Here is a 115,343-nt window from a genome sequence, read left to right on the forward strand (position 1 = left end):
CCACCGCTCCTAATACCTCCAAAACCCTCAAACAACAGCCCACATCTCCTTCGTTGCGGGTTGCAAAGGTATACATTTCAACCTTACTACACAATACTTAAGACGAATTAAATCGTAGAACGTAGGTAAGTCGCTGGTAACTAAAGACAAAATTATTTAAAGCTGATTCAATACGATCCAATATCAAGTATTCCCGTATTTTTGGATCAATTATGAGCAGCAAACTTCCACCGGCATTTATCCGGTCTTTAATAGAACACTATAATATAGAAGAGGAAGAGTTTATCTCATCTCATGAAAGCGGTGAACAGCTAACTTCGGTCAGAATAAACCCCTTTAAACCTTCCAATCTGTTTAAATCAGAAGAACAGGTGCTCTGGTGCGAAAATGGAAGGTATTTGAAAGAAAGACCTTCGTTTACCGCTGATCCGCTGTTTCATGCAGGCTGCTATTATGTGCAGGAAGCCTCTTCCATGTTTCTGGAACAGGTACTGAAGCATACTGCAGATCTTTCTGAAAACCTCAGAGTGCTCGATCTATGTGCTGCTCCGGGTGGAAAAAGCACACTGATCAGTTCGCTTCTGAATAAAAACAGTTTACTGCTTGCCAATGAGATCATCAAAACACGGGTACCTGTACTTTGTGATAACCTGAGCAAATGGGGCCCTGAGAATACTTATGTCAGTAATAATGACCCTAAGGACTTTAAACGACTGGAGGGTTATTTCGATGTAATCGTAGCTGATGCACCCTGCTCAGGCTCCGGAATGTTCAGAAAAGATCCGGCAGCAATTAATGAATGGTCGGAAAGTGCTGTAGACTTATGCAGTCAGCGGCAGCAGCGGATACTGGCTGATGTTTATCCAGCATTAAAACAAAACGGAACGCTGATCTATTCCACCTGCTCCTATTCAAAACAGGAAAACGAAGAAATATCTGATTGGCTTTGCGAAGAATTTGATCTTTCGCCGATTCAAATCCCAATAAAACCTGAGTGGGGCATTATTGAAACCCTCTCAGATAAACATAAATGCTTTGGCTACCGTTTTTATCCTCATAAAGTTAAAGGAGAGGGTTTCTTCATTGCTGCCTTCCGTAAAAACCAGCTAACCGCATCCCCTCATATCAAAAGAGCTAAGGAAAACTCCATCAACCAAAAGAGTGAAGACCTGATCAGAAGATGGCTTAAACACACTGAGGATATCAGAATAATTAACCTGAATGATGAATATTTTGCAATCCCGGCTCGTCATGAGGCAGATTTGCAATATTTACAATCCAATCTCTATTTGAAAAAGTCAGGGGTCAGAATCGGAAAGATAATGGGCAAAGACCTGGTCCCGAATCATGAGCTTGCAATAAGCCTCTTAGCCGGTTCTGTAATTCCAGAACTGAATCTGACCCGGGAACAATCAATTGCTTACCTAAAACGAGATGAACTCCGGATTGAGTCAGACATCCGGGGCTGGGCATTGATGTGCTTTCAAGGCCATCCCATGGGATGGGCAAAGATTCTGGATAATAGATTGAATAATTACTTCCCCAAAGAAATCCGGATTACTAATCCAAATGTGGTTTAGTTTATAGAAATTAAATCCCTTATTAGTATTGCCCCGTAGAAAGCAGCACCAAAGTACAAGCCTCTGTACATTCTATCCCATTAGCCTCAGCCAATTCCTCCAGTTCAGGGTTTTCTGTTCCTGGATTGAAAATAATACGTTTGGGTTTAGACTTTAATATATAATCGTAATACTCAGGCTGGTTCTGCGGACCCAGGTATAATGTTATTGTATCCAGATCGGCATGAATAAGTTCAGGTTTTTCAATTGCCACGCCGGCAACCTCACCAGCTTTTAAACCTACATTGATAATCGGGTGTCCATTAGCAACCAGCCGCTGTGCAGCAAGATTTGAATAACGCGAAGGATTGGTGCTTGCTCCAAGTATAAGGGTCTTTTTCATTTTAAGGTTGACAAATTATAAGATATAATGCATTCAGCTTTATTTCATACAATTGAGTTTATTTTGCTCCTTTGTAGAATATTTGGGGTTTAACAGCACAGTCTTGACGGTCTTAAACCCGGCTATAGCGGATACCGGCCAGTGCTTAAGGCCTGTGGGGTATAAGCGGAAGACGGGACTACCATTTGAAATTGCACATCAGCACATTTCCAAACATAAAAATCTAATAACACCCAAAAAAACATCATAAGCCTTATTTATAAACAATAATTCAGCTTAATTAATAGCTCGAAACGCTGCATCTGCACAATTCATGCCATCAATTGCAGCCGACACAATCCCACCTGCATAACCTGCACCCTCACCACAAGGATATAAACCTGCCAATTGGGGGTGCTGCAATGATTCTTTATTACGGGGTATTCTTACAGGCGATGAAGTCCTTGATTCAACCCCAACCAGAATTGCCTCATTAGTATAATATCCATTCATTTTCTTCCCAAATAAAGGAAGAGCCTTCTGAAGCCGTTTAAAAATGAATTCAGGAAGCACAGATCTCATATCAGCACTTTTTGTGCCGGGAATATATGAATTGGAAGGAAGATCAGTTGAGAGTCTGTTATTCACAAAATCAATCATCCTTTGCGCCGGAGCTACCAGATTCCCACCACCGGCCTGAAATGCCAGTTTCTCTATTCCTGCCTGAAACTTTAACATACTCAGGGCATCTCCTGAGCTACCCGGAACATCTTCCAGATTGATCTGGACAACGGTGCCGGAATTTGCGTATGGATTATTACGCTTGGAAGGTGACCAACCATTTACCACAATCTCATTGTTATCAGTAGAACAAGGAGCTATTATTCCCCCGGGACACATACAAAAGGAAAATACCCCGCGACCCTCTACCTGTTCAACCAAACTGTAATAGGATGGTGGCAGATACGGCCCACGATCGCTGCAATGATACTGGGCCTGATCAATGACCTCTTGTGGGTGCTCTATCCTGACTCCCAGGGCAAAGGCTTTCGCTTCCATTAGTACCTGATGCTTGTCAAGGAGGCAATATATATCTCTTGCTGAGTGACCGGTAGCTAATATTACATGATTTGATTCAAACTTATTATCACCTACCAAAACTCCCTTCAATTTCCTGGCCCTTAGAATAAGATCAGTAATCCGGCATTCAAAATGAATCTCCCCGCCGGCATTTAATATGCTGTCGCGCATGGATGTAATTATTCCGGGTAATTTATTGGTACCGATATGCGGACGGGCATCAATTAAAATATCTTCTGTTGCGCCATGAGCAACAAATGTCTTTAAAACATAGTTTACATCTCCGCGCTTATTGGATCGGGTATAGAGTTTACCGTCAGAATAGGTTCCTGCGCCACCTTCCCCAAAACAATAATTGGAATCCGGATCAATACGACCCTCCCTGTTGATTAAAGCCAGATCCCTTCTCCTTAATTTCACATCCTTACCACGCTCCAAAATAATCGGTTTAAGTCCGAGTTCAATGCAACGTATTGCAGCAAATAAGCCAGCCGGACCGGCCCCAATGATTAAAACCGGCCTTTTGTCGCTGACATTTTGATATTTAACGGTAAAAATTTCAGGTTCAGGCAACTCGTCGATAAAAACATTAACCTTGAGCCTGAAAACAACTTTCCGGCTTCGGGCATCAATTGAACGTTTTAAAATTTGGACTGTAACACTACTTTTATAGTTGATATTCAACAACTTACGAGCCAAGTCTCTGATAAAGTCTTCATCATTTGAATGTTCCGGAGGAAGAACTAATTCAATCTCTTTGATCATAATTTTTGCCGGGTATTATCCCGGATGTGTAACAAAGGTATGAAATTTGATTCCTATACTGTAAATTTATAGATTACAGTAAAAGCAAAAATCAATTATGAAAAGAATAGTATTGAATATCGTTGCATTTTTCGCAGTGCTTTCATTAAGTTCATGCGGATACAATAGTATGGTGAAGCTCGATGAGCAGGTAACCTCCCAATGGGCTCAGGTTGAAAATGTGTATCAACGTAGGGTAGATCTTATTCCTAATCTGGTGGCTTCTGTTAAAGGGGCAGCAAATTTTGAGAAAGAGACCTTAACTCAGGTTATTGAGGCGCGCGCCAAAGCAACTTCGATAAATGTTGATCCGACAAAATTAACCCCTGAATCAATTGCACAATTTCAGGCAGCTCAGGGACAATTAAGTCAATCGCTGGGAAGATTACTCGCGACAGTAGAAGCCTATCCTGAATTGAAAGCAAACCAGAATTTCCTGGAACTTCAGGCACAACTTGAAGGAACAGAAAACCGTATCACTGTTGAACGCCAAAAGTTTAATACAGTGACACAGGAGTACAATTCTACAATCAGAACTTTCCCGAATAACCTGACAGCAGGTATGTTTGGTTTCAAGGCTAAAGGATACTTCCAGGCAGAAGCCGGTGCAAATAAAGCACCAAAGGTTGAATTCTAAAATGCCTTTTGCATTTATATTTTTAACTGATCGCCGGAATTTATTTCCGGCGATTTAAATTAAGGCCATGTCTATTTTTAGTGAAAAAGAACAACAGCTTATCAGCGAAGCAGTTGAATCAGCAGAGCGCTATACATCAGGTGAAATCCGCATTTGTGTTGAAAAAACCTGTAGTGAACCGGTTTTGGATCGTGCTGCAAACTATTTCCATAAACTTGGAATGGATAAGACGGCTCAAAGAAATGGTGTGCTGATTTATATTGCCACCAATGACCATCAATTCGCAATTATTGGGGATGCCGGAATAAACAAGCAGGTACCTCATGATTTCTGGGACAGTACGAAAGAAGCTATGTTGAGCCATTTTAAGAATGGAGAGCTCGCTTCAGGTATTATTACAGGAGTAAGGCTGGCCGGCAAACAACTTCAAACCTATTTCCCATACGTAGATGGCGATGTTAATGAATTACCAAATGAGATCTCCTACGGGGATGGTAAATAATGGTATTGAAAAAATATAAGCAAGCTTCAGATGAAATTTAAATATATATTCCCAACAATTGTCCTGGTTTTACTAAGCCTGGTACTTCCGGCACAAACTTTTCCGGAAAAACCTAATCGGCTGGTAAACGACTATACTCAAACTCTCTCCGCTGATCAGATCAATCAGCTTGAGCAAAAACTGGTCGCATTCGACGATTCAACCTCAACACAGGTCTCTGTTGTTCTGATTAAATCGCTTGAAGGGTATGATGTAGCAGACTATGGAGTACGGCTTGCAGAAAGCTGGGGAATAGGTGGGGCAAAAAATAATAATGGAGTTTTGCTATTGGTATCACTTGGCGACAGGAAGGTAACCATACAAACCGGTTATGGTGTTGAAGGAGCTTTACCTGATGCAATTACCAAAAGGATTATCACTAGAGAAATTACTCCTAATTTTAAAGCGGGAGATTACTTTGCTGGTCTGGATCAGGGTACAAACGCTATCATTTCTTACACTAAAGGTGAATATAAAAACGATGCCCCGAAAGATCGTGTAAAAAAGAAAAGTTCCGGGATTGTTTTTGTGATCATCATAGTCATTATTATTCTCATCGCTATTAAGAAAGGTGGCGGTGGCGGAAGTGAAGTTATTGGTGGCCGCGGAAGCGCAAGTCCGTTCTGGTGGCTATTGATGGGCTCACAATTAGGCAGAGGAAGCGGTGGAGGTGGTTTTGGAGGATTCTCAGGCGGTGGTGGCGGATTTGGTGGGGGCGGTGGAGGAGGCTTTGGCGGATTCGGTGGGGGAAGCTTCGGTGGGGGCGGATCAAGTGGAAGCTGGTAACGGAGAGCATAAAGCTAAGAGCTAAATCAATAAAATTTGAAAATTGTTTAAACATGAGTCATCTTAATTGGGAGAAGATCTCAACTAAATATATCATCCAAAAAAATTGGGCAACCCTGCGGGTAGATACCTGCAGGATGCCTGATGGTACTATTATCCCTGATTACTACGTACTAGAGTATCCCAATTGGGTCAATGCAGTTGCCCTGACAGAAGACAATCAGGTTATTCTGTTGCGGCAATACCGACATGCAGCCGAAGAGGTGGTCCTTGAACTTCCGGGTGGTTGCATGGAGGAAAATGAAAGCCCTGAACATGCTCTGAGAAGAGAGTTGCTTGAAGAAACGGGTTATGAATTTGATGAAGTCGAATTCCTTTCTGAACTCTACGCTAATCCGGCAACAGCAAAAAATAAAACCTTTTGTTTTATTGCCAGAGGAGGCAAACGGATTGCTGAACAAAAACTGGACAAAGGAGAAGAAATTGATATTGAGCTAGTAAGCCCTGAGAAATTAAAAGAACTGGTTTTAAACAATGTCTTTGGACAGGCATTGCATACCAGCGGAATTTTCTATGCCCTTTTTAAACTCGGATTAATATCCTAATCAGGTAAGGCAAAGGCCACGTAGCTATCACCCGATTTTACCCCGAGTTTTCCTCCACCACAGGCAATCACCAGAAATTGTTTTCCATTGATCATATAAGTCGCGGGGCTTGCAAAGCTGGCTGCAGGCAGTTTCGACTCCCAAACCATTTTTCCTGAATTCTTATCAAATGCCCTGATCTTTTCATCAGGAGTTGCTGCAATAAATACAAGACCTCCCCTGGTAACTACCGGTCCGCCATAATTTCGTGAACCAGTTATACCTAATCCTCTTTTGATCAATTCTGCATATTCACCCAATGGCACTTTCCAGAGCAGTTTTCCGCTGTTCAGGTCCACAGCATTCAGTGTGCCCCAGGGTGGTTTGATGCCGGGATAGTCATCCTTATCTACAAATCGGTCGTAGCCTTTCATGATGTAAGGAATCTGACTCTTCCTGTTTATCTTAGTCACTGCGACGGCATTTTTTTGTTTGGAAATATCTTCAGTCCCACTTAAGTATGCAGCCAGATTTTTCCGATCCGATTCAGGTATATGCTTAAATGAAGGCATTCTATTCCGGCCCTGCTGAATTATCTGACTAATCTGCAGCACATTATACTTCTTATTTAGATTCTCTAAGGTAGGATATTCAATACCACTACCCTTCAGTTCAACACCGTGGCAGTTGATGCAATATTTATTATAAACTGCTCTGCCGGGAGTAATTCCAGTTCCTTCAGTTTGAGGAGCGTCAAGCATTACCTGTGTTGAAGGAACTTCATTGCTATTGACATATAGAATCTTCGTTTCCATGTCAACGGCAGCGCCTCCCCATTCACCACCCCCACCAAAATCAGGAAACATCCAGTTACCCTCCTTGCTTGGCGGACTAAACTGGGTTCTGTTTTTGATCTGAACATATCTTTCAATTAATTCCTTATGTGTTTCAGGGCTGAGATCACTCACATCTTCAGGTCCGAATTTCTGTCTTGAAAAAGACTCCGGCAGGCTTGGAATTGGCTGAGTCGGCCATGGTTTTTCTCCGGGCAGTGCTTCCTGGGGTACAGGGACTTCAGGTATCGGAAAAAGAGGCTTACCGTTAGTTCGGTCAAGCAAATAGACATAACCTTGTTTGGTAATCTGCGCAAGGGCATCAATTTTCTTGCCTTTATGATCCACAGTAACTAAATTGGGAGCCGCGGGAAGATCACGATCCCAAAGATCATGATGTACAACCTGATAATGCCAGATGTACTTTCCTGTAGCAGCGTCCAGCGCAATGATGCTATTGGCAAAAAGATTGGAGCCTTTACGGGTTCCCCCGTAAAAGTCGGGAGAGGCTGTACCGGTTGGGACATAAACCACTCCACGTTCTTCATCAAGTGACATACCGGTCCAGTTATTGGCACCTCCTATATTTTTCCAGGCATCCTTATCTTCCCAGCTATCATATCCAAATTCACCGGGTTGGGGAATGGTATGAAAAATCCATTTACGTTTTCCTGTTCTAACATCAAAGGCTCTGACATGTCCTGGCAAAGCGTCTGCATCTTCCGAAAGACTCATTCCCACAATGACCAGATCCTTAAAAATTACTCCCGGAGTTTTTAGAATCAGAGAGCCATCCTGTGATTCGGGAATATCAAGCCCCTCTTTCAATTCAATCGATCCATTCGTACCAAACTCTTTAACAGGACTTCCATCGGCAGCATTCACCGCATAGAGTCTTGAGGCAGCACCATAAAAAATCCGTTTATCTTTGCCTTTTTCATCTTCCCAATACATCAGTCCGCGGTTTATTCCAAATCCAATTTTCTCAGATAAGTTTGTATTGGGGTCAAAAACCCATTTTTGTTTGCCTGTAGCCGGATCCAGAGCAAAAAGCTTCAACTTTGAACTTGTAACATATAAAGTCCCATCGATTACAATTGGATTGCACTGCATCTCACTTCGGTTAGCCGTGTCTTTATCACCTGTATTAAAAACCCAGGCTTCTTTTAACTGTGCAACATTCTCCAAATTGATCTGATCAATGGAGGAATAGCGGTTGGCATCTTTGGTCCCGCCGTAACTGGCCCAGGTGGAATAGTCATTATAACCTGAATCAGTGCAGGAATTTAATGCCAGACCAGTGAGAATTAATAGAACAAAGGATTTTGATTGGATTGCTTTCACCGGACTATGCTACAGATTAATACTTAAGCAATTAAAGGATTTAAGTGAACAAAAGCAAGGACTTGAGAAGATTGTATAAATAGTGAATATGCGATATTTTTGAGGGATAGAATTAAGGCTCATAAGCAGAAAGTGAATACTAAATTCGATCTGGGAATCGATTTGTAAGACCCTAAAAACCTCAGTTTGAATAAAGAATTTAATACGATCATTTTAATTAGTCAGAGATGACTATGGTGTCAAAACATTAATTTTTTGGAAAGCAGTGTCCGTGTGTTATAGGATGATTCAGCCCTTTCCTCCAGGTTAGTTCCGGCAAGAAATCGCGTTCTAATTCAAATAACCAACAGCCGGAAGCTACTTCCTCCGGCAAGGTTTAATTTACCCTATGCTGCATTTCATAGGGATGGGCAGCCCGGCAGTATGATAATCTGTTGTTTGAAATTAACCCGGGTGGCAGTTGTCGCTTAATTTATCAAAATGAATGAGTTTAAATAAATTACAGAAGAATCGTTAAACCAAAACCGCTTAGCTCATTTTCAATTTCTTCTGAATATCAGCTACATAACCTTTGAATTTTTTATCTGTATCGATCAGATCATCTACTGTCTGACAGGCATAAATCACAGTTGAGTGATCGCGGCCGCCAAAGAAGGCCCCAATTGATTTAAGGGATGTTTTGGTATGCAATTTGGCAAGGTACATCGATATCTGACGGGCCTGAACAATCTCACGCTTCCTTGTTTTGGATTTAACCATTTCGATAGGCACTTCAAAATACTCACAAACGAGTTTCTGAATATATTCCATCGAGATCTCCTTGCTTGAATTCTTGATGAAATTCTTGAGCATGGATTTGGCGAGGTTCAGGTCAATCTCCTTTTTATTTAAGGTTGACTGTGCCAGCAGGGATACCATTGCTCCTTCAAGCTCACGAACATTATTGTCAATATTATGGGCAACATATTCAATTACTTCTGAAGGAAGTTCAATTCCGTCAGAGTACATCTTTTTGTTTAGGATTGCCATACGCGTTTCCAGATCAGGGATCTGGAGATCGGCAGACAAGCCCCACTTGAAACGGGATAACAATCTTTCTTCTAATCCGGACAGATCTTTTGGTGCTTTGTCTGAAGTAATAATCAATTGCTTGCCTGATTGATGCAAATGGTTGAAAATATGGAAGAAAATATCCTGTGTCTTCTCCTTACCGGCGAAATTATGTACATCATCCATGATGAGTACATCCATTGCCTGATAGAAATTCACAAAATCATTGATATTATTATTCTTTAACGCATCAACAAATTGCTGGGTAAACTTTTCGCATGAAACATAAAGTACCAGCTTATCTGTCAGAGTACGCTTGATCTCATTACCAATAGCCTGGGCAAGGTGGGTTTTTCCAAGACCAACTCCGCCATAAATCATGAGCGGATTAAAAGATGTACCACCCGGCTTTCCGGCAACTGCATAACCAGCAGAACGGGCAAGCCTGTTACAGTCTCCTTCTATAAAATTTTCAAAAGTATAATTCTGATTTAACTGAGGATCTACCTGCAATTTTTTTAATCCCGGAATTACAAAAGGATTTTTGATGTCCTTATTCAGGGAAATAGGCATTGGCATCGACTGGTTTTTCCCTTCTGCGCCGTTACCATTTGAAGGCATGTTGGTTGTGTATGGAATACTGGTTGAAGACTTTTCCACAACGATGTTGTATTCCAGTCTACCCTCTTCTCCCAACTGCTTCTTTACAGTCTTTCTCAACAAGCCAACATAGTGCTCTTCGAGCCACTCATAAAAGAACAAACTCGGAACCTGTATAGTTAATACATTACCATCCAGACGTAAGGCTTTAATCGGCTCGAACCAGGTCTTAAAACTCTGAGCCGGGATGTTGTCCTTAATTATCAGGAGGCAATTATTCCATACATGTGTACAAGTTTTTTCCATATAATTTTACTAATAATCTGATTTCCAATTGATGCCGAAAGAAATGTTGGTAACTCTTTGGAGTATCGAATATTCGGAAAAAAATCGGATTAAAAAACTAATTTTTGAAATAAGTTTTAACTTTCTGTTAAACAGAAGTATACATTAATTTAACAAGGTTTTTCTAACTAAAAAAAAATCAATTCTTAGCTGAAAATATATTTCAACATTCTGATTGAACAGGCCTCATCAATACTATTGAATATCGGGATTAATATGAAAGATATCTAAGGTTATAGCAGAAAAAAAAATACAATAACTTCTTTTGGAACCACTACTAAGGGCTATTACCCATCAGAAATTAATATTCCCCAAATTCCTTTCTAAAGGCGTCTGCGATTTCGCCAAGCGTAGCATAAACTTCCACAGCCGAGATGATATAAGGCATAGTATTTAATCCTTGCTTCACGGCATCAGTCAATCCAAGCAGAGCCTTTTCAACAGCCAAAGCGTCGCGCTCTGCCCTAAGACTGATCAGTTTATCAATTTGAACTTTTCGAATGGAGTCATCAACCCTGAAACCTTCAGGCTTAATTCCTTCTGCATCTACGTATTTATTCACACCTACCAGAATACTTTCACCATTTTCAATCTCAGTCTGGTATTGATAGGCTGATGCCGCAATTTCATTCTGGATATATCCTTCCTCTATAGCTGCAACCGATCCTCCTTTGGCATCGATAATATCAATATATTTCCATGCTGCTGCTTCAACCTCATCAGTAAGTGCTTCTACAAAGTAAGAGCCTGCCAGAGGGTCGACAGTATCAGTAACACCACTTTCAAACGCAATAATCTGCTGGGTACGGAGCGCAACCTTAGCTGCCGATTCTGTTGGCAATGAAAGAGCCTCATCAAAACCATTGGTATGAAGCGACTGGGTTCCACCCAGTACTGCTGCCATAGCCTGATTGCTTACCCTGATAACATTATTCAAAGGCTGCTGGGCAGTCAAAGTTGAACCACCGGTCTGGGTGTGAAAGCGGAGTTTTTGGGCAGCCGGATCCGTTGCACCAAGACTTTGAGTCAGTTTAGCCCACATTCTGCGTGCTGCCCTGAATTTTGCAATCTCCTCAAAGAAATTATTATGGCAATTAAAAAAGAAAGATAGCCGTTTCGCAAAAACATTAATATCTAAACCCTTCTGCATTGCTGCCTGAAGATAGGCCTTACCATTGGCCAATGTAAATGCTAATTCCTGCACTGCAGTAGAACCTGCCTCCCTGATGTGATATCCTGAAATGGAAATGGTATTCCATTTTGGAAGTTCTATACTGCAATATTCGAAAACATCAGTAATCAATCGCATGGAAGCTTTCGGGGGATATATATAGGTACCCCTTGCTGCATATTCTTTTAAAATGTCATTCTGTATAGTTCCGGATATTTGCTTCAAATCAGCACCCTGCTTCTTTGCAAGGCATATATACATAGCCAGCAGAATTGGTGCGGTTGCATTTATAGTCATTGAACTGGTAACTTTTTGAAGGTCGATTCCATCAAAAAGTATCTCCATATCCTTTAAAGAGTCTATTGCAACCCCAACCTTACCAACTTCTCCTTCCGACATCATGTGATCTGAGTCGTAACCGATTTGGGTAGGAAGATCAAAAGCTACAGAAAGACCGGTAGTTCCTTGTGAAAGTAGGTAATGGTAACGTTTGTTTGATTCAGAAGCAGTAGAAAATCCTGCATATTGCCGCATTGTCCACATTCTGCCGCGGTACATATCCTTCTGTATCCCCCGGGTAAAAGGGAATTCCCCGGGCAGTTCAATACTTTTTTCTTCAGTATAGACTTCCTTTATTTCAATACCAGAACTTGTTTTAATTTTCTTTTCGCTCATTCCATTAAAATAAAGACTGCATATCCCCCTTCACAATGCTTAATGCCAGATCATAGGGGTTTTCAGTTTCCAGATTCGCCAAATGACTAAGGACTGCCCTGCTTAAATCGATTGAAGAAGCATTTTCAGGTAATGCACTCACTGCGCTGTTAATCATACTGATTGTATCTTCCTTTACCTGTTTGACTGTTACCCATGCCCGGTCGCTGACATAGATCTGCTGCGAAATATTGTGCTGATATTCAGCCCGAATATCTGAAATGATTAAACCCTGCATTTCGCGGGCACTCATACCTGGTGTATGCAGCCGAATCAACATATTAGAAGGATTTACTCTTTCAAGAAATAAAACGGTCCTCTCATAAGCCTGAAGTCTGAGTGGCAGGGTGTGTTTAAGTCCGGCCCTTTTAAGTTCCATTCGCTGAAAATTAAGTTTTTCACTCAGGTAGTTCTTTATAATGAACCATCCAGTGAAGAACACGATCAGTCCGGCAAGGGCATATTTCAGTATATCAAGTATAAATTCAGTTTCATTCATGTTTATGCAATTGTTAACAGATAGTCAAAATGCCTGCAGTTAAAACAAAAGTGAGCAATTTCACGTATATTTGTGATAAGATTTTAAAAGAATTATGAGTACAGAAACTGCAAATCTTATTGCGCCGGTCACTTTGACGGATGGTGCTAAAAAAGAAATTATAAAACTCATTCAACAACAGGAATTAGGTGAAGAATACGGATTACGCTTAGGTGTTGAAGGTGGTGGATGTGCCGGAATGAACTATGTACTCGGATTTGATCAGCAGAAAGATGGTGATCAGGAGTATTTTATTGATGGAATCAGGGTTTTTATGCATAAAGCTCACGGATTATACCTGGCGGGTATGGAAGTAGATTTCAAAGATGGATTAAATGCCCGTGGCTTCACTTTTAGTAATCCAAATGCCAGCAGTACCTGTGGTTGCGGCACATCATTCTCAGTTTAACAAAAATTTTGTAACATTTTATGAAGTCCTGCTATCAAACCAGCAGGACTTTTTATATTTATACTATGGCAACAAAAATGAGTTATTCGGAAAATGTCAAAGTGGCGATGCAATCCGTTAAGGGAAACAAGCTACGGACGTTTTTAACCGCTATTATCATTGCCATAGGTTTAACCGCTTTGGTTGGCATTTTAACTTCCATTGATGCCATTGAAGGTTCCCTGAATAATACATTCTCAAGCATGGGAGCCAATTCATTTACAATCAGAAACCGGGGTATCGGGATTCGTATTGGAGGTGGCGGACAAAGACCAAAACGTTACAAATCAATAGATTACAGACAGGCGACAGAATTCAAAAGCAGCTTTGCTTTTCCTGCAATGATTTCTGTAAATGTATTTGCCTCATTCGGAGGTACTGTGAAATATGGTAATGAAAAGACCAATCCAAATATCTCAGTACTTGGAGCGGATGAAAATTATATTCAATCTGCAGGCTATAAACTGGCTGCAGGACGAAATTTCTCACAGTCGGAGCTAGAATTCGGCACCAGTGTGGTGATTATTGGGGATGAAATCAAAACACGCCTCTTCCCAAACGTCGACCCCATCAATAGAACAATCAGTATTGGAAATAACAAATTCCGAATCATAGGCATTTTTGCAGCCAAAGGGTCAAGCGTCGGTTTTGGGGGTGATAAAATCTGCGTAATTCCGCTTTATAGAGCCAAGCAGGTAATGACTATTCAGAACCCATCTTATACTATTTCGGTCATGAGCGATGATCCGGCTCAAATGGATGCGGCGATCGGTGAAGCCACCTCCCTCTTCAGAAACATCCGCAATCTTAAAATTGCCGATGACAACAACTTTGAGATCACAAAAAGTGATGCCATTGCTCAAACACTGGTCGACAATTTAAAATTTGTAAGAATTGGTGGTATCGTGATCGGGGCAATTACTTTAATTGGTGCAGCTATTGCCCTGATGAATATCATGATTGTTTCTGTAACTGAGCGCACACGTGAAATCGGTATACGCAAGGCAATTGGAGCTACTCCTATCGTGATAAGGCGTCAATTTCTTATTGAAGCAATCGTTATTTGTCTCATGGGAGGAATAACCGGTGTTTTTCTTGGCATTCTGATCGGCAACCTGCTCTCCATGGTTATGGGCGGGTCATTTATTATGCCATGGGGCTGGACGATTCTGGGCTTAACCTTATGTATCGGGGTTGGACTCATCTCCGGACTTTATCCTGCAATTAAGGCAAGTAAAATGGATCCGGTGGAGTCATTGAGATACGAATAGTTTAAAAGAGAATCAGGAGCCAGGAAAATGGGGTGTTATCTGAGAATCATGAACCAAGAGCCAGGAACCAGGACAATAGGAAACTATCTCTTCCCGTATTGGTCTTCATAATAAGACTGGTAGCTTCCTGATGTTACGCTCTGTAGCCATTCCTCATTTTGCAAATACCAATCTACCGTTTTCTCCAATCCTTCTTCAAACTGTAAACTAGGTTTCCAATCGAGATCCTTCTGGAGTTTTGATGAGTCGATTGCATACCGCAGATCATGCCCTGCACGATCGGTAACATAAGTAATTAGTTTTGCGGATGTGCCGGCCTCTCTTCCCAATTTTTCATCCATAATCTTACAAAGCAACCGAATAAGGTCAATATTCTTCCATTCGTTATGCCCGCCTACATTATATGTACTTCTGCTGGATGCCTCATGAAAGATCACATCAATTGCCCGGGCATGGTCTTCGACCCACAGCCAGTCACGTATATTTTCCCCTTTCCCATAAACCGGGATAGGTTTGTTATTTTTAATATTATTAATTGAAAGCGGAATCAGTTTCTCAGGGAAGTGGAATGATCCATAATTATTGGAGCAATTTGAAATCACTACGTCAATCCCGTAAGTATCATGATATGACCTAACAAAATGATCAGAACTAGCTTTAGATGCAGAATATGGGCTGTGTGGATCGTAGGCAGTCGTCTCGGTAAAAAGGCCATCTTCACCCAGACTGCCATAAACTTCGTCCGTTGAAACATGGTAAAACCGATGTGATTTATAATCATCTTTCCATTGATGACGGGCAGAATTTAAAAGGGTTACGGTTCCAACTACATTGGTCATTACAAATTCAATCGGACTGCTGATAGATCGGTCCACATGCGACTCAGCAGCGAGATGAATTACTGCGTCAATTTGCTCTTCTGAAAATACTTTATCAATAAATCCGGCATCAACAATATCCCCTTTGATAAATTTATAATTGGGTCTATCCTCAATATCTTTCAGGTTAAGGAGATTACCAGCATAAGTAAGTTTATCTAAATTAACAATCTGATATTCAGGATAATTGATTACAAATCGCCTCACTACATGGGATCCAATGAACCCTGCTCCCCCGGTAATCAATATTTTTTTCATCCCCTGATAATTATTTTTGTTCAGATTATAAAAACCTATGCTTATTTCTTAGGATAGTATCCAGTTTACAATGGATTTTGCTTGATATACTTTTCCCACTCCCAGGCAGAATTCATCATCTCATGAATACCTAATTCAGCCTTCCATGACAGTTCATTTTCAGCCTTGCTCACATCGCCATAGATCTGTTCAATATCCCCGGCCCTACGCTTCCCAATGATATAATTCAATTTCTGACCGCTTGCAGATTCAAATGCATGAATTACTTCCAGAACAGAATTTCCTTTGCCGGTACCAATGTTATATATATCAAATTTCTTCTTATTCTGTACGTTTTCCATCTGCTTAATAGCGGCAACATGTGCTTTTGCAAGATCAACTACGTGTATGTAATCCCTTACACAGGTTCCATCGGAAGTATTATAATCATCCCCAAAAACAATGATATTACCACGCTTTCCTATCGCTGCCTGGGTAATAAATGGAACCAGGTTTTGAGGTACACCGATAGGCAGTTCACCAATCAGGGAAGATGCATGCGCCCCAACCGGATTGAAATAACGCAAGGCGATTACTTTAAGACTTTCACTGACACCCGATACCTCCTCTAAAATTTCTTCGGCGATTTGTTTTGTATTCCCATAAGTGGATTCCGCCTTTTTTACCGGAGCAAGTTCGTTGACAGGTAATATATCAGGCTCTCCGTAAACTGTACAACTGGATGAAAATACCATATCCATTTTACGATCAGAGAAGGCATCAAGAAGGTTTATAAGAGGATAGAAATTATTTTTATAATATTTGAGTGGTTCCCTTTCGGACTCGCCAACACTTTTAAACGCGGCGAAATGTATTAATCCGCTTATATCGCGATGTTCATCTAAAAATTCACGGGTTAATTTTTCATCACAAAGATCGAAATTGTAAAATTCAGGCCTTGTACCGGTAATCTTCTCAATCTGATCAATAATCTTCGGACTTGAATTCGAAAGATTATCAATAATTACAGGATCATAACCGGCATTAATCAATTCCACAACAGTGTGCGAGCCAATATATCCGGTTCCACCGGTTACTAAAATTTTCCTGCCTGACATTATTTGTTGTTGTAGTAGGTGAAATCCTTATGTTTTATCTCTTGCTCCGGCAATGATTTAAAGTAATCGTAGGTGATTTTCAAACCCTTAGCACGATTGACCTTTGGCTCCCAGCCCAAAATTGTCCTGGCTTTTGTAATATCTGGTCTTCGTTGCCTAGGATCATCGGTAGGTAAATCTTTAAATACCATTTTTTGCCTGGTTCCGGTCAGTTTGATAATCTCCTCTCCGAACTCACGTATGGTGATCTCATCAGGATTACCAATATTTACAGGCAATGAGTAGTCAGAGAATAATAATCGGTATATACCCTCAACGAGGTCATCTACATAACAAAAGGAACGTGTCTGCGAGCCATCACCAAATACGGTAAGATCTTCTCCGCGCAAAGCCTGCCCGATAAATGCCGGCAATACTCTTCCGTCATTTAATCTCATCCTTGGCCCGTAGGTATTAAATATTCTTACAATACGTGTTTCTAAACCATGAAATGTATGATAAGCCATTGTCATAGCTTCCTGAAAACGCTTGGCTTCATCGTAAACACCTCTGGGACCTACAGGATTGACATTCCCCCAATATTCTTCTGGTTGCGGATTTACGGCAGGATCGCCATAAACCTCTGATGTTGAAGCAATTAAAATTCTTGATTTCTTGGATCGTGCTAATCCAAGTAAGTTATGAATTCCCAGAGATCCAACCTTCAATGTTTGTATAGGAATTCTTAAATAATCAATCGGGCTTGCAGGAGAGGCAAAATGCAGGATATAATCCAATTCTCCGGCCACGTATACAAATTTTGAAACATCGTGGTTATAAAACTCGAAGTTTTCCAGAGGAAAAAGATGTTCTATATTGCGCAGATCTCCGGTGATGAGATTATCCATCGCAATCACATGAAAACCCTCCTTAATAAACCGGTCGCAGAGATGGGAGCCAAGAAAACCTGCTGCACCTGTTATTAAAATACGTTTACGCTGATTCATTATTCGACAGTTTTTCGGCCAATACTATTATAATAGAAACCGCAATCGATCATCTTTTGCAGATCATACAGGTTGCGACCGTCAAAAATAATTTTAGTCTTCATTAATTCGGCGATCCTGTCAAAATCAGGGGTCCTGAAAACAGACCACTCTGTGATGATCAATAAAGCATCTGCATCTTTCAAAGCATCATATTGGTTATCAGCATAAGAAATTTTATTCTCAAGCTGTTTTTTCACATTGCCCATTGCTTCAGGGTCAAAAGCAGTAATTAAAGCGCCGTCCTTCAGTAGTTCTTCAATAATATATAGGGCAGGAGCCTCACGGATATCATCAGTTTCAGGTTTAAAGGCCAGACCCCAAATAGCAATTTTCTTTCCTTTGATATCCCCATTATAGTATCTCCTGACTTTTTCGACCAGCTTTACCCTTTGGGAATCATTTACTTCCATCACAGATGCGAGGATCTTAAAGTCATAGTTATTTTCAGTGGCAGATCTGCCCAAAGCCTGAACATCTTTAGGAAAACAACTTCCACCATACCCAACACCTGGAAATAAAAAGCGCTTACCTATGCGATCATCTGAACCTATCCCCTTTCTGACTGCATCAACATCTGCCCCGACAAGCTCACATAAATTAGCAATCTCGTTCATGAAGGTTATTTTTGTAGCCAGAAATGAATTTGCAGCGTATTTTGTCAGTTCTGAAGAGCGGGTATCCATAAAAATAATTGGATTTCCCTGTCTTACATAAGGTCCGTATAACTCTGCCATCAGCTTCTGTGCTCTCAGACTTTGGGTACCGACTACCACCCTGTCGGGCTTCATGAAGTCATCAACAGCAACTCCTTCTCGTAAGAATTCGGGGTTTGAGACCACATCTACCTCAACAGATGTATTTTCATTGAATACCTTAATCACCATATCTGCAGTGCCAACCGGCACCGTTGATTTTGTCACAATGACCTTATATCCGGTAATGATTTTAGCGATATCTTTAGCAGCACCGAGTACAAAACTCAGATCTGCTGCACCATCACCCGCCGGAGGAGTAGGTAAGGCAAGAAATATTATTTGAGCATCCTGAATTGCTTCAGAAAGAATGGTCGTAAATTTCAACCTGCCCTGTTCTATGTTTCTGTGAAAAAGTACATCCAAACCAGGCTCATAAATCGGCAATTTATATGCCTGCATCATTTTAACCTTTTCCTCATTTATATCCACACAGGTAACTGTATTTCCTGTTTCGGCAAGACAAGTACCAGTTACTAAGCCTACATATCCTGTACCAACTACTGCTATTTTCATCTATTGACGAAGACTATTTAAAAGATTTAACATTAACTTCGACGAAGATAAGAATTATATTCAAAATGCTTTTTTTGTACGATACAGGTATTTATTTATATACACTTTTCATCCGGATTGCTTCGATTGGGAATAAAAAAGCAGCAGCCTGGATCAAAGGAAGAAAAGGGCTCCTGCAATTTATTGAAAATAGTCTCGACAAAAAGATAAGCTACACCTGGTTTCATTTTGCCTCCCTTGGTGAGTTTGAGCAGGGAAGACCGGTAATTGAACTATTAAAATCCGAGAATCCGGAATTGCCTATTGTAATCACTTTTTTCTCTCCCTCGGGATATGAAGTTAGGAAGAATTATGCCCTTGCTGATTATGTTTTTTACCTTCCGACCGATACCAGTACCAATGCCAAAGAGTTTATCCGCCTCTTGAATCCGCGAATGGTCATCTTTACAAAATATGAATACTGGTATCATTACTTTGAAGAATTACATAAAAATAATATTCCACTCTATGTGATCTCCGGAATATTCAGGAAAGAACAGGTGTTTTTTAAATGGTATGGAAGTTTGCACAGGCAAATGTTAAAATGGATCAGCCATATTTTTGTGCAGGATGAAAGTAGCCGTGAGCTTTTGGAGAACATACAGATTAGAAATGTTTCGGTAAGCGGAGATACCCGCTTCGACAGAGTGGCTGAAAATATCCTCACTGTAAAAAAAATCCCCTTAATCGAAGAATTTTGCAATGTTAAAAGCATTTTTATAGCAGGGAGTACCTGGCCTGAAGATGAAAAGATATTGCATTACCTGGTAAAAAAATATCCTGACTGGAAGTTTATAATTGCCCCACATGAGGTTAGTGACAACCGGATAAATGAGGTTAAAGACTTATTCAATGATAATATTACTTATTCAGAAGCGGAAGCCGGATCTTCGGAAATCAGAAATCGCCAAACACTCATCATTGATAATATAGGAATACTATCCTCAGTATATCAGTATGGTAAGATGGCATATATCGGTGGCGGATTTGGTAAAGGAATCCACAACACGCAGGAGGCTCTGGCCTTCGGGTTACCGGTGATCTTTGGGCCTGAATATCTGAAATTTAAAGAGGCTGTGGAACTGGTAGCTTTAGAAGGGGCCAAAAGTATTTCTAATGCCGGAGAATTGGAAAATGCATTTCTGTATTTTATAGCCAATAAGCAATCGGGGGATATTGCAAGAAACTATATTCAGGAGCATACAGGTGCTAGCCGGAAGATAATTGAACAAATTAAACTCAACGTTTAATCCGTTCATCGAATATGAAAGGCTCATCATTTAAGAGCTTGTTAAGCCTAAAATCGGCATGACGGGGATTTAATAAATAATTAAATTCTGACTGAATAATTGAGGATGGAACCTTCAGCACAGCACTATTCGCATCATTTAGCCATTGATCACCAAGGCCTTGTGTAATATGCATATTTTCAAAAGCATGCCATTGGTAAGGTAATTGTTCAATATTCAATGAAACAATTTCAATACTTTCGGGAATTTCGATACTTAATACCCGAAAATGATCAGAGAGTCCTAACTGGCTCCGGTGAACAATATTTTCAAGACAGGCCAATGACCGCGACGAAGATGTGTAAATCATTTCCCTATCGTTGGAGTTCCACCTTGCCGCTCTGCCCGATGCTAATAAACTGTGAGCATACCTTGCCAGTGTTATCCTGTACACCAGCATTTAGGCCAGGTCACCGTATTCTATACGGATAAGTTCTTCTTCAATTAAGGAGATACCAGTAATGGTATCCAGAAAATTATATGGTATTTCATTTCCAAGCCCATAAGCTGATGTGTTCAGCCAATTATGAAAAGCTTTGGGAGAACCAAACAGTGCAAAGCCTTTGTTAAACAATGCAAAAGACTTAAGCAGTTTCTCACTTAGGGCTGCATCCAGTTTCATATTTTGTATGGAATAATTCTGAATAGTTTTTACAGTTGTTTTAAAAATTTCCTGGAACTCCTGATATGAAAAACCGGAAACCGCAATAAAATCGAGGGCTGCTTTAGCACTTAATCCATTTTTTGAATGTGTAAGAAGGGCAATGTCATTAGCATACATTGACTGGTAATGAAGCATTGTTTCAGAAACTGCAGAATCATGACTATCAGTAGCTGTATAAGGTTTGGCTGCTGTATTTTTGATGTTCTTTTCTTTCATATAAACAATTTAAGAATTATTTCTTAATACTCAAGAATTATTTCCACATTTTTAAGACTTTGCCATTCCTTCCATTGCCTCAATCCAAAGCGGATGGTCGTTCAAACTTTCAACCAGTTGAACATGTTCACCACCCAGAGTCTTAAATTCATCACCATATTCAACTGTGACTTCATAAACTGTTTCAAGGCAATCTGCAACAAAAGCGGGACAAAATACAAGCAGTCTTTTAACTCCCTTTTCTGCCAATTGCTCTATAACAACACTTGTATAGGGCTGAACCCATGGATCTTTACCTAAACGCGATTGAAAACAAACCGAATATTTATCTTCAGTAAGGCCAAGTTTTTTAGCGATCAGACGGGCAGTGTCATGACATTGTGCTGAATAGCAAAATTTATTATTCTCGGTCAATGTGGAACAGCAATTCTCAACCTTGAGGCAATGTTTTTGTGAATGATCTGATTTAATAAGTTGTCTTTGGGGTAATCCATGAAAACTGAATAAAATATGATCGTATGTTTCAGGTTTATGCTTCCTACCATTCTCGGCAAAAGCTTCGATCATCAGTTCATTATCATGAAAGGAATTAATGAAAGAGATATTGGGTATTGTTTGCCATTTTCTGACCAGTTCCATTACTTTTTCAAGAACAGAGCCGGTACTTGCAGAAGCATAATGAGGAAACATTGGTATCACTTTGATGCTTCTGACCTGGGCATCCTTTAATTTATTTAATGCACTATCGATAGAAGGACTTTGGTAGCGCATAGCGAGTTCGACCTGATAATCAGCGCCTAAACGTTGCTGCAAAAGATCCCTTTGAAGCAGACTGTAATGCATTAATGGCGATCCGGTAGCATCTGACCATATCTCCCTGTATAATTTAGCAGATTTAGGGCCACGAAAAGGAACAATAATACCTTTAACAAGCAATGCTCTTGAAACGGGATTTATATCAATTACCCGCTCATCCATCAGAAATTCATCCAGATATTTGCGAACATTCGCATTTGAGGGACTATCAGGTGTACCCAAATTAACCAATAAAATACCCTGCTTGCTCATATATCTTCTAAAGAGCGGCAAAGATAGTCTTAGGAATCATTTATAAAAAATGCTTCTTTGTATTTGACTTAAGAAAAACATTTTGGGATCAGTGCTTCAGTTTCCAGAGCTTCCACCAGGGAGTTCCGGGCGAATCATGGTGTTCGTAATGATAGCCAAAAAAATAACAGGCAAAGAATGCTAGAATGTGATTTTTCTTTTGGGTACCCGACTGATGTTTGTTCGAATGTTCCCCATGGTGAGGAAGCCAGGTACCAAAATAAAACAGTTGAAGTGTACTAAGCAAGGATGGCAGGACCCAGAATAAAATTAGGTTTATCTCAGCAATCCATAGCTTCAGCACATTATAAATCAAAGCCATAAGCAACAGCTGCCACCAGGATAAATATTCTTTGATAAAACTAATATACCAGGTTACAAAGTTCCCTGTGTGATAATCAGGGTCAAGCTCGGTATGTACATGTTTATGATGCTTATGATGTTTATCGTACAGTTTGCTGAATGGAAAGCCAGCGTATAATGTTGTACAAACCTGGCCAATAAAATTATTAAGTGTGGGATTAAAGCTTACTGTACCATGCATTGCATCATGAGCTGTGATAAAGAGCCCTGTGTATAAATGCATCTGAACCAGAATCATTAAATAAAGGACCGGATTCTGCAGATTTACCTGCCAAGTCATTAGATTTATAATACTCAAAACCCATAATCCGATTACAATCAGTGCAATAATTAAACCTGTTTTTGACTGATATTTGGGCATAGTATTTTAATTTCTCAATATTCTTCCAGAACAGCCTTAATCTGCTGCATCAGCCATAATGGAGTTGAAGTTGCACCACAAATTCCAACCTTATCTCCAGGCTTGAACATTTCTCTGGACAACTCTTCCTCACTCGAGATAAAATAAGTATTTGGGTTAACACTCTTACAAACGTCAAATAAAACCTTACCATTTGAAGACTTCTTGCCAGACACAAAAACGATATGGTCATAGTTTACAACAAACTTTCTCAGATCTTCATCCCTGCTTGAAACCTGTCTGCAAATGGTATCGTTCGCTTTAATATCGTATCCTCGTCTGATCAGTTCATCCTTAATCTCGTAAAACTTCGCAGTACTTTTGGTTGTCTGGCTATAGAGCGTGAATTTATGTGGGAGATCCGCATTATCAAGTTCCGATATATCCTGAAATACAAGTGCATCATTATTCGTCTGGCCTTGCAATCCTATAACTTCAGCATGCCCATGCTTACCAAACAGAAGTACTTTTTCATTATTATCATAGGAATTCTTAACCCGGTTCTGAAGCTTTAGTACAACGGGACAGGATGCATCAATCAGCGTGATATTATTCTCAAGGGCCAAACGGTATGTTTCTGGAGCTTCACCATGTGCCCGGATCAACACCTTCTCATTCTTAATATTAAGCATGTCTTCATGAGAAATAATCTTAAGTCCCATCGCCTTTAAACGATTTACTTCTTCATCATTATGCACGATATCGCCCAAACAATACAGATAACCATCTTCGGCCAGAATATCTTCAGCCATGTCAATGGCATAAACCACTCCAAAACAGAATCCTGAATCCTGATCAATCGTTACCTTCAGATTATAGTCCATTGCTTTTACTCAATTGCTGAAACTCAGCGGATTTATTACAAAAATACGAAAATGTTCATCACAAAGCCCACATATTAAGGGCGAGGAAAAACCCGAACTGTGCAAAAAGAAGCACAATTGCTGCATTATTCTCCTTTCTGAAATTCAAACCTGAAAAAAACAGAAATAGAAAAAAAGAAAAAATATACCATCCCAGGTAGTTTTGAATCGGAATAATGCCTCCGTACCAGGACCAGTAATCAAACCTTATGGCCACAGGCTCAATCAGGAAATCAATTCCCAGCAATATACCTGCACCCAATGCAGAAAACAACAATCTGCTTTTAAGATTGAACTGCTGTAGAAATACTCCGGTGCAATAGACAAGAATCAACCAGTTTACACCAATGAGCAGCGGGGTGGCCCATAATTTTACTCCTAAAGCGGACCCATAGGTATAATTCCCAAAGATCCTCCCGGTATTGACGCCGATCACTTCAATAAAAAAACCTGCCAGATAGATCCCAATAACAAATTTTATAAGGTCAGCAGATCTTTCATTTACAGTTAGAACCATCAGCAATAGCATCAGCAATAAATGGAAGGGAACCAGTTTTATGAAAAGATCCTCAAGCGCCGGACTCAGAAAACCATACAGACCAACGAGGTGAAATAATACGATTATCAAACTGCAAAGTAATATCCGGTTCATCTTCAGCTCTTTATTATCCTTCCCTTCCAGAGGATGGTTTTAGTAAAATGTTTTTTCGCAGATTGTACGGAAATAAACACCATACAAAGTAGTTGAAATGGATGTAATAATAGATTTCGCCAAACACTCTGGCCTGAAAGTAAAGAAATCATTACTCTGCTTAAAACGATCAGAGATAATGCAAACATGACCAGTTCGATACCTAAAAAATAAGTTATGGCTAGCGGTCCTAGAACGACAAGAAAAAGGTAAAGAAAAAGGCCAAACACGTTATAGTTAAATCCTGCAAAAAAGTTTTTACTAAAACCTTCAACTGCCTCTGTGAATGAACGGTACATTCGGCAATGAATGTATCCGTTTGCAAGTAGTGCCTCTGCTTTGTAGCCATTGACTTTGATCAGCCTCATTATCTCAATATCCTCCACCACTTTTTCTTTGACCTGTTCATGCCAGAGATTGGTTTTGTAATTATCCGCATCAAACATCATAAACTGCCCACTCGCAGCAGAAAAAGAAGGATTCCCCGATAACCTGACCAGCCGGAGTGGAAGCAAATTGAGCAAGAGGAAATGCATAAGCGGAACCACCAATCGCTCACCCCATGTAACTGTCACCTGGTCTGTAAAGATACTGAGCAGGCCGAGCTGATTTAGTTTCATTCTGTGAATGGAATTATTGATTAGCCCATCAGCGATCGTTTCATCTGCATCAAGAAAAATCAGGTATTCACCTTTTGCCATAGCTGCAAGCTGGAAACAAGCATAATTCTTTCCGAGCCAGTCTTTGGGGAGATCTTTACCCTTAACTACTTTAAAGCGTTTGTGAATTTCACAGAAATCCGAGCAGAGCTTAAAGGTTTGATCAGAAGAATGATCATCAAGCACAATGACTTCAAAATTTTGATAATCCTGATTCCGGATAGACTCAAGCAGATCAATAATATTTCGTTCTTCATCTCTTGCCGGGATCAAAATTGAAACCAGGGCATTGTACTTTTTTCCGGTCTTGGTCAGTTTCGGATTAGAAATGAAGTTAAACAGAGTTACTGTAAACCTAAGAATAAGAAAAAAATAGATGAGGTAAATCAGTATCATGCCTATACTTGAATCGCGGTTTGTTTCTTCCGCGATGTTTCATAATGTTTATTATATGCACTTTTAATTAGCTGCAGACTGGTAAACTCCGCACCCTCCCAATCCTGAAGATAACAGGTCATTACCGCCTTGCGATGCTCAAAATAATCGACAAAACTGGCAGCAAAAATATACTTGAATTTACGGCTTGAGCTATTGATCAGATTGATTAAACCCTTTTGAAACTGAATTTCATCCACATGGCCTGAATAAAGTTTCCCCTGAGGAAAGATAAGTACCAGATTTTCAGGATTATTTAGCAGTTTTCCGGCATATTCCAGTGTTTCGATTGCACTCCGGGAATTCTTTTTTACTGAAAAACTACCCAGATACTTTAAAAACCAAACCTTTCTATAGTTTTCTTCTGTAATCATTACATGGAAATTTTTCTTAAAATAAAGCCGGTTGATCTGAAACATCAAAAAGCCATCCCACCAAGAACAATGGTTAGCAAGCAATAAAATTGACTGGTCTTTATCAAACTCTGTCTGATTAAATTTCAACTCTTCAAAGTCGGATTTAATAATTCTATTGATATACCAGGAGAAGAATTGAAAAATAATTTTGTTCCGGCGTGGCTCAAGCATAATTAAAGATAAAATTTTTTATAAACCCTGAAATATTTAAAGACAGAACATCTAAATTATTACTTAATCAGTCCGTCAACTATTTTCGCCGAGAGCAGCGCGAGTGGTATCCCGCCTCCGGGATGTACGCTGCCTCCTGCAAAATATAAATTCTTAACACCGGATGAAAAATTAGCATGCCTTAAAAAAGCAGAAAACTGACTGTTAGAACTGCTTCCATACAATGAGCCCTGGTATGAAAAGGTCTTCGAATCAATCCCCCTTGGATCAAGAACAGATTCACAATTAATCAGTTGACTAATATCTCTTCCCAGATTTCTGGAAAGCTTTTCTATAATATTTTTTCTTGATACCCGAATCAGTTCATCCCAGTCCTGCCCTGTATCCGATGGCACATTGATCATTGTAAACCAGTTTTCGGAACCTTCGGGAGCATCCTTCGGATTGCTTTTAGAACTGATATGGACATATACTGTTGGATCAGAACCTATACTTTTCCCCTTCCATATCTGTCTGAATTCTTCCTGATAATCTTCAGTAAAAAATATATTATGCAGGCCTAATTCAGCGAAGGCAGCATTTATACCCCAGTAAAAGATCAGGGCTGAACTGCTGCGTTCCTGATTTTTTAAGCGTTCAGGAACCTTGATATCCTTTAATAAACGAGTGTAGGTATACCAAACATCCATATTGGAAATGATCAGATCAGCGGGATGGCTCTGCCCCCCACAAATAAGACCAATAACCTTATTATTTCTTATTTCTATCTCATCTACATAGGAATTGAAATGAAATTTGACCCCCAGGTCAATCGCCAGTTTTGTAAGTGAACTGACAATGGCATACATTCCCCCAAGCGGGAAATAAGCGCCAAAATGCTGTTCAAAATGTGGAATTATATTAAGTGTAGCAGGGGCTTGATAGGGATTGGAACCATTATAAGTTGCATAGCGGTTAAACAGTCGGACGGTTCGGCTATCCCTAAACCTGGCCTCATTGGCTTGATTCATTGAACGGAAAGCATCTATCTGAGGAAAACGCAAAAGAGACTTAAGAGTCCCTATGTTCAGGTAACTTTGCAGCTTATGCAGGGATCTTTGCAGGAATACAGGATTAGTAATTTCATAAATATCTCTGCTTTTACTCAAAAAATCTAAAACAGAATCAGCTGAATCATTGGTTTTTTCTGCTATTTCATTCGAAAATTTTTCAGGATCAGCAAATGCATGAATCCTTGTACCATCTTCATAAAAATAATTACAAATGGTATCCAGTTTCTCGTAAGCAAAATAATCTTGTGGATCTTTACCAGCCAAACGAAAAAGCTCATCCACATACTGTGGCATCGTAAATAAACTCGGTCCTGCATCGAAACGAAAAGCCTCAAGCCTGATCTCTGAAAGCTTTCCGCCCGTCTGAGCCGAGGCTTCAAAAACCTCAACCTGATGACCTTTTATAGCAAGTCGAATAGCAGCAGCAATACCGGCAATACCTGCACCAATAATAATGGCTTTAGACATGAAACGAAAATACGCTATTTCATCCCTAAATGGGATTTGGATGAAAATATGACAGGAATATTATTCAATAATATCAGTAAATCCTCCGTAAATAAACTATCTGCCCTTCGAACCTTTTAACCACTGATCGACTGAATATGGACCGGAACCTACAATCCAGAAAAGAATAAGCAGCATCAAGACCAGCACCGATAACCAAAGTTCTGAATTAAGTTGAGAAAAGCCTTTCGTCAGATTCACGAAAAATACCGCTCCTAAAAGAATAGGAATCTGAATTACCGCGGCAAACCTGGTAACAAGTCCCAGTGTAATTAAAACCCCTCCTACAAGGTGGGCAAAAGCAACCGTATGGACTACCGCAAGTGCCATCAGACCCGAAAATCCAAAAACACTGTTCTGAATAATCCAGTCCTTCTGAGCTTCAGTATCGCTGATAAAAGCTAGCCCTTTACTTAAAATTAAAAGTCCAAGAACTATCCGGATTGAGTCGAGCCACTTAGCGTGATGTACATCGCCCCAGTGCTCTATTTTTTGAACTAAGTTCATAAAAACCTCCTTTTTAACGAGTTGATTATATTAATTTACAAAAAATTGGGGCCTAAAGCAAATTAAACTTAGGTAATGCGACTTACTTAAGGGTATTGAGTACTCTGAACATCTTCTGCCTGATGCCAGAACTGCTTCCATTATAATTATTGATCATAAATGAAAATACCATAGGGGTTCCGGAAGCTGAAGTATGGTATCCGGTATAAGCGATTACATCACTGATTGTCCCGCTTTTCATTTTCATATTGTTATACTGCGGAAGACTATTGAAATAGCTATCAAACCAAATTTCCTTCTTCAGGGATTGAAGTATCCGTGCCATTGCCATAGTTGAAACACGGTTGGCAGGGGACAGACCACTTCCATCATAGATATTCATTGATGCTGGATCTATTCCGATCCTTTTACTCCAAAAGTCCTTCACAAGTTCAGTACCCTTACTTATGGTTACATCTTTCCCTTCTTTCCAGGCTATTGTTTTTATCAGGTGTTCACCAAAAAGATTGATACTCTTCTGATTAAACCAGTAAACAATTTCATGAAGTGGGGGAGATGTATGAACTGAAATAATTTTTGTTTGAGGAAGTAATGGTTTCCTGTTTGCTGCTAATACTCTTGCAGTGATTACACCATTTTCAACCTGAATATCCGATTGCCTTAATTTATTCTGCAAACGATAAGCCAGATCATAAGCCGGATCAGGAACTGAAGCTGAAATTGCTTTCTTAAGATCGACTCCATAAGTTCCCCTCAGGTAAATAACAGTTGAAAATGGGGCAGAATAAGCATAAACATTATCTCCTGTGCCCGGGGCGCCGATTTTTACTTCATTAACAATCTTAAGGTATGACATTTCGGGATCGGTTCTCAATAGCTCCGCAGGTTCCCCGACTCTGCCGGGTTTAAAATGCATATCAAATTGATTCTCGCGCCAGGTTAAGGAAGATAGTCCGGCACCATAATAATTCCCCATATCCTGCCAGGTCCAGCCCCCAGGCATGGTTTCAGTTCCAAATAAGCTATCATCAGCAATAATTTGTCCTGCAATATTTTTAATCCCGGTTCTTGTCAGGGCATCTACCCATTTCATGAGTATCAGATCAGACCGGCTCTGGTCGTAGCGATCACTTCCCAACGCAGGATCTCCTCCACCAGTAATGATGATATCCCCATTCAGTGTTCCGTTCGCAGAAATTGAACCAGAATAGCCTAGTGTTGTTTCCCAGGTAAAATCCTTACCCAAAATATGGTAGGCACTTGCTGAGGTAATTGTTTTGAGTGTAGAAGCACTCGACAGACCTGTATTCCCATTTGCTGAATAAATCACATCTCCCGTTTCGGCATTCAATACGCTCAATGAGCCACTGGCATACCTCATCTGCGGATCAGATTCGAACGTTTTGTAAGCGTTTTCGATCTTTTGTTTCAGACCTTGTGCATGAGCAGATGGAATAGAAAATACAAGAATAAGAAACAGGAAATTTTTCATGTTTATTTTTTAGACTTTATTCAGAATCGATAATTTAACCTGAACAAAAAAAAATTAAATACCTTTTGATAAAGAAAGGAATCTTCCTACTGCTAAAGAAGTACGGACCAGGTTAGAAGCGGTGTATTTCATTGCAGTCTCCAAATCAGTTGGCTGGTTACCAATAGCAAATAGCAGATCAAAATATTTATTCATCTCAGGATGATCATGCAGGGGTACTTTTCCGGCAAGTCCTATAACCGGGATGCCTTTCTCCTTTGCATATTTAGCCACTGCAAAGGGACCCTTACCCTGCAAAGTCTGCTCATCCAGACTGCCTTCTCCGGTTATCAGCAGATCGGCATTTTTCAAACTTTCTTTAAAACCGGTGATCTGTAAAAAATGTTCCCCTCCATTTACTAATTCTGCATTTAAGAACGTTCGCAAAGTCGCGGAGATACCACCTGCAGCTCCTCCATGAACAATCTCATCCATTTTGATTCCTGTCGACTTAAATGCAAGATCTGACAAATTTGTCAAAGCAAGATCCAGAAATTTTACATCTTCAGGGCTTGCTCCTTTTTGGGGACCAAAAACTGCTGCAGATCCTTGCTCACCCAAAAGTAAATTATCAACGTCACAAAGTACTGTGATATTACATTTCAAGACCCGTTTATCAAATGCTGTGCTATCAATTTGCCGGAAGCGGGGCATATTGAGGGGCAAAGCCGCCAATTCATGACCATCAGCATCCTTGAATTTCATACCCAGCGCACTTAGAATTCCAATTCCACCATCGACAGTTGCTGAACCTCCAAGACCAATGATAATCTTTTCGACCTGCCTGTCCAGTGCAAAACGAATTAATTGCCCGGTCCCGAAAGAGGAAGCCATTAGCGGTGATCTTTCTTCCGGATTTAACAAGCGGATACCTGAGGCATCCGCCATTTCAATTACTGCGGTTTTACCCTGATCTATTATACCAAACGAAGCTTTAATCAATCTCCCTAAAGGATCGTGAACATCATATTCATGCCAGACACCTCCGCATTTCTCCACAATCAAATGTCCGGTACCATCCCCCCCATCTGCAATAGGGAAGCATTCAGAAGTAAAATTTAACCCGCTGCGTTTTAAACCCTCCTGAATAGCGTCAGCAGTCTCATTTGCCGTAAGACTATGTTTAAAGGCATTTGGAGCAATCAGAATATGCATGATGCTGAAATCAGATCAATTTTAATCTTCAACCTCAACAACCATTTCGATCTCAATAGCCCAATTAGCCGGAAGAGCTGACATCCCCACTGCTGAGCGGGCATGTTTACCTTTCTCTCCAAATACTTGTACCATCAGATCCGAAAATGCATTCATCACCTTAGGCTGATCTTTGAAATCGGGAGTAGATTGCACCATACCTAAAACCTTAACAATTCGCTTTACTTTATTCAGGTCCCCAAGTTCTGCCTTTAAGCTCGAAAGCAATGAAATTGCGGTTAATCGTGCTGCTTCCTGACCTTGCTCAAGCGTCAGATCATCTCCAACCCTCCCGGTAACCCTGGTACCATCCGGTTTATCAGGGCCATGTCCGGCCGTATATACAAGATTACCTACACGAACAGTTTTTACATAGCTTGCTAATGGGGCACTTGGTTTTGCTAAAACAATGTTCAGGTCCTTCAATCGCTTATCGAAATCAATAACTTCAGCTTTTGAATCCCCTTTTACCTGCGCTTTGGATACAGAAATACAGCCCATTAAAGCAACAGCTAACATGGATATTAAGAAATACTTTTTCATTATTTTAATTCTGGCAAAAATTTAAATTAAATCAATTTCTGTAAAAAATTAATGCTGACCTACTAAACCTTTAAGAAAAGTAAATCAGCATTAAGATTAGAAATGTTTGTGTTTAGGGAATTACTAATCCTCTACTTCAACGATCATTTCAATTTCTATGGCAATGTTTCCAGGCAATGCACTCATACCAACTGCAGAACGGGCATGCTTTCCTTTATCTCCGAAAATAGCAACCATCATATCAGAAAATGCATTCATCACCTTTGGCTGATCTTTAAATTCAGGAGTGGACTGAACCATTCCTAAAACTTTAACCACACGCTTAATCTTACTCAGGTCGCCGATTTCTGCTTTTAAGCTTGAAAGCAATGAGATACCTGTTAAACGGGCAGCTTCCTGACCTTGCTCTAATGTTAGATCATCACCAACTCTGCCTGTTAAAGGACCGCCTTCTGCACGGTCTGGACCGTGACCTGAAGTATATACCAGGTTACCTACGCGAACAGTTTTTACGAAATTTGCTGTCGGCGGCTTCGGAGTTGTAAGCTCTATATTCAATTCTTTTAAACGAGCTTCGATATTCACTGTATCAGCAGCAGCAGCCGTTTCCTGTTTTGCAGCATCTTCCTGCTTTGGGTTACAACTTAATAAGGCTGCCGAGATAAGAAATAATAGGGAGTACTTTTTCATAATAATTTAATTTTTAGTTTTATTTATTTACAATGTTAATAGGTTTTTGATTCAGGAATGAAGATAAATTATTTTCTGCAATTCCCATCAATCTGGAACGGGCTTCTTTTGTTGCCCATGCAATATGAGGGGTAATTAAACAGTTTTTTGCCTTAAAAAGGGGATTGTCTGCTGATGGAGGCTCTACCGACAATACGTCGATCCCTGCTCCGGCTATGATTCCCTCGTTTAAAGCATCCGCCAGATCCCGATCAACCATCAGCGGGCCCCTGGAAGTATTCAGAAAGAACGCAGAACGCTTCATCATTCTTAAGCTGTTCTTATTAATGATACCCTGTGTTTCAGGGAAGAGCGGACAGTGAACACTAACCACATCCGATTCCTTCAAGAGCTCATTCAGTTCTGCCCATTTAAAGTTTTTACGATGTGATTGATCTGATCTGGTCCTTGAAAATCCAATAATATTCATTCCAAAAGCCGTTGCAATATCCGCTACCTTCTGACCGATGCTGCCGAAACCAATAATCCCAATTGTTTTACCTTCCAGCTCAATCAAAGGGTAATTCCAGTAACAAAAATCGGGTGAGGCTGCCCAGTCGCCCTGACGCACCGAATCACTATGGCTTTGTACGTGCTGACATAATTCAAGCATTAAGGCAAAGGTCATTTGAACCACTGATGCCGTACCATAACCTGGTACATTCGCTACTGCAATGCCCCTGGTTTTAGCATAATCAACATCCACTACATTATATCCTGTTGCCAGAACCCCGATATATTTCAGATCAGGAAGCTGAGAAAGTACCGGCTCCCTGAGCGGGGTTTTGTTCGTAAAAATGATCTCTGCCCCCCGGCAGCGTTCCACAATCTGGCTTTCTGGTGTGCGGTCATGCACCTCCAGATCACCAAACTTTTTTATTCCCTCCCAGTTTAAATCCCCGGGATTAAGGGTGTATCCATCTAATACAACTAACTTCATGCTTATTTTTATTCTAATAATCTAATTTATTTTCTGCTTCTTGCTTTTGGCTTTTAGCCTTCTGCTTTTAGCTTTATGCTTTCTACTTTTAGCTTTCTAAACTCTTGCCCATGCAAGATTCAACACCCGTTTGGCATTGGCAATCACCACATCAGCATCCTCATCTCCAAAAGGTTTGATCTCAAAACTCACTACTGGTGGGGTTTGCGTATTAAGAAAACCTATGTCCAGCAAGACCTTAAGATAATCAACCACTTCATCCACATCATTCTCCCCGTTAGGAAAGCCAAACCTTGGGTGTACATCTCCGTATGCAGCCATATCCGGACTTTTTACCACGCAGTTACCGATATGAGCATGCACAATATAATCCTTTACAGGAAGTATTGATTCTTCAATTGTTTCATGGATCAATGGAATATGGCTCAGGTCTACCATCAATCCGAAATGATCGTGTGCTTTGCGAATCTCTTTAGCATATCGCAAGGCCAGATCTGCAGGACCGATCAGGCTCCTTTTATCTACATCATAATCAAAAACCTCCAGGGCGATTTTCATATCACCCTTACTCTTCGCATAGGCACAAATCTCATTGGTTGATTTTAATAATGCCTGAAAGGCTTCTTCTTTTCTGCTTTCTTCATAGTTTCCACTCAGAAAAGCAAAACTTGCTGCCCCAATTTCATAGGCCTCATCAATTCCCTGTTTCAAATTATCCAGTGCTTTCTGACGTTCCTCCTCCACCAAACTATTGATGTTCATTCCTGTGGTTAGAAGTCTTGGCTGAGCTCCGTAAGCTACCGTCATATGAGAAGTTTCCAGCATCTTCTTTACGGCCAGACGGGTTTCAGGATCCTTGATCGTGGTAATTTCAATTGCGCTGAAATAATCATCCACTGCAATTTTTCGGATCGTTTCAAGTACCGGTCCTTCACCTTTTATCGTTGCCGGAAAGGCCATAAAGTGGACCAGACCCACACGCATGTATTTGTATAATGATTCGTTCATTTTGGTATTTTGTATTAATAATTCGTATTCTATCAGTCTTAATTTCCCCGTTCTACAAACTCTCCCGAATCGTTTTTATCAGGTTCAGTGCACGCTGGCATTCCTTTGTCAAGTCATCATACAGCTGATTCTCTATCACAGTTTTAGTAATCATCTTACTTCCCCCAACAGCACTAACTCCAACTTTAAACCAGCCCCTAAGGTTGTCTTCATTCAGTTCAATCCCACCCGTAGGCAAAAAGGTCATATCCGTAAACAATGCCTGAACTGCCTCAATATAAGAAGGGCCCAGGGTATTTGCCGGAAAAAGTTTCACCAAATTCACTCCACAGGATTCAGCACGGATAATCTCACTGGGTGTCATACATCCCGGAACACAGAGCAAATTATGCTTATCTGAAAGTTCGATTACTGATTCCAAAATACCCGGGCAGACCAGGAACTCAGCACCTTTGTCGATATATTCTTTCGCTGCTTCAGCATTTTTTATCGTACCGATACCCAAACGCATGCCCGGCATTTCTGCATCACAAGCCTTGCGCATTTCCTTAAAGTTTTTCATTGCCTGCTCTCCACGGTTGGCATACTCGGTTGTCCGAATCCCTCCCTGGTACATTGCACGCATTAACTCAATACTTACGCCGGCATCGGCAGCATAATACAAGGGGACAATCCCCTGTTCTTTTATGAGAGACTTAAGCTCTGCTTTCATATCCATTTTATATAATTTGTATTCTGATGAAATAGCCAAAAGAGGCATACCATCCTGGCAGTATTTTACTGGTAAATTCTTAAAGCTTATATCCCTGACGGGCCAGAAGCCTCCATTTGCCTTGCTTTTTTTGCCAGACCATGATATTGCCAAATCTGATCTCTACCGGATTTCCCTTATTAATTGCCTGGGCTATAGCAATATGCCTCACCACTGCATTTTTTCCTGAAACTTTTACCGTCTGATTTTGAAGTTCAAATTTCTTGAAAAAATTGGGGCCATTCATCACACCCGCGATAAATGCCGCCTTATCCTGGATTGTGCCGGAAGAATGTCCATAGCTCAAATCTTCCCATACCAGGTTTTTTAAGGCTGTACTGTCAGTGCTGATAATGGCCTGATTAAATTCATTGACCAATTGCACGAAGCGTTCTTCCTTCTTAGTCTGAGCATTCAGGCTTAAACTGATCGCCGAAAATGCAATTAAAATGTATAAATATTTTGCTTTCATATTTTATTTAGAAGAATTTAGTTCTTGTTCATTGTTTTCATTTTCTTCACCAAGCGGTGGTTTATTCTGCCAGTAAGACGCCAGGATAGATCCGCTGATGTTCATCATTGGGCCGTAAATCATAGGTGCCAAGCCAACCGTTCCCAGTTTGCCCATACCATGAGCCAAACCCTTTGAGAGTCCCGCATTCTGCATACCCACATTTATAGCTATTGTCCTACAATCCTTCTCATTCATTCCGAATAATCTTGCAGACCAGTAGCCCAGGGTATATCCCATTAAATTATGAATCAGTACCAGCAAAATCAGCAGCGGTCCAACCGTCAGCAGGCTTTCTCTCCCTACTGCAGTGACAATGATGATAATGAAAGCAATCCCAAACATTGATACCATCGGCATTACTGAGTTCAGCCATTGGATCTTATCCTTGAGTAATTCATTCAGAACGATGGCCAGTGTGATTGGCAAAATGACCATTTTCATAATATCCCACATCATATCGAGCACATTGATTTCAATAAAGGAACCACCCAATAGCTTCATTAGTAAAGGAGTAAGGAATGGAGCCAATAAAGTTGCTATTGAAGTCAGGGTGATCGAAAGAGCCAGATTCGCTTTAGCCAGATAAGAAATCACATTGGCAGCAACCGCATTCGGGGCACAGCCAATTAAAATCATTCCGGCAGCAATTTCCGGTTCAAAACTGCTCATACTTGCAAGGGCAAAACCGAGCAGGGGCATGATTGTAAAATGACTTAGGATACCCACAAAAACTCCTTTGGGAGCTTTAAATACCCCAAGAAAATCTTTATAGTTCATCGTGATACCCATCCCGAACATGATCAGCTGAATCAGCGGGGTAATTAATCCCGAAAGCTTATAACCATTTATCTCTACGAAATACTGCGGAAAGATCAAGGCAGTTGAAACCACACCAACAATCATGATCGGATAGGCAAATCCTTTCAAAACAGATACTCCCCTGACACCCAGGGCAACACAAACGATCCCTGCAATTAAGAAAGGTTCTGCTGTTTTTGGACTATTGATCAGATAAAGGATCAGCGCTGCCAGGAGGGAGATTGCCCCCAGACCCATTACGATTTTGAATATTGGCTTCATAAGTATTTAATAGGTTCTTTTCGACATAAACTGATCCAATTGAGCACGGCTAATCTTCTTTTCAGCGGGATTCCGATCGAGCCACTTCAGATATTCAACCTTGATTGGATCGGTCCACTGAGTATCGACCTCATTTGCATTATAAGTCCCACTCCTGATCATCTCATGTCCGAAACGATCTTTGGACGCAATAAACTCTGCGGTAGAAACAACCAGCTCAGCCATATGTGCCGGAATGAAAACCACCCCTGCCCTTCCGGCAATAACCAGGTCGCCGGGAAGCACAATTGCCGCTCCGATCGTAATCGGTGTATTCAATCCCATAAGCACTACACCCTGTAAAAACTGTGGAGCAAAGTCTCTGACATGAGCGTTAAACCCTTTGATATCGGCCAGTCCATCAACATCCCGTGCAAATCCATCGAAAACAACCCCATTGCCCGAATTCTTATAGATCACATTACCAAGGTTATCACCCATCAGTGATCCTACTCTGCCCTTATTATCAGCCACATACACATCCCCCTGAGTTAGCATATTGATTGGCCAATGTAAATGTCTTCCGGCACGACCCTCCTTTGCTGCACGATCTACAATATTCTTTTCCACATCCGGACGGATCGGCATAAACTGAGCCGTCAATGCCCTGCCTACTACTTTTACTTCTTCATGAAGTATTTTCCAGTTGCGCTCATACTGATAGAGGTATCCTTCATTATTCAGAATCTGCCAGGCTTCTTCAATGCCAATTTCACGGGCACGTTTCACAAGGTCATCTGAAATCCGTGGACGACCGTCGGCAAAGCGCTCACCCTTCCAGGCTGAAGTCAGAAATATCAATTCATCTTTCGGTATTGCCTGCGCAAATACAGTGGAAACTAAACCAAAAAAACAAACAAAAATAAGAGATAGATAAAATCTATAATTTTTTGAAAACATATAATTAAAATTGATACTGGGTTAATTTAAGAAAAATAACGCTTAAAACCGGGAAAATCTATGCTTTCTTAGGAAACTTCCAGATCTCCAGAGCATTTTTACCCATAATTAAATCCAGATCCTTTTCGGTATAGAAATCACAGTATTTATACATAAACTCCAGTTCTTTATCCATCGGAAGTTCCCATCGTGGGAAAGGATATCCTGTTCCCCAAATAATCTGCTTCGCTCCAAACTCTTCATAAATTGCTTTATAGAAGGGCAGCGTATCTTCATAAGGGTACTTTTTTATCTCTGACATTTCATAGGGTTCTGAATTACTGATCCAGACATTTTTGAAACGACTGAGTTTAAACATTTTTTTAAATTCAGGCCAGCAATCAGCTGCCTTAAGATCTGGTTTACCGGCATGGTCAACTACTATTTTCACACCCGGAAAACGCTCAGCCATATCTTCGAGCATAGGCATTTGATGAGGCACAATATAATAATTGAAACAAAGTCCTAGCTTTTCAGCTTCTTTCCACAATGGATAATGGGCTGGCGAATTTAGCCAGGTTTCTCTAGGATGGTATATCGGACTGAAGCGCATCCCCTGAAAACCATGCTCATTAACCCAATACCTCAGGTTATCGACAATTTTAGGATCATGTGGATTCAGTAAACCATGAGCAACAAAATGATTGGGATAAGTTTTGAGGCAATGAGCCTTGTAAGAATTGTCCCATCCATAATAGCGCGGATTTATTAATACTCCATAGGTTATATTAAAATCCTTCATCTGCTTCACCTGATTTTCAATTGGCGCTTCAATTGCAGCTTTTGCATTTGGATTTTCGGGATGTTTGAACGGAAAACGTGCATCAAAATTCCAGGTTTCCACATGGGTATCGATGACAAGACGCTTTTTCTTAAATTTCTCAGGCATTGAAGCCAGTACTGAATCAATAGGATTAATCAAGCCCAATAAGGGCATTGCTGCCATCCCTTTAATGATGTCTCTGCGTTTCATATTACAATGCTTTTAATTGTTAAAAATCATCTTATCAGGTTGCCAATGGCTGACCACCCGGAATCATTACTTTTTGTTTCGGAAGTTTAGTTGTATTACGTCTGGCTGTAAATTTAGCGGTCAGGTATTCGCCCATATGAATATCTCCGGCAATAATATCTCCATTCACCCTTCCTGAAAAGAGGTAGATAATGATGTTTCCAACAATTGGGATCGTACTTCTGATCTTTACCTCATTTCCATCTATAGTACCCGCCATATTTTTCGTATCGAGATCTCCTTTATGAGTTCCCTGAATCCAGTTTCCATCCTGCTCAATCACAAATGAATGCATACTGGTGCTTAAAGCATACTGCACTTCAACATCCCAGCGTCCGCTAAGATTAGCAGCAGGTGCAGCCATTTCAGGTTTAAAACTTCGTTTCTTCGACAAGACTTCAAAGAGACGCTCAGCTACTATTTTCTCCTCACCCGGCTGCATATGACCCGGAGTAATCTGTATTGAAGTAGTTCCATCAGCCTCGTCACGATTCCCTAATGCAATTCTGGGCTTATTCCTTCCCACCTCTTCAGCGATCTCATAACCTGTAACAGGATACTTTGCAGGATCCCAGATAATATGTAGTACCGGATACTTGTTATTCAGATTTACCGGTTCAATAATTTTCGTTGTAAGTCCGCTGATGCCTGATACTCTTTTCGAAATTACATCAAGCCAGGCAAGCCATCTTTTCCATTCCGCTTCATGATCACGTACCAGCCAATCCTCAACTGCAGCCACCATACCAACAATTTCATCTCGATCCAGTTTATTATCACGGCCGGGTCCATGGTGTGGCGCACTTGCCTGCCAGGCCGCAAGTAAAATATTTTTATTGCCAAGCATTAATCCCGCTGACTGCGGTCCGCGAATAGTTTTACCCCCGCTATAAGCAACAATATCCGCCCCTCTTTTCAAATGTACAGGCGGAATCGTGAGACTTTCTGCTGCTGCATCCATCAGAATTGGAATATTCTTTGGTTTGGCAATTGCTGCGATTACTTCAAGAGAAAGAGGCTGACCGGTATCTGAAGCCGCTCCGGGAGTTCCGGAAGTCAGATAAATCATTGCCGTTTTCGGATTGATCGCTTTTTCAAGCTCAGCAGCTGTCGAAACTGTTATAATTTTAACCCCTATATTCCTTACTGCATGATCATAATGCTGACGTGAATATCTGGGTATGATTACCTCAGTTTTCTCAAATCCGGTAAGATCAGGAATACGAATCAGCCTTTCAGGACTTCCACCAGTAACACAAGCTGCTGTAATGTGTTTAACTCCGGCTGCACATCCGGATGAAACCATTCCCCATTCTGTTTTTGTGAGTTCAGAAAGTCGCTTACCGGCCGCTTCTGCGAGTTCGTCGAGCTGAACGAAATTATTACTGGCCGCATCGAGTGCCGCTTTTACTTTCGGAAGTTTAATTGAACCACCAATGATAGTAAATGAACCCCTGCAATTTATGATTGGTTCAACCCCCATTGAGCGATAAATATTCTTCTCATCCAGGAATGAACTTAATGTTGTTTCTGTAAAATTTTCCAAAGATCCTTGCAATTCAACTGATTGTGCAGCTTCTCCCTGAAGAACATTGCCAATTACAGGAAGTAAAGCAAGGCCCTTAATAACACTTCTACGCTTCATTTTATTTATATGTATTTGCTGCCAGACCGTTCAGATCCCAAACAATCCTTCCGGCGCGCACTGTAAGCTCTGCTTCAAGTTTACGATCCCCTTCGATCCTGTTTTGTCCGGAGTCTACAAAACCAAACTTGCCATTACTTATACTCAGCACTGCAATATCTGCAACTGAGCTTTCTGATAAATTTCCAAGATCTTCACGCTTAATTGATTTCGCAGCATTCCAGCTTCCACGGGCTATTACTTCAGGAATACTCATGCCAATATTCAGATATTTTGACATCACATTCAGCATATTCTTCATACCTGAGTTCATACTTGTGCGATGCTCATCGGTTCCAAAAGAATTTGGCCAGAGTCCCTGATTATATGCCGGAATCGCCTGATTAAACCAGAATCCGGCTCCCCCATGCCCCACATCGAAAAGCACACCTCTTTTCTGCGCCTCCAAAACAAAAGGTCTGACCTTCCCCTGCTCATCAACAACCGTCATACGCTCGGAGACATTCTCAAATGAATGAGTTATAATATCACCGGACCGCATATGATCCAATTGTTCCTGGAGTGTGTATTGAGGCATATGGCATTCCACAAAAAGCGGTCTATTAGCAATTTTTGCAGCTTCTGATGCCCGCTCAAAAGGAAGCCAGCTTTTCCCCTTATAATGACCAACCCTGGTACCTACAATATAATCCTTGTATTTCTGAATGGCTTCAGCAGTCTTTTGAACACTTACTGTACCCATATCGGGTTCAAAACCAGAGCCTGAGCTAAATCCAGTTTCAAAAATATTGATCCAGGCGAGCACGCGGGTTATTGAGGGATCAATCACTTTCGCTTTAAAGTCAGGGAAGGTTCTCCATCCGGTGGTACCCGCATCAACAACTGTAGTTATGCCAGAGCGTATTGCAAAAGCATCAGGTAGCTGACTGGATTGTCCGTCAGAAAAACCAGAATTACTGCCCGCGAAGACATGAGTATGGATATTGATCAGACCAGGGGCTACTATAAGTCCGCTTACATCAAGCACCTTCTTTGCAGCCGACGCGGGGATATCAGCAGCCACCCTAAATATTTTACCGTCTTTTACGGCTACATCCATTATGGCATCAATTTTATTTTTTGCATCAATCAGCCTTCCGCCCTTCAGCAATAAATCATAATCCTGAGCCTGAGATAAAAAAGGACTTAGCAAAAAGAACAACATAAGTGATGCTCTTTGAAGAGACATCATAACATGGTTCATGAACCTGTATTTTCCAATTTGCAACAAATTATTTTCCATGATAGTAAATTTCAGAAATATTAGTTTTTCCAGGGCTGTCCACTGATTCCATTCAAATCCCACATAATTTTCCCAGCCCTTAAAGTCAGTTCAGCCTCCAACTTTTTTGAGCCTTCGACACTAACTTTGCGAACATCGGTAAAGCCAAACTTTCCTTCCCTCAGATTGAAAACTGCAATATCTGCTTCAGCACCAACACTTAAATGTCCGAGATCTGTTCGCTTGATTACTTTGGCCGGCGCCCAGGTTGAGCGCTCAATCACATCTTTTAATTCCATACCCAAAGCAAGAAACTTGGACATCACATTTGTCATATCTTTCATTCCCGCATTCATGCTTTGATCGTGCAGGTCAGAACTGATCACATCCGGCAAAAAACCCTGTTTGAATGCAGGGATAGCCTGCGCCCATGAAAATGCTCCCCCACCGTGACCTACATCGAAAACAACACCGCGCTTTTGAGCCTCTAAAATAAAGGGCTTTAATTTTCTGGTCTTCTCATCCACAATGGATTCACGGCCGGAACTAATCTCAGAATAAGTATGGGTAAAAATATCTCCCGGACGAAAATGCTTTAGAAAAAGCGACTCAATGGAGTTTGTTGGCACATGCTCTCCAAAATCTACCATAATCGGCACATCTGCGAGCTTACCCGATTCAACTGCTTTATCCACCGAAGTAAATTCTCCCCAATAATGTGCTGATTTAATACCAACAAGAATTTCCGGAAATAACTTTTTTATCATATAAGCGTTCATTTCAGGATTCATATCATTGATATCCTGCTCTTCGAAGCGACCTATCATTCCGTTTCCGATCACATTCAGAAAAGCCAGAATACGGGTTTGGGATTTGTCGATTGACTGAGCTTTGAATGTTCTGAAATTGCGCCAACCCGAAGTTCCTGCATCCACCATCGTAGTTACTCCGGATCTGAATGAGAAAGCATCGGCCTGCTGACTGCGGGAAGAATTAGCTACCGATGTACTATACTTGTCGGTACCCTGAAATACATGTACATGCATATCAATTATTCCGGGGCTGACATAGAGACCACTAACATCCACAGTTTTTTTAGCTGAGGATTCCGGAATGTTTGCTGCCACTCTGAATATTTTACCATTCAAAATCGCCACATCCATTTTGACATTAATATTATTTTTAGGATCGATCACATGACCACCTTTCAAAAGAATATCAATTTCCTGGGCATTCACTGTTTGAATAGCCAGAAGAATAATAACTATCAGGCTAACTCTCTGATAGCGAAATAGCCATGAATTAAACTCTTTTAATGTTGTCATTCTATTTCTCTTTGATTTTATTCGATTATACCTGTAAATTTTAATATTTCAGCAGACCAAAACCTGTACAAGATGCTTATTGAAATTTAAGAATCCCAAAGAATTGAGGTAAATGGAACTGAGGCTTGTCATTTTTAACTTCGTTCCAGGTGATGTAATGAGGGTTGGAGTTAATTTCAGCGATTTTATAGAAATTCGCTCTCCAGGCAACACCCGGTTTAGGACGAACCACGTTTGTATATTTTTCAAGCATACTCAATGGGATCTTAAAAGACATAGTCCAGGTTACCGGCTCGGTAATCTCTGTATCTACCACCTTTGGCAAAGAAGCCTTGATCTGAATTTTCTGAATATCCTCAACAGTAGGCCTGTTCTTTTTGTGATGAAGTAGAGGAGTGCCTCCGCAATTGATCTCGAGATTAAAATAGTTGATTGGGTTATCGGCCTCAGGCGAGAAAAAGAACTCAACAGCAGAGTCTCTCCATACAGGTCCGTTTATTTTTTCAGTAATACTTTTTACATAGCGATCCTTAACTCTATAAATAACATAGATAAAATCATCATCATAAGTCATTTTAACATCCGCCTTAGGCTTGAATGCAGGAATTTTACCCATGTAGTTTCGAATCTTAATTGATTTAATCCCTTTCCATCCGGATGCATTCCATTTGTCGTTAACATCAACCGTTTTAGCTGATTTTTTAACATTATAAACAAGAAAATCTGACGAATTGTTTGCAGAACCTTGCTGAGCGCTTAATGCATTGACAAAAAACAGTAAGATTAAAAGAAAAAGGGAAGTAATTTTTAATTTTTTCATCAATTTGATTGTTATTTAATGGACAAGAGGGTTAAATCAGATATTTAATTCTACAGACAAAATTGTTTGATTAAACCTGCCGGTTTCTTGCAATCTGAAAGAAACCGGCAGGGTAAAATGATATTAAGTTGCCAAAGGCGGACCCGCAGGGATTTGAATTCTTTTCCTTGCAGGTGTTGATTTTCTGCGGTTTGCAGTAAAAGTAGCTGTTCGGTATTCACCCAGGTGAATATCTCCCGACATCGAATCGCCACTCACTGTACCCTGGAAAAGGTAATTGATGTTATCAGCAATGATCTTAATCGTGCTTTCGAACCTCACCTTATTACTATCAATTGTACCTGCAAGAGCTCTGGTATCAAAATCTGCTTTATGAGTACCAGAAAGCCAGTTACCATCCTGTTCAATGTTTAATGTATGCATACTGGTACTGCTGAAAAACTTGATGTTCAAATCCCAAAGACCGGCAAGATTTGCTGATGGAGCAGACATTTCAGGTCTTGGGCTTCGCTTTCTTGAAAGAACTTCAAAAAGTCTGTCGGCTATAATTTTCTCTTCTCCGGCTTGTATTTGCCCGGTAGTTATACTGACAGAACTAATACCATCAGTTTCACCCCGACTGGCAAGAGCAATTCTTGGTTTGTTTCTGCCCAATTCCTCTGCAAGCTCAAAACTATTGATATTAAGCTTGTTAGAATCCCAGGTCACAAATAATACAGGTGACTTGTTGGATAAGCCCTGAGGTTCATGAACATTGGTTTTAACTCCTTCAATCGGTGCAATTTTCTTTGAAATTGTATCCAGCCAACCCAACCATTTTTTCCAGTCGGCAGCGTGATCCCTTCTAACCCAATCTTCAACCGCTGCCATCATTCCGATCATCTCTTCACGGCCTACCTTATTATCCCGTCCGGGACCATGATGTGGAGAACTTGCCTGCCAGGCAGACATCAAAATTGATTTATCACCTAGCATTAATCCAGCGCATTGCGGCCCGCAAATAGCTTTTCCTCCACTATATGCAACCAGGGTCGCTCCACGCTTTAGGTGTACTGGTGGAATGGTCAGATTCTGAGCTGCAACATCAATCAGAACCGGAATATTTTTTGGTTTTGCAAAGGATGAAATCACTTCCAGCGATAGTGGCTGACCTGTTTCAGAAGCAGCTCCTGCAGTCAGGTAAATCATTGCCGTCTTTGGATTAATGGCCACTTCCAATTCTTCGGCTGTGGAAACATGAACTATCTTCACCCCAATATTCCTGATTCCGTGATCATACGCATTACGTGAGTATCTTGGAATAATAACTTCATCCTTATCAAAACCGGTCAGGTCGGGGATACGGATCAGTTTCTCAGGATTACCACCTGTAACACAGGCAGCTGTGATATGTTTAAGTCCCGCAGCACATCCTGCCGAAACCATGCCCCATTCTGCTCCTGTCAGATCAGCAAGGCGCTGACCAATTCCATCAGCCAACTCATCATACTGTACAAAGTTATGCGCTGCAGCTTCCATTGCTTCACGAACTGCCTGGCGCTCGATCGATCCTCCAATGATTGTATATGTTCCCATACAGTTTATCACCGGTTCTACGCCTATTTTACGAAAAATATTGGTATCCGCCATGAATGATGCTGCTGTTGTTACAGCTTCCGATCCTGCCAATGCAGGAGATCCACTTCCTGCAATGGAATTCCCCAAAACGGATTGTGCCGGAAGAACCGCGCCTGCAACAGGTAACATCGCCAAGCCTTTGATTAAATTTCTACGTTTCATTTTATATCTTTTAATTTCTGTGTATTTCTATTTATAAGCGTTTGCTGCCAGACCATTGAGGTCCCAAATAATACGACCTGCACGTACAGTAAGCTCTGCTTCCAATTTTTTATCGCCTTCAATCTTATTATTACCCGAATCTACGAAACCAAACTTTCCTTTAGCAACACTCAATACAGCAATATCTGCGACCGATCCTTCCGACAAATTCCCCAGATCTTCACGTTTGATTGACTTGGCAGCATTCCAGCTTCCTCTGGCAATGACTTCAGGCATCGTCATTCCCATATTCAAATATTTAGACATCACGTTCAACATGGTTTTCATACCTGAATTCATGCTTGTACGATGCTCATCTGTACCAAATGAATTTGGCCATAAACCCTGCTTAAATGAAGGAACAGCCTGATTAAACCAAAATCCACCGCCTCCGTGGCCAACATCAAAGAGTATACCTCTTTTTTGAGCGGCTAATACAAAGGGTCTGACCTTTCCCTGTCCATCCACTACGGTCATCCGTTCAGAAACATTTTCGAATGCATGAGTAATAATATCTCCTGCACGCATTTTGTTTAACTGATCTTCGAGAGAATACATTGGTAGGTGGCACTCTACAAAAAGAGGCTTATTGACTAATTTTGCAGCTTCTGATGCTCGATCAAAGGGTGTCCACTCAGTTCCATCATATCGTCCGATGCGCACACCAACCAGAATATCCGGATACTTACTGACAGTTTCGGCTGTTTTCTGAACATCCATCTCAGCGATATTTTCCTGAGCTTTGTCTGCAGAATAACCTGATGCCGCAATACTCAGAAAGGCCAGCACACGGGTCATTGAATTATCAATTATTTTAGCCTTAAAATCAGGGAAGGTACGCCAGCCGGAAGTACCTGCATCAACAACAGTTGTTATTCCTGCACGCGGGGCAAAGGCATCCGGTAACTGACTTGAAGTTCCATCGGTAAATCCGGGATTGCTGCCGGCATATACATGTGTATGCATATTGATCAGGCCCGGTGCAACAATCAAACCGCTTACATCCACAACCTTTTTTGCAGAACTTGCAGGAATATCGGCTGCAACACGAAATATTTTACCTGCTTTAATGGCGATATCCATTTTGCGATCAATACTATTTTTTGCATCGATTACATGGCCACCTTTTAATAAAAGATCAATATCCTGAGCCTTAACCTGAGTGGTACAGGCAAAGAATATAAGTACAATCATTAATGGCATTGACCCTTTGAAATTTAATAGCTTGTTCATATTGTTTTAGTTTTTTGATTCTATTTAAAAAAATCAATTAGTAGCTGCCGGCATTTGCCATTCGGGAACACTGATTCCATTTAAATCCCAGACTACGCGTCCGGCCCTGAGAGTCAATTCTGCTTCAAGTTTTTCTGTACCGTTGATTTTCGTGCGCCGGACATCCATATAGCCGAAATTTCCCTTTTTTAAGTTAAAAACTGCAATATCGGCCTCAGAACCAACACTTAAATGACCCAAATCCGGGCGTTTAATTACTTGTGCAGGATTCCAGCTTGATCGTAAAATGACATCCTGAAGGCTCATACCCATGGCAAGGAATTTGGACATCACATTAGTCATATCTTTCATTGCTGCATTCATACTTAAATTGTAAAGGTCTGTACTAATCGTATTTGGCATGAAGCCCTGCTTCATGGCAGGAATTGCCTGATTGAAGTTGAATGCACCTGCACCGTGGCCTACATCGAAAATAATACCTCTTTTTTGTGCAGCAAATACGAAGGGTTTAACTTTCCTGGACTTTTCATCGACAATAGATTCACGACCTCCATTAATTTCCGAGAACGTATGTGTAAAAATATCACCCGGTCTGAAATGTTCCATGAATAAAGATTCAATTGAATTGGCAGGAGTATGTTCCCCGAAATCAACAATAACCGGAACATTGGCCAGTTTACCCGACTCAACTGCCTTATCCACCGATGTAAAATCACCCCAAAAATGTGCAGACTTTAATCCGACGATTAGGTTTGGATACAAGCGTTTGATCATATAGGCATTCATTTCCGGATTCATATCTGTCACGTCCTGCTGATCAAAACGGGAAAGCATCCCGTGACCTACAACATTCAGAAAGGCTAATACCCGGGTCTGAGCACGATCAATTGACTGTGCTTTAAACAGCGGGAAATTCCTCCAGCCTGAAGACCCTGCATCAACTACAGTAGTAACTCCCGCGCGGAAAGAAAAGGCATCTGCCTGCAATCCACCGTAAGAATTTGCTGTCATACTATTCGGATCGGTACCATGAAAAACATGGGTATGCATATCAATAAGGCCTGGAGTAACATATAAGCCAGTTATATCAACCGTCCTTTTTGAAGTACTAGCCGGAATATCCTTTGCAACCCGGAATATTTTATCACCGACAATGGCAACATCCATTTTAGAGTTGATATTGTTCTTTGGATCAATAACATGGCCGCCTTTAAGGAGGATATCTATTTCCTGAGCATGGACGGTTGATGATATCAGGATGAGAACTAAAACAGCTCCAATTCCTTGTACAATCCGGACAAATTGGTGCTGAATAAATTCTGAAATACCTGCTGTTTTAGTTCTCATGATTTTCTATTTAAATACAATTAATTATCTGTTAACTGCATCCCATTGAGGCCCGCTGAGACCATTCAGATCCCATGCAACTCTACCGGCACGAAGGGTTAATTCTGCTTCAAGTTTTTTATTGCCGTTGAACACAGAACCACGGGCATCCATAAAGCCGAATTTACCTTCTCTAATATTGAAGACTGTTACGTCAGCTTCTGCTCCAACACTCAGGTGTCCAAGTTCAGTATGCTGAATTACATTTGCAGGATTCCAGGTTGAACGTAAAACCACATCCTGAATAGACATTCCCATATTTAAAAACTTGGACATTACATTTGCCATATCTTTCATACCTGCATTTCTACTGTTTCTGTAAAGGTCAGTACTGATGGTATTCGGATAAAAGCCCTGCTTTAATGCATTGATAGCTGTACTCCAGACAAATGCACCACCGCCATGACCGGTGTCAAAGATTCTGCCCTGTTTTTGAGCTTCGAAAATGAAAGGTTTTACTTTATTATTGCCATCTACAATTGGTTCACGGCCATTTGGAGTCACTGCTGAAGCAGCATTCCCTGAAAAAGTGTGGGTAAAAATATCACCCGGACGGAAATGTTTCATAAACAGTTCTTCAATGGATAATTTAGGTGTGCTTGATCCGAAATCCACCATAATTGGCTTATTGGTTAATCTTCCGGTAGCAATTGCACGATCAACCGGACCAAAATCATTTCCCTGATAATGATGCGCTTTAATTCCTACGATGATATCGGGATATTCCTTCATAATAAAAGCAGTAGTAACCGGATTCATGTCCGTAGTGTCCTGAGCATGGACAGTGCCTGACATACCATGTCCGGCCATGCTAATAAATGCAAGAACACGGGTTTGAGAGTTGTCTATAGTCTGCTTTTTGAATTGATGGAAATCTCTCCATCCAGCAGAACCTGCATCAACCACAGTAGTTACTCCTGAACGGAAGGTAAAATCATCAGGGGCAACACTGCCAAAACCGTTTGTGATTCCAAAGCCTGTGAAACCTGGTTCTTCGGCACCTGCAAATACGTGGACATGCATGTCAATAAAGCCAGGTGAAACATATAATCCTTTGGCATCTACAGTTCTCTTAGCAGAAGTTGCTGGAATGTTTGCGGCAACCCGGTAGATCTTACCATCTTTAATTGCAACATCCATGACTGTATTAATATTATTTTTGGGGTCGATCACATGACCACCTTTTATTAACATATCAATTTCCTGCGCCTGCAAAGCTGATAAAGTCATCAGGCATAAGCTAAAAACAAAGATGCTCGCATATTCTCTGATTTTTATAATTACATTTCTATTCATCATATATTAGTTTAAGTGTTTAAAATTCAATTTAGATAATTTTCATTAACTCGCAAGAGGGGCGCCCGAAGGAACAAAAACAGGTTTTTTAGGCGCTGGTTTAGTATTTTTGGTAGCAGTAAATTTTGCACTCCTGTATTCACCCATAAATAAATTACCTGTAATGGTATTTCCAGAAAGACTTCCCGTAAACGTATAGATTATTGAGTCACCTATCAGTCTGACAGAACTCTGGAGTTTAACAGAATCCCCTTCAATTGAACCAGCCATATCATTCACCGCAAAGCCACCCTGGTGAGTTCCCTTGATCCAGTTGCCATCCTGCTCAATGAACAACTTGTGTTTGCCTTCACTGTTATAAAACTTGACATCAACATCCCATGTACCTGAAATATTGGCTGCTGGAGCTTTCATCTCTGTAGATCTAGGGCTTCTTTTAGCTGTCAGAACATTATAAATCTGATCTGCAGCAATCTTCTCTTCACCGGCCTGCATACCAATTGTAGTCACTGCGATTCCATTGATATTGGGGTCCTTACCTCTGCCACCCCCACTGGCAACTGCAATTCTTGGCTTATTCTTGCCAAGCTCATCGGCCATTTCAGCTCCGGTAATGTTTAAGACATCGGGATCCCAGGTTATAACCACTTCAGGAGATACATTCGACAGGCCTGACATAGTAGATGGAACATGAATCATCGTTTGAACACTTTTTATGCCCGAAACTTTTTTAATAATATGATCCAGATAGGAATCCCATTGTTTACGAACAGCCGCATGATCCATTTCTTTCCAGAGTTTCACTGCTGCAACCATACCGAACATTTCATCCCGGTCTACTTTATTATCCCGGCAAGGACCATGGTGTGGAGAGCTTGCCTGCCATGCAGCCATTAAAATATCCTTCTGACCAAGAATTAATCCACAGGATTGTGGCCCGCAGATTGCCTTTCCACCACTGTAGGCAACTATACTTGCACCACGTTTTAAATGAACAGGCGGAAATGTCAAAATTTCATTTGCCGCATCAAACAAAACAGGAACCTTTTTTGCTTTTGCAATTGCAGAAATATTCTCAAGCGACATTGGTGCTCCCGCCCAGGATCTGTCGCCATTGACCATATAAATCAGTGCTGTTTTGGGATTGATCGCATTTTCCAATTCTTCGAGTGTAGAGACATTCACCATTGTAACCCCGATATTCCTGATAGAATGATCATAAGCATTTCTGGAAGTTATTGGTACGATAACCTCAGTTTTTTCAAGTCCATCCAGATCCGGAATACGAACCAGCTTCTCAGGATCTCCGCCGGATACTACTGCCGCAGTAACCAGCTTTAGTCCGGCTGCACATCCGGCTGATACCACACCCCATTCAGCTCCAGTCAGATCAGCCAGAGTCTGGCCTATACCATCAGCTACTTCATCCATTTGTGCAAAATTATGAGAGGCTGCTTCCATGGCAGCTTTAGTTTGAGGACGTTTTAATGAACCTCCAATGATGGTAAAAATACCTCTGCAATTTATTATTGGCTCAATACCATGTGTTCTGTAAATATTATTTTTATCCAAAAACGACTCTAATGTAACTTCAACAGGACTACCCGTTTTGTACGGTGCAGCGGTTAAATTTTCGGCAAGCGGTGATGCGAGCGACGAATTGAATGGAATCGCGCTGCCTGCCAGTGGCAGAAGTGACAAGGTTTTAAGAACATTTCTACGTTTCATTTTTACTGGGTTTATTAGTTAAGGGCTCGTATAAAACCCTGTAAATTTTTCCTTTAATTTGTTTAATTTAATGATTCTGTCTCACACAAACCATACATTACAATTCCTTTTTATCATCCTTTCTCAGTTACCTGCCGTATTACACGCAGCCAGTTCAATCCGAGAATTTTACGAATACGCTGCTCTGAATACCCCAGCTTCTGCATTGCATAAGTCATTTGAGGATAATCACTTACATCCTTTATTTCTCTCGGCAGAGGTGGCCCACCATCAAAGTCTGAACCCAGGGCAATATGATCTTCACCAACAAGTCGAACTCCATAATCTATTACTCTTGCAAGCTGGTCTGTCCCCATCCAATACTCGTCTGGAATTACTTCATTATTAACGAAAGGAAGTCCTTTGGAGAGCGATTGATCCACTTCCTCAATGGTTAATGGGCTTTTTTGTTTTGGATCTGCTGTTGCAGTTGATCCGGGCTTGCGCTTTGATTCCATCCATTGGGCATATTTAGGATTATTGAAACTGCTCCCAAACTGTATTCCGATTACTCCCCCTTTTGCGGCTAATGCTTTTGCACATTCATCTGTAATACACCTTAAACTATTCACAATACCACGAAAACCTCCATGGCTATAAATCACGGGCTGGCTGCTCGCTTCAACAGTTTGAAGGATGGCATCATCTGATGCATGGGCTACATTAATAAGCATCCCCAACCTATTCATCTCAGTCACAATATCACGCCCATGGACATTTAATCCGCCCCAGCGCTTCTCCCCATAACATGAATCAATAAATGCATTCGTTTCGTTATGAGCGGTAAGCTGCACTGATCGAAGGCCTAAGCGATAAAGAGTCCTTAATATGTTCAGATCACCATCCAGATCAAAACCTCCCTCAAGATCCAGAAAAGCTGCCATCTTGCCTCTACGGTTTATTCTGACAATATCTGAGGCATTATGTGCAAGTTCAATAAGATGATTGTTCTTCCCTATCTGTGCAAGAGCGAGTTCAACAACACGAAAAGTGTTTTTTACTTCATGACGGTCGGGATAATAAGGCTCCGGAGTATAACAGGAGAAGAACATTGCATCCAGTCCCCCCTCAATAGCTCTTGGAATATCAACATGACCATCCGGATAGCGATCTCCGATATCAAGTCCCTGTAGTAACTGCCTGGTCATCATATGTATATGACCATCCATAACAAAAGCTTTTTTATGCAGATCAGAATTAAATAATTTACATGATGCGGAATTAAATAAAGATCCGGATTCATCAATAATTGAATTTTTCCCAATTTTAAAAGGAGAAAATTCAGCTATTGGCAGAATCGTTAAACACTTTATGACATCCCTGCGTTTCATGTATCTTATTCCAAATTAAACCCAAATAACAGGTAATTGTTTTCTGTATTTGAAAATGAGCTTCTAATCAGGGATAGCCCTTTAAATATGCTCCTGATATGAGAGAAAGAGTTCGTTTATTTTCTTTTTTCAATATAAAAAAAACAAAATAAGCTATGCACATATGTGAATCATGATAAAATTTTACATGACCCGGCCAGGGTTCGATTTTAGAAATCCGGCATTATAATGTTAAAATAAGGGATACCGTGAATGAGATTCACAGTATCCCTCTATACTTCTTAGGCTAAAAATATCGCCTTAAAATTCAGACTACCAACCAGTATTTTGCGTCAATTTAGGATTGATATCCAACTCCAACTGAGGAATTGGGAATAAGGCATGCTTGGTAGTATATCCCAGGGGACCTAATTCCTGAACAGCTAAACCCCATCTTCTCAAATCATTAAAACGGATGAATTCAAACATCAACTCAACCTGTCTTTCTTTATTGATGGCATTGAACATGGTTGCTTTTGTACCTGTATCGGTAGCTGTTAATGCAGGCATATTCACTGACGGTCTGGCACGAACCTGATTTACAGCAGCTCTGGCCTCAGGTAGTTTGTTCAGCTCATTTGCTGCTTCAGCATACATCAATAAAACATCAGCATAACGAATAATAGGATAGTTTATACCATTGCTATTGACGTACATAATAGGCCACATACCTTTCTTTACCGCATAGCCGGTAGCTGACCAAACCGCACTAAATGTAGACAGGGCTGTACTAACATTCGGAGCGAATGTATCACCTGGCTTGAAGATTGACATACCACGTCGTGGATCTGCCGGATCAAATGCATCAAATGCTCTTTTGGTAGCCAAACCTGAACCAGTAGCTCCATTCACTGCAGGAAGATAACTTCCATTACGGCCATTTGTGCCACTACCACCAATATCGGCAAATTGAACCTCAAAAATGGATTCTTTATTGTTTTCGAAACTACGGTGCCATACTTCCTGGAAGTTATCCATCAAACCATATTTCCCTGAATTGATTACCAGTAAAAAGTATTTCTCAGCGTTGGCATAATCCTTATTGTACAGATAAACTTTTCCAAGCAATGCCTGAGCCGCTCCCTTAGTTACTCTTCCCAAATTAGCACCGCTATGGGAAACTGGCAAACCCGCTTCTGCTGCCAATAAATCGGCAATTATAACTTTATACACATCGGCAGCAGGAGTTCTTGCAACCAGTGCGGCATCAGTATTCGGTAATGGTTGTGTGATCAATGGAACTGCACCGAATATATTAACGAGATCAAAATAGAAAAGAGCTCTTAGAAATTTAGCTTCCCCTAAATATTGATTCTTTAAGGCATCTGCCATATTAATTGCAGGAATATTCGTAATGGCAAGATTAGACCTGTATACTCCTTCATACAATCCTCTCCAGGTATCATGAATCTGATTCAGTGCCGGAAAGTAAGTGAAATTATTATACTCCAAAGGAACTGTATTGGAAAGTAAAACCTCACCGGATGGCACATCATAAATCCGCTGGAGATTAATACTCCAGGCACTTTGAAGAGAAACATAAATTGCATTAACTCCTAACTGAGCTCTTTCTGCGGAATTATAAAAACCTTCCTCCGTCAATGCATCCGGTGGTGATTTTTCTAAAAACTCCTTCTTACAACCTGCAAATAACAAAAGCATTAACATGGTTGATATACCTAATTTTAGATTTTTCATTTTCTTGTATTTTTAATTTCTTAATGAACTGATTAATTAGATAATTCTACGATCTAAACGATTAGAAAGTCAAATTAACTCCGAATGAATAAACGCTGGGGATAGGAGTTGAACCTGTATCTACTCCAAAACCAAGTGGACTCATTGAGTCATCATTGAAACCTACTCCTCCCAATGTATCCGCATTGTAGTTCGGATATTTGGTAATAGTAAATAAGTTTTGTCCATTAAAATAAATTCTTGCATTTCTGGCACCCACTCTCTTAATTAAACTTTGAGGAAGTGTATAACCAATCTGGAAATTCTGCATTCTCAGGAAATCTGCATCCAATACATAGTCAGACTGACTACGATTGTTCTGATTCGTATCACCACGAACTGCACGTGGTAGGGTATTTGATGTACCAGGTCCTTTCCAACGATCTAAAACAGTGGTTTTATTGTTCCATTCGCCCTGCATGGTTTCAAGATAGACACCCTGTGAATCATATAACTTTTTACCACTGGTTCCATAAAAACTCATATTGACATCAAAACCTTTCCAACTGGCATCAGCTGCAAATCCGTAATCAAAATCCGGCCATGGATCACCAATATTGGTTCTGTCATTGGCATCTACTTTACCATCGCCATTAATATCCCTAAATCTTCTATCACCCGGTTTGGCACCAACCTGCGTTGGATGTGCATTAATCTCAGCTTGAGTCTGGAAGATACCATCATTGATATGACCGTAGAAGTGCGACATTGGCAATCCCGGCATGGTGCGGGTAAAAGTTCCTGAGTAGTACACATTTTCCACAAGGTTGATGATACTGGTACCAGTACCTAATGAGATTACTTTATTACGCACATTTGATAAGTTACCAGAAACACCATATTTCAATTCACCACTGCCTCCTCTGTAACCTAACAAGAATTCCATACCCTTATTCTGCAATTGAGCAGCATTTTGGAAAGGTCCTGCATCACGGGCAAATCCTGTTACTGTTGAAATTGGTGTACGAACAAGAATTCCATCTGTATCCTTTATCCAATAATCGGCAGTGAAATAAATTTTATTCTGAAGAAAGCTTAAGTCTACCCCAATATTGGTTTGAGTAGTTGTTTCCCAACGAAGATTTGGATTTCCTAAGTTGTTAACCACTGCTGCAGGAGCTAATTGGTCAGCACCGAAGAAATATCTGGCATTGGTTGAAACAACAGTCTGATTACTATAGTTACCAATATCCTGGTTACCCAATTGTCCCCAACTTGCTCTGACCTTTAAACCGCTGATCAGTTTGGAATCCTTCAGGAAATTTTCCTGATCCACATTCCAGCCTACAGCAAGAGATGGGAAATTTCCATATCGATTGGCATCACCAAACCGTGAAGAACCATCACGACGGATGGTAGCAGTAACCAAATATCTGTCGAACAAAGTAATATTTGCTCTACCCAGGAAGGATCTCAAAGCCCACTCATTTTCAGTTCCACCAATGGTAAACACTCCGGTACCTGCATTCAACACCTGAATATCATTACTTGGGAAATCTCTTCTGCTACCATTAATACCATTTCCAAAAAAATTCTGCTGAGTAAAACCACCCAATAAATTGATCCTGTAGTTTTCTTTAATAACCTTATTATAAGTCAGGGTATTCTCAACCAGATATTCATACGACTCGTTCAAACTTGTGTTTAAAGACCTTACATTACTTCCTCTGTTATTCATCTGAAACTGAGGCACATAATTTTTGAATCTTCTTTGACCCATGTTCATACCTCCATTCAGCTTATATTCCAGATCAGGGAGGATCTTAAAGGAAGCATATGCACTTCCAATTATTTTATTGTTAAATGTATATGCCCTGTTCATGTCACGACGGCCAAGAATATTATCCCTGTTATTCACACCGGTAGTTGCTGGTGAAGGACCGGCATAACCGCTATCATTATTAGGATCATAAATTGGCATAGTAGGTGCCGCACCCATCATGTAAGCTAAATCCAGATTATTGCCAAAATTTAAATTCAGACCCTCTTCTTTACTGGCGATTAAGGATTGTCCGATAGTTAACCTTCCGATTTTGAACTCAGTTTTTACCCTTGAATAATAGCGCTTATAGGTACGGAATGCCAATACACTTTCCTGATCAAAAATACCACCGGAAATAGAATAACTGGCATCCTTTGTGCCACCCGAAACTGTAAGTGAGTGATCCTGTATTGGGGCAGGATTTATTGCAGCATCCTGCCAATCTGTATTAGTTTTAAGATTATTAGGATCATTCATTGCCGGTTGTAAAGGAAAGAAGTTACCATTTACATGGGCCTCATTGATTACATCAGCCATTTGCTGAGAATTCAGTAAAGGAATGAATTTATTAAAAGACTGAATACCATAGTAAGAATTAAAACTGATTGAAGGAGCACGATTCCCACCACTCTTGGTAGTAATTAGAATAACCCCATTTGCAGATCTTGCACCATAAATCGCCGCTGCAGATCCATCCTTTAATACTGTGGTCGATTGAACATCATTCGGGTTGATGCTGTTGATATCTGATGCCTCCATTGGCATACCATCCACTACATAAAGTGGTCCGGAGCCTCCAAATGTATTTAATCCCCTGATACGAACGTTCACATTCTCACCCGGATCACCTGAAGTACTGGTGAAAGCCACACCGGCAACTTTACCTTGCAAAGCCTGATTGATGTTTGAGAATGCCTGATCTTTAATATCCTTTGATGTTACTGAAACAACAGATCCTGTTAAATCACTTTTCTTCTGAGTACCATAACCAACTACCACTACTTCCTGAAGTGCTTCAGTATTTTGCTCCAAGGTTACATCAAGGCTTGTACGGCCTGACATAGATACCTCTTTAGTAGTATAACCTATATAGGTAAACACTAATACACTTGAACCATCCGGAACATTAATGGTATAACGACCATTAGCATCAGTACTTACACCGATTGCAGTTCCTTTCACTTTAACACTAACACCGATCAATGATTCTCCTTTTGAATCACTAACCTGCCCTCTCACTTCTGTAGGAGGTGCCTTTTCTGTAAGTTTCTTGATATCGATTAGGGCAGACGGCAATAAAGTCAATGACTTTTGCTGTACAATAATGGTGTTATTACTAATAGTATAGGTGAGGGACTGATTTGAAAAAGATTTTTCAAGTACATCCCTGAGGGGTGCATTACTCACATTGATACTCACCGGTTTGGCTTCGTTTATCAATGGTGTAATGTACACCAGATCGTAACCCGTTTGGGTTCCAATCTCTTTTAAGACCGTCTCAAGTTTGGCATTCTTAAATTTTAAGCTCACCGTTTGAGAGAATGATGCAGCACTACTTATTTGAAGTAGGGCTGTGACCAATAAAACAAAAGTTAGTTTTATCATCAACAAGAGTTTTATTATGTAATCAGATGGCCTACATATGGTTAATGAATAGAATTTCATATCTTTGCGCGTTTGGGTTTAGTTAATACTTGTTCACAACAATTAAATTGGTAACCCGAATATGGTCAGGGGCGTTGCAACCGCTCCTGGCTTTTTTTTGTTAGATTACCATTAGCTTTTAAGGGTCTATTTCATCGCATAACAGTAATCCTCCTTCCTTCAACTTTAAAATGAACGGCATTAGTTAATTGAAGTACATTTAATACTTCATTAATATCTTTGGATCGGGAAATATTTCCTCCAAAACCAACATCAGGTATATTTCCTGAATAATTAACCTCCACATTATACCACCTTGATACCTTTCTCATGATACTCTGGATGTCTTCATCTTTAAATAAAAAATAGCCGTTCTTCCAGGCGGTTACTTCTTCTGTATCGGCCTCAATCACTTTGGACGATTTCATATTGGGTTGAAATTGTTGCCCCGGACTTAACAAAACAACTCTATCCTTATAAATAATCTTTACCGAACCTTCAATTAGTGTTGTTTTAAAGGTCTCTTCATCAGAATAAGAGTTGATATTAAACTGAGTACCTAAAACTTCCACAATCTGATCCTTAGTGATTACCTTGAATGGCTTATTTGGGTTTTTAGCCACATCAAAATAGGCTTCACCATTCAATTCAACTTCACGTGTATTTCCGGAGAACAAAGCAGGGAACCGCAAAGTTGAAGCTGAATTCAACCATACTTTACTTCCATCAGGCAAATTAATCTGATACTTCCCTCCAAAAGGAGTTTCTATTTTATTGTAAATCACTTCCTCCGGTAATGTTTCGGATACAGAATTCACATTCTTAGCAAATGAATACAGTAACTCTCCATCGGCAGTCTTTTGAATACTTACACCAGCCTGGTTCGCTAATAAACCTTTCTTTGCGTCTTCTAAAATAATTTTAGAACCATCCGAAAGTGTCAAAACAGCCTTATCACCACCGGGTTTGATTATTGCCTTTTCCTTGATGGTTTCGGATTCAGAAAGTGCTACATGAGTATCTATAGTTCTGTTGGTATAAAAGTAGAGGCCAATAGAAAGCATTGCAAGGATACTTGCGGCTACGCCTACCTGATACCATGCTCTGATTACATGCTTGCCAGACCTGTCAGAATCTGGTTCCTGTCCAAATTTATCGTTTGTGACAATATTCTGAAAAATTGCATCCTTTTCTTCATTGGTCAAAGAAGCACATCGCTTCATTTTTCCAAGCTCCTGATCGATCGCAAAATTGATGCTCTCATCATCATCATCTGATCTTAAATAACCAAATAAGTGCTCAAATTCATCCCTGCTGATTTTTCCTTCAGCAAAAAGACTTAAAAGCTCATCTAATTTATTTTGATTCATTATCGCCTGTGCAAAACTCAAAATGATTTATTGCTAATACACCCCAACAACAAAACAGGACTAGTCTTAATAAATATTTATTGAAAAAAAATAATAGATGGGGATTCCTTCTAATAAAGTATAGAAAAAGCCTTTTGCAATTGGGTCCTGAGAGTCTTTAGAGCCGAAACCAGGTGATTTTTTACAGTATTTCTGGATATATTGAGCTCTTCAGCTATTTCATCATAACTAAGCTCCTGCTGCCTGCTCATTCTATAAACCAGTTGTTGCTGCTTTGGAAGACTTGCTAATACCTGCTCAGTAAATCGCTCAAGATCCTCGAGATAAACAAGCTCTTCAGTTTCATTGGTATTTGTTTGAAGATTCAGCCACATTCTTTCCATTGCACTTTGGGAATTTGCAACCTGACGAAGTACATTTAATGTTAGCCTGCGGGTAATGGTATACAGATATGGTGCAATCGGATATTGGGTATCTAGCTTTTCACGGTTAATCCAAAGACTCATGAAAGCTTCCTGAACTACCTCCTGACAAGGCTCCTTATCTTTCAGGAACCTTAGACTAAAGTAATAGAGTTTACTGGAGTAGGAATCAAAAACTATGCGAAATGCAACTTCATCACCCTCTTTTATACGGGTGATAAGTTCAAAATCGCAAATTTGTTCTCTTTTCTGCATTTTTTACAGTATTCAAACTAAATATAAAGTAAATATTGGAAATTATTATTAAAATTTCCAATGAATTTAAAGTCTGAAAGATATCATAAATATTAATAAAAATTTACAATAAGCTGTTTTTCAATATTTTAGGAATAAATAAATCAATTGACTTAACATTGGAATAAATGACCTACATAATAACAGGTAAAACTATTTAGAATAAACAGATCGCTTTTTTCTCGCTTTTTTAACCAGAAAAGGCATATTTATTCTGGATTTAATAAATTTTGTTCGCAAAAAGCAATTTTGTAACATCTCAGTTATGAGCCATTCCTTATAACATATGTTATGAAAAATCTTCCTTGCTTTCTGATGATCTTCCCTATTGAAAAAGGTTCTTTATGAAATTACAATTATTAATAGTAAATATGTTTAATCAATCTATCCCTTATAATGAAATCCATTCTTCTTGAAAAGTGTTATTTAGACTCATTAACCAATATTGAAAGAAAGAAATATTTACAAAAAATCAGACTCGTAAAATTACTACATACGGAAGGGGCAAAATCAAATGCTGATATCTGCAGGGTATTGAATATAAGTTCACCAACATCAATAATTCTGCTTAATGAACTTCTTAGCGAAGGGCTTGTTGAAAAAAAAGGGAAAGGCAAATCAATCGGGGGCAGGAAGCCAGAATTATACTCCCTTCATAATAATTCCTTTTATGTTCTCTGTATAGAAATGGATCGGTTTAAAACCGAAATGGCAATCCTTGACAACAATAACAATAATATAACAGGGATAAAAAGTTTTTCCCTGAGACTAACTAAAGATAAAAGTGCAATTAAACTACTGCATGAATTTGCAGAACAATTAATTTCATCTTCCGGAATAGATACAAATAAATTAGTGGGAATCGGACTTGGTATGCCAGGGCTTGTGGATTCAAATGCAGGCAAGAATTATACCTATCTTGTTAGTAGTTCAGGCGATTCTAAAACCTTACAGGATATTCTGGAAGAAAAATTTAATAAGCCCGTCTATGTTCAGAATGATGTTAAAACCAATACATTGGCGGAATGCAGATTCGGACTTGCCTTGAACAAGAAGGATGCTTTGGTTTTGTTAATGGATTGGGGTATTGGTCTCGGGATCATCATGGATGGCAAACTGCAGAGTGGAATGTCGGGTTTTGCAGGTGAAATTGGTCATATTCCCTTTGTAAAAGATGGTGAACTGTGCAATTGTGGTAAAAGGGGCTGCCTCGAAACAGTCGCATCGGGAATTGCTCTGGCAAGAATGGCTAAAGAAGGAATAAAATCAGGCCAAACCTCTCTTTTGAATGCACTATCTGAAGAGGAAATCGACCAGATTGAACCTCAGATTGTGATTGATGCCGCAAATAAAGGCGACCAGTATGCGATTAACATATTATCGCAGGTTGGTGAGAATTTAGGAAAAGCTGTGGCAACTCTTATTCAATTGTTTAACCCTGAACTTATAATACTTGGTGGTAAAATAGCAGAAGCAAAGCAATACATTACTATACCCATGCGTCATGCAATTAATACCTATTGCATGACCAGAATAAGGGAACACACAAAGATCGTGCTGTCTACTCTGGGGCATAGTGCAGGTATTCTGGGCTCAGCCAGCATAGTTATTGAAAATACATTTGAAAGGCAGATAGAACTTGCAAGTCAGTAAATAGCCAATTTTGATCAATTGGCAAAGCAAAATAAAAGCCCGGTAATAATACCAGGCTTTTATTTAGTTCTGATCGGAATTAAATCAGTTTCTTCTCAAGCAGGTATTCAGCAATCTGTACTGCATTGGTTGCAGCACCTTTCCGAAGATTATCCGCAACTATCCAAAGGTTTAAGGTTTTATCCTGGGACTCATCTCTACGAATTCTTCCAACAAAAACTTCATCCTTTTCATGAGCGTCCATTGGCATTGGATACTTCAGATTTGCAGGGTCATCCACAACGATTATTCCCTCCTCCTTTTCAAGTATTGAACGAACCTCTTTCAGGTCGAATTCATTTTCAAATTCAATATTAACTGATTCTGAATGTCCTCCCATAACCGGTATACGAACTGTAGTTGCGGTTACACGAATTGAATCATCACTCATTATTTTTTTTGTTTCGAGAATCATCTTCATCTCCTCTTTCGTATATCCGTTCTCCTGAAATACATCTATCTGGGGTATTACATTCAAATCGATTGGATAAGCGTAAGCCATCGGACCATCAATCCCTTTACGCTCATTCATCATCTGGTCAACAGCTTTTACCCCTGTTCCGGTAACTGACTGATAAGTTGAAACTACAACGCGCTTGATTTTATATTTATCATGCAATGGTTTTAAAACTACCACCATTTGTATAGTAGAACAGTTAGGATTGGCAATAATTTTGTCCTGAGCACTTAACTGATTTGCATTAACCTCTGGTACGATAAGTTTTTTTGAAGGATCCATCCGCCATGCTGATGAATTATCAATAACTGTTGTACCTGATTCTGCAAAGCGTGGAGCATTTTCCAGAGAGGTACCGCCACCTGCAGAAAACAAGGCCACATCAGGCTTCATTGCTATAGCATCATCCATGGTCACAACAGTATACTTCTTTCCCTTAAATTCGATCTGTTTACCTGCGCTCTTTGCTGAAGCTACGGGGATCAACTCACTTACCGGGAAATTGCGCTCTGCTAAAACCTTTAACATCACCGAACCTACCAGGCCGGTAGCGCCTACTACTGCGACTTTCATTTTTTAATTTTTTTTAGTGTTAAACATATAATAATTAAGCAAATATGGGAAATTGTTTGGGTTTTTATCCGATTCCTGCCTGCACAGGTCAACTTTCACGTCAATTGTTACTATTATTCCCAAATCGACGGTAAATTACCGATAATAGCAGCCCCTTATACCGGATACTCATTCTATTTTTTAAGAATCTCAACAGGACTTAACTTAATTCTGTTTCTACCTGTCGAAATGAAAAATACACTGGTTCTCCTTCTTATTTTTTATTGCCATATCGGCTTTTGTCAGATAGTTGACGATTTCTCGGACGGCAATTTTAATGCAAACCCCGAATGGAATGGCAGCAATTCGGGTGGAGATTTCAAAATCATAAACAATCTTCTGAGGTCTGAATCAAATAAAGCATCCGGAAATTTCCACCTGAGCACAGCAAATTCACTTGCATTAAACTGCTATTGGGAGTTCTGGATCAACTTGCAGTTCAGTACTTCGAGCTTAAACTATGCCGATATATATCTGATCTCCGATAAAGCTGATCTTCAGAGTGCGGTAATCAATGGTTATTTCATAAGAATAGGTAATACTGAAGATGAAATCAGTTTATACAAAAGGTCAGGCTCTACGGGCAGCAGTATCCGTATTATTGATGGTATCAATGGCTCGGTTGGCTCAAGCAACAATACAGTCAAAATTCGTGTCAGCCGGAACCATCTCGGTCTTTTTACTCTGGATAGGGAAGTAATTGGTACTAATTCAATTATCGTCAATGAAGGTTCATTTGTTGACAACACCCATATTAACACCTCATCTTTTGGGATTTTTATACAGCAATCAACTGCCTCGTTTTTTCAGAAACATTTCTTTGATGATTTCAAGATTGGAATACTGAATACAGATAGCATAGCTCCGATACTAAATATGGTCACTGTTCTTGACTCAAGCACTTTGGAGGTCAGGTTCAGTGAAGCCATGGACAGCCTGAGTGTCAAAGACAAAACAAATTACAATATCAATAATTTTCCAGGCCATATAGTGCAAATAAATACAGAAGCCGATCCACAGAAATATAGAATTCGGCTTTCAGAACCCTTGAATACGGAAAATTTTCTATTGACTGTACTGAACGTAAGTGATAGAAATGGGAATAGGATAAAATCAGGCAACTCCTATTCATTTAACTACATAAAACCATATTATGGCAGTTTCCGGGATATTATAATTAATGAAATATTTCCCGATCCTTCACCACAAATCGACCTTCCCTCAGTTGAATATGTAGAATTAATTAATTCAGGCGATAAAACAATCTCTTTAAACAACTGGAAATTTCTAGACCCTTCAAGTACAGCAATATTGGGGAATATCAGCATCGCACCCGGCTCCATTTTAATACTATGCGCAAAATCAGATACCTCTGAGTTTCAAAAATTCGGCAATGTTCTTGGAATTTCACCCTGGCCAGGTTTAAATAATAGCAATGATGTACTTAAACTGAAAAATGCGCAAAACACCTTAATCGATTCTCTGAGCTACTCTGATCTATGGTACCGCAGCTCCGTAAAAAAGCAGGGAGGATGGAGTCTGGAACGTATCGATCCCAAATCGCTTTGTCAGGGTCAGTTTAACTGGGCCGCTTCGGTAGATTCTGCCGGAGGAACACCAGGGAAAAAGAATTCTGTTTATGTAATGAATTCCGACCTTATATCTCCAAAAGTAGATAGCATAAACAGATTGTCAGACACCACAATCACTGTCTATTTCAACCGGCATCTTGATAAATCTACAGTCCTTAAGGAAAACTTTACTATGCTTCCAAATGCAGGCAGCATCAGGAATATTATTCCGGACACAGACTATAAACAACTCAGGATTACTTTTTCTGAGAAATTTTCAGCGGGGAAAAACTATGTATTGAGCATATCCGGATTAAAGGACTGCAGTGGAAATTCGATTCAGAGTACCCCATCCCAATTGAGTTTTAGTTTGCCGCTAATAGCTCCGCCGCCACCAGAAAAACCTGATACAGCAGTAATTTTTATCACCGAGATCTTTGCTGATCCCTCTCCGGAGGTCGGATTACCCTTGGTAGAATTCGTTGAGATTCACAACCCGGGTAAGGATACCCTTATTCTTGAAGGGTGGAGTCTGAATGACACTCAAACCAAAGGCAGCATAAAGAAGAGTCTGCTAGCACCGGGTGAATTCCTGATTCTTTGTCCTGCCGCAGATACAAGCCAATACAAAGCTTACGGTAAAACTGCGGGAATATCCCCCTGGCCTTCGCTGGGGAATAGTTCCGATCGTCTGGTTCTGAAGAGTTTCAAAAACCGAGCTGTTGATTCCATTTCCTATTCAGACACCTGGTATGATGATACAAAAAAGAAGCAAGGAGGCTGGAGCCTGGAGCGAACTGATGTTTTTTCGAAGTGCCCGGGTATTTTAAACTGGAGCGCGTCAATTGATACTTTGGGTGGAACACCAGGGAAGCAAAACTCGGTCAATATCCGGAATTATGACTCGATACCCTTTAAATCGGATAGTATGATCGTTAAAACTGACACCACTTTATTACTTTATTTGAATAAATCCAGCAATATCAGTTCTATACGAATTGAGAATTTTACTCTGATACCTGCATCTGGTCTAATCAAAAATATTACTGAAGATTCAAAGATCCGGCAGCTAAAAATCACATTCAGTGAAAAATTTCTTGCGGGAAAAACATATGAGCTGGCCATATCCGGAGTAAAAGACTGCAGTGGGAATTCAATTCAAAGTACACCCTCTCCATTGAGTTTTTCTTTGCCGGCAGCAGCACCTCCACCTGCAGAAAAACCTGATTCTGCATTAATTTATATCACTGAAATCTTCGCTGATCCATCACCTGAGGTCGGGCTACCGCTTGTTGAATTTGTTGAAATTCTTAATCCCGGCAAGGATAGCATTAATCTTGAAGGATGGAGTTTAAATGACACCCAAACCAAAGGCAGCATAAAAAAAATTCTGATTGCACCGGGAGAATTCCTGATTCTTTGCCCGGCTGCAGATACCACTCAGTACAAAGTTTTCGGTAAAACTGCAGGAATATCAGTATGGCCATTATTGGGAAACAGTTCTGACCGTGTGGTTCTGAAAAGTTTCAAAAACCGAACTGTTGATTCCATTGCCTATTCAGACACCTGGTATGATGATGCAAAAAAGAAGCAGGGAGGCTGGAGCATGGAGCGAATTGATGTTTTTTCGAAGTGTTCGGGTATTCTAAACTGGACGGCATCAACAGATACTTTGGGTGGAACACCAGGGAAGCAAAACTCGGTAAATATTCGGAATTATGACTCGATACCATTTAAAGCAGATAGTTTGACCGTAAAATCTGATACTACCTTATCACTATTTTTTAATAAATCTGCTAACATAACTTCAATTCGGCTTGAGAATTTCGTGCTATCACCGTCAGCTGGCCAGATCAAAAATATCACTAAAGATTCAAAGAGCCGGCAACTAAAAATTACCTTTAATGAGAAATTTCTCGCAGGAAAAACCTATAATCTGAGTATTTCAGGAATAAAGGACTGCAGTGAAAATTCTATTCAAAGTACATCCTCTCACTTGAGTTTTACTTTGCCGGCAGCAGCACCTCCACCTGTAGAAAAACCTGACACAGCATTAATTCATATTACCGAAATCTTCGCTGACCCTTCTCCAGAGATTAGATTACCCCTGGTAGAGTTTGTTGAAATTTATAATCCCGGCAAGGATACCCTTAATCTTGAAGGATGGAGTCTGAATGATACTCAAACCAAAGGAAGCCTAAAAAGAAGCCAGCTATCACCGGGAGAATTCCTGATTCTTTGCCCGGCTGCAGATACCATTCAGTACAAAGTGTATGGTAAAACTGCAGGAATATCACCCTGGCCTTCGCTGGGAAATAGTTCCGACCATCTGGTTTTGAAAAGTCATAAAAACCGAGTTGTTGATTCGGTTTCCTACTCAGATAAATGGTATAAAGATGCTCTAAAAAAATCTGGCGGATGGTCGCTGGAAAAAATTGATCTGAATCCAATCTCATGTCCCAATTTTTACAACTGGGCAGCATCAACAGACCATTCCGGTGGTACACCCGGCAGAAAAAACAGCCAGGGAGACACATTAAGCAGAGATGTAGAGTTAAAAATCGAGTCTGTCAACATCCTTGCAGATAGCACGCTTAGTATTCTATTTAACCAGATTCCTGATACAAGTTTTTTAAAAGCCAACAATTTTAATATCCCTAAGGAAATTGGAAGATCAAAAAATTTAGCTATCCTACCCGATTACACTGGAGTAAGACTGAACTTCAGTAAAAAATTCAATGAAGGAATAGAATACACACTTTTCGCTGATTCACTCTATTCTTGTTCCGGGAAATTAAGTTCAGTAATGCAAAGTCAAATTTCTTTCAGTATCCCATCTATACCCGAAATTGATTATCCCTTGATAATAAATGAAATTCTTGCCGACCCAAGCCCCAGCCGGGGTTTACCAGAAGCAGAATTTGTGGAACTTTTTAATCCAACATCAAGCTCTGTAAATATCACTGGTTTAAACTTTGGTGACCAAGGCAGAAATTACTCCTTTACCAAAGGTGAAATTGCAGCACAATCCTACCTCATATTATGTGCTGAAAAGGACACCTCACTTTTCCTCTCTTATGGAAAAGTTATTGGTCTACCGGTGTGGCCCGACCTGAATAATGAAACAGATATTTTAATTCTAAAAAATAACAAGGGCAAAGAAATACATAAGCTTAGGTATGACTCCAATTGGTACCGGGATTCTGAGAAAAGAAAAGGCGGATATACCCTTGAGCTTATTGATCCTGAATCAATCTGCCTTAGTTTTCAGAACTGGACAGCCAGCAGGGACAGCTCCGGAGGAACTCCCGGAAAGAAAAATTCAGTGTATCAGTCTGATTACAAGCCTGAACCTGTGAAGTTGAAATTGGTAGAAATTTTAGACAGTATGAGAATTGTCCTAACCTTTAACAAAGCAGCAGACAGTGTTAAAGCGAGCATAAACAGTAATTATTTTCTGAATAATGGAGCAGGAAACCCTATCCATTCCCAAATAAGCGGACCGGATTTTAACCCGGTTATATTAACTTTCAGTGAGCCACTGAGTAAAGGATACACCTATCGAATAACAGTAAGCAATGTCAGTGATTGCAAGAACACAATAATTCCGGCAGAATTCAATTCTCTGGAATTTACCATTAGCAGAAATATTGGCAAGAATGATATTCTGATTACCGAAATACTTTTTAATCCAAGAGTGGGGGGATCAGATTTTGTAGAAATCTTAAACAACAGTGATTATCCACTTGATTTGAAAGATCTTTCAATAGCCAGAATGATCAAAGACAGCATAAATTCAATTCAGCAACTGAGCAAAAAGCAAGTATTCATTGAACCAGGAAACTATATCGCACTTACACCAGATCCCGGCAATATTAAAAAGGAATATTTCTTAAAAGATACTGCGTCCATAATTAAAATCGATCCCTTCCCGATATTTAATGATGATGCCGGCACTGCTATTCTGATCAGTAAAGGACAAAAAATAGATCAACTGAGCTATTCTGAAAAAATGCATTTTCAACTTCTTAAGACTAAAGAAGGTGTAAGTTTGGAACGCAGTAAACTGAACAGACCTAATACTGATCCCGGGAATCTAAGATCGGCAACTTCAGCGTCTGGCTTTGCCACTCCGGGCTACAAGAATTCCCAGCATTCAGATGATCCTGTATTTCAGGAAAATTTCAAACTTGCTTCAAAAACATTTTCTCCAGATAATGATGGCTATGAAGATCTTCTGGAAATGAATTATAAATTTCCTGGCCCCGGAAAGATTGCAAATGTATCTATATTTAATGTCCATGGAGTTTTAATAAAGAAACTTCTTAAGAACTTCATATTAAACAATGAAGGTTCATTTATTTGGGATGGATATAACGAACATGGCCAACCCGCTCCGGGTGGCATTTACCTTTTGAAGGCAGAATTCTTTGATACTGATGGGCATATCAGAAAATTTAGTAAGCCCTTTGTGCTGGCTGTTAAATTTAAATAAATCATGATTCGGATTTTTAATGACTAAAACAAGGCAGTTTTTCTAACTTTGAGGAAAACCAATTATTATGTTAGAAAAAATTGTGGTTATTGGCTCTAACGGGCAGATAGGTACAGAATTAGTCACCGAATTAAGAAAGAACTATGGCGATGGGAATGTCATAGCCTGCGATATTCGCCGGCCTGATTACGATATTAAAAATGCAGGCCCATTCGAGTTTGTCAATGTACTTGAAAAGGATATTCTGAAGCAATTATTTCAGAAATATAAGCCCACGCAGGTATACTTGCTCGCAGCACTTTTATCTGCAACAGGCGAGCAAAATCCCAAATTAGCCTGGAATTTGAATATGAATGGCTTATTGAATGTACTTGATCTTGCCCTTGAATACAAAACAGCCCGTATCTACTGGCCAAGTTCTATCGCCGTTTTCGGCCCGAATTCACCCAAAGATCAAACCCCACAATACTGTGTGATGGATCCCAATACCGTTTATGGTATTAGTAAACTTGCCGGTGAACGCTGGTGTGAATATTATTTTCATCGCTATGGACTGGATATCAGAAGTATAAGATATCCGGGATTGATTAGCTGGAAAGCAGCACCAGGTGGTGGAACAACAGACTATGCCATTCATATTTTCCATGATGCACTCAGGAAAAGCAGTTACAAAAGTTTCCTTTCTGCTGAAACTGAATTACCCATGATGTATATGGATGATGCCATTCGCGGAACCATTGAGTTGATGGATGCACCGGCAGAAAAAATCAATATCAGATCTTCCTATAACTTCACAGGCATGAGCTTCACACCGGAAACACTAGCACAAGAAATAAAAAAACATATTCCTGATTTCAAATTAGACTATACAGAATATGATCAGCGTCAGGCAATTGCTGACAGCTGGCCAAGGTCTATAAATGACAGCAGTGCAAGTAATGACTGGGGCTGGAAACCCGAATTTGACCTCTCTAAAATGACAGAGTCTATGCTTAAGAATTTAAAGAGATAAGCAACAAGCTACCCCGAGAAATTAGGGTTTGTGATTTGGCAAAAATAAAAAATCGTCGAAGAGACCTGAAATTTTACCAGGACCTGTATTTTAGCGGCGAAATTGATGAATTTTAAAAAACGATAGACACAAACAATACATAAAATGGGAAGAGCATTCGAGTTCCGTAAAGAGAGAAAGTTCAAACGCTGGGCGAAAATGGCCGTACAATTTACCCGACTGGGTAAAGAGATTGTTATGGCCGTGAAAGACGGAGGGTCAAATCCCGATGCAAATTCACGCCTTCGTACCGCAATGCAAAATGCAAAAGCCGTGAATATGCCAAAGCATACGGTTGAAGCAGCAATCAAAAGAGCCAGCAACAAAGATGAAAGCAATTATGAGGAAATCGTTTATGAAGGTTATGCTCCACATGGTGTCGCTGTATTGATTGAAACCGCAACGGATAATACCAACAGAACTGTAGCTAATGTTCGTAGTTATTTTAATAAAACCAATGGCACCCTTGGTAAGACGGGTTCACTGGATTTTATTTTCACCCGTAAATCAGTTTTCAGATTTGATCCCGGAGAAATGGAATTGGATGAACTGGAATTTGAGCTGATCGATGCTGGTCTTGAGGATCTTTATGTAGAAGTTGATGAATCAGGGAAAGACATCGGGGTAATTCATACTTCATTTGAAGATTTCGGAAAAATGCAGAAAGCACTTGAAGAGAAGAATATTCCGGTAATCAGTGCCAAACTTGAGCGTATAGCCGAATCAACAAGCGAGGTAACTGAAGAACAAGCCGCAGATGTTTTTAAATTGATCGATAAGCTGGAAGAGGACGATGATGTTCAGGCGGTTTATCACAATATGGCGGAATAAATACCCTTAAAATGCTGAAATGACCTTTGAAGAATTTTTAATCAAGAAAAAAATTGATGCTGTTCAGCTTAAGGCAAAAGAGCAGATATTTTTTTCCGAATTCGAGAGCCATTTTCTTCAGATGGGCGAAAAAAGCTTTGATCATAGCAAGAAATTCTGGTTTAATAAATTACGCAGAGCCTATCACTTAAAAGAAGAACCAAAGCCTGTTAAAGAAGAAGCCAAAATCGCAGAAATTCCTGCTTCTGCACAAGATAAACCAGGAACTGAGGCAATAAATCAGGAAAAGCCGGCTTATGTACCCCGTTTTAAAGCTGCAACAGCGCAAAAAGCAGACCTTCCCACTCAATCTGATCCGCCTCCTGCCTACGTACCGAGATTTAAAGCTGCCATTAAAATGCCGGAGAAGGTAGAAGATACCGGCCTGAATAAAGAGGAATCAGAGGAAAAAGCAAAACCGATATACGAACCAAGGTTTAAGGCACAAATTCCGGTACCTGAGGAAAAACAGCCGGAAATTACACCCGAATCAATTCCTCAATCAAATGAACAAGCGAAGCAGGCCTACAAACCAAGGTTCAAACCTGGCCTGACAAAAAAGAATCCGGAGACCGAATAATTACCTTTTGTGTGAGAATATCCAGGATAAGAATTCAGGTTCTGTGAAAGCCGGATCCCAGCTATTATGACCGGCTTCAGGATAAACTGTAAATTTTGCCGGGCGATTAAGACTTTTTAACTCATTAACCACAGCTTCTGATTTTGAAAGTGGAACTGTTGTATCTTTTCCTCCATGAAATATCCACAGTGGAACATTCCTGTACTTTTTTACATTCTCGACGTGATCGCCTCCGCAGATTGCAAACGCAGCCGCAAAAGCCTTAGGTTTGCGTCTCAACATCTCGAATGTACCCATACCTCCCATTGAAAGACCTCCCACATAAAAACGGGCATTATCTGTATACTTCTGCGATTTTAAATAAGATTGAAGGCCCAGTAAAAGTTGCATTGCTTTACCGGGTTCCCCACCTTTCTGAAAGCCGAAACGATCTCCAGATTTTCCATCCCCGAACTTTACATTTGCCCAGAAATCATTTTTTGGACATTGCGGAAAAACGACGATTGCGGGAAAATCTCTCCTGATATCCGATCTTAAGAAAAGCTTGCTTCCATGCATCAGCTGTGCCTCATTGTCATTACCCCGTTCACCGGCACCATGCAGAAACATAAGAACCGGATATTTCTTTGCTGGATCAAAATTTTCAGGAAGCAGCATCCTATACAAAAGCGTATCATTACCGGCAATAAAAATCTCTTTAGAAAACATCGACTTATCCTGTGCAGCAGAATACTGCAGCATGAATAATGATAAAATTGCCAGGGAAAGGAGCTTTTTCATGAACATATTTTATTTAAATTATTAAACTTGAGAAAGTTTGAATTTCTGCTTATTTACAGGTTGCGGAACTTTAACATAATAGCCCGTCCCATCAAACTCACGCTTTCTTGGATGGGCCTGGCAAATTTCTGAACAAGCACCATCCAACTTTTCACCGCAGGCATCGCATTGGGTAAAATGCTCATTACATTCAGGATTTGCACAATTAATCATTTTGCTTGTGTGTGCACCACAATTGCGACAGGTAGAAATTACCACTGGATTCACTGTATTTACATCTACTGCAACCCGGTTATCGAATACATAACATTTACCTTCAAAATCTTCTCCTCCGGCTTCTTTTCCATACTTAATAATTCCTCCATGCAATTGATATACGTTTTCAAACCCTTCATGCAGCAATAAAGCAGATGCTTTCTCACATTTAATCCCACCGGTACAGTAGGTTACGATCTTCTTATCTTTATACTGAGCAAGCTCATTGATCATAGCCGGAAAATCACGGAAGTTCTCAATGTCAAAAGTGACTGCATTCTTGAAACGCCCGATTGAATGCTCATAGTTCGACCTTACATCAACTATCACTACATCCTGATCATCTTTCATCTTCACAAAATCAGCAGGCTCTAAATGTATTCCTGTTTTCTCTTCTGGATTGATAATGCCCGGATCACGAAGGCCCGAATGAACAATTTCTGCCTTGTAACGGCAATGCATCTTGATAAATGATGGTTCTTCCACATCATCAATCTTAAAATCGATTTTTGAGAAACGTGGATCGGCATGGAGCATATCCATGTAAATCCTACAGGATTCTATAGTACCAGAAACGGTTCCATTTAACCCTTCATCAGCAACGATTATCCTTCCGACAAGATTCAGGGATTTACAAAACTGAAGGTGATTGGATGCGAATTGTTCCGCATCTTCTATTCTACTATAACAATAGTAGAGTATTGTCTGGTATTTTATCATAATTCATTGATACTGTTGCAAACAGCGTTTAATGCGATGCAAATATAAGGCTGCTAAACAAATTCTGCAAGTAGAATTCAGGCAAGCAAATCAGATTAAAACCTAGAGACCGGTGGCTATTCGGAATCCAAAATCAGCCTTCTTACCTTTTAAATAAGACCAGCCATACAAGGCACGGAAATTCAGATATTTGATACCCAAATAGAATTCAGAATAGGAGTTGGTAGCTGGTGTTCCCAGATAATTAAATCCAGCCAGCTCATTAAGTTTTAACTTCCGTAAAAGCGGCAGTTTATTGAACAAAAAGCCCGAAAAATTATGCTCAAAATGTCCTTCCAGATATTGATCAGCGGTGCTGAAATTATAATAATCAAGGTATAGAAAACTATTCACTCTGGGAGTATAACCCAGTGTTTGTGTGCCTATAAAATGCTTATAATCAGTATAATATATATTCTTGGCAGTTAAAAATTTACCTGCTCCCAGCCAAAAAGCTGAATGACCCAGCAGGCCTAACTTTATATCTGTCTTTGTAAGATCGAGCGAGATCCGTGTATAATCCACATCCGACCCGAAAAGTCCCTTTATCCCCCTTTCAAAATTTATCCCCAGTAGCGGATATTTTGATGGCCTGTAAAATTTACCTGAAGGGTAGGTAGCATAATCATTGCTGAACGCGTAACTGGCCCTAAACTTAATTTTAAATGCCTGATTTTCAGGAAACATTGGTAAATCTGATCCTGGAACTATAGGGTTATTCGAAGTAAATTCCCTTCTTGTCAGATCCCTGATTGTATAATCTGATGTATTCCGAAGTGGTCTTCGGTTTGAGTATTCGGTGCTTAAACTGGTTTGTACACTCCCAAATGGCTTTAAATAGGATAGATTTAAAAACCTTGATTCATAGAGTTTGAGCAAATTGCGATCATAATATAATGAGTTGATTGAATTCCCCAACTGATTAATACTCTCCTGATCGCTCAAGTCCAAAACATCTGATCCGGTACTGAACATAAACCTGCCACTCTCCAGTGGAATGGAGGCAGAAAAACTTGCATAAAACTTTTCGCTGGACAGTCCATAGCGAACTTTCCCGGTGTAATGCAGGAATTTGTTGGTCAGAGAATCAATCTGCTTTGAATACGATACTCTATAATTTATTCCGAAACCTTCTACTGTATTATAAAAAAGAGAATTGATCATAGATCCAAATTGATAATACTCCTTTTTAAATCTATTGCGCGGATTATAACCAGTACCTATCAGAAAATTTAATGGCTTTAATTTGTTGTTAGCCTTATCCAGTGAATCCAGATATACTTTAGACTCCCGCTTTGTTGCCAAAGCCTCCTTTTTCACATAGTCAATTTGCTCTTCAACTGTCAGTGGGATTGGCCTTGCCTGTTTCCAATAAGCCGTATCTTTCTTATTTACTTCGCGGCTAATATTTAAAACCTCTCTAAAATCTTTAGGATTTAGCCCTGGATTCAGGTCATAGTTATTGTAAAGTGCGATGTAATAGCCTCCAAATTTAAAGCCCAAAAAACCTCCTGAAAAGTCGAAGTGAACAGAAGATGGCATCCAGATTTTGGCATTTACCTGAATAAACTCCTGTCTTATATTCAGGGTATCCACAAATTGAATGTTTGCTTCCTTGGTCAGGTAAAGATCGGCACTGTGTATGCGCCAGCTGTCTTCAAGGATATAGATTACCCCTCTGAAAACAGGATCAGAAGAACGTTTGGGTATCAGCTCGATCTTATTTATCATTTGACCATTTTCTATACTGGTACCCAGCAATCTGTATCTATAATAAAATAATGCATTATCAGCAATGGGCGAAACAAAGGGGCGTGCACTCAGTCCCTCCATCTCCAACAGATTCTGATAGAAATTGATTCCCATATCAGATGCACGGTTAAAGCTGAAAGCACGATTACTACCCGAAACCTTTGAAGAGATCATTACCTCTCTGTACTTTCCAGGCTGCATATAACTCAACTTTGATTCAGATTCAGACAAGTAAAGGATTCCCTTTCGGTTTGAATCCAGTCCGATTTGCTTACCCAGATCATCAATGTTCCTTCCCAAAAATTTCTTTGGTGCCCCGAGCAATTTCTGCATTCCCTTGATATACACTTCTGCGGTGTATTCATCGGTCTCATTTAAATGATAGTTTCTCTCTCTGATTGCATTCCTGATTACCTCATAAGCAGGGTCTTCTGAATAAGCACGTACTATAACATCTTTCAGTTCATAAATCGCTCCGGTTAAAATGACAGAAATGAACTGATCTGATTGCAAGTTCAGCTCCCTGAATTCCTGGCTAAAGCCAATAGCTTTAAATATTATCGTATGCTTTCCGGGATTTAATTTCAGTTGATATTCTCCTTCACTGTTTGCAGAAGTTCCTGTTGTGGTGTTCTTTTCATACACACTGGCAAAGGGTACAGGTAGTCCTTTGGTATCGGTTATTTTGCCTTTAAGAATAACTTTCTGGGCATATAAGCCATGAGAAACTAATAAGAACAACAGAAATACGAAAACTGATCGCATGTATATTTTTTTGCAAAGATGGCAATAATATGAATAGGCACTCTATTTTGCTATAAATTTGACTTTGCCGTTGAGGAGTTTAAAGAGGAAGAGCCTGAAAGTCCACAGAATTCGTAATTTTACACCCTTAATCTAACCAATTATGTATAAGACCCTTCAACCGATTTTACAGAAAGAACTGGAGGAAATAGAAAAAGCCGGGCTATATAAGCGTGAGCGTATTATTATTACTCCTCAGGGTGCTGATATTAAAATTCAGGGCGGACAGGAAGTAATCAATTTCTGCGCGAACAACTACCTCGGTCTGGCATCTCATCCTAAGGTGATTGAAGCCGCTAAAAAAGCACTCGACACACATGGTTTCGGAATGGCTTCAGTCCGCTTCATTTGCGGAACACAGGACATCCACAAAGAACTGGAAGAAAAAATTTCTAAATTTCTTGGGACAGAAGATACCATTTTGTATGCAGCAGCTTTTGATGCAAACGGGGGTGTATTTGAGCCATTATTTGATGAGCAGGATGCCATTATTTCTGACGCATTAAATCATGCATCAATTATTGACGGAGTTCGTTTGTGTAAAGCGCAACGCTTCCGCTACAACCATGATGACATGGCAGATCTTGAGGAAAAATTAAAAGAAACTCAACATTTACGCCACCGCATAATCGTAAGTGATGGCTCCTTCTCTATGGACGGAACAATTGCCCAACTGGATAAAATTTGTGACCTGGCCGATAAATATAATGCCCTGGTTATGATAGATGAATGTCATTCATCAGGTTTTTTGGGCAAAACCGGCCGCGGAACACATGAACATCATGGTGTGATGGGTCGCGTAGATATCATTACCGGAACTCTGGGAAAAGCATTGGGCGGGGCATCAGGAGGATTTACCTCGGGGCCTAAGGAAGTGATCAATCTTCTCAGACAACGCTCAAGACCCTATTTATTTTCAAATACATTGGCGCCTTCAATTGTTGGGGCTTCGATTGCAGTTTTGGATTTACTTGAGAAAAGTACAGAATTACGGGATAAACTTGAAGAGAACACTCTGTACTTCCGGAAAAAAATGACCGCAGCGGGTTTTGATATCAAACCGGGAACACATCCAATTGTACCGATCATGTTGTATGATGCAAAACTTTCACAGGATTTTGCAGCAGAATTGCTAAAGGAAGGAATTTATGTGATCGGCTTTTATTTTCCGGTGGTACCAAAAGATAAAGCACGAATAAGGGTGCAGTTATCTGCTGCACATACTAGAGAACATCTGGACAAGGCCATTGCGGCGTTTATAAAGATTGGCAAGAAACTGAGAACGATAAAATAGCACGTATATTTTTTTGTATATTTGTACGTACAAAGAAAAGGATATGGCTAATACAAAATTAACGCTCAGCATGGAACCTGAAGTTGTGTATCGTGCTAAACAATACGCAAAAAAGAGGCATATAAGCTTATCCAAATTGATTCAGGATTTTTTAGAAAATTCAATTGAGAGTGATAATTTAAAGGATGATCCGGATCTTAATATACCTGAGGAAATAGAAAAGTTAAGAGGAATATTGAAAGGATCTGATCTCTCAAAAAAACAGTTAAAGCAAATAAAGCTTGAGTATCTAAAAGAGAAACATGGCCTCTGAGAAAATTTTTATTGATTCAGATATTTTATTGGATTTGTTTTTTGACCGGAAGCCCTACTCAATATTTGCTACAAAGTTATTTGATATTGGCTTAAGAGAAAATTTTAGTTTATATACCTCTGCATTAGTCACAGCGAACTTATACTATATAATATCAAAGCAGCAGGACAAGAATTCAGCAAATGAATGTTTATCGATACTCTTAAAATATATTCATGTGCTACCAATGGAACTGGATGATGTTGAATATGGTTTAACAAATGTATTTGATGATTTTGAGGATGCAATTCAATACCATATTGCCGAAAAAAATCATTGTACAATAATCTTAACCCGTAATCTAAAGGATTATAAACATGCTAAAATACCTGTTTTAACAGCACAACATTTTTTTAAACAGTAAATTACAATGCAAGAAAAAATATCCCAATACACATCAGAAATAAATTCATTTCAACCAAAAAACAATGATGAACTCGAAGCATTCAGAATTCGCTTTCTGGGTACAAAAGGCATTATAAAGGATCTTTTCGAAGCCTTCAAAACTGTTTCTGCAGAAGAAAAACGGATTCTGGGCAAGGTTCTGAATGAGTTCAAGCAAATGGCTGAAGCCAAATATCAGATACTTAAAGAAAGTTTAGAGACTGTTGAGAAAAGTGCTGATTCTGAGCTTGACCTTACTCTTCCGGGAGAAGGATTCGAACTTGGTGCGCGCCATCCCCTATCTCTGGTTAGAAAAGAAATTATTGAGATTTTCAAAAAACTGGGATTCAATGTAGCCGAAGGTCCGGAGATTGAAGACGACTGGCATAATTTCTCGGCACTTAATTTCCCCGAAGAACACCCGGCCAGGGATATGCAGGATACCTTTTTCATACGCCTCAGCCCCGACCCCTCTCCGGGAGGAGAGGGGAGTACAAACGGCAAGGGTGAAGCAATTGCGCTTCGTACCCATACTTCATCTGTTCAGGTAAGAATGATGGAAGCAGGTAAACCGCCATTCCGCGCTATTATGCCTGGCAGAGTTTATCGAAATGAGGCCATTTCAGCAAGGGCACATTGCTTTTTTCATCAGGTTGAAGGACTGTATATTGATGAGAATGTTTCTTTTGCCGACCTGAAACAAACCTTATTTCATTTTGTTCAGGAGTTGTTTGGAGCAGGCACAAAAGTGCGGTTCAGACCAAGTTATTTCCCTTTTACAGAACCATCGGCTGAAATGGACATTTCCTGTTCCATTTGTAAAGGCGATGGCTGCCAGTTCTGTAAATACAGTGGCTGGGTTGAAATTCTGGGCTGCGGCATGGTCGACCCGAATGTTCTGGAAAATTGCAATATCGATAGCAAGAAATTTACAGGTTATGCCTTTGGTATGGGGATTGAAAGGATCACCAATTTGAAGTATCAGATCAAAGATCTCAGGTTATTTTCAGAAAATGATATCCGCTTTTTAAAGCAATTCCAATCAGAAATGATTTGATGAGAACAGGAATTTCAATAGTGCTCATTTCGCTTACTTTGCTTTCCTGCACTAAGGATAGCTTAGACCGGATTCCTGAAGCCTATGTAAATTATAGAATAACAATCCAGGAGTTTAATATTAAAAACAAAAATGGTTTGCTGTTGGTCAATAAAATGGATAATACCGGTGTTGCCGGATTGATTATTTACCGCAGGGCTGATAATGCTTATGTAGCTTTTGACCGTTGCAGTTCTGTGAATCCACAAACCAGATGTGCAGTAGTACCGGATGACCCAAACCTGACGGCTACTGATCCATGCAGCGGGGCAAAATTTTCATTATTTGATGGTTCACCTGTGAAAGCCCCGGCTAAGAGACCCCTTAAGGAATATAAAGTAATTATTAGTAATTTTGAAATCTCGGTATTGAACTGATATGGAAGTCGATAAAATCAAGGAAAGTATAAAGAAAGCAGCTCAGGATTTATTCCGAAAATACGGCTACCATAAAACCAGTGTAAATGAAATTGCAAAGCGTGCTAAGATTGCTAAAGCAACCATTTACAAATATTTCGAAAGCAAGGAATTGCTGCTGCAGGCTATCCTGATGGAATACATTCAGCAAAGTGTTCACGAAATCATTCATAATTCATCAGAAGAACTGGATGAAGAAGCATACTTAAGTATGATCATCCTCAAAACCAGCCGATTATCTTATACCGTTTGTAATGAATTTATTGGATGGGAATTTATACGTGAGTCGGCCAATTCACAGGAATTTCTGAAAACTTTATCTGATGATCTTGAGAATCTCCTTATCCAATCTTTCAATCAAACACAACTCTTTAAAGCTGATGATTATATAGAACGACTTCGCTTTTTGATCAAGGCAAGTAAAAGTATTGTCTTCTCATTTGCTTTCACCTCAGTGAGTGATTCTGATGTTCGCAAAAATTTTATCTCCTTCCAAAAAGAAATCCTCCCCTATTTAGTTAAGGCCGCCGTTAAATAAGTCGCGATTTCCACACAGCATTGTAGACTTAAAGTAAATTTAATATTAAACTACTATACCAATTTGGTTTTTGGTATAAATTTTGATATTTTGCTGATGTCAAAAAACCAATTATCATCCATGAGCCGCGAAATTTTAATATTATCCGATTTAATTGATGAGCTTTTTGAATTTTAAGTCCTGATTTACCACGGGATATTGTTTTCATAAAGCTAATCTGTCTGATTTGAACCTGCTTAAAGCATGGCTCTTGTAAATCCTGTGTCAATATATTTCGTTACCCCTTTCCTAAGATAAAAATCTTTAATTTTGCCGCTCATGAAAAAAATTCCGGCCGACAAAAAATTCTTGCAGAATATACAGGTAATCGACATTGCCGAAGAGGGTAAGGGTGTGGGTAAATCAGATGATCTGGTTATCTTCATTGATAAAGCTGTTCCCGGCGACATTGTAGATGTTGAGTTATTAAGAAGAAAGAAAAAGTTCTACGAGGGAAAGATCCAAAATCTTGTAAAGCCTTCCGAACATCGCACCGAGCCTTTTTGCGAACATTTTGGCGTATGTGGCGGCTGTAAATGGCAGCATCTGACTTATGATGCACAATTACAATTCAAACAAAAGAGTGTGAGCGATGCATTGCAAAGGTTGGGCAAAGTAGATGTATCTGATATGGAGCCAATTCTGGGCTCTGCCGAGTCACGCTATTACAGAAATAAACTGGAGTATACATTTTCCGATAAACGCTGGCTGACCGACGGAGATATGCGTAGTGATGAAACCATGGAAATGAATGCCTTGGGTTATCACATTCCTGGCCGATTTGATAAGATCCTTGATATAGACCATTGCTATCTGCAGGCTGATCCATCCAATGAGATCAGAAACAAAGTAAGGGAATACGCACTAAAAGCCGGAATTTCATTTTATAACCTGAAAAGTCATGAAGGATCACTCAGAAATCTGATCATTCGTACCTCCAGTACCGGTGAATTAATGGTGATTGTTGTGTTTGCTTATGCAGATGAAGAACAGATTGAGGGAATGATGAAATTCATAGCTTCTGAGTTCAAAAGCATAAACTCCTTACTGTACATCGTCAATCATAAAAAGAACGATACGATATTCGACCAGGACATTCATACTTATGCAGGAGCAGACCATATTTTTGAGAATATGGATGGATTAAAATTCAAAATCGGTCCGAAATCATTTTACCAAACCAACTCTGCACAGGCTTTTGAACTCTACAAAATAGCCCGTGATTTCGCCGACTTTAAAGGTGATGAACTTGTTTACGACCTTTACACTGGTGCGGGCACAATCGCCAATTTCATTGCCGGAAAAGTTAAAAATGTAATAGGTATTGAGTATGTCCCTACCGCGATTGAAGATGCAAAAATCAACTCCGAAATTAATGGAATTAAAAACACCAGCTTTTTTGCAGGCGATATGAAGGATATCCTTAATGAGGATTTTATCAGCACCCATGGCAAACCCGATGTAGTGATCACCGATCCCCCCCGTGCAGGTATGCATCCCGATGTGGTGAAGCGATTGCTGGAAATGGAAGCTGAAAAAATAGTTTATGTAAGCTGTAATACAGCAACCCAGGCAAGGGATATTGAACTGCTCAAAGCAAAATATGAGGTAGGCAGAATCAAACCAGTTGATATGTTTCCGCATACCCAGCATGTTGAAAATGTGGTGCTGCTTACAATTAAAGGATAGATCAAAACCCGGGGCAAATTCTGCCGGGCATATTAAATTAGATTGCAATGGAAATCAAAGACCTGCTAAATCCTGAAGAAAACACAGAAGGGAATAATAAAGCTAAGGAAAGTCCGCTGAAGAGTCTTGAAACTGATCTGAAGTTTTACAACGAATCGGTGAAAGAAGTAGCCATTGAAATAATGGTGGAAGGCATCTCAGAATTTCCGATTTTTGTTGCCCATCAGCATGAAGTAAAACTGGGTGAACCCATTTTAGATAGAAACGAACTAAATACAGGCTGGAGCATTCATGCCTCTACAATCGAAGAATTTACCGAAAAAGGACTAATTCAACCCGATAAGAAAGAAAGGTTCATCAAACAATATAAAGACCCGTACCAGTTTATGTGTGTATTTGTCATTGTTCCTGAAGGAGCTAATTTTATTTTCTTCCCTTATCAATAGAATCCGGATTGATTGATTTCTTAAATAAATTGAAGGAATAAATAGCAAGGTTTGCACAGGAATATGTAATTTGAATCGAAATTTGAGAACAAGATGGCTGTTAAAAAATTACTGATACTCAATAAAACACAGATTAAGCAGAAGATCGATCGAATGGCCTATCAGATTCTGGAGGATAACCTGAATGAAAAGGAAGTCGTTCTGGCAGGAATTATAGATCAGGGTTATATTATCGCCAAACGCCTGAAAAAAGTCATTGAATCTATTTCAGAGATTAAGGTTGTTTTAATGAAGATTGATATTGACAAAGATAGTTCCCATCTCCAGGCCAGTTCTGATATTGATGTCAATGCAGTTAAGAACAAGGTTGTTATTCTGGTTGATGATGTATTGAACAGCGGCCGGACACTAGCCTACGGACTTGGAGTATTCATTGACATTCCCCTAAAAAAATTAAGAACACTGGTGCTGATCGACCGCAGCCACCGCAATTTTCCTATTTCTTCTGATTTCACCGGCCTGGAAATGTCTACGCTCGTCAAAGAGCATATTGAGGTGGTGATGGATGATAAATCGAAGGATGATGCGGTTTATTTGAGTTAAATCAATGCTTCACCCCAAATTCAAATAAAAAGATAAACGCTCGGCAGTCAGGTCACTCGCACTAACTACATACTTAGCCTGATTATAGAACAATTCACGCTCCTTGAGTTTGCTGCTTATAAAATCGATCAGCTCTTCTCCCTTCAGGTGGCGGATCAGGGGGCGATCAGTTTTTGAATGCTCCAGGCGACTTGCCAGGGCCTTTGGCGACAAGGAAAGATAGGCTACCAATCCGTTTTTATTCATCCATTCCATATTATCCCCAAAGCAGGGTGCTCCGCCGCCGGTAGCGATAATAACATTTTCAGGGAATTCAGTTTTTTGCAAAATATCCTGCTCCAGTTCACGGAATACCTCTTCACCATGGAGTTCGAAATAACTGACAATACTCATTCCTGCCTTAGATTCAATTAACTTATCGAGATCAATGAATTCATATTTTAAATAATTAGCTAGTTTTTTTCCAATGGTTGTCTTTCCACTGCCCATAAATCCAATCAGGAATACCTTCATAAAATTCTTTCTCCTTAAATATTTGACCACAGAGTGATTAACATCTGCTATTGCATCGAAATATTGATAATCTATAAAATTGATCTTTTTGAACTACTGATTTTTAATTTACACTAAAGTATTTTGCCGACAATTCATCATAAGATGGCAGATTACGAAAATGCCATTTATTGACAACTGTCCCATTTTTAAGTAATAATACTCCTGGGTTTGCCCTGACCATGCTTTTCAGTGGAATAGCATCCGCATAAAAGATCTCCATTACCAGCTTATTTTTTTTGCTGAACGCCTCTGCATCCTGTGCGGAACTCGAGGTCAGAAAGACAGTCCGGATATTGAAATTTTCTGCCGCATTGATTGCAATTGCATTCAGATTACCAATGCCGGTCAAATCGGTTTTCGAAAGGTCATAAGCCACAATCACCAGATTATAATAAGGGTTTTCCAAAATCTCAGCATTATAATCAGTCCCCTGAGTATCCGTAATTTTCAGGTCTTTGATTTTAACTTCAAAGCCTTTACTGATCAGTTTACTTTCAGGATCTCCGGTAATTTCCCAATTCTTATCCTTCCAGATTCCTGAACTCAGATATTCTTTATCAGTTAAGGATTTCGTCTCGCCAGTGCTTTTATTCTTTAAAGTATAGGTGATCTGATACACATCTTGTGGCACTCCCGGAGGCATGATCATTAATGAAGGGATATTATTCCCAACTTTATAAGGTAGAAAATCAAGAACAGGCAGAAAATTATAGGTATACAAGCCAAATCCGAGGGATATCAGAACAATAAATCCCAATATCCAATTTTGAGCCCTTTCACTGCTAATTAAAGGCATGATCTCATTGCGCTTTTTATAGATATACAGAATCATAATCAGCAACACAATATCCTTTGAGAAAGACTGCCATGGAGTCAGTGGAATAGCATCTCCAAAACAGCCACAGGACGTAACTACCTCAAAAAAAGCTGAATAGAAGGTAAGAAAGGTAAAGAAAATGATGGTTAACAATAAGCCGGAAGCAACATTTCGGGAACGGATACCAAGAAGCAGTAATGCCCCGAGAACAATTTCAATTGTGCAAAGTATAATTGCAAATACAGTCGCAAAATCATTCAGAAAGGCAATGTGAAAAACTTCAAAATACTCCTGCAACTTATAGCCAAACCCAAGCGGATCATTGGCCTTAATCAGTCCTGAAAAGATAAAGAGTAATCCAACAATCGCTCTAAGCAAATGTAATAAGGCATGTTTCATTGGAATATAATTGCTTTAATATCCCGCAAATGCGGGATCAAGGTTTATAAATTAGGGAGGACCAAAATTAAATCCACCCTATTGGAACCGGCTTCTTAAAGACCGAGTTTGATCAATGCAAAAACCGAATAGTTAAGCATATCCTGATAATTTGCCCTGACACCCTCCGAAGCAAGTGTTTGTCCGGAATTATCTTCAATCTGCTTTACCCTGAGGATTTTCATCAATATAAGATCAGTCAATGAACTGATCCGCATATCCCGCCATGCCTCTCCGTAATCATGGTTCTTGGCAAACATAAGTTCTTTGGTCTCATTCACCCTTTTATCAAAATACATCTCCACTTCATCAAGCGGAAGTTCCGTTCTATCATCGTTTTGGAGATCCATCTGCATCATCGCGATGATACAATAATTAACAATTCCAATATATTCTGAAGTAATATCCTCTCCTACCTTTGAAACCTTCTTTTCTTCAAGGGTTCGGATTCGCTGAGCCTTGATAAAAATCTGGTCAGTTATAGATGATATCCTTAGAATACGCCAGGCAGTCCCATAATCGTTACTTTTCTTTAGAAAAAGTTCTCTGCAAACTTTTATGACACTATCGTATTCTGCTGAAGTTTTATTAATCAAAGCCTTAATTTTTTATTTGTTAGAACCATGAAATAATCGGTATTTTGCCTTACATGGCGGGTAAAAATACAGTTTTTCAGCAAAAATCTACGTTAAATGTTCGGGGTAGCCTCCTCGATCTTTCAAAGCCCAAAATTATGGGCATACTGAACCTCACGCCCGATTCCTTTTATGACGGAGGGAGAAATAACAACCTGCATGATGCCCTGAAAAAAATCGAACAAATCCTGTCGGAAGGAGCAGACCTGATAGACATCGGTGCCTATTCATCCCGTCCCGGCGCAGAACATATCTCTGAAGAAACAGAATCAGATCGTTTGATACCTGTTTTAAGGGCTATTGTTAGCGAATTTCCGGATGTTATACTTTCAATTGATACCTTCAGATCCGGAATTGCCAAAACAGCTGTGCATGAAGGTGCTGGAATTATCAATGATATTTCAGCCGGGTCGATGGATAATGAGATGTTTCAAACCATCGCAGAGCTTGGTGTACCTTATATTATGATGCATATGAAAGGAACTCCTCAAACGATGGCCACACAGAACGATTATGAAGATATTACAACGGAAATTTGTCAATACTTTGTCTCCAGAATCCAAAAATTAAAGAATTTGGGAGTAAATGATCTGATTGTTGATCCGGGTTTTGGTTTTGCAAAAAATCTGGAGCAGAATTATGAAATCTTGGCTAATCTGGAACACTTAAAATCAACCGGGCATCCGGTTCTTGCAGCACTTTCACGCAAATCGATGATCTATAAACTGTTGGAGACTGATGCTGAACATGCCCTGAATGGCACAACAGCTGCTAATACAATCGCTCTGATAAAAGGAGCAAACATTCTCCGTGTACACGATGTTAAAGCAGCGGCTGAGGTTGTTAAAATTGTTAATCAGATGAATATTCAGCGCTAAATTAGTTTTACGGCGTATGATTTCTCAATACTAAATACTCACTACTCAATACTAATTTCCAAACCAAATCGCAATTATTATTTACATTTATAGAATGGAAGGATTTGACTTTAGTTTCCTTAATCTTCGCTTTCTGGATCTCCTGGATATTGTACTGGTTGCACTTATTATATATTACATATACAACCTGATCAGGGGAACAATTGCGCTCAATATATTGCTCGGACTGGTGATCATTTATGCTGCTTACATTCTGGTAAAGCAGGCACAAATGCGACTACTTACCGAATTATTGGGGGCATTTGTTAGCGTGGGCTTTATCGCTTTGATCGTGGTATTCCAGCAGGAAATCAGGCGTTTCCTCTTACTCATTGGCCGAAACGCATCGCTGCAAAAAAACAAGGCCTGGTGGTCCTTTCTTTTTGGCAGGAAAGAAGTAGTAAAAAATAATTCCATTCGGATCAAACCGATTATTGATGCCTGCAAGAGTCTTCAAAAGAGCCGAACAGGTGCTTTAATTGTATTTGCTAAATACTTTGATGAACAATTTTACCAGAATAGCGGAGAAATTATTGAAGCAAAAGTTTCCAGGCGACTATTAGAAAGCATTTTCCAGAAAACGAGTCCGCTGCATGATGGAGCAGTAATTATCTCTGAAAACCGCATCAAATGCGCCAGCAGTATCTTACCCCTTACAGAAAACGATAAGCTACCACCACAATTCGGACTCAGGCACAGGGCTGGAATAGGGATTACTGAAATGAGTGATGCCGTTGCAATAGTCGTATCCGAAGAAACCGGGGAAATCTCCTATGCCAAGCAAGGTAGGGTTCGGATGAATTTAAGTTTTTCGGAACTGGAGAAGCTTCTGAATAAGGATTATTAAGCTCTGTTGCCAAATTAAAATAAAGCTTATTAAAATTTATTCATCATTCACTTTACAGGATGTTTTTAGGAATCTGTTAGAACGATTGGCATTTACTTCAAATCAGAAATCGATAAGTGCTTGGTGGATAACACCAAACACATGAAAAAAATTTGTAAACGAGTCAGGAGACTCTTTATTTATTGTACATCCGTAAAGACGCTGTGCTGAAACTGTACAACAGCAAATTATTGTTGTATTGAAAAATCAATTTTCGTAATCGCTGGAAAACTAAGGACAGGATAACACGAAACCACAAGAGAATCATCACTACTTATACACCACTCCTTCTTTCATAACAAAGCTCATAGAGCTCAGAACTTTAATATCCTTTATCGGATCACCATTTACAGCAATGATATCTGCAGACTTTCCTTTTTCAATTGAACCAATACGATCTGAAATACCAAGCAGATCAGCAGCATTCATAGTTGCAGATTTGATCGCTTCCATAGCCGGCATTCCTGCTTCAACCATATATTCAAATTCTTTGTAGTTCTTGCCATGTGCAAATACACCCGCATCGGTACCAAAAGCAATTTTAACACCTGCCTTATATGCTTTGGCAAAAGTGCTTTGAATTTTCGGTCCGGTTGCAATTGCTTTAGGAACTACCAGGGGAGGGTAATATCCCGGAATTTTAGCTGAATCAGCTACAGATTTTCCAGCAGTAATTGTGGGAACATAATACGTACCATTTTCCTTCATTAAAGCGATGACCTCATCATCCATGAAAGTCCCGTGTTCAATAGAAGAAACGCCTGCCCGTATAGCCCTTTTCATTCCTTCAGCACCATGAGCATGTGCAGCCACGCGATAACCATAATCTTTGGCAGTGCTGACCACTGCTTTAATTTCATCCTCTGTAAATTGTGCACCTGCACCATCCTTCGCATTACTTAAAACGCCGCCGGTTGCGGTTATTTTAATCACATCTGAACTTTCTTTATAACGCTGTCTTACAGCTTTTCTGGCTTCCTCCGGACTGTTAATTACCCCGTCTTTCGCCTCGGGATCTCCAACCAATGCCCTGCTATATCCATTGGAAGGATCCGCGTGCCCGCCGGTAGTGGCAATGCTTTTGCCTGCGGCTAAGATCCGCGGACCTTTAATATCACCCTGATTGATTGCATTTCTGAGGGATATGGCTACAATACCCCCCAGATCTCTAACGGTGGTAAAACCAGCCATGAGTGTACGCTCAGAATATTTAACTGCTTTCAATGCATAGTCCTCATCGTTCAGAGTAAACTCTTCCATGTATTGATTCTTGCTGGTCTCTCCAGATAAATGAACATGCGAGTCAATGAATCCAGGCATCACAGTCTGATTTCTCATGTTAATGAGCATATCACTAGTGGCTCCCGACTGATAGCCTTTTCTGACATCTATTATTTTATTCGATTCAACTATGATGGTCATCTCAGTCTGAACCGAGTTTGATTTTCCATCAATTAAGCGGCCGCATTGAATATAGGTTTGCTGTGCAAAAGCAGGAAAAACTAAAAAAATAGCAAGGAGTATAGCAATATGTTTCATGGAGGATTTTTTTGGTTAATCTAAACTATCCAAAAAAAGGTATAAAACAAAAAATCCGGCCTGAGACCGGATTTGATTTTCAATAAAAATGAATTTAATGTAATTAACAATAATGATCAAACGCCTGTTGCAGATTATCCGCAATCATCTGTGCCGGACGTCCTTCAATCTGGTGACGCTCAATCATATGAACTAGTTTCCCATCCTTAAATAACGCAATCGCAGGTGAGGAAGGAGGGTAAGGCAACATAAATGCCCTGGCTGTATCAACTGCATCTTTTTCCATACCTGCAAAAACGGTTACAAATTTATCCGGGTGTTTTTCATGCTGTACTGAAATCCTGGCAGCGGGACGTGCATTAGCAGCCGCACAACCACAAATAGAATTCACCATAACCAATACCGTTCCATCTGATTTTATGGCTTGTTCAACTTCCTCAGCAGTTCTCAGATCCTGAAAACCCGCATTTACAAGTTCCTGACGCATTGGAGCAACTAAATATTCTGGATACATATCTTAATTAAATTAATCTTAAAAATTGAATTATACACAAAGTTAAGTATTTACAAATGATATGATGTATTTTGAAATCGTTTGACGTTTAGATTACTAAGAAGCTATAAAGAAAATCCTGATTGAACTAAAGTTCCGTTAATAATGCATCAGCCAGGAGCACACTAAACCGGATCGAAGCGATAGCTTTTGGCTCATATTCATTATTTATCCTGAACCTAAAATGCAAGAGCCAAAACTTAAGCGAAGAGCCGGACAGGTGAGACAGAAGAATCATAGGCCCTGCTTTCCAAAAACTCCATAAGGCTCATTACCTAAAAATATCATTCGATCTTAAATACAGCCCTTTACTCTTTTGAATTGACCAAAGTATAATTACCTTTGCGAACAATTTTCTTACTTCAAATAAGAAATAATTAATTATCCATTTATCGTGCGGTAAAACGCATTTAAACCACAAACTATGTCATCAGTAGAGACAAATTATGTTCCTTACAAAGTTAAGGACATTTCATTAGCAGAATGGGGCCGTAAAGAGATCGGTCTTGCTGAAGCAGAAATGCCAGGATTAATGGCACTTCGCGAAGAATTTGGTGCATCAAAGCCTCTTAAAGGTGCACGTATTGCAGGATGTTTACACATGACCATCCAGACAGCTGTTCTAATTGAAACTCTTGTTGAGTTAGGAGCTGAAGTTACCTGGTCATCATGTAACATTTTCTCAACTCAGGATCATGCTGCGGCTGCAATTGCTGCTGCAGGAATTCAGGTTTATGCCTGGAAAGGTCTGAATGAGGAAGAATTTGACTGGTGTATTGAGCAAACCTTACATTTCGGCCCGGATCGCAAACCATTAAACATGATTCTTGATGATGGTGGCGATTTAACTAACATGGTATTTGACAGGTTCCCTGAACTGATTGCAGGTATCAAAGGTCTTTCTGAAGAAACTACTACCGGTGTTCACCGCTTATATGAGCGTATGAAAAACGGAACATTGCACTTACCTGCAATCAACGTAAATGATTCAGTGACCAAATCTAAATTTGATAATAAATACGGTTGTCGTGAGTCATTGGTTGATGCGATCCGTCGTGCAACTGACGTAATGATGGCTGGTAAAGTTGCTGTTGTATGTGGTTATGGTGATGTTGGTAAAGGTTCTGCAGTTTCTTTAAGCTCTCAGGGAGTTCGTGTAATTGTAACTGAAATTGACCCTATCTGTGCTTTACAGGCAGCAATGGAAGGTTATGAAGTGAAGAAATTAGCTACAGCAATTAAAGAAGCAGATATCGTGGTAACTACTACCGGTAACTGTGATATCGTTCGTGGCGAACATTTCCTGGCTTTAAAAGACAAAGCCATCGTTTGTAATATCGGTCACTTCGATAATGAGATCGATATGGCATGGTTAAACGGAAACTACGGCAACACTAAAGTTGAGATCAAACCACAGGTTGATAAATATACCATCAATGGTAAAGATGTGATCGTACTTGCTGAAGGCCGTTTAGTGAATTTAGGATGTGCAACTGGTCACCCTTCATTCGTTATGTCCAATTCATTTACTAATCAGACTTTAGCTCAGTTAGAACTTTGGACAAACACTGATAAATATGAGAACCAGGTTTACGTTCTTCCAAAATATCTGGATGAAAAAGTAGCCCGTTTACACCTTGCAAAGATTGGTGTTGAACTTGAAACATTAGATCAGCATCAGGCTGATTATATTGGTGTTCCTATTGAAGGTCCTTTCAAAGCTGATACTTACAGATACTAAACGAAGTCGGAGGGCTGAATCCGGAGGCCGGATTACCGTTTACTAAGTTAAGATGGAGGTATCTTCAGTTTTATAAAAGAATGCTTACTTTCGGGTAAGCATTTTTTTTATGATCAAATCATTTTCTGATCTGGATGTCTATCAGCTTTCCTATCAATTGTCAATGAGTGTTTTCAATTTGACAAGAGACTTTCCTTCTTCTGAAAAATATTCTTTAACCAGCCAAATAATTCGTTCTACAAGATCAATAAGTGCTAATATTGCAGAAGGTTATGGGCGGAGAATATACCATGCAGAATTTAAGAAATATCTGATCTACTCTTCCGGATCTTTGGAAGAAAGCAAAGTGTGGTTAAATTTCGCTAAAGACTGCAATTATATAACATCAGAACAATTTAACCTCTATAATGCTAAAGCAGATGAAATTGGAGCAAAACTTCATAAGCTCTATATAAACTGGAAATCTTAATCTAATTTAACAACAGCTTTACTCAGACTTCAGACCTCAGACCTCAGACCTCAGACCTCAGACTTCAGACATCAGACTTCAGACTTCAGACCTCAGACTTCAGACTTCAGACATCAGACCTCCTACCTCCTTTACCATGACAAACCTATCTGTAAACATCAATAAAATAGCTACACTTCGTAATTCAAGAGGTGGCAATAACCCTGACCTGATTAAAGTTGCCCTGGATGCCGAACGATTCGGAGCAGAGGGAATAACCGTTCATCCACGTCCGGATGAGAGGCATATCCGCTATCAGGATGTATTCGACCTGAAAAAGGTGATTCAAACGGAGTTTAATATTGAGGGTAATCCCAAAGAACAAAAATTCGTTGAGTTGGTTTTAGCCAATAAGCCAGCACAGGTTACATTGGTGCCTGATGCTGAGGGTCAGTTAACATCCAATCATGGCTGGGATACAATCAAACATCAAAGCTATCTTAAAGATATTATTGCTGAGTTTAAATCTGAAGGCATTCGGGTGTCCATTTTTGTTGATCCTGCAAAAGAAATGATTGAAGCTGCGGAGCGTACAGGAACAGACCGCATTGAACTTTATACCGAATCATATGCCAGCAATTATCATGCTGACAAGGAATTTGCGATTAAACCCTATATCGCAGCTGCCCAGCTTGCCAACAAATTAGGTTTGGGTATAAATGCAGGCCATGATCTTGATTTGCATAATTTAAATTACTTTTCAAAAAACATTCCCGGATTACTCGAAGTAAGTATCGGGCATGCACTTATTTGCGACTCTCTGTATTTAGGTTTGGAAAATACAATCCAAATGTACCTGAGGGCACTAAAGAATAATTAACCTTATAACCGGCACTATTCCTTGCGTATGATTCAAACACTGGACATTGATAAATTTCTGCAACTGGCCGAAACTATTCCGGTGATTGATGTCAGAACCCCGCTTGAGTTTGTGCACGCACATATTCCGGGTGCTCATAATCTTCCCATCTTTTCAAATGATGAAAGGGTTCAGGTAGGTACAACCTATAAGCAAAAAAGTCGTGAGGCTGCAATTCTGCTTGGATTTGATCTTACCGGTCCGAAATGGTCAGGTTTTATTAAGCAAGCCCTTAAGATTGCTCCCGAAAAAAAGATTCTGATCCACTGCTGGCGTGGAGGTATGCGTAGTGGTGCAATGGCCTGGGCGCTAAATCTTTATGGTTTTGAAGTTTTTCTTCTTGAAGGCGGTTACAAGAGGTACCGTAACTGGGTGCTGGACCAATTTAAAGAAACTTATTCTATACTCATTTTGGGTGGGATGACGGGCTCCGGGAAAACAAAAACCCTCAATCAGCTCAAAGATCTTTCCCAGCAGGTTGTGGATCTCGAAGATCTCGCGCAACATCAGGGATCTTCCTATGGATCTATGGGCCAGCTCATTCAGCCCAGTCAGGAGCAATTCGAAAATTTACTTGCCCGTGAACTGAATAAAATTGACAAAAATACTCCGCTTTGGCTGGAGGATGAGAGTTTGTCGATAGGCCGATGTTTCATTCCCAATCCTATTTTCCATCGGATGCGCCAGGCTCCTGTGATGAAAATCATAGTACCATTTCAGGAAAGGGTCGATTTTCTTGTAAAGGAATACGGAGTACTTGATAAGGAGTTTCTGATTGAAAGTACCTTGAGAATCGGAAAAAGACTTGGCCCTGAACAAACCCGCGATGCGATTCTGGCGATCAGAGAAAACCGGATGGATGATTTTATCAAAATTGTGCTGGTATATTATGATAAAACCTATGCCAATGGGCAGGGAAAAAGGGAAAAAGAAAGTATCCATATCATTCAATGCAGAAGTACAAATGCAGAAGAAAACTGCAGACTACTGTTGAATCACATTAAATCAAATCGAATTAATGCAGACATTCAGTCTCAATTTTTGTAAGAACAAATAACATAATACCTATCCCAAATCTCATGTCTCAATACTCACTACTCAATACTCACTACTCATTTATATGATCCCTGAAGAAATAAAATTAACACAATATTCACATGGCGCTGGCTGTGGATGTAAAATTAGTCCTGCAGTATTAGACATCATTCTGCACAGTCCAATCACTCACTCAGCCGACCCTAACTTACTGGTAGGAAATAATACCAGGGATGATGCAGCAGTACTCGATCTTGGTAATGGAAATGCACTCATTTCAACAACTGATTTTTTCATGCCAATTGTGGATGATGCCTATGACTTTGGCAGGATAGCCTCAGCTAATGCCATAAGCGACGTTTATGCGATGGGTGGGAAGCCCGTATTAGCTATCGCTATATTGGGATGGCCGATCGATAAATTATCGCCCGAAGTTGCACAAAAAGTCCTCGAGGGTTCCAGGGCAATTTGTACGGAGGCAGGAATAACCCTCGCAGGAGGACACAGCATTGATTGTCCTGAACCTGTATTTGGCCTGTCTGTCAATGGCATTGTCGATATTAAACATTTAAAACAAAACTCTACAGCAGAGACAGGATGCAAACTTTATCTTACCAAAGCACTCGGAGTGGGAATCCTGACCACGGCACAAAAAAAGGGAATTCTAAAGCCTGAACATGCAGATATTGCCCCGAAAAGTATGTCGATGCTTAATAAAATCGGTGAAACGCTTGGCAAGCTGGATTATGTAAAGGCAATGACCGATGTCACAGGCTTCGGATTACTAGGGCATCTTTCAGAAATGTGTGAAGGCAGTCATTTACAGGCAGTCATTGAGTTTGACAAAGTTCCAAAAATTGCGGTGATCGAAGAATACCTCGATCAAAATTCTGTCCCGGGAGGTACAAACAGAAACTGGAACAGTTACGGTCATAAAATTGGTTCAGGCAGTAAAACGCTGACCCGAAAAACTACAATCCTTGCTGACCCGCAAACCAGTGGAGGCCTGCTGGTTGCTGTGGAAGAATCGAAAACTGCGGATTTTGAAGAAGTACTTCGGTCAAATGGTATTCCCGAATCAAATATTATATGTTTCGGATCGTTAAGAGAGAAGACTGGAGATTATCTGGTAGAAATAATTTAAAAGGGTATAGTTCCTTTACGTTAAGAATGATTTACTCTGGAATTGATTATCTTTAAGAAACACGATTATGAAAAGAACAGTAATCTATTTATTATTTGTTTTGGGATTCGCATTCATCAACGGATGCGGGACTGAAACAACAATCAATGACGACGAGGCGGCATCGGTAATCTCAAATTATCTGGATGAAAACCCGGAATATAAAACAGCCAGTTTCAATTTTGGTGAAATGAAATTCCGTCAAAATAAAGATCAGGAAGAACTAAATAAGTACAGGGAATTGGAAGAATCGGGGTACATTAGCATGGATGTGCAGGAACAAAAGAAGGTTTTCCTTTCCAAAGACAGTTCATTTGTCTATTTGATCAAATTGACCGAGAAATCTGCACCTTTTGTTCTGGAGCAGGGTAGTGATAAAGCAAAGGTCAAGACTATCATTTATGAAATGGACAATGATAAGCCTGTGAATTTTGTGAAAACCAATGATAATTCTGCAAAAGTGACTGTTACTTTAGTTAAGGCTGAAACAGACTTCTATCCTTTTGATAACAACAAAGGTTCAAACAGTGAGTTTATTACAAAAACCTATAAACTGAAACATAAGAAAGACGAAGGCTGGGTTGTTTCCGGTGAAAAATAAAGATCAAAAAATCCTAAAAATCAGCAGTATTTAGCCTTTTTAGATAGAGTAATTGCGCTCTTCAATTATTGATAATATTATTTCAGGCAATTTATTCCTGCAATTAAATAATGTGCTGAAAATCCTTATTTTTGCCTCATAAAAACTCCCCTCTTTTTAATGAAGCTTAATATAGATTATCAGGAAAAATTTGAGCAGCGTCATATTGCTCCGAATGAGCAGGACACCGCAAAAATGCTAGACACCATTGGTGTGAATTCCATTGACGAATTAATCAGTCAAACAGTACCTCCAAATATCAGATTGAAAAATAATCTGAATCTGCCGGCAGCAAAGAGTGAAGCCGATTACCTGAATAATCTGAAACAAACAGCGTCAAAAAACAAAGTTTTCAAATCGTACATCGGTCAGGGTTACCATGATGTTATTATTCCTGGGGTTATACAACGCAATATTCTGGAAAACCCGGGATGGTATACCCAGTATACACCCTATCAGGCAGAAATTGCACAGGGGCGTTTGCAGGCCCTGTTAAATTTTCAGACCATGGTAATGGATCTTACCGGAATGGAAATTGCGAATGCTTCACTTCTGGATGAAGGAACTGCCGCCGCCGAAGCGATGTTCATGCAATACAGCCTTCGCAAAAATGAGAATGCAAAAGTATTTTTTGTCTCGGAAGAGGTTTTGGCTCAAACTATTGATATACTTCAAACCCGCGCTGCTCCTTATGGTATTCAAATACTAATCGGCAGCCACGAAACTCTGAATCTGGATGAGAACATGTTCGGTGCTATCGTTCAATACCCGGCAGCTAAAGGTCAGATATATGATTACTCAAACTTTGCTCGTAAAGCTCATGAGAAAGGTATAAAACTAACGGTAGTTGCCGATATCATGGCACTTTCTTTATTAAGTCCTCCGGGAGAATGGGGTGCCGATATCGTAGTTGGTTCAAGCCAGCGTTTTGGAATACCAATGGGATTTGGCGGACCTCATGCCGCATTTTTTGCTACCAAAGAAGAATACAAGCGTTCTCTACCGGGCCGGATTATTGGGGTAACCATTGATAGTGCCGGAAACTATGCATTGCGTATGGCGCTTCAAACCCGTGAGCAGCATATCAGAAGGGATAAAGCAACCTCAAATATTTGCACCGCGCAGGCACTTCTTGCTATCATGGCAAGCATGTATGCCATCTACCATGGTCCTAAAGGAATTAAGCAGATTGCTGAACGAATCCACGGACTAAGTGTATTCTTATCTCAAGCCCTTGAGGCCCTTGGATATAAGCCGGAAAATAAATTTTTCTTCGATACCATCAAATTAGAACTGGGTGATCTGATCAACCCAATTCATGCAGAAGCGCTTAATAATGAAGTAAACCTGAACTATGAAGGTTCTTTGGTTAGCATAACACTTGATGAAACCACGACTCCCAATGATGTTCTGACAATCATCCGCTTCTTTGCAAAAGTTATGGGTAAAAATGCTCATGAGCTGGATTTGGATCGAATTAAATCAGGAATCAGTAGTCATATTCCTTCCCAATTACAACGGGAATCGGCTTATTTAACGCATCCGGTATTTAACTCACATCACTCTGAGCATGAAATGCTCAGATATATAAAATCGCTGGAAGCAAAAGATCTTTCGCTTTGCCATTCTATGATTGCATTAGGTTCATGCACTATGAAGCTGAATGCCACAACAGAAATGGTTCCTATTACCTGGGCAGAATTCAGCAAAATTCATCCATTTGCTCCAGCCGATCAGGTTGGAGGATACATGCAGATCTTTGATGAACTTAATAAATGGCTGAGTGAAATAACCGGATTTGCATCTATGAGTTTACAGCCCAATTCTGGAGCACAAGGTGAGTATGCCGGACTTATGGTTATTCGTGCATATCATTTAGACAGAGGGGATACTCATAGGAATATTGCCTTGATTCCTTCTTCGGCACATGGGACAAACCCTGCCTCAGCAGCAATGGCGGGCATGAAGATCATAATCGTTAAATGTGATGAAAGGGGCAATATTGATGTAGTCGACCTCAAAGCGAAGGCTGAAGAACATGCTTCTGATCTTTCATGCTTAATGGTAACCTATCCTTCTACTCATGGTGTATTTGAAGAATCGATCATTGAGATCTGTGAGGTCATTCACAAGAATGGCGGACAGGTTTACATGGATGGAGCAAATATGAATGCTCAGGTTGGACTTACAAGTCCGGCAACAATCGGAGCCGATGTCTGTCACCTTAATCTCCATAAAACATTTTGTATCCCACATGGCGGCGGTGGTCCTGGAATGGGCCCAATAGGTGTAGCAAAACATCTGGTACCATTTTTACCGGGACATGCTGTTGTTCATATGGGTAATGAAAAATCAATTTCTGCGGTTTCATCAGCCCCATGGGGATCAGCCTCAATCCTACTCATATCACATGCATATATTGCGATGATGGGCGGCGAGGGGTTAACCAATGCAACCAAATTCGCGATTCTGAATGCCAATTATATTAAAGCCAGACTAGAGAATTCTTACCCGGTTCTGTATTCGGGAAGCCAGGGCCGCTGTGCTCATGAAATGATTCTGGACTGCCGTGCTTTCAAGACATACGGTGTAGAAGTTACCGATATTGCCAAGCGACTGATGGACTATGGTTTCCATGCACCAACAGTGTCATTCCCGGTTGCAGGTACGGTCATGATCGAACCAACAGAATCAGAACCTAAACATGAACTTGACCGCTTTTGCGATGCGATGATTGCTATCCGCGCTGAAATATCTGAAGTTGAAAGCGGTAAACTGGATGCAGTAGATAACCCTCTGAAAAATGCCCCACATACAGCTTCTGTTGTGACTGCAGATGAGTGGACGCATGCATACTCCAGACAAACTGCTGCATTTCCATTGCCCTATGTAGCAGCTTTTAAATTCTGGCCATCAGTTGGCCGGGTTAATGATACACATGGCGATAGGACACTGATTTGTTCATGTCCTCCAATAGAATCATATGCAGAGGAAGTAGCATAATCTTATTCTTTTCAACTCTTTATACTCAGAATACCCTGTCCAAAAGCGGGGTATTTTTATTGAAATATATTTATTTTCATTGTCCTTGAGTTAAATTTATTAACCGTAAAACAATTTTTTAAAATCGTCGTAAAAATAAATTCCTGTCAGAAACACAGGAAAGCGACAGGCCTAAATCAATATTCTTATATAGTGATATTAACCGCTTGAAAATCAGTAATTTTAAACTTGATTGATTCCTTTCTGGAAGAGTAATTAATGAGCATCAAAATGAAAATAAATTTTCATGTCCTAACACAATACGCTGCTCTGATATTGCTATGCCTGAATTTTCCTTTCCAGGCTATTTCTCAAGAGTTAAAACCTATAAAACTTCAGCTAAAATGGCTGCATCAATTTCAATTTGCTGGTTATTATGCAGCAAAAGAAAAGGGCTTTTATAAAGATGCCGGCTTCGATGTTGAAATATTACAAGGCAATGCTTTAAATCCACCTGTGGATAATGTCCTGAAAGGCAAAGCCGATTTCGGTGTTACCGGATCTGATATCTTAAATTCCTTTATCAATAAAAAACCGGTAGTAGTTGTTTCTGTTATTTTTCAGCACTCTCCATACATCTTTATGACCTTGTCTGACAGTAAGATTAATTCTCCATCAGATCTTGCTGGAAAGACCATTATGGTATCAGAAGATCAGGGTGGCAGGTTGCTCAAGGCCCTGCTATTAGACGAAGGAATCCCCATCGACTCAGTAAACATCATCGAACACAATTGGCAAATTCAGGATCTCATCGAGAGAAAAGTTGATGCACAAAGTGCTTACATTACTGTTGAACCGCAGATACTACGCCAGATGGGGCATCAGGTAAGTATAATCAATCCCATAAATTATGGTATCGACTTTTATGGTGACCTACTTTTCACTACGGTTAAGATGGCAAATAGCCAACCCGGGACTGTTGAAAAATTCAACGAAGCAAGTTTAAAAGGCTGGCAATATGCCATGGACCACCCTGAAGAAATTACAGAATATATTCTGGAGCTACCGGGTGTAAAAAGTCGGGGTATTAGCAGAGAGCAGTTGCTTTATGAAGCCAAAGAAATGAAAGAACTGATTCTGCCCGAACTAGTTGAAATCGGACATATGAATCCCGGACGCTGGCTGAATATGCTCAATATTTATAAGAAACTCGGACTTGCAGATAAGGATGTAACAATCGAAGGTTTATTATTCAGGTCTTCGAGCACAAAAAAAGTTCAGTATTTCGATTATTTACTTTACGTGATCGGAGTAGCGGGAATTCTTGTTGTTCTGATACTTATTGGTACCTGGCAGCTTAGAAAACAGGTTTTAAAGAGAACTGCGGACCTTCAAACAGAGATCATGAACCGCACAAAAGCAGAACAACGCCTGGAGATTGCAATCGAAGCTGCAGGTCTAAGTATCTGGAGCAGAGATCTGAATACAAGTACAGTGATTTATGACCGAAACTGGTTCCAGAACCAGGGCATTGACCCGGATGTATTTTTGAAGGATGATACTTTAATTGCATCGATTCATCCGGATGATCAGACAAATGTGAAACAGGCTATTACAGAACTCAGAAAAGGTAAAAATCAATATAATAATCTTATTTATCGTATCAGAACTATCCATGGCGACTGGAAATGGTTGCTTTCTTTTAGTAAGATGACCAATTCTGAAGGTAGTGGCACAGGAAATATAGTTATCGGTTCACTTCTGGATATCGATTTCATTAAAAGAAAAGAGATTGAATTACAGGAAATTACAAAGGAACTACGAAAGAAGAACAATGAACTTGAAAAGTTCGCTTACATCACTTCTCATAATCTCCGTGCGCCTGTAGTAAATCTTATAAGTCTGACCGAGCTGCAACAGGAGACCAGCCTTTCTCAGGAGCTTCAGGACGAGATCCGCCAGAATATTCATGAATGTGTAAGGCAATTAGACAATACCTTAAATGACCTTGTAGAAATAGTAGCCAGCCAATCAGGAAAATCGGCTAAAAGTGAAGATCTGGATCTTCAAACTGAGCTTAATATGGTGATTAAAACGATAGAAAACCAAATCAGGAGCTCTGGTGCAAAAATAGAAGTAAACTTGGCAAAGGATTTAAAGATCCATTTCCCGAGACATTACCTTCATAGCATATTGCTTAATCTGTTTACCAATGCGATTAAATACAAATCTAAAGACAGGGATCTGGTGATCTCATTGAAAACACGTGAAGGGAAAGATTTTACGCAACTTTTCTTTAGTGATAACGGCATAGGCATCAATCTTGATAAATATGGAAATAAAATCTTTGGCCTGTATCAGCGATTCCATACTAATATTGATGGGAAAGGTCTGGGATTATACATTATCAAATCACAGATTGAAGCTATGGATGGAAAAATTGAAGTTGATAGTTTGCCTGATGTAGGCACAACTTTTTGCATCTATTTCAAAAATCACAAAAACACTTTGGCTTAATGTCAGACTCAGGTAATTTATCAGTGACAGTTCCTTAAACAGATAAACAAAAATATATTTAGAATATATTTATAGGAATTGATCAATTAATTAATGAAAAAAATGAAGAAACTATTTTCTTTTACAATCCTTTTGGCGGGCACCATCCTTATGATGTCATTTAACCCAATTAAAGAAGATGTCTACACACTTGACGCAGCGAACTCCTCAATCGGATGGTCAGCGAAAAAAGTAGGTGGTGGCCATACCGGAACCGTAAAAATCACAGAAGGCAGCCTGGTTTATAATGGAAAATCTTTGCAAAAAGGAGTGTTTCTTATGGACATGTCCAGCATCACCTCAGATAATGCCCGGGTAACAACTCATTTAAAATCACCGGATTTCTTTTCAGCCGAAAAAAACCCAAGCTCCAAATTTGAGATCACAAAAGTTACCGCAGCCGGGAAAGAACGTGTAAATATTGCCGGAAATCTAACCATCAAAGGAATTACACATCCGCTGACATTTCCAGCAACTGTTAAGCAAGGAAAAGGTGTGGTAGTGGCAGTAGCCTCAGGCATCAGGGTTGATCGTACTAAATATGATATCAAGTTTCGTTCAAAAACCTTCTTCGGTGATATTGGCGATAAAGCAATTGATGATGAGTTTGAGCTGAACATTAATCTGACAGCGAAGAAAAACTAGATCAGAACAAAGAAATAAAGACAAAGTCTCAGCTGAATCAGAATTACGTCCTGGTTCCTGGCTCTTGGTTCTTTAATCTAAAAACTAAGTCTCAAAGCACCAGAATTACGTCCTGGTTCCTGGCTCTTGGTTCTTGATTCTCTTTATAATATCCTGAACGCTTCATTCTCAAATGCTACTTTTGCAATAGCCTTGCTTTTAGCATGGTAGAATAAACAATTCCAGTACTCTTCAGCAGCCCGTTTCCCATATTCCTGTCTTAATTCCATAGATTTTCTGCCATCAAAATCATACTTGGCAATAAATTTTCTTAACAATTGCTCAGGCTCAGGAAGAATATCTGCGCCAAAGAATATGGTTTCTTCATCTTCCCTGATCAGGAATACCTGATGATATTCACAATGACCTCCAGTTAATTCAAAGGCTATTTCCCTGTTAAACTGCCCGCTTCCTTCAATAAAATGAACCGAACCACTGCGTTGAACAAAATCAAAAATCTCTGTTTTGTAAGATCGTGATGGTTTACTGTAGGCTGCTTCCCACTCTCCTCTTTGGATCACATATTCGGCATTCGGAAAACTTAATGACAACTTACCATCTGAATGATTAATCATTCCACCGGCATGATCGAAGTGCAGATGCGACATCAGAACCAGACTGACATCAGCGGGATCATAGCCCGCTTTCCTTATATTCTCATGTATGATGAGTTCGCCCTGCTCATTTTGAAAACCCAGTCCGGTATCCAGAATAATCAAATCATTTCCGGTTTCAACCAGAAAAGGCTGCACGTAAACAAACAGGGAGGCAGGCCGGTCTTTGGGATTATGAATTACAGGATCAAAAGGAATAAATGTCTTTGAATTATCTACAGAATAAGATCCTTCATATAAGGCGAAAGCTTTCAATGTTCTTTGTTTATTAGAATGTTAAATTCTATTTTTACGGTTTACTAAGGCAAAGATATGCAAAAAAGGTGGGTGGAACGGGAGCTTGAAAACCTTGCAGCGATAGTGGAATTGCAGGAATCACTGAATATTGACAGGGTTCTTGCCAGTCTTCTGGTTAAGAGAGGAATCACAGATTATGAAGAGGCCAGAAATTTTTTCAGGCCTGAACTCGACAAGCTTCACGACCCTTACCTGATGCAGGATATGGTAATCGCAGTATCCCGTATCAATCAGGCAATTACATCAGGCGAAAAGATTCTTATTTATGGTGACTATGACGTAGATGGAACCACATCAGTCGCACTCACGTTTAGCTTCTTTAAAAAGCTTTATTCAGAAATTGATTTCTATATCCCCGATCGTTACCGTGAAGGATATGGTATTTCTACCCAGGGAATAGATTATGCTTTTGAAAATGGTTTTTCGCTGATTATCGCACTGGATTGCGGCATCAAATCAGTCGATAAAATCGATTATGCAAATGAAAGGGGGATAGATTTTATTATCTGCGACCATCACCTTCCCGGAGATCAGCTACCTGCAGCAATAGCAGTACTTGATCCCAAACGCAGCGATTGTACTTATCCCTACAAAGAACTATCAGGCTGTGGTATAGGGTTTAAGCTGATTCAGGCATATTCGCTCAAATATGATATTCCTTTTGAACAGGTAAGCTCTTATCTGGATCTGGTAGCTGTGAGTATTGCATCCGACATCGTCCCGATTACCGGAGAGAACCGAATCCTGGCCTGGTATGGTCTTCTCAAATTAAATACAGAGCCATGCAAGGGCTTATTGGCCCTTATGAATATTTCGGGTAGAAAAGAAAACCTGAGCATCACGGATGTCGTGTTCACGATCGGGCCAAGGATCAATGCTGCCGGAAGGATTGATGATGCTAAGCATTCAGTAAGCCTGTTGATTGCTGATGACGAAGCCATTGCCCTCGAAAAAAGCCAGATCATCAACACAAAAAATACGGAACGTAAAGAACACGACAGCAACATTACCGGGCAGGCATTAGCAATGATTGATGGAGATCCGCTTTTGATTAATCGTAAAACAACGGTGGTTTATAATGCAGACTGGCATAAAGGAGTAATCGGGATTGTGGCTTCACGGCTGACCGAAAAATATTATCGTCCAACTATCGTAATGACCAAATCAAATGGTTATGCAGCCGGATCGGCAAGATCAGTTGCCGGCTTCGACCTTTATGAAGCACTATGTGAATGCAGTGATTTGCTGATACAGTTCGGTGGCCATAAATATGCAGCGGGGCTGACGATGAAAACAGAGAATATCCCTGCATTTCAGCAGCGCTTTGAAGAGGTGGTTGCAGCCAGCATTCCTGAAGAATTGCTTGTGCAGGCGATAAATATCGATTCTGAAATTGAACTGAAACAGATTGATCCGAAATTCTTCCGGATTCTGAAGCAGTTTGAACCATTCGGTCCGCAAAACATGGCCCCTGTATTTGTTAGCAGAAATGTTTATACTTACGGTTTGGCAGCAATTGTTGGCAGCAATCATTTGAAAATGTGTGTGCATCAGGATAATCATACCTATTATAATTGCATAGGTTTTAGTCTGGGTGAACACCTTAACCTGATCAATTCGGGAGCAGCATTTGACATTTGTTATACCATTGAAGAGAACACATGGAAAGAGAAAAAATCGATACAACTGAATATCAAGGGGATACGGCCAGCTCTTCCAAACCAGGGGCAATGATTTTAAGAGCTGAGAATCTGGTAAAAAAATATAAACAGCGTACTGTTGTTAATAATGTATCCTTTCATGTTTCGCAGGGAGAAATCGTGGGATTGCTGGGGCCAAATGGTGCGGGAAAAACTACCTCCTTTTATATGATTGTAGGGCTCATCAGGCCAAATGAAGGCCATGTATTTCTGGACGATAAAGATATTACCGAAGATGCTATGTACCGCAGGGCTCAAAAAGGCATTGGATACCTTGCACAGGAGGCTTCAGTTTTTAGAAAACTATCAGTTGAGGATAATATCAAGGCCGTTCTGGAGATGACCAAACTCAGTAAAGAAGAACAAAGGGACAAACTTGAACAGCTGATTGATGAATTCAGCCTTCACAAAGTAAGGAAGAACCGCGGAGACCTGCTTTCGGGAGGAGAAAGAAGAAGAACTGAAATTTCAAGAGCACTTGCTGCCGATCCAAAATTCATCTTACTTGACGAACCATTTGCCGGCGTTGATCCTATCGCAGTTGAAGAGATTCAAAGTATCGTGGCAAAACTTAAACTGCGAAATATCGGAATTCTGATCACCGATCATAATGTTCAGGAAACCCTCTCCATAACCGACAGAGCTTATTTGCTGGCCGAGGGTAAGATCATGCTCACAGGTACCCCTCAGGAGATTGCAAATAATGAAATGGCCAAAAAATTCTATCTTGGTCAGAATTTTGAGCTGCGAAAAAAGAAAGTCTGAGCCCCAAATAAGCCATAAAGCAGAATGACGATTGTAAATTCCATCTTTACCTGGATCATGAAAAAGCGGATGCATCAGATCGAGCTTTTCATAAAATACCCCTATGATGTTCAGGATGAATGGTTTCAGACGCTCATCTCTGCCGCCCAGCATACCGAATGGGGCAAAAAATACGGCTATTCATCCATCTATAGTCAGGATCAGTTTAAGGAACGAGTTCCGATTCAGAATTATGAATCACTAAAACCATATATCGAAAAAATGATGAGTGGTGAGCAGAACGTGCTCTGGCCATCTGAGATCAAATGGTTCGCCAAATCATCAGGCACGACAAATGACCGGAGCAAGTTCATCCCTGTAAGCGAAGAATCACTTGAAGAGTGCCATTTTAAAGGCGGCAAAGATCTCCTATCCATGTATTGCGATAACCGGCCGGATGCCAGAATATTTACCGGAAAATGCCTGGTATTGGGAGGAAGCCATCAGATCAACCAATTGAATATAGACTCCTGTTATGGTGATCTATCGGCAGTTTTGATAAAAAATTTACCATTCTGGGCCGAATTCTACCGCACGCCGGATATGTCGATCGCATTGATGGATAATTTTGAGGAAAAAGTAGAAAAAATAGCCAGGGTTACCATTGATGTGAATGTAACCAATATTGCGGGTGTGCCTACCTGGAATCTGGTTCTGGCAAAGCGCATTCTTGAAATTACCGGCAAAAATAATCTGCTTGAAGTTTGGCCAAATCTTGAGTTTTACTTTCATGGAGCTGTAAATTTCAATCCTTACCGGGAGCAGTTTAAAAAACTTATTCCTTCAGATGATATGTATTATCTGGAAACCTACAATGCCTCTGAAGGATTTTTTGGCATTCAGGATCAGCCTAATTCAGAAGAATTGCTTTTGATGCTCGATTATGGTATTTATTATGAATTTCTTCCGATGGAGGATCTGCATGCTGAGAATCCAAAAACCCTTAGGCTCGATCAGGTGCAGTTGAATAAGAATTACGCATTGATCATTTCAACCAATGCCGGATTATGGCGATACATGATCGGTGATACGATCAAGTTTACCTCCCTCTCACCGCATCGTATTCAGGTTACCGGCCGAACCAAGCATTTCATCAATGCTTTCGGCGAAGAACTGATCATAGACAATGCTGAAAAAGGGCTTGCCAAAGCCTGTCTGGAGACACATGCAATCATCCGTGATTATACTGCATGTCCGATTTATTTTGAAGGTGATGAAGTTGGCGGACATGAATGGATCATCGAATTTGAGCAAAAACCCGATGATATTGAATGGTTTACAGATCTTCTGGATCAAACCTTAAGGGAAGTAAATTCTGATTATGATGCCAAACGTTTTAAGGATATGGCATTACGCCGGCCATTGCTGCACCTTGCACCGGATGGTACCTTCTATAACTGGATGAAGAACCGGGGTAAACTTGGGGGTCAACATAAAGTACCGCGACTGGCGAATGACAGGGCTTATGTGGATGAGATACTGAAAATGCTGTAAGGAGTATCAAGAGCCCAGTATCAAGAATCAAGATAAATTCCGGTTCGCTTGAGATTTTGTAATAAGAGTAAAGATCAAGGAGCAAAGAATAAAGACATTAACTTCTTCATTGGAAATTAGTACTATTACTGATAACCGACATCCTGATAGCTATCAGGTGACCACATAATCGATTCCTAATCTAAATTCTGGACGCAATTTCTCAAAATCCTTGTTCCTTGCTCCTTATTCCTTGTTCACCTTCTTAGGGAACACCAGTGATGCCACAATACTGGTTGTAAGAATAAATAATATTACGAAGAGCGAATGCATGGTTGTAAAACCCCATAAGGACAACCAGTGATGGGCAAGCATTTTGATGCCGATAAATACGAGCAGGAAGGCTAATCCTACCTTCAGATAATGGAATTTATAAATCACATTAACCAGCAGGAAGAACATTGATCTTAGGCCAAGAATAGCGAAAATATTTGAGAAAAATACGATGTAAGGATCTTTGGTTACCGCAAAAATTGCCGGGATAGAATCTACCGCAAAAATAAGATCGGTAAATTCCACTATCAGCAAAACAATAAAAAGCGGAGTAACCATTTTTTTTTTATCGACCTTGATAAAGAATTTATTACCTACATACTCCGGATAAACAGAGAAATATTTTGAAGCAAAACGAACAACCTTATGGTTCTCGGTATCGATCTTCTCTTCCTCATCCCGGCTCAGGAACATGCCTACACCGGTGTAAATAAGGAATGCCCCAAAAATATACAGGATCCAGCCAAACTCATTGATGAGGGTCGAACCAAGGAAAATAAAGAGGAAACGCATCAAAACTGCGCCTATGATACCCCAGAACAATACCCGGTGATAATACCGCTCATCCACCCCAAAAGCAGAGAAAATAAGCACCATTACAAAGATATTATCAACCGATAAAGCATATTCTATCACATATCCTGTAAGGAATTCAAGCGCCAGATTTTGCTTATAAATTAGCAGACTTCCTTCAAAATTACCGGGGATAAGACTGATGTTATGAAGATGCTTGGTAGTAACTTCCTGAAGTATCGCAAAATTGTTGATATCGTGCAGTATTTCGCCATTTGTAAGCAAAAGGAAATAAAAACCTATGGCAAAGCTCACCCAGATAAAACTCATTACAGCAGCTTCTTTCATGCTAACCTTATGATCCTTCTTGTTAAAAAGACCAAGATCGATCGCCAGCATCAAAACAATAAAAAGCAGAAAGCTGCCGAAAAATATAATTTCGTTTGACATAGTTATTTTTTACGCTCAGTAGTAAACCTGACCAGTTGCTGGAGGGAATCACGGGATTCGTGTTCTGGCAGTTCATTTAAAATAGTAAAGGCTTCCTGTTGATAGGCGTCCATACGGCTTCGGGCATAATCGAGTCCACCGCTGTTACGAACAAAATCAATGACTTCAGAAACCTTATCCGACTCCTCATTATGATTTTTTACCAGGTTAATGATTCTTCTCTTTTCAGAACTACTTGCTTTATTCAAAGCATAGATCAGGGGAAGTGTAATCTTTTTTTCTTTAATATCGATTCCCAGGGGTTTCCCTACGTCATCTGTTCCGAAATCAAAGAGATCATCCTTAATCTGAAAAGCAATACCAACCTTTTCGCCAAACAGGCGCATTTTCTCGACAATTTCAGCATCAGCACCTGCAGAAGCCGCACCACATGAACAGCATGATGCAATTAATGAGGCTGTTTTCTGACGGATCACTTCATAATACACCGCTTCGTCAATATCCAGTCGGCGGGCCTTCTCAATCTGCAATAATTCACCCTCACTCATTTGCTTTACCGCATCAGATACGATCTTGAGTAAACCGAAATCACCATTATTTATCGAAAGTAACAGCCCTTTGGATAAGAGAAAATCACCTACCAGAACCGCAATCTTATTTTTCCATAAAGCATTGACCGAAAAAAATCCGCGGCGCTCGTATGAATTATCAACCACATCATCATGTACCAATGTTGCAGTATGCAACAACTCGACCAAAGCTGCACCACGATAAGTAGCTTCTGTAATTCCGCCACAAAGGCTGGCTGAAAGAAACACAAACATTGGTCGGATCTGCTTACCCTTTCTCTTGACAATGTAATGTGTAATGCGATCAAGAAGCGGAACGGAGCTCTGCATAGACGCTTTGAACTTTGCTTCGAAAGTTTCAAGTTCTGCGGCGATGGGCTTTTTAATCTCTTCGAGATTCAGCATTAATTATGGCTTGCTGGTAAATATGAATTATTCTGCAAACATATTGAAAATGCGGGATTATTTCAGCACGAAATGAAGGCAGTGACATTCAAACTTGATCTAAAATTTGTAAAATCCTGCAATATTTACAGAATTTTGATACTTTTGCATCCCTTCTGAAAGGAAAGGCTGCAGATCCGGAGAGGTGTCAGAGTGGCCGAACGAGCGAGCTTGGAAAGTTCGTGTACTAGCAATGGTACCGTGGGTTCGAATCCCACCCTCTCCGCAAAATTATCCTATAATCCCCTCTAAACTAATAAGTTAGAGGGGACTATTGTTTTTAGGGTGTTACAGAGGGGACGATTAATTTGTCTTTATTTATTAAAAAGATAACTGTTCGCTTCATTTCCTATCTTTAATTACAAATTAAAATATATTTCTCTGTATTTAAAGCTATATATTAATATGTCATGAAGGACAACGAAATAGAAAAAGGTGTTAATTTAGTTTGCGAAGTATCAAAAGAAGTAAAGGGTTTTTATGATAACCCAGAGTCGTTAATTAGTGCGCTCAATACCGTACCAATTGACGAATTAGATAAATGCTTAAATTATTATACTGGTAGAACTGGTGTAATAGTGGATTTACGAAAAGAAGTCCTCAACTATTTACGTGCAGGAAAAAAACTTAATTCTGAAATACTTGATAACTTCATTAATAAACACAGGAGTGGAAAAGAAAACCAATTTCGCTCTTATAAACAATGGTTTAGCATATTTTATCCCCCTATAACGTTCTATGGTCACAATAAAATAAGAAAGTTTATTGAAGATTTTATTAAGCAATTAATAGACGAATTGAAGCTTTCCAATTATGTAAAATCTACTTATTTCGATTTTCAAGGAGCTCGGCAACAAGGGAGTGATCGATTATGGTTAGCCATCTATAATAAAGAACAAGAGTCACAATCATCTGGAATTCAATTTTTTGTAGAATTTTATAATGGGAAAATAGCATATGGAGTTTACAGACATAGTGATAAAAGCTATTTAAAAGAGCGAGTTCTATTAGATAAAAGTGATTTTAAATATGATGATCTATTAAAATATTTTAAAAGTGCAATTCCAATTCTTAAAAACAACACGCCTGAAAATGTTTCAGGCACCTCAGTTGATAAAGTTCAAAGCGAAATTTCAGAAAATTTAACAGAAAATTTGAACGTAATATTATATGGTCCTCCTGGTACCGGTAAGACCTATGAATTAAGTAAATATTACTTTGATAAATTCACCTCAAAAAAATCTACTGTCTCTAGAGAAGAGTTTTTAAAGACTTTTGTCATTGATCTGTCTTGGTGGGAAATAATTGCCTTGGTTCTTTTAGATATTGGCAAAGCAAAAGTTGCGGATATCTTTAAACATGAATTGCTAAAGCTTAAAGCATCACTATCAAATTCTACCACCGTTACTCCCACCATTTGGGGACAGCTTCAAAGTCACACTATAGAATCAAGCGATACAGTAAATGTTATCAAAAGGAGCTCCCCTTTAATTTTCAACAAATCAGATAACTCACATTGGGAGATTCTTCCTGAAGAAGTAATACAACAGGCACCTGAATTATTAGAATATCAGAAAGAAATCCAAAACTTTAGTGAGGACTCTACTATTGAAATCAAGAGGTTTGAATTTGTTACATTTCATCAATCTTTTACATATGAAGACTTTATTGAAGGGATTAAACCAAATTTTGACGCTAAGGAAAATGATTTAACATATATAATTGAAGATGGAGTATTTAAAAAAATATGTTTAAAAGCTAGAAAAGACCCTGACCAGAACTATGCGATTTTTATCGATGAAATAAATAGAGGAAATATCTCTCAAATATTCGGAGAGCTAATAACACTTATTGAGGATGACAAGCGTGAAGGGGAAGAAAATGAATTATCGACAGTACTTCCTTATTCAAAAACAAAGTTTAGCGTTCCTACAAATTTGTACATCATTGGGACAATGAATACAGCTGATAGGAGTATTGAAGCGTTAGATACAGCCCTTAGGAGACGATTTAGTTTTATTGAAATGGCGCCTAAACCTGAATTAGTAAGAACTGCAGGAAAAACCTTAGATGGCATTTTGGATGGAATAGATCTTTTTCAGTTATTGACTACGATAAATAAAAGAATTGAAAAATTGTTGGATAAAGATCATATGATTGGTCATAGCTATTTTTTATCCGTGTCTAACCTTACTGACTTAAAAAAGGTATTTCAGAATAAAATTATACCTCTCCTTCAAGAGTATTTTTTTGGGGATTTTGGCAAGATCGGACTAGTTTTAGGCTCTAATTTCTTCGAATTAAACAATGACTTTGATAATGAAGAGTTTTTTGCACCTTTTGATGATTATGAAAGTAGCTCATTAAATGAAAGAAAAATATATAATTTTCAAAAGGTTGTAGAGATGAAAGATGTAGATTTCATTAATGCTATTAACATATTACTTAGAAAATAAGTGTTTTGAAAAGTACACCCTATCTAATTACCGTGTTTGAACATGAAAGTCTACGAACAGATCAGGGGGGGAAAAGACTTAGCGATATTGATTTAAAAATATTGCAAAAGTTTTATGGTGAAAAAGGTGTTCCCTACTATAGTTTAATCCATAATGGAGTTAAATTTTGTGAATACGTTGGAGTTATTCAAATCGGGGGAAAAGTCATAGAAGTTCTACCCAAAGCAGATAAGCATAATGACAAAAATTCTTGGAGAAAAATTTTAATTGGAATGCTCCAGACTGTAGGAGTTTTCGACATTCACGCTCCCACCACCAGTAATTTAAATTTAAAATCTAATTCTATTTTGGAACTTTATTTTGAATTATTTATTAAAGAACTGGAGTATCTTATTCATAGTGGTCTAGTCAAAAAATATAGAAAAACAGAAGGTAACCTTACAACGCTTAAAGGAAATATTCAATTTTCAAAACACTTAAACTTAAATTTAATTCATAAAGAACGTTTTTTCACTAGATATACCACTTATGACCATGAGCATAATATTCATTCAATTTTATACAAGGGAATAAAATTGTTGTGTAAAATCAATACAAGTGAAAAGCTTAAAAGTAGACTAAGTTCATTAATGTTGAATTTTCCTGAGATGCCAAATATTGCAATAACTGAAAAATCCTTTGAAAATATTGTCTTTGATAGAAAAACTGAGCATTACAAACGTTCCCTTGATATCGCTAGAATAATTCTTTTAAACTATCACCCCGATGTAAGCAGAGGCGAGAATAATATTTTAGCATTAATGTTTGATATGAATGCTCTTTGGGAGCAATTTGTGCATTTGAGCCTACGAAGACATAAAGCTAAAGAAAATACGATTACAGCTCAGAGTATAAAATATTTCTGGAAACCATCTATGGGACGTCACTCAAAGATGAAACCAGATATTGTAATTAATAAAGATAAACCAGATTGTGCTGTATTAGATACAAAATGGAAAAATTTAAATGGGAAAAACCCTGCTCCTGAAGATTTAAGACAGATGTTTGTTTATTTAAAATATTTTAATGCAAATAAAGTAGCATTAATATACCCAGGAAATGAAGACGGTAATAGATCAGGAACTTTTTATGACGAAAAAAATGGATCTATTGGCAAACAAGAATGTAGCATTATCTCTGTCAAAGTGAATAGAGATATTAAACAATGGCAAAAAGAACTTACTAATCAGATAAATAATTGGTGTAATTTCCATTTCGATGAATAAAGCTGATGAACTGAAAATTTTAAATAAAATCTATGGTAATCAAACTGATTTGAAAATACAGGATCATGAACAACCGGATTTTATAATGTCAACGAACCAATTGCAATTTGGAGTTGAAATAGTGGAATTTTACGATTCAGAAACTAGTGCAAGATTAAAACATATTCCAACCTACCATGACGAGTTATTAGATAGAAAAAATTTTAGAAATGGTGATGAAAAAGTTTTAAAAGTTGATAAAATCAAATTTTATAAAAACTCTGAATTCGTTTTTGAGGATATAGCTATTATATCCAGACCCCCGACTTTACGTGTTATTGGTCAACAATTTTTAAAAACCCTTAAAACCAAAAATGAAAAATTTAAGAAGTATGATGAATCATTAAAATATATAAATCTTATCATTTACGACACAGAAGAGAATTTTAAGAGCATTAAGCAAGAAAATTTTTATAGTGAGTTTATTACTCCTGAGATTTTTAAAGAAATAATCGGTTCTCCATTTAACGAAGTATTCCTTATTGCGAATTTTTCTGATGGTGATTTCTATTTGAGATTAAAAGCCCATATTTTGATCGCTAGGCTATATCTCTATAATAATTTTATTGTGACAAAATATTCTTTGAAAGCAGAAGTAATGGCTACTAAAATCTTCAGTCTATTAAGATTATCAGGGTTTGACGAAAGATTAAAACTAGATAATGAATTAAATTTACATTATGCTGGGCTACAGTTTATAATCAAAGATCATGATGAAGGTTTAAAAATCTTAATCGACGAAAGACGGATGCTCCCAATCCTTGAGCATAAGTTAACACCTAATCTTAATATAGATAATTCTACTGCAGAGATTGAAGATTTTCTTAACAATAACACTTTCACAAGCTCTTTGGGATTCCCATTAATTAACTAATAGAACTAGATAATTCCTTATTCTTAGCATCCAATCGATTATAAAGCCTAATACTTTTTTGATTTAGGGGTATAAAATGTAAAGTGCCATAATCGGTGTAATACTCTTTAATATTTTCACCATCCAGCTTATAGGCATTATCTAAAAAGACCTCACCCCCTGAGTAATGAGTGTATAGTGCCGATACCATTTTAGAACAGTTCCAGACTTGACATAAGAATGTATCATTGTTCTTTGAAATATACTTTGTTAAATAGTTTTGAAGCTTCCTTAAATCATTCTGCTTAATTTTCATCACATTGAAAGCTGATGAAGGCTTGTAGTCTGGGTTAGTTGGTTTAACTCCATTCTTTTTCTGTAGTTCAAGCCAATAAACCCAGTATTTATTAATATCCCAACTTTTATTGGTTACCAGATGAAAATGAATATTATTTTTGAACGTCTGGTTCTTAGTTTGTCTTTCAGCAACCCAGAGATATTGAAAGTTTACCGTTCTCTTTTTAGTGTTGTCAATGAACTTTCTTAAAATCTTAACTGCCGTTAGATCATCCACATTATTAGCAAAAGTTAAAGTAACAAAGGTCAGATTAGTGCATTGTCTGGAAAAAGCAATCAGTTTATCTTTAATCTTTTGCTTAGTTCTGGGAGACATTGATTTTAGTTGAATTTCCTTTGGCAGATTAATCTCTCGCTCCAATTGTCTCTTTCTGACTTGCATTACGGTTAATTTTTCATTTTTATGGCAATTGTTTTGTTTCTTCCGACATAGTGAAGAGCCTGTAAATTTTTCCTGCACTGGCTCTAAAGTGCTATCATAATCAGTTACAAAGGTTCTTCCGTAGGTATTACTAGTTCTCATTAAAAATCTGAATCGTTACGCGTTTAATAAATATCATAAAGGTTAATTTTAAAGGTTAAAAAAAAAGCTACCGACTAAGTAGCTTCTAAAAAGGCAGGGATTGGATCTCCCTTCTTAATTCGTGTAAGAAAATCCCTTGTTCGCCTGTTATAGATATTCATGTACTCCCAATTCGGGAATTTCTGACTAATAAACTTTTCAAACTTGTTAATCTGATGAACAAAAGCCCATTTTTTTACCTCTTTATTTGGAAGGAATACAATTATTGAGTAATCATTTTTATGCTGCATGACTACCCCCCTTTCTCATTACAGAAGTAAAATTTCGTTCTGTCAATGCCTGATCAACTTCTTCCAGTTTGAAACGGACTTTACCACCAATACGATAAGATTTGATTAATCCTTGCTTAACGTAACTGTGTAGAGTGGGCAGAGAAATCTGGAGATATTTTGATACTTCCCCACGAGTTAAATAATTGCTTCCTTGAGAGAAGGATTTAGAGTTTGGTTCTGATTGACCAATCTTGGAACCATTGAAATACATTTCAGAGCCAGAATTTAGTTTTCTTCCTAATTGCTCCTCGAATAGCTGAGTAAAAAATTCCTTGAATTCTTGCTCGCTGACACCTTGAATGAACAAGGCATTTTGATTATTATTTTTTGCTTTTTGCATACCTCAAAAGTAGGTATGAACTCAGGCGAGCGTTAGTCTGGGGTAGTAAATGGGGGTACTCCTATTTTCTCTTTTTTAACTTAACTATATCATTTTCAATGGTTTTGGAAATCTGAGGTAAGCCCACTTCCCTAAACAATTCAATTAATTCAGTTAAATGTTTTTCATTCTTTATTTCTTGTAACTTGTCGCCGACAAAGTTAGGAAGTTCTTTTCTGATGTTGTCAGCATTGGCATTTAGTAAAGATTCCAAGAGGAAAGAATTTTTCCTGTCTGATAAATTAAACGTATTCAATATCCCCAAATAATGAAGTATCAATAATTGTTTAGGCATAGTAGATTTAACAGATTTAACAGGTTTACTAATATTGCCCTGAATCTGATTTTCAAGATCTTGAATTCGCGTCCTTAACTCTCTATCTGTAAGGTTAAGGCCAAACATTCCTTTTATACTCATTTGAAAAATGGATGGTCTAATAATTTATTTGCGTTTTGTTCCTGAGTAATTCGAATATACTGTAAGAATACCTTCTCAGATTTATGTCCGATAATCTTCATTATCGTAATTGAAGGAACATCAGCAAGATAAAGATTTGTTGCAAAACTTCGTCTGGCGGTATGACTACTAATCAACTCAAATTTTTTGGAAATTGTTTTAAGTCTTTCACCTCCTTTTGTTATTCTGGTTTCTACTTCAGAATGAATCTCCGCCTTCTTTCCAATGGTCTTTAAATATTGATTCGTATTCTGGTTTGAAATAGGCTTAGGTAGTTGATAATTATATTTAATTAGAATATCATTAACAACCGTTCCAATAGGTATAACAACCGTATCTTTTACTTTTTGAGTTCTGATTTTAAGCTTATTCCCTTCAATAATATTTTCCTTTTTGA

100 protein-coding genes and 1 tRNA gene (1 of these 101 running past the window's edge) are annotated in these 115,343 nt (G+C 39.5%); 40 read left to right on the forward strand and 61 right to left on the reverse strand.

The annotated features are described in order from the left end of the window. The first annotated feature begins 212 nt into the window (after nucleotides 1-212). Nucleotides 213-1,580 (forward strand): RNA methyltransferase, encoded by a 1,368-nt coding sequence (locus tag Q8M41_RS17110; protein WP_305366521.1) that lies wholly within the window; start codon nucleotides 213-215, stop codon nucleotides 1,578-1,580. A gap of 22 nt (nucleotides 1,581-1,602) precedes the next feature. On the opposite strand, the gene Q8M41_RS17115 is transcribed toward Q8M41_RS17110, so the two are convergent. Further along, nucleotides 1,603-1,962 carry a CoA-binding protein gene (locus Q8M41_RS17115; protein ID WP_305366522.1) on the reverse strand — a complete coding sequence of 120 codons (360 nt, stop codon included), beginning with the start codon at nucleotides 1,960-1,962 and terminating at the stop codon, nucleotides 1,603-1,605. Between the two features lie 276 nt (nucleotides 1,963-2,238). After that, nucleotides 2,239-3,786 (reverse strand): NAD(P)/FAD-dependent oxidoreductase, encoded by a 1,548-nt coding sequence (locus Q8M41_RS17120; protein ID WP_305366523.1) that lies wholly within the window; start codon nucleotides 3,784-3,786, stop codon nucleotides 2,239-2,241. Between the two features lie 97 nt (nucleotides 3,787-3,883). Here Q8M41_RS17120 and Q8M41_RS17125 point away from each other — a divergent pair, with 97 nt between their 5' ends. From Q8M41_RS17125 to Q8M41_RS17140, 4 genes are all read left to right on the forward strand, one after another. Then, nucleotides 3,884-4,462, forward strand: coding sequence for a LemA family protein (locus Q8M41_RS17125; RefSeq protein ID WP_305366524.1), 579 nt, complete (start codon nucleotides 3,884-3,886; stop codon nucleotides 4,460-4,462). A 67-nt stretch (nucleotides 4,463-4,529) separates the two neighbouring features. After that, complete coding sequence (locus Q8M41_RS17130; RefSeq protein ID WP_305366525.1) at nucleotides 4,530-4,964, forward strand: TPM domain-containing protein; 435 nt, start codon at nucleotides 4,530-4,532, stop codon at nucleotides 4,962-4,964. Nucleotides 4,965-4,994: 30 nt separating this feature from the next. Further along, entirely contained in the window at nucleotides 4,995-5,789 is a 795-nt protein-coding gene (locus tag Q8M41_RS17135; RefSeq protein ID WP_305366526.1) for a YgcG family protein, read from the forward strand. 53 nt (nucleotides 5,790-5,842) lie between these two features. Then, nucleotides 5,843-6,394, forward strand: coding sequence for an NUDIX hydrolase (locus Q8M41_RS17140; protein WP_305366527.1), 552 nt, complete (start codon nucleotides 5,843-5,845; stop codon nucleotides 6,392-6,394). On the opposite strand, the gene Q8M41_RS17145 is transcribed toward Q8M41_RS17140, so the two are convergent. The 4 genes from Q8M41_RS17145 to Q8M41_RS17160 all read right to left on the reverse strand — a co-directional run bounded on the left by Q8M41_RS17145 (nucleotide 6,391) and on the right by Q8M41_RS17160 (nucleotide 12,929). After that, nucleotides 6,391-8,550 carry a PQQ-binding-like beta-propeller repeat protein gene (locus tag Q8M41_RS17145; protein WP_305366528.1) on the reverse strand — a complete coding sequence of 720 codons (2,160 nt, stop codon included), beginning with the start codon at nucleotides 8,548-8,550 and terminating at the stop codon, nucleotides 6,391-6,393. The genes Q8M41_RS17140 and Q8M41_RS17145 overlap by 4 nt on opposite strands. A gap of 528 nt (nucleotides 8,551-9,078) precedes the next feature. After that, nucleotides 9,079-10,506 (reverse strand): chromosomal replication initiator protein DnaA, encoded by a 1,428-nt coding sequence (gene dnaA, locus Q8M41_RS17150; RefSeq protein WP_305366529.1) that lies wholly within the window; start codon nucleotides 10,504-10,506, stop codon nucleotides 9,079-9,081. A 340-nt stretch (nucleotides 10,507-10,846) separates the two neighbouring features. Next, nucleotides 10,847-12,391, reverse strand: coding sequence for a methylmalonyl-CoA mutase (locus tag Q8M41_RS17155; RefSeq protein ID WP_305366530.1), 1,545 nt, complete (start codon nucleotides 12,389-12,391; stop codon nucleotides 10,847-10,849). A gap of 4 nt (nucleotides 12,392-12,395) precedes the next feature. After that, nucleotides 12,396-12,929 carry a hypothetical protein gene (locus tag Q8M41_RS17160; RefSeq protein ID WP_305366531.1) on the reverse strand — a complete coding sequence of 178 codons (534 nt, stop codon included), beginning with the start codon at nucleotides 12,927-12,929 and terminating at the stop codon, nucleotides 12,396-12,398. A gap of 94 nt (nucleotides 12,930-13,023) precedes the next feature. Here Q8M41_RS17160 and Q8M41_RS17165 point away from each other — a divergent pair, with 94 nt between their 5' ends. Together Q8M41_RS17165 and Q8M41_RS17170 are read left to right on the forward strand one after the other, a co-directional pair. Then, complete coding sequence (locus Q8M41_RS17165; RefSeq protein WP_305366532.1) at nucleotides 13,024-13,377, forward strand: iron-sulfur cluster assembly accessory protein; 354 nt, start codon at nucleotides 13,024-13,026, stop codon at nucleotides 13,375-13,377. Between the two features lie 77 nt (nucleotides 13,378-13,454). After that, a complete protein-coding gene (locus Q8M41_RS17170; protein WP_305366659.1) occupies nucleotides 13,455-14,687 on the forward strand; it encodes an ABC transporter permease in 1,233 nt (410 codons plus the stop codon). An 83-nt stretch (nucleotides 14,688-14,770) separates the two neighbouring features. Here Q8M41_RS17170 and rfbB read toward each other — a convergent pair whose 3' ends face one another. The 4 genes from rfbB to Q8M41_RS17190 all read right to left on the reverse strand — a co-directional run bounded on the left by rfbB (nucleotide 14,771) and on the right by Q8M41_RS17190 (nucleotide 19,216). Then, nucleotides 14,771-15,823, reverse strand: a complete 1,053-nt coding sequence (rfbB, locus tag Q8M41_RS17175; protein WP_305366533.1) for a dTDP-glucose 4,6-dehydratase — start codon at nucleotides 15,821-15,823, stop codon at nucleotides 14,771-14,773. A 65-nt stretch (nucleotides 15,824-15,888) separates the two neighbouring features. Further along, nucleotides 15,889-16,920, reverse strand: coding sequence for a UDP-glucose 4-epimerase GalE (gene galE / locus Q8M41_RS17180; RefSeq protein ID WP_305366534.1), 1,032 nt, complete (start codon nucleotides 16,918-16,920; stop codon nucleotides 15,889-15,891). Beyond that, nucleotides 16,920-17,906, reverse strand: coding sequence for a UDP-glucuronic acid decarboxylase family protein (locus tag Q8M41_RS17185; RefSeq protein ID WP_305366535.1), 987 nt, complete (start codon nucleotides 17,904-17,906; stop codon nucleotides 16,920-16,922). Before Q8M41_RS17185 ends, galE begins: the two co-directional genes overlap by 1 nt. Continuing rightward, complete coding sequence (locus tag Q8M41_RS17190) at nucleotides 17,906-19,216, reverse strand: UDP-glucose/GDP-mannose dehydrogenase family protein (protein ID WP_305366536.1); 1,311 nt, start codon at nucleotides 19,214-19,216, stop codon at nucleotides 17,906-17,908. The genes Q8M41_RS17185 and Q8M41_RS17190 overlap by 1 nt, the downstream gene beginning before the upstream one ends. Nucleotides 19,217-19,281: 65 nt before the next feature. Between Q8M41_RS17190 and Q8M41_RS17195 the strand changes: the two genes are divergently transcribed. Next, nucleotides 19,282-20,505: a 3-deoxy-D-manno-octulosonic acid transferase gene (locus Q8M41_RS17195; protein ID WP_305366537.1), complete on the forward strand. Its 1,224-nt coding sequence runs from the start codon at nucleotides 19,282-19,284 to the stop codon at nucleotides 20,503-20,505. On the opposite strand, the gene Q8M41_RS17200 is transcribed toward Q8M41_RS17195, so the two are convergent. From Q8M41_RS17200 to Q8M41_RS17370, 35 genes are all read right to left on the reverse strand, one after another. After that, nucleotides 20,495-20,944 carry an RES family NAD+ phosphorylase gene (locus tag Q8M41_RS17200; RefSeq protein WP_305366538.1) on the reverse strand — a complete coding sequence of 150 codons (450 nt, stop codon included), beginning with the start codon at nucleotides 20,942-20,944 and terminating at the stop codon, nucleotides 20,495-20,497. The genes Q8M41_RS17195 and Q8M41_RS17200 overlap by 11 nt on opposite strands. Beyond that, nucleotides 20,945-21,424 (reverse strand): MbcA/ParS/Xre antitoxin family protein, encoded by a 480-nt coding sequence (locus Q8M41_RS17205; protein WP_305366539.1) that lies wholly within the window; start codon nucleotides 21,422-21,424, stop codon nucleotides 20,945-20,947. It abuts the gene before it with no gap. A gap of 51 nt (nucleotides 21,425-21,475) precedes the next feature. Continuing rightward, on the reverse strand, nucleotides 21,476-22,492 hold the full coding sequence (hemH, locus tag Q8M41_RS17210) for a ferrochelatase (RefSeq protein WP_305366540.1): 1,017 nt from the start codon (nucleotides 22,490-22,492) through the stop codon (nucleotides 21,476-21,478). Between the two features lie 88 nt (nucleotides 22,493-22,580). After that, nucleotides 22,581-23,255, reverse strand: coding sequence for a fatty acid desaturase (locus tag Q8M41_RS17215; protein ID WP_305366541.1), 675 nt, complete (start codon nucleotides 23,253-23,255; stop codon nucleotides 22,581-22,583). 14 nt (nucleotides 23,256-23,269) lie between these two features. Further along, complete coding sequence (locus Q8M41_RS17220; RefSeq protein ID WP_305366542.1) at nucleotides 23,270-24,118, reverse strand: 4-hydroxy-3-methylbut-2-enyl diphosphate reductase; 849 nt, start codon at nucleotides 24,116-24,118, stop codon at nucleotides 23,270-23,272. Nucleotides 24,119-24,176: 58 nt separating this feature from the next. After that, nucleotides 24,177-24,809, reverse strand: a complete 633-nt coding sequence (locus tag Q8M41_RS17225; protein ID WP_305366543.1) for a carotenoid biosynthesis protein — start codon at nucleotides 24,807-24,809, stop codon at nucleotides 24,177-24,179. A gap of 2 nt (nucleotides 24,810-24,811) precedes the next feature. Then, nucleotides 24,812-25,903 (reverse strand): glycosyltransferase family 2 protein, encoded by a 1,092-nt coding sequence (locus tag Q8M41_RS17230; protein WP_305366544.1) that lies wholly within the window; start codon nucleotides 25,901-25,903, stop codon nucleotides 24,812-24,814. A 2-nt stretch (nucleotides 25,904-25,905) separates the two neighbouring features. Continuing rightward, entirely contained in the window at nucleotides 25,906-26,529 is a 624-nt protein-coding gene (locus Q8M41_RS17235) for a lysophospholipid acyltransferase family protein (RefSeq protein ID WP_305366545.1), read from the reverse strand. 59 nt (nucleotides 26,530-26,588) lie between these two features. After that, nucleotides 26,589-28,049 (reverse strand): 1-hydroxycarotenoid 3,4-desaturase CrtD, encoded by a 1,461-nt coding sequence (crtD, locus tag Q8M41_RS17240; protein ID WP_305366546.1) that lies wholly within the window; start codon nucleotides 28,047-28,049, stop codon nucleotides 26,589-26,591. A 96-nt stretch (nucleotides 28,050-28,145) separates the two neighbouring features. Further along, nucleotides 28,146-28,595, reverse strand: a complete 450-nt coding sequence (locus Q8M41_RS17245) for a DoxX family protein (protein ID WP_305366547.1) — start codon at nucleotides 28,593-28,595, stop codon at nucleotides 28,146-28,148. An 82-nt stretch (nucleotides 28,596-28,677) separates the two neighbouring features. Further along, nucleotides 28,678-30,087, reverse strand: coding sequence for a D-alanyl-D-alanine carboxypeptidase/D-alanyl-D-alanine-endopeptidase (gene dacB, locus Q8M41_RS17250; protein WP_305366548.1), 1,410 nt, complete (start codon nucleotides 30,085-30,087; stop codon nucleotides 28,678-28,680). Nucleotides 30,088-30,141: 54 nt separating this feature from the next. Next, nucleotides 30,142-31,281, reverse strand: coding sequence for a glycerate kinase (locus Q8M41_RS17255; protein WP_305366549.1), 1,140 nt, complete (start codon nucleotides 31,279-31,281; stop codon nucleotides 30,142-30,144). Nucleotides 31,282-31,302: 21 nt separating this feature from the next. Beyond that, nucleotides 31,303-31,863 (reverse strand): RidA family protein, encoded by a 561-nt coding sequence (locus tag Q8M41_RS17260; protein WP_305366550.1) that lies wholly within the window; start codon nucleotides 31,861-31,863, stop codon nucleotides 31,303-31,305. Between the two features lie 123 nt (nucleotides 31,864-31,986). Continuing rightward, complete coding sequence (locus tag Q8M41_RS17265; protein WP_305366551.1) at nucleotides 31,987-32,553, reverse strand: RidA family protein; 567 nt, start codon at nucleotides 32,551-32,553, stop codon at nucleotides 31,987-31,989. A gap of 19 nt (nucleotides 32,554-32,572) precedes the next feature. Continuing rightward, nucleotides 32,573-33,532 (reverse strand): D-2-hydroxyacid dehydrogenase, encoded by a 960-nt coding sequence (locus Q8M41_RS17270; protein WP_305366552.1) that lies wholly within the window; start codon nucleotides 33,530-33,532, stop codon nucleotides 32,573-32,575. Between the two features lie 96 nt (nucleotides 33,533-33,628). Next, nucleotides 33,629-34,540, reverse strand: coding sequence for a sugar phosphate isomerase/epimerase (locus tag Q8M41_RS17275; RefSeq protein WP_305366553.1), 912 nt, complete (start codon nucleotides 34,538-34,540; stop codon nucleotides 33,629-33,631). 52 nt (nucleotides 34,541-34,592) lie between these two features. Next, a complete protein-coding gene (locus tag Q8M41_RS17280; protein ID WP_305366554.1) occupies nucleotides 34,593-35,252 on the reverse strand; it encodes a bifunctional 4-hydroxy-2-oxoglutarate aldolase/2-dehydro-3-deoxy-phosphogluconate aldolase in 660 nt (219 codons plus the stop codon). Between the two features lie 79 nt (nucleotides 35,253-35,331). Beyond that, nucleotides 35,332-35,763, reverse strand: coding sequence for a nuclear transport factor 2 family protein (locus Q8M41_RS17285; RefSeq protein WP_305366555.1), 432 nt, complete (start codon nucleotides 35,761-35,763; stop codon nucleotides 35,332-35,334). 3 nt (nucleotides 35,764-35,766) lie between these two features. Further along, nucleotides 35,767-36,885 carry a bile acid:sodium symporter family protein gene (locus Q8M41_RS17290; RefSeq protein WP_305366556.1) on the reverse strand — a complete coding sequence of 373 codons (1,119 nt, stop codon included), beginning with the start codon at nucleotides 36,883-36,885 and terminating at the stop codon, nucleotides 35,767-35,769. Between the two features lie 6 nt (nucleotides 36,886-36,891). Further along, nucleotides 36,892-37,824, reverse strand: coding sequence for an RraA family protein (locus tag Q8M41_RS17295; RefSeq protein WP_305366557.1), 933 nt, complete (start codon nucleotides 37,822-37,824; stop codon nucleotides 36,892-36,894). A gap of 58 nt (nucleotides 37,825-37,882) precedes the next feature. Next, nucleotides 37,883-38,836, reverse strand: a complete 954-nt coding sequence (locus Q8M41_RS17300) for an amidohydrolase (RefSeq protein ID WP_305366558.1) — start codon at nucleotides 38,834-38,836, stop codon at nucleotides 37,883-37,885. Nucleotides 38,837-38,870: 34 nt separating this feature from the next. Then, nucleotides 38,871-40,520, reverse strand: a complete 1,650-nt coding sequence (locus tag Q8M41_RS17305; RefSeq protein ID WP_305366559.1) for an aminotransferase class V-fold PLP-dependent enzyme — start codon at nucleotides 40,518-40,520, stop codon at nucleotides 38,871-38,873. A gap of 1 nt (nucleotide 40,521) precedes the next feature. Further along, a complete protein-coding gene (locus Q8M41_RS17310) occupies nucleotides 40,522-41,802 on the reverse strand; it encodes an amidohydrolase/deacetylase family metallohydrolase (protein WP_305366560.1) in 1,281 nt (426 codons plus the stop codon). Between the two features lie 20 nt (nucleotides 41,803-41,822). Beyond that, nucleotides 41,823-43,106 carry an amidohydrolase/deacetylase family metallohydrolase gene (locus Q8M41_RS17315; protein WP_305366561.1) on the reverse strand — a complete coding sequence of 428 codons (1,284 nt, stop codon included), beginning with the start codon at nucleotides 43,104-43,106 and terminating at the stop codon, nucleotides 41,823-41,825. A gap of 76 nt (nucleotides 43,107-43,182) precedes the next feature. After that, nucleotides 43,183-43,926, reverse strand: coding sequence for a carbohydrate-binding family 9-like protein (locus tag Q8M41_RS17320; RefSeq protein ID WP_305366562.1), 744 nt, complete (start codon nucleotides 43,924-43,926; stop codon nucleotides 43,183-43,185). A gap of 123 nt (nucleotides 43,927-44,049) precedes the next feature. Further along, nucleotides 44,050-45,705 carry an aminotransferase class I/II-fold pyridoxal phosphate-dependent enzyme gene (locus Q8M41_RS17325; RefSeq protein ID WP_305366563.1) on the reverse strand — a complete coding sequence of 552 codons (1,656 nt, stop codon included), beginning with the start codon at nucleotides 45,703-45,705 and terminating at the stop codon, nucleotides 44,050-44,052. 27 nt (nucleotides 45,706-45,732) lie between these two features. Next, nucleotides 45,733-46,977, reverse strand: a complete 1,245-nt coding sequence (locus Q8M41_RS17330) for an amidohydrolase/deacetylase family metallohydrolase (protein ID WP_305366564.1) — start codon at nucleotides 46,975-46,977, stop codon at nucleotides 45,733-45,735. A 33-nt stretch (nucleotides 46,978-47,010) separates the two neighbouring features. Next, a complete protein-coding gene (locus Q8M41_RS17335; protein WP_305366565.1) occupies nucleotides 47,011-48,324 on the reverse strand; it encodes an amidohydrolase/deacetylase family metallohydrolase in 1,314 nt (437 codons plus the stop codon). 24 nt (nucleotides 48,325-48,348) lie between these two features. Continuing rightward, the gene (locus Q8M41_RS17340) at nucleotides 48,349-49,662 is read right to left on the reverse strand and encodes an amidohydrolase/deacetylase family metallohydrolase (RefSeq protein ID WP_305366566.1); all 1,314 of its coding nucleotides are present in this window, start codon (nucleotides 49,660-49,662) and stop codon (nucleotides 48,349-48,351) included. Nucleotides 49,663-49,704: 42 nt separating this feature from the next. Next, a complete protein-coding gene (locus tag Q8M41_RS17345) occupies nucleotides 49,705-51,387 on the reverse strand; it encodes an aminotransferase class V-fold PLP-dependent enzyme (protein ID WP_305366567.1) in 1,683 nt (560 codons plus the stop codon). Between the two features lie 113 nt (nucleotides 51,388-51,500). After that, nucleotides 51,501-52,757, reverse strand: a complete 1,257-nt coding sequence (locus Q8M41_RS17350; RefSeq protein WP_305366568.1) for a dipeptidase — start codon at nucleotides 52,755-52,757, stop codon at nucleotides 51,501-51,503. Between the two features lie 312 nt (nucleotides 52,758-53,069). Then, on the reverse strand, nucleotides 53,070-54,494 hold the full coding sequence (locus Q8M41_RS17355; protein WP_305366569.1) for a RagB/SusD family nutrient uptake outer membrane protein: 1,425 nt from the start codon (nucleotides 54,492-54,494) through the stop codon (nucleotides 53,070-53,072). A gap of 61 nt (nucleotides 54,495-54,555) precedes the next feature. Further along, on the reverse strand, nucleotides 54,556-57,900 hold the full coding sequence (locus Q8M41_RS17360; RefSeq protein ID WP_305366570.1) for a TonB-dependent receptor: 3,345 nt from the start codon (nucleotides 57,898-57,900) through the stop codon (nucleotides 54,556-54,558). Between the two features lie 191 nt (nucleotides 57,901-58,091). Continuing rightward, nucleotides 58,092-59,309, reverse strand: coding sequence for a FecR family protein (locus tag Q8M41_RS17365; RefSeq protein ID WP_305366571.1), 1,218 nt, complete (start codon nucleotides 59,307-59,309; stop codon nucleotides 58,092-58,094). A 110-nt stretch (nucleotides 59,310-59,419) separates the two neighbouring features. Then, a complete protein-coding gene (locus Q8M41_RS17370) occupies nucleotides 59,420-59,986 on the reverse strand; it encodes an RNA polymerase sigma-70 factor (RefSeq protein WP_305366572.1) in 567 nt (188 codons plus the stop codon). Nucleotides 59,987-60,421: 435 nt separating this feature from the next. Between Q8M41_RS17370 and Q8M41_RS17375 the strand changes: the two genes are divergently transcribed. Further along, on the forward strand, nucleotides 60,422-61,678 hold the full coding sequence (locus tag Q8M41_RS17375) for an ROK family protein (protein ID WP_305366573.1): 1,257 nt from the start codon (nucleotides 60,422-60,424) through the stop codon (nucleotides 61,676-61,678). A 79-nt stretch (nucleotides 61,679-61,757) separates the two neighbouring features. Here Q8M41_RS17375 and Q8M41_RS17380 read toward each other — a convergent pair whose 3' ends face one another. Further along, complete coding sequence (locus Q8M41_RS17380; RefSeq protein ID WP_305366574.1) at nucleotides 61,758-62,747, reverse strand: aspartate-semialdehyde dehydrogenase; 990 nt, start codon at nucleotides 62,745-62,747, stop codon at nucleotides 61,758-61,760. Nucleotides 62,748-62,975: 228 nt separating this feature from the next. On the opposite strand from Q8M41_RS17380, the gene Q8M41_RS17385 reads away from it, so the two are divergent. From Q8M41_RS17385 to Q8M41_RS17400, 4 genes are all read left to right on the forward strand, one after another. Beyond that, entirely contained in the window at nucleotides 62,976-68,852 is a 5,877-nt protein-coding gene (locus Q8M41_RS17385) for a lamin tail domain-containing protein (RefSeq protein WP_305366575.1), read from the forward strand. A 67-nt stretch (nucleotides 68,853-68,919) separates the two neighbouring features. Next, the gene (locus Q8M41_RS17390; protein ID WP_305366576.1) at nucleotides 68,920-69,864 is read left to right on the forward strand and encodes an NAD-dependent epimerase/dehydratase family protein; all 945 of its coding nucleotides are present in this window, start codon (nucleotides 68,920-68,922) and stop codon (nucleotides 69,862-69,864) included. 144 nt (nucleotides 69,865-70,008) lie between these two features. Further along, nucleotides 70,009-70,734, forward strand: a complete 726-nt coding sequence (locus tag Q8M41_RS17395; protein WP_305366577.1) for a YebC/PmpR family DNA-binding transcriptional regulator — start codon at nucleotides 70,009-70,011, stop codon at nucleotides 70,732-70,734. 19 nt (nucleotides 70,735-70,753) lie between these two features. Then, nucleotides 70,754-71,353 (forward strand): hypothetical protein, encoded by a 600-nt coding sequence (locus tag Q8M41_RS17400; protein ID WP_305366578.1) that lies wholly within the window; start codon nucleotides 70,754-70,756, stop codon nucleotides 71,351-71,353. Here Q8M41_RS17400 and Q8M41_RS17405 read toward each other — a convergent pair whose 3' ends face one another. From Q8M41_RS17405 to Q8M41_RS17415, 3 genes are all read right to left on the reverse strand, one after another. Continuing rightward, complete coding sequence (locus tag Q8M41_RS17405) at nucleotides 71,354-72,133, reverse strand: prolyl oligopeptidase family serine peptidase (protein WP_305366579.1); 780 nt, start codon at nucleotides 72,131-72,133, stop codon at nucleotides 71,354-71,356. A gap of 21 nt (nucleotides 72,134-72,154) precedes the next feature. Then, entirely contained in the window at nucleotides 72,155-73,108 is a 954-nt protein-coding gene (locus tag Q8M41_RS17410) for a rhodanese-related sulfurtransferase (protein WP_305366580.1), read from the reverse strand. 102 nt (nucleotides 73,109-73,210) lie between these two features. Further along, nucleotides 73,211-75,664 (reverse strand): DUF5686 and carboxypeptidase regulatory-like domain-containing protein, encoded by a 2,454-nt coding sequence (locus Q8M41_RS17415; RefSeq protein WP_305366581.1) that lies wholly within the window; start codon nucleotides 75,662-75,664, stop codon nucleotides 73,211-73,213. A 142-nt stretch (nucleotides 75,665-75,806) separates the two neighbouring features. Between Q8M41_RS17415 and kbl the strand changes: the two genes are divergently transcribed. The 9 genes from kbl (at nucleotide 75,807) to Q8M41_RS17460 (ending at nucleotide 82,560) form a co-directional block, all read left to right on the forward strand. Then, nucleotides 75,807-76,997: a glycine C-acetyltransferase gene (gene kbl, locus Q8M41_RS17420; RefSeq protein ID WP_305366582.1), complete on the forward strand. Its 1,191-nt coding sequence runs from the start codon at nucleotides 75,807-75,809 to the stop codon at nucleotides 76,995-76,997. A 43-nt stretch (nucleotides 76,998-77,040) separates the two neighbouring features. Then, the gene (locus tag Q8M41_RS17425; RefSeq protein WP_305366583.1) at nucleotides 77,041-77,310 is read left to right on the forward strand and encodes a DUF6364 family protein; all 270 of its coding nucleotides are present in this window, start codon (nucleotides 77,041-77,043) and stop codon (nucleotides 77,308-77,310) included. Next, nucleotides 77,300-77,713: a PIN domain-containing protein gene (locus tag Q8M41_RS17430; RefSeq protein WP_305366584.1), complete on the forward strand. Its 414-nt coding sequence runs from the start codon at nucleotides 77,300-77,302 to the stop codon at nucleotides 77,711-77,713. Before Q8M41_RS17425 ends, Q8M41_RS17430 begins: the two co-directional genes overlap by 11 nt. Nucleotides 77,714-77,719: 6 nt before the next feature. Then, on the forward strand, nucleotides 77,720-78,790 hold the full coding sequence (gene pheS / locus Q8M41_RS17435) for a phenylalanine--tRNA ligase subunit alpha (protein ID WP_305366585.1): 1,071 nt from the start codon (nucleotides 77,720-77,722) through the stop codon (nucleotides 78,788-78,790). Beyond that, entirely contained in the window at nucleotides 78,790-79,206 is a 417-nt protein-coding gene (locus Q8M41_RS17440; protein ID WP_305366586.1) for a hypothetical protein, read from the forward strand. Before pheS ends, Q8M41_RS17440 begins: the two co-directional genes overlap by 1 nt. A 1-nt stretch (nucleotide 79,207) precedes the next feature. Next, a complete protein-coding gene (locus Q8M41_RS17445; RefSeq protein ID WP_305366587.1) occupies nucleotides 79,208-79,783 on the forward strand; it encodes a TetR/AcrR family transcriptional regulator in 576 nt (191 codons plus the stop codon). 318 nt (nucleotides 79,784-80,101) lie between these two features. Beyond that, on the forward strand, nucleotides 80,102-81,511 hold the full coding sequence (gene rlmD / locus Q8M41_RS17450) for a 23S rRNA (uracil(1939)-C(5))-methyltransferase RlmD (RefSeq protein ID WP_305366588.1): 1,410 nt from the start codon (nucleotides 80,102-80,104) through the stop codon (nucleotides 81,509-81,511). A 47-nt stretch (nucleotides 81,512-81,558) separates the two neighbouring features. After that, on the forward strand, nucleotides 81,559-81,957 hold the full coding sequence (locus tag Q8M41_RS17455; protein ID WP_305366589.1) for a hypothetical protein: 399 nt from the start codon (nucleotides 81,559-81,561) through the stop codon (nucleotides 81,955-81,957). A 93-nt stretch (nucleotides 81,958-82,050) separates the two neighbouring features. Then, the gene (locus Q8M41_RS17460; protein ID WP_305366590.1) at nucleotides 82,051-82,560 is read left to right on the forward strand and encodes a phosphoribosyltransferase family protein; all 510 of its coding nucleotides are present in this window, start codon (nucleotides 82,051-82,053) and stop codon (nucleotides 82,558-82,560) included. 9 nt (nucleotides 82,561-82,569) lie between these two features. On the opposite strand, the gene Q8M41_RS17465 is transcribed toward Q8M41_RS17460, so the two are convergent. The 3 genes from Q8M41_RS17465 to Q8M41_RS17475 form a co-directional block, all read right to left on the reverse strand. Then, complete coding sequence (locus tag Q8M41_RS17465; RefSeq protein WP_305366591.1) at nucleotides 82,570-83,073, reverse strand: shikimate kinase; 504 nt, start codon at nucleotides 83,071-83,073, stop codon at nucleotides 82,570-82,572. Nucleotides 83,074-83,176: 103 nt separating this feature from the next. Then, a complete protein-coding gene (locus Q8M41_RS17470; RefSeq protein ID WP_305366592.1) occupies nucleotides 83,177-84,331 on the reverse strand; it encodes a BT_3928 family protein in 1,155 nt (384 codons plus the stop codon). A 95-nt stretch (nucleotides 84,332-84,426) separates the two neighbouring features. Beyond that, entirely contained in the window at nucleotides 84,427-84,966 is a 540-nt protein-coding gene (locus Q8M41_RS17475; RefSeq protein WP_305366593.1) for a DUF1599 domain-containing protein, read from the reverse strand. A 53-nt stretch (nucleotides 84,967-85,019) separates the two neighbouring features. Between Q8M41_RS17475 and folP the strand changes: the two genes are divergently transcribed. Beyond that, entirely contained in the window at nucleotides 85,020-85,883 is an 864-nt protein-coding gene (folP, locus tag Q8M41_RS17480; RefSeq protein WP_305366594.1) for a dihydropteroate synthase, read from the forward strand. Between the two features lie 94 nt (nucleotides 85,884-85,977). Then, the gene (gene cdaA / locus Q8M41_RS17485; protein WP_305366595.1) at nucleotides 85,978-86,769 is read left to right on the forward strand and encodes a diadenylate cyclase CdaA; all 792 of its coding nucleotides are present in this window, start codon (nucleotides 85,978-85,980) and stop codon (nucleotides 86,767-86,769) included. Nucleotides 86,770-87,078: 309 nt separating this feature from the next. On the opposite strand, the gene Q8M41_RS17490 is transcribed toward cdaA, so the two are convergent. Both Q8M41_RS17490 and Q8M41_RS17495 read right to left on the reverse strand, forming a co-directional pair. Then, nucleotides 87,079-88,347 carry an amidohydrolase family protein gene (locus Q8M41_RS17490; protein WP_305366596.1) on the reverse strand — a complete coding sequence of 423 codons (1,269 nt, stop codon included), beginning with the start codon at nucleotides 88,345-88,347 and terminating at the stop codon, nucleotides 87,079-87,081. Nucleotides 88,348-88,450: 103 nt separating this feature from the next. Continuing rightward, nucleotides 88,451-88,861 carry a BrxA/BrxB family bacilliredoxin gene (locus Q8M41_RS17495; protein ID WP_305366597.1) on the reverse strand — a complete coding sequence of 137 codons (411 nt, stop codon included), beginning with the start codon at nucleotides 88,859-88,861 and terminating at the stop codon, nucleotides 88,451-88,453. 463 nt (nucleotides 88,862-89,324) lie between these two features. On the opposite strand from Q8M41_RS17495, the gene ahcY reads away from it, so the two are divergent. The 9 genes from ahcY to Q8M41_RS17540 all read left to right on the forward strand — a co-directional run bounded on the left by ahcY (nucleotide 89,325) and on the right by Q8M41_RS17540 (nucleotide 101,049). Continuing rightward, nucleotides 89,325-90,641, forward strand: coding sequence for an adenosylhomocysteinase (gene ahcY, locus Q8M41_RS17500; RefSeq protein WP_305366598.1), 1,317 nt, complete (start codon nucleotides 89,325-89,327; stop codon nucleotides 90,639-90,641). Nucleotides 90,642-90,750: 109 nt separating this feature from the next. Continuing rightward, nucleotides 90,751-91,110 (forward strand): four helix bundle protein, encoded by a 360-nt coding sequence (locus Q8M41_RS17505; protein ID WP_305366599.1) that lies wholly within the window; start codon nucleotides 90,751-90,753, stop codon nucleotides 91,108-91,110. A gap of 136 nt (nucleotides 91,111-91,246) precedes the next feature. Further along, on the forward strand, nucleotides 91,247-91,969 hold the full coding sequence (locus Q8M41_RS17510; RefSeq protein ID WP_305366600.1) for a pyridoxine 5'-phosphate synthase: 723 nt from the start codon (nucleotides 91,247-91,249) through the stop codon (nucleotides 91,967-91,969). A 27-nt stretch (nucleotides 91,970-91,996) separates the two neighbouring features. Next, the gene (mnmH, locus tag Q8M41_RS17515) at nucleotides 91,997-93,055 is read left to right on the forward strand and encodes a tRNA 2-selenouridine(34) synthase MnmH (protein WP_305366601.1); all 1,059 of its coding nucleotides are present in this window, start codon (nucleotides 91,997-91,999) and stop codon (nucleotides 93,053-93,055) included. A 76-nt stretch (nucleotides 93,056-93,131) separates the two neighbouring features. Beyond that, nucleotides 93,132-94,187 (forward strand): selenide, water dikinase SelD, encoded by a 1,056-nt coding sequence (gene selD, locus Q8M41_RS17520; RefSeq protein WP_305366660.1) that lies wholly within the window; start codon nucleotides 93,132-93,134, stop codon nucleotides 94,185-94,187. 67 nt (nucleotides 94,188-94,254) lie between these two features. Further along, the gene (locus Q8M41_RS17525) at nucleotides 94,255-94,827 is read left to right on the forward strand and encodes a hypothetical protein (protein ID WP_305366602.1); all 573 of its coding nucleotides are present in this window, start codon (nucleotides 94,255-94,257) and stop codon (nucleotides 94,825-94,827) included. Nucleotides 94,828-94,986: 159 nt separating this feature from the next. Beyond that, on the forward strand, nucleotides 94,987-97,869 hold the full coding sequence (gcvP, locus tag Q8M41_RS17530) for an aminomethyl-transferring glycine dehydrogenase (protein ID WP_305366603.1): 2,883 nt from the start codon (nucleotides 94,987-94,989) through the stop codon (nucleotides 97,867-97,869). 270 nt (nucleotides 97,870-98,139) lie between these two features. Continuing rightward, a complete protein-coding gene (locus tag Q8M41_RS17535; RefSeq protein WP_305366604.1) occupies nucleotides 98,140-100,365 on the forward strand; it encodes an ABC transporter substrate-binding protein in 2,226 nt (741 codons plus the stop codon). A gap of 102 nt (nucleotides 100,366-100,467) precedes the next feature. Beyond that, entirely contained in the window at nucleotides 100,468-101,049 is a 582-nt protein-coding gene (locus Q8M41_RS17540; protein WP_305366605.1) for a YceI family protein, read from the forward strand. A 143-nt stretch (nucleotides 101,050-101,192) separates the two neighbouring features. Here Q8M41_RS17540 and Q8M41_RS17545 read toward each other — a convergent pair whose 3' ends face one another. Continuing rightward, the gene (locus Q8M41_RS17545) at nucleotides 101,193-101,957 is read right to left on the reverse strand and encodes an MBL fold metallo-hydrolase (RefSeq protein ID WP_305366606.1); all 765 of its coding nucleotides are present in this window, start codon (nucleotides 101,955-101,957) and stop codon (nucleotides 101,193-101,195) included. A 57-nt stretch (nucleotides 101,958-102,014) separates the two neighbouring features. Between Q8M41_RS17545 and recJ the strand changes: the two genes are divergently transcribed. The 3 genes from recJ to Q8M41_RS17560 are packed head-to-tail and all read left to right on the forward strand — an operon-like array spanning nucleotide 102,015 to nucleotide 105,997. After that, on the forward strand, nucleotides 102,015-103,733 hold the full coding sequence (gene recJ / locus Q8M41_RS17550) for a single-stranded-DNA-specific exonuclease RecJ (RefSeq protein WP_305366607.1): 1,719 nt from the start codon (nucleotides 102,015-102,017) through the stop codon (nucleotides 103,731-103,733). Next, complete coding sequence (lptB, locus tag Q8M41_RS17555; protein WP_305366608.1) at nucleotides 103,730-104,464, forward strand: LPS export ABC transporter ATP-binding protein; 735 nt, start codon at nucleotides 103,730-103,732, stop codon at nucleotides 104,462-104,464. Before recJ ends, lptB begins: the two co-directional genes overlap by 4 nt. 24 nt (nucleotides 104,465-104,488) lie before the next feature. Continuing rightward, nucleotides 104,489-105,997 carry a GH3 auxin-responsive promoter family protein gene (locus tag Q8M41_RS17560; RefSeq protein WP_305366609.1) on the forward strand — a complete coding sequence of 503 codons (1,509 nt, stop codon included), beginning with the start codon at nucleotides 104,489-104,491 and terminating at the stop codon, nucleotides 105,995-105,997. Between the two features lie 225 nt (nucleotides 105,998-106,222). On the opposite strand, the gene Q8M41_RS17565 is transcribed toward Q8M41_RS17560, so the two are convergent. Then, nucleotides 106,223-107,272 (reverse strand): TerC family protein, encoded by a 1,050-nt coding sequence (locus Q8M41_RS17565; RefSeq protein ID WP_305366610.1) that lies wholly within the window; start codon nucleotides 107,270-107,272, stop codon nucleotides 106,223-106,225. Nucleotides 107,273-107,274: 2 nt separating this feature from the next. Then, nucleotides 107,275-108,246: a polyprenyl synthetase family protein gene (locus Q8M41_RS17570; RefSeq protein WP_305366611.1), complete on the reverse strand. Its 972-nt coding sequence runs from the start codon at nucleotides 108,244-108,246 to the stop codon at nucleotides 107,275-107,277. 178 nt (nucleotides 108,247-108,424) lie between these two features. Here Q8M41_RS17570 and Q8M41_RS17575 point away from each other — a divergent pair. The 4 genes from Q8M41_RS17575 to Q8M41_RS17590 all read left to right on the forward strand — a co-directional run bounded on the left by Q8M41_RS17575 (nucleotide 108,425) and on the right by Q8M41_RS17590 (nucleotide 112,919). Beyond that, nucleotides 108,425-108,511 (forward strand) — tRNA-Ser (locus Q8M41_RS17575). Between the two features lie 184 nt (nucleotides 108,512-108,695). After that, complete coding sequence (locus Q8M41_RS17580) at nucleotides 108,696-110,741, forward strand: McrB family protein (RefSeq protein WP_305366612.1); 2,046 nt, start codon at nucleotides 108,696-108,698, stop codon at nucleotides 110,739-110,741. A 5-nt stretch (nucleotides 110,742-110,746) separates the two neighbouring features. Continuing rightward, the gene (locus Q8M41_RS17585) at nucleotides 110,747-112,006 is read left to right on the forward strand and encodes an McrC family protein (protein WP_305366613.1); all 1,260 of its coding nucleotides are present in this window, start codon (nucleotides 110,747-110,749) and stop codon (nucleotides 112,004-112,006) included. Then, nucleotides 111,999-112,919, forward strand: coding sequence for a hypothetical protein (locus tag Q8M41_RS17590; RefSeq protein ID WP_305366614.1), 921 nt, complete (start codon nucleotides 111,999-112,001; stop codon nucleotides 112,917-112,919). Before Q8M41_RS17585 ends, Q8M41_RS17590 begins: the two co-directional genes overlap by 8 nt. Here the strand turns inward: Q8M41_RS17590 and Q8M41_RS17595 are convergent. From Q8M41_RS17595 to Q8M41_RS17610, 4 genes are all read right to left on the reverse strand, one after another. After that, nucleotides 112,912-113,778: a hypothetical protein gene (locus tag Q8M41_RS17595; protein WP_305366615.1), complete on the reverse strand. Its 867-nt coding sequence runs from the start codon at nucleotides 113,776-113,778 to the stop codon at nucleotides 112,912-112,914. The genes Q8M41_RS17590 and Q8M41_RS17595 overlap by 8 nt on opposite strands. A 279-nt stretch (nucleotides 113,779-114,057) precedes the next feature. Next, nucleotides 114,058-114,450 (reverse strand): helix-turn-helix domain-containing protein, encoded by a 393-nt coding sequence (locus tag Q8M41_RS17600; protein ID WP_305366616.1) that lies wholly within the window; start codon nucleotides 114,448-114,450, stop codon nucleotides 114,058-114,060. 61 nt (nucleotides 114,451-114,511) lie between these two features. Beyond that, nucleotides 114,512-114,907 carry a hypothetical protein gene (locus Q8M41_RS17605; RefSeq protein WP_305366617.1) on the reverse strand — a complete coding sequence of 132 codons (396 nt, stop codon included), beginning with the start codon at nucleotides 114,905-114,907 and terminating at the stop codon, nucleotides 114,512-114,514. Then, a protein-coding gene (locus Q8M41_RS17610; protein WP_305366618.1) for a site-specific integrase crosses the window boundary here: on the reverse strand, nucleotides 114,904-115,343 show its 3' portion. 790 nt of this gene lie beyond the right edge of the window; only the last 440 of its 1,230 coding nucleotides appear in the window; its start codon lies beyond the right edge, outside the window; it ends in the stop codon at nucleotides 114,904-114,906. The genes Q8M41_RS17605 and Q8M41_RS17610 overlap by 4 nt, the downstream gene beginning before the upstream one ends.

Origin of the sequence: Daejeonella sp., assembly GCF_030684675.1 — a bacterium.
GTDB lineage: Bacteria > Bacteroidota > Bacteroidia > Sphingobacteriales > Sphingobacteriaceae > Daejeonella.

Coding starts and splice junctions, on each gene's coding strand:
- Q8M41_RS17385 (WP_305366575.1), top strand. CDS start 62,976: ATGAAAAATACACTGGTTCTCCTTCTTATTTTTTATTGCCATATCGGC.
- Q8M41_RS17470 (WP_305366592.1), bottom strand. CDS start 84,331: ATGAAACATGCCTTATTACATTTGCTTAGAGCGATTGTTGGATTACTC.
- Q8M41_RS17200 (WP_305366538.1), bottom strand. CDS start 20,944: ATGCTGGTGTACAGGATAACACTGGCAAGGTATGCTCACAGTTTATTA.
- Q8M41_RS17155 (WP_305366530.1), bottom strand. CDS start 12,391: ATGAGCGAAAAGAAAATTAAAACAAGTTCTGGTATTGAAATAAAGGAA.
- dacB (WP_305366548.1), bottom strand. CDS start 30,087: ATGAAAAATTTCCTGTTTCTTATTCTTGTATTTTCTATTCCATCTGCT.
- Q8M41_RS17405 (WP_305366579.1), bottom strand. CDS start 72,133: ATGAAAAAGCTCCTTTCCCTGGCAATTTTATCATTATTCATGCTGCAG.
- Q8M41_RS17525 (WP_305366602.1), top strand. CDS start 94,255: ATGAAAAGAACAGTAATCTATTTATTATTTGTTTTGGGATTCGCATTC.
- Q8M41_RS17225 (WP_305366543.1), bottom strand. CDS start 24,809: ATGAACCGGATATTACTTTGCAGTTTGATAATCGTATTATTTCACCTC.
- Q8M41_RS17120 (WP_305366523.1), bottom strand. CDS start 3,786: ATGATCAAAGAGATTGAATTAGTTCTTCCTCCGGAACATTCAAATGAT.
- Q8M41_RS17220 (WP_305366542.1), bottom strand. CDS start 24,118: ATGGACTATAATCTGAAGGTAACGATTGATCAGGATTCAGGATTCTGT.
- Q8M41_RS17130 (WP_305366525.1), top strand. CDS start 4,530: ATGTCTATTTTTAGTGAAAAAGAACAACAGCTTATCAGCGAAGCAGTT.
- Q8M41_RS17110 (WP_305366521.1), top strand. CDS start 213: ATGAGCAGCAAACTTCCACCGGCATTTATCCGGTCTTTAATAGAACAC.
- Q8M41_RS17395 (WP_305366577.1), top strand. CDS start 70,009: ATGGGAAGAGCATTCGAGTTCCGTAAAGAGAGAAAGTTCAAACGCTGG.
- Q8M41_RS17375 (WP_305366573.1), top strand. CDS start 60,422: ATGAAATCCATTCTTCTTGAAAAGTGTTATTTAGACTCATTAACCAAT.
- Q8M41_RS17230 (WP_305366544.1), bottom strand. CDS start 25,903: ATGATACTGATTTACCTCATCTATTTTTTTCTTATTCTTAGGTTTACA.
- Q8M41_RS17305 (WP_305366559.1), bottom strand. CDS start 40,520: ATGAAGCGTAGAAGTGTTATTAAGGGCCTTGCTTTACTTCCTGTAATT.
- Q8M41_RS17270 (WP_305366552.1), bottom strand. CDS start 33,532: ATGAAGTTAGTTGTATTAGATGGATACACCCTTAATCCCGGGGATTTA.
- Q8M41_RS17370 (WP_305366572.1), bottom strand. CDS start 59,986: ATGCAGAAAAGAGAACAAATTTGCGATTTTGAACTTATCACCCGTATA.
- Q8M41_RS17350 (WP_305366568.1), bottom strand. CDS start 52,757: ATGAAACGCAGGGATGTCATAAAGTGTTTAACGATTCTGCCAATAGCT.
- rfbB (WP_305366533.1), bottom strand. CDS start 15,823: ATGAAAAAAATATTGATTACCGGGGGAGCAGGGTTCATTGGATCCCAT.
- Q8M41_RS17290 (WP_305366556.1), bottom strand. CDS start 36,885: ATGAAGCCAATATTCAAAATCGTAATGGGTCTGGGGGCAATCTCCCTC.
- Q8M41_RS17365 (WP_305366571.1), bottom strand. CDS start 59,309: ATGAATCAAAATAAATTAGATGAGCTTTTAAGTCTTTTTGCTGAAGGA.
- Q8M41_RS17235 (WP_305366545.1), bottom strand. CDS start 26,529: ATGCTTGAGCCACGCCGGAACAAAATTATTTTTCAATTCTTCTCCTGG.
- Q8M41_RS17135 (WP_305366526.1), top strand. CDS start 4,995: ATGAAATTTAAATATATATTCCCAACAATTGTCCTGGTTTTACTAAGC.
- Q8M41_RS17505 (WP_305366599.1), top strand. CDS start 90,751: ATGATCAAATCATTTTCTGATCTGGATGTCTATCAGCTTTCCTATCAA.
- Q8M41_RS17360 (WP_305366570.1), bottom strand. CDS start 57,900: ATGATAAAACTAACTTTTGTTTTATTGGTCACAGCCCTACTTCAAATA.
- Q8M41_RS17165 (WP_305366532.1), top strand. CDS start 13,024: ATGAGTACAGAAACTGCAAATCTTATTGCGCCGGTCACTTTGACGGAT.
- mnmH (WP_305366601.1), top strand. CDS start 91,997: ATGATTCAAACACTGGACATTGATAAATTTCTGCAACTGGCCGAAACT.
- Q8M41_RS17125 (WP_305366524.1), top strand. CDS start 3,884: ATGAAAAGAATAGTATTGAATATCGTTGCATTTTTCGCAGTGCTTTCA.
- Q8M41_RS17510 (WP_305366600.1), top strand. CDS start 91,247: ATGACAAACCTATCTGTAAACATCAATAAAATAGCTACACTTCGTAAT.
- folP (WP_305366594.1), top strand. CDS start 85,020: ATGGCGGGTAAAAATACAGTTTTTCAGCAAAAATCTACGTTAAATGTT.
- Q8M41_RS17115 (WP_305366522.1), bottom strand. CDS start 1,962: ATGAAAAAGACCCTTATACTTGGAGCAAGCACCAATCCTTCGCGTTAT.
- Q8M41_RS17465 (WP_305366591.1), bottom strand. CDS start 83,073: ATGAAGGTATTCCTGATTGGATTTATGGGCAGTGGAAAGACAACCATT.
- Q8M41_RS17190 (WP_305366536.1), bottom strand. CDS start 19,216: ATGAAAATAGCAGTAGTTGGTACAGGATATGTAGGCTTAGTAACTGGT.
- Q8M41_RS17590 (WP_305366614.1), top strand. CDS start 111,999: ATGAATAAAGCTGATGAACTGAAAATTTTAAATAAAATCTATGGTAAT.
- Q8M41_RS17185 (WP_305366535.1), bottom strand. CDS start 17,906: ATGAATCAGCGTAAACGTATTTTAATAACAGGTGCAGCAGGTTTTCTT.
- Q8M41_RS17440 (WP_305366586.1), top strand. CDS start 78,790: ATGAGAACAGGAATTTCAATAGTGCTCATTTCGCTTACTTTGCTTTCC.
- Q8M41_RS17195 (WP_305366537.1), top strand. CDS start 19,282: ATGCTTTTTTTGTACGATACAGGTATTTATTTATATACACTTTTCATC.
- Q8M41_RS17445 (WP_305366587.1), top strand. CDS start 79,208: ATGGAAGTCGATAAAATCAAGGAAAGTATAAAGAAAGCAGCTCAGGAT.
- gcvP (WP_305366603.1), top strand. CDS start 94,987: ATGAAGCTTAATATAGATTATCAGGAAAAATTTGAGCAGCGTCATATT.
- recJ (WP_305366607.1), top strand. CDS start 102,015: ATGCAAAAAAGGTGGGTGGAACGGGAGCTTGAAAACCTTGCAGCGATA.
- Q8M41_RS17570 (WP_305366611.1), bottom strand. CDS start 108,246: ATGCTGAATCTCGAAGAGATTAAAAAGCCCATCGCCGCAGAACTTGAA.
- Q8M41_RS17460 (WP_305366590.1), top strand. CDS start 82,051: ATGGCTGTTAAAAAATTACTGATACTCAATAAAACACAGATTAAGCAG.
- Q8M41_RS17400 (WP_305366578.1), top strand. CDS start 70,754: ATGACCTTTGAAGAATTTTTAATCAAGAAAAAAATTGATGCTGTTCAG.
- Q8M41_RS17430 (WP_305366584.1), top strand. CDS start 77,300: ATGGCCTCTGAGAAAATTTTTATTGATTCAGATATTTTATTGGATTTG.
- Q8M41_RS17170 (WP_305366659.1), top strand. CDS start 13,455: ATGAGTTATTCGGAAAATGTCAAAGTGGCGATGCAATCCGTTAAGGGA.
- kbl (WP_305366582.1), top strand. CDS start 75,807: ATGTATAAGACCCTTCAACCGATTTTACAGAAAGAACTGGAGGAAATA.
- Q8M41_RS17320 (WP_305366562.1), bottom strand. CDS start 43,926: ATGAAAAAATTAAAAATTACTTCCCTTTTTCTTTTAATCTTACTGTTT.
- Q8M41_RS17340 (WP_305366566.1), bottom strand. CDS start 49,662: ATGATGAATAGAAATGTAATTATAAAAATCAGAGAATATGCGAGCATC.
- Q8M41_RS17390 (WP_305366576.1), top strand. CDS start 68,920: ATGTTAGAAAAAATTGTGGTTATTGGCTCTAACGGGCAGATAGGTACA.
- Q8M41_RS17280 (WP_305366554.1), bottom strand. CDS start 35,252: ATGAAAGCAGAGCTTAAGTCTCTCATAAAAGAACAGGGGATTGTCCCC.
- Q8M41_RS17560 (WP_305366609.1), top strand. CDS start 104,489: ATGACGATTGTAAATTCCATCTTTACCTGGATCATGAAAAAGCGGATG.
- cdaA (WP_305366595.1), top strand. CDS start 85,978: ATGGAAGGATTTGACTTTAGTTTCCTTAATCTTCGCTTTCTGGATCTC.
- Q8M41_RS17275 (WP_305366553.1), bottom strand. CDS start 34,540: ATGAACGAATCATTATACAAATACATGCGTGTGGGTCTGGTCCACTTT.
- Q8M41_RS17380 (WP_305366574.1), bottom strand. CDS start 62,747: ATGAAAGTCGCAGTAGTAGGCGCTACCGGCCTGGTAGGTTCGGTGATG.
- Q8M41_RS17425 (WP_305366583.1), top strand. CDS start 77,041: ATGGCTAATACAAAATTAACGCTCAGCATGGAACCTGAAGTTGTGTAT.
- Q8M41_RS17245 (WP_305366547.1), bottom strand. CDS start 28,595: ATGAACTTAGTTCAAAAAATAGAGCACTGGGGCGATGTACATCACGCT.
- lptB (WP_305366608.1), top strand. CDS start 103,730: ATGATTTTAAGAGCTGAGAATCTGGTAAAAAAATATAAACAGCGTACT.
- Q8M41_RS17330 (WP_305366564.1), bottom strand. CDS start 46,977: ATGAACAAGCTATTAAATTTCAAAGGGTCAATGCCATTAATGATTGTA.
- Q8M41_RS17140 (WP_305366527.1), top strand. CDS start 5,843: ATGAGTCATCTTAATTGGGAGAAGATCTCAACTAAATATATCATCCAA.
- Q8M41_RS17215 (WP_305366541.1), bottom strand. CDS start 23,255: ATGCCCAAATATCAGTCAAAAACAGGTTTAATTATTGCACTGATTGTA.
- Q8M41_RS17300 (WP_305366558.1), bottom strand. CDS start 38,836: ATGAAACGCAGAGACATCATTAAAGGGATGGCAGCAATGCCCTTATTG.
- Q8M41_RS17495 (WP_305366597.1), bottom strand. CDS start 88,861: ATGTATCCAGAATATTTAGTTGCTCCAATGCGTCAGGAACTTGTAAAT.
- Q8M41_RS17285 (WP_305366555.1), bottom strand. CDS start 35,763: ATGAAAGCAAAATATTTATACATTTTAATTGCATTTTCGGCGATCAGT.
- Q8M41_RS17265 (WP_305366551.1), bottom strand. CDS start 32,553: ATGAAAAAGTACTCCCTATTATTTCTTATCTCGGCAGCCTTATTAAGT.
- crtD (WP_305366546.1), bottom strand. CDS start 28,049: ATGTCTAAAGCCATTATTATTGGTGCAGGTATTGCCGGTATTGCTGCT.
- dnaA (WP_305366529.1), bottom strand. CDS start 10,506: ATGGAAAAAACTTGTACACATGTATGGAATAATTGCCTCCTGATAATT.
- Q8M41_RS17345 (WP_305366567.1), bottom strand. CDS start 51,387: ATGAAACGTAGAAATGTTCTTAAAACCTTGTCACTTCTGCCACTGGCA.
- Q8M41_RS17565 (WP_305366610.1), bottom strand. CDS start 107,272: ATGTCAAACGAAATTATATTTTTCGGCAGCTTTCTGCTTTTTATTGTT.
- Q8M41_RS17355 (WP_305366569.1), bottom strand. CDS start 54,494: ATGAAAAATCTAAAATTAGGTATATCAACCATGTTAATGCTTTTGTTA.
- Q8M41_RS17205 (WP_305366539.1), bottom strand. CDS start 21,424: ATGAAAGAAAAGAACATCAAAAATACAGCAGCCAAACCTTATACAGCT.
- Q8M41_RS17540 (WP_305366605.1), top strand. CDS start 100,468: ATGAAGAAACTATTTTCTTTTACAATCCTTTTGGCGGGCACCATCCTT.
- Q8M41_RS17260 (WP_305366550.1), bottom strand. CDS start 31,863: ATGAAAAAGTATTTCTTAATATCCATGTTAGCTGTTGCTTTAATGGGC.
- Q8M41_RS17310 (WP_305366560.1), bottom strand. CDS start 41,802: ATGGAAAATAATTTGTTGCAAATTGGAAAATACAGGTTCATGAACCAT.
- hemH (WP_305366540.1), bottom strand. CDS start 22,492: ATGAGCAAGCAGGGTATTTTATTGGTTAATTTGGGTACACCTGATAGT.
- Q8M41_RS17535 (WP_305366604.1), top strand. CDS start 98,140: ATGAAAATAAATTTTCATGTCCTAACACAATACGCTGCTCTGATATTG.
- galE (WP_305366534.1), bottom strand. CDS start 16,920: ATGTCAGGCAGGAAAATTTTAGTAACCGGTGGAACCGGATATATTGGC.
- Q8M41_RS17490 (WP_305366596.1), bottom strand. CDS start 88,347: ATGAAACATATTGCTATACTCCTTGCTATTTTTTTAGTTTTTCCTGCT.
- Q8M41_RS17295 (WP_305366557.1), bottom strand. CDS start 37,824: ATGTTTTCAAAAAATTATAGATTTTATCTATCTCTTATTTTTGTTTGT.
- Q8M41_RS17580 (WP_305366612.1), top strand. CDS start 108,696: ATGAAGGACAACGAAATAGAAAAAGGTGTTAATTTAGTTTGCGAAGTA.
- pheS (WP_305366585.1), top strand. CDS start 77,720: ATGCAAGAAAAAATATCCCAATACACATCAGAAATAAATTCATTTCAA.
- Q8M41_RS17410 (WP_305366580.1), bottom strand. CDS start 73,108: ATGATAAAATACCAGACAATACTCTACTATTGTTATAGTAGAATAGAA.
- Q8M41_RS17595 (WP_305366615.1), bottom strand. CDS start 113,778: ATGAGAACTAGTAATACCTACGGAAGAACCTTTGTAACTGATTATGAT.
- Q8M41_RS17325 (WP_305366563.1), bottom strand. CDS start 45,705: ATGAAACGTAGAAATTTAATCAAAGGCTTGGCGATGTTACCTGTTGCA.
- ahcY (WP_305366598.1), top strand. CDS start 89,325: ATGTCATCAGTAGAGACAAATTATGTTCCTTACAAAGTTAAGGACATT.
- Q8M41_RS17605 (WP_305366617.1), bottom strand. CDS start 114,907: ATGAGTATAAAAGGAATGTTTGGCCTTAACCTTACAGATAGAGAGTTA.
- Q8M41_RS17160 (WP_305366531.1), bottom strand. CDS start 12,929: ATGAATGAAACTGAATTTATACTTGATATACTGAAATATGCCCTTGCC.
- Q8M41_RS17255 (WP_305366549.1), bottom strand. CDS start 31,281: ATGCATATTCTGATTGCTCCAAATGCCTTTAAACATAGTCTTACGGCA.
- Q8M41_RS17315 (WP_305366561.1), bottom strand. CDS start 43,106: ATGACAACATTAAAAGAGTTTAATTCATGGCTATTTCGCTATCAGAGA.
- Q8M41_RS17415 (WP_305366581.1), bottom strand. CDS start 75,664: ATGCGATCAGTTTTCGTATTTCTGTTGTTCTTATTAGTTTCTCATGGC.
- Q8M41_RS17600 (WP_305366616.1), bottom strand. CDS start 114,450: ATGCAAAAAGCAAAAAATAATAATCAAAATGCCTTGTTCATTCAAGGT.
- Q8M41_RS17335 (WP_305366565.1), bottom strand. CDS start 48,324: ATGAGAACTAAAACAGCAGGTATTTCAGAATTTATTCAGCACCAATTT.
- rlmD (WP_305366588.1), top strand. CDS start 80,102: ATGAAAAAAATTCCGGCCGACAAAAAATTCTTGCAGAATATACAGGTA.
- Q8M41_RS17455 (WP_305366589.1), top strand. CDS start 81,559: ATGGAAATCAAAGACCTGCTAAATCCTGAAGAAAACACAGAAGGGAAT.